The sequence below is a fragment of the Pseudomonas sp. CC120222-01a genome (genome assembly GCF_003097235.1).
Lineage (GTDB): Bacteria > Pseudomonadota > Gammaproteobacteria > Pseudomonadales > Pseudomonadaceae > Aquipseudomonas.
Window position 1 is genome coordinate 171,375 of record NZ_QEQQ01000005.1, and the last position, 113,595, is coordinate 284,969.

Below are 113,595 nucleotides of genomic sequence, written 5' to 3' on the forward strand. Positions count from 1 at the left end.
CCGCCCTGGGCAAGGCCAGCGTCGTGGTTCGCGGCCTGTCGGCTTACGAGTACATCCTCTTCGACAGCAAGCCGGACATCGCCACGGCCGAGCAGAAAGCCCGCTACTGCCCGCTGCTGGTCGCCATCGCCGATCACCAGAAGGTCCTCGCCGAAGACATCCTCAAGACCTGGAACAGCACCGACGGCATGCTGTCGCAGATGACCAAGTTCCCCAACCAGCGCTACGCCGACTCCCACGAGGCGATCGCCGACCTGCTGCGCTCCCAGGTCACCGCCCTGGACACCCTGAAGAAGAAACTGGGTGCGCCGATGGGCCGCCAGAGCAAGGGCATCCCGCAGCCGCTGCAAGCCGAAGCCTGGCGCAGCCATTCCTCGCTGAAGAGCCTGGAAGCCACCCTCAAGGCCGCCCAGGCCGTGTGGGTCGGGGTCGACAACCAGGGCCTGCGCAACCTGCTGCCCGGCGATCAGAAAGCCCTGGCGCAGAAGATCGACGACGCCTACGCTACGGCGCTCAAACTGCTGGCCGACAACCAGAAGACCCTCGGCGAGCTGCTGGCCGACGACGCCGGTCAACAGACCCTCAACCAGATCTACGATGCCCTCAACGCCGTCCACCGCCTGCACGAAGGCGACCTGGCCAAGGCGCTGAACATCCAGCTGGGCTTCAATGCCAACGACGGTGACTGATCATGCTGCGACGCCAGGCCCTCAAACTCGGTAGCGTATTGCTCAGCGCCCTGACCCTGGGCGGTTGGAGCCTGTTCCGCAACAAAGGCAGCGAACCCTTGCTGCTGTCGGCGCGGGACGATGGCGACGGCAAGCACTATGCGGTCGGGTTCCGCCTGGACGGCACCCAGGTGTTCAGCACCCAGGTTGCCCAGCGTTGCCATGCCATCATCAACCACCCCGAGCTGCCGATCGCCCTGTTCGTCGCCCGTCGCCCCGGTACCGAAAGCTACCTGGTCGACCTGCGCGACGGGCGCCTGCTGCAGACCGTCACCTCGCAGCCGAACCGGCACTTCTATGGCCATGCGGTGATCCACAAGGGTGGCGAATGGCTGTATGCCACCGAGAACGACACCACCGACCCAGGCCGTGGCGTGCTCGGCGTGTACCGCTTCGAGGGTGAGCGCCTGGTGCACACCGGCGAGATCCCGACCCACGGCATCGGCCCCCATGAAGTGGCCTGGCTGCCGGACGGCGAAACCCTGATCGTGGCCAACGGCGGTATCCGCACCGAGGCCGAGAGCCGGATCGAGATGAACCTCAACGCCATGGAGCCGAGCCTGGTGCTGATGCAGCGCGACGGCACTCTGCTGAGCAAAGAGACCCTGGCCCAGCAGATGAACAGCGTGCGCCACCTGGCGGTGGGCGACGATGGCACCATCGCCGCCTGCCAGCAGTTCATGGGCGCTGCCGACGAGACCGCCGAGCTGCTGGCGATCAAGCGCCCGGGCGAGCCGTTCAAGGCCTTCCCGGTACCAGAGCGCCAGCTGCAATCGATGGCCCAGTACACCGCCAGCGTCGCCATCCACAGCGACCTGCGCCTGGTGGCCCTGACTGCGCCGCGGGCCAACCGCCTGTTTGTCTGGGACCTGGACAGCGGTGCGGTGAAGCTCGATGCACCGATGCCCGACTGCGCCGGCGTCGGCGCGGTCAAGGATGGGTTTGTCGTTACCTCAGGGCAGGGTCGCTGCCGTTTCTACAACTGCCGCAAGGCCGAACTGATCGGGCAACCGATGGACCTGCCTTCCGGGTTCTGGGATAACCACCTGCATCTCGTCTAAGCCCTGCAGTCTTTGTAGGAGCGGCCTTGTGTCGCGAAAGGGCTGCAAAGCAGCCCCAGCAACATGTGCATCACTGCTGAAACCCTGGGGCCGCCTTGCGGCCCTTTCGCGACACAAGGCCGCTCCTACAGCCGCGAAGAGGCCGGTACAGGCAATCCCCTCCCCCTTCTGCAATACTTCCCCCATCCGCACGTGGGCAGGATCGCCCGTTGTCGTGTCAAAACGAATAACAACCACGCATCCAAGGAACCGGACCTATGCTACGCCGCCGCATGCTCATCATGTTGGCCGTCGTGCTGCTGATCGTGCTGGCCCTGGGGGGCTACAAGGGCTTCTCGATCTACCAGCAGATCCAGATGTTCTCCGCACCCAGGCCGCCCATCACCGTTGCGGCCGCCCCGGCCGAACAGCGCCAGTGGCAGGAGCGCCTGCCTGCCGTAGGCAGCCTCAAGGCCCTGCAAGGTGTCGAGCTGAGCCTGGAAGTGGAAGGCATCGTCAAGGCCTTGTACTTCGACTCCGGGCAGAAGGTCAAAGCCGGTCAACCGCTGCTACAGCTCAACGACGACCAGGAAACCGCCCTGCTCGGCACCGCCCAGGCCGACCTGGGGCTGGCCAAGGTCGACTTCGGCCGCGGCAGCCAGCTGGTCGGCGATGCCGCCATCTCCCGCGGCGAGTTCGATCGCCTGTCCTCCCAGTACCGGCGCAACCAGGCGGTGGTCGAACAGCTCAAGGCGCAGAAGATCAAGAAGAGCATCAACGCGCCGTTCAATGGCACCATCGGCATCCGCCAGGTGGACATCGGCCAGTACCTGGCCGCCGGCACGGTGATCGCCACCCTGCAGGACCTGTCCAGCCTGTATGTCGACTTCAACGTCCCGGAACAGGCGTTGCCGCACCTGAGCCTGGGCCAGCAGGTGCTGGTGCAAGTGGCGGCCTACCCCGGCCAGACCTTCCCGGCCAGCCTCAGCGCGATCAACCCCAAGGTCGATGAGAACACCCGCAACCTGCTGGTGCGCGCGACCCTGGCCAACCCGGACGACAAGCTGCTGCCCGGCATGTTCGCCAACCTGCTGATCCTGCTGCCCGACCCGCAGCCCCAGGTGGTGGTGCCGGAAAGCGCCATCACCTACACCCTCTACGGCAACTCGGTGTACGTCGCCACGCCGAAGAAGGACAAGGACGGCAACCCGGAAAACGACGACAAGGGCCAGCCACAACTCAGTGCCGAACAGCGCACCGTGCAGACCGGCGAACGCCGCGATGGCGTGGTGGTGGTCAGCAAGGGCCTCAAGGCCGGCGAGCAGGTAGTCACCGCCGGGCAGCTCAAGCTGACCCCAGGCGCGACCATTCGCATTGGCCAGGACAGCGCGCTCAAGCCCGAACAGGGCGCCCCGCGCACCGACTGAGCAGGAGGCAGGCATGGCGTTCACCGACCCGTTCATCCGCCGCCCGGTGCTGGCCAGCGTGGTCAGCCTGCTGATCCTGTTGCTCGGCTTCCAGGCCTGGAACAAGCTGCAGATCCGCCAGTACCCGAAAATGGAAAACGCCCTGATCACGGTAACCACCGCCTACCCCGGGGCCAACGCCGAGACCATCCAGGGCTACATCACCCAACCGCTGCAACAGAGCCTGGCGAGCGCCGAAGGCATCGACTACATGACCTCGGTCAGCCGCCAAAACTTTTCGGTGATTTCCATCTACGCGCGCATCGGCGCAGACAGCGACCGCCTGTTCACCGAACTGCTGGCCAAGGCCAACGAGGTGCGCAACCAGCTGCCGCAGAACGCCGAAGACCCGGTCCTGAGCAAGGAAGCCGCCGACGCCTCGGCACTGATGTACATCAGCTTCTACAGCAAGGAAATGAGCAACCCGCAGATCACCGACTACCTGTCGCGGGTGATCCAGCCCAAGCTGGCTACCCTGCCAGGCATGGCCGAGGCGGAAATCCTCGGCAACCAGGTGTTCGCCATGCGCATCTGGATCGATCCGGTGAAGCTGGCCGGCTTCGGCCTTGCCGCCACCGACGTGACCAATGCCGTGCGCCGCTACAACTTCCTCTCCGCCGCCGGTGAGGTGAAAGGCGAATACGTGGTCACCAGCATCAACGCCAGCACCGAGCTGAAATCCGCCGAAGCTTTCGCCGCGCTGCCGCTCAAGGTGTCCGGGGACAGCCGGGTGTTGCTGGGTGACGTGGCACGGGTGGAGATGGGCGCGGAAAACTACGACACGGTCAGCTCGTTCGATGGCACGCCGTCGGTCTACATCGGCATCAAGGCCACCCCGGCGGCCAACCCGCTGGACGTGATCAAGGAAGTGCGGCGCATCATGCCCGAGCTGGAAAGCCAGCTGCCGTCGGCGCTGAAGGTATCGATCGCCTATGACGCCACGCTGTTCATCCAGGCCTCCATCGACGAAGTGATCAAGACCCTCGGCGAAGCGGTGCTGATCGTCATCGTGGTGGTGTTCCTGTTCCTCGGCGCCCTGCGTTCGGTGCTGATCCCGGTGGTGACCATTCCGCTGTCGATGATCGGCGTGCTGTTCTTCATGCAGATGATGGGCTACTCGCTGAACCTGCTGACGCTGCTGGCCATGGTGCTGGCCATCGGCCTGGTGGTGGACGATGCCATCGTGGTGGTGGAGAACATCCACCGGCACATGGAGGAAGGCAAGTCACCTTTCGATGCCGCCCTGGAAGGCGCACGGGAAATCGCCATGCCGGTGGTGTCGATGACCATCACCCTGGCGGCAGTGTACGCGCCCATCGGCTTCCTTACCGGGCTCACCGGTGCGCTGTTCAAGGAGTTCGCCCTGACCCTGGCTGGCGCGGTGGTGATCTCTGGCATCGTCGCCCTGACCCTGTCGCCGATGATGTGCGCCCTGCTGCTGCGCCAGGAGCAGAACCCCAGCGGCCTGGCCCATAGGCTCGACGTGCTGTTCGAAGGCCTCAAGGTGCGTTACCAGCGCCTGCTGCACGCCACCCTCGACAGCCGCCCGGTGGTGCTGGTGTTCGCCGTGATCATCCTGTGCCTGATCCCGGTGCTGCTCAAGTTCACCCAGAACGAGCTGGCGCCCAACGAGGACCAGGGCGTGATCTTCATGATGAGCAGCTCGCCACAGCCGGCCAACCTCGACTACCTGAACGCCTACACCGACCAGTTCACGCCCCTGTTCAAGAGTTTCCCCGAGTACTACTCGTCGTTCCAGATCAACGGCTTCAACGGCGTGCAGAGCGGCATCGGTGGCTTCCTGCTCAAGCCCTGGAATGAACGCCAGCGCACGCAGATGGAGCTGCTGCCGCTGGTGCAGGCCAAGCTGGAGCAGATCGGCGGGCTGCAGATCTTCGGTTTCAACCTGCCGTCGCTGCCGGGTACCGGCGAGGGTTTGCCGTTCCAGTTCGTGATCAACACCGCCGGTGACTACCCAGCCCTGCTGGAGGTCGCCCAGCGGGTCAAGCAACGGGCGCAGGAATCGGGCAAGTTCGCCTTCCTCGACATCGACCTGGCCTTCGACAAGCCTGAAGTGGTGGTCGACATCGACCGGGCCAAGGCGGCGCAAATGGGCGTGTCCATGGATACGCTGGGCAGCACCCTGGCTACCCTGTTGGGCGAGGCGGAAATCAACCGTTTCACCCTCGAAGGCCGCAGCTACAAGGTGATTGCCCAGGTCGAGCGGCCCTATCGGGACAACGCTGGCTGGCTGAACAACTACTACGTGAAGAACGAGCAAGGGCAGCTGCTGCCCTTGTCGACACTGATCACCCTCAGTGACCGCGCCCGCCCCCGCCAGCTCAACCAGTTCCAGCAGTTGAACTCGGCGATCATCCAGGGCGTGCCGATGGTCAGCATTGGCGAGGCGTTGCAGACGGTGCGTGACATCGCCCGGGAAGAGGCACCGGAGGGTTTTGCCTTCGACTATGCCGGGACGGCGCGGCAGTACGTGCAGGAAGGCAGCGCTCTGTGGGTGACCTTCGGCCTGGCGCTGGCGATCATCTTCCTGGTGCTGGCCGCGCAATTCGAGAGCTTCCGCGACCCGTTGGTGATCCTGGTGACCGTGCCGTTGTCGATCTGTGGCGCGCTGCTACCGCTGTTCCTGGGCATTTCCAGCATGAACATCTATACCCAGGTGGGGCTGGTGACGCTGATCGGGCTGATCAGCAAGCACGGCATCCTGATCGTCGAGTTCGCCAACCAGTTGCGTGAGGAAAAAGGTCTGAACGTTCGCCAGGCCATCGAGGAAGCGGCCGCCATTCGCCTGCGGCCGGTGCTGATGACCACGGCGGCGATGGTGTTCGGCATGGTGCCGCTGATCCTGGCCACCGGCGCCGGCGCGGTGAGCCGGTTCGATATCGGCACGGTGATTGCCACCGGGATGTCGATCGGGACCTTGTTTACCCTGTTCGTGCTGCCTTGTATCTACACCTTGCTGGCGCACAAGTCTGAATCCAAACAGCCGATACATGCATGACTGCGATCTTTGTGGGAGCGGCCTTGTGTCGCGAAAGGGCTGCAAAGCAGCCCCAGAAATGTCTGTGTCACGCATGAATCCGTGGGGCTGCTTTGCAGCCCTTTCGCGACACAAGGCCGCTCCCACAAGAGCCCGCGTTGCTTTGAGGATAAAAACAAAGGCCTCGCGATTGCGAGGCCTTCATCTTGCTCGAGCCATATCAGCCAAACGGCCTTAGCCCCTGGCGCATGCCGAAGAGGAACAACAGCAAATCCTGGTCCGGTTCAGCCTTGCTCTGCAGTGCCTTGACTTCATGCGGCACTGCACACTGGCCGGCCTTGCTGAATACCACAGGCCGCGGCTCTTCCCAGGCAGCGATCGCCGCCGTGGTCACCGCCAAGCCAGCCACCAGGAACAAAGCTCGAGCTATTTCTAGTTTCATGACTCTAACCCTTTGACAGCGCTGCCAAACGCCATCTGGTAAAAATAGAGCAGCGTTTGCCATTCCGTGTCATTTAGCGACGAGTGGCGGCGCAGCTGGCGCAGGTCGTTACCCGCAGCCCGCTGACAGCTGATGCGTCGTCGGCACTTTTCCAGGTCCAGGAGTGCAACTTCGACGCGGGCCTGCTCACCCTCGCCGATGACCTTGATGAAGACGTGCTTGCCGTACAGGCAACCATGCTGCCAGTGGCCCAGGTGCATGCGCGCCAGGTTGTCGGCCAGGTCCTTGAGCATGCGTTCATGCACAACTTGAGGATAGCGCTCGCGTGCGCCTTCGGCGTGCCAGGTGTCGAGTTCGACAAAACCATCCAGCGCCTCGCTGACCAGCAGCGCGCGCCATTGATGCTCGGGATCACGCTCGGCACCACAGAACACGATGCGTGGTACGCGCACGCCCAGTTGTTCGAAACTGTTGAGTGCATCGAGCTCGCGCAACACCGTCGGCCTGCCGAATGGGTGCAACAGGCTACGATAGATATGGCCGACCTGACGCTTGGCGTACAGCACCTTGCCGTTGCCATCGCTCAGCCGTTGTACGCCACTTTCACCACCGCGCCGCTGGTTGGGTTCCTCGACCCATTCGCCCTGCTGGCGCCAGTAATAATCGAACCGCGACTCCCCATTTTGGGCTACAGCCATCAAACACTACCCCTTACGCAATACATATACCCGCCACATGGCATAGAACGGCAGGAAGTCGAGGTGTTCCTGGATTCTGAAGCCGGCGGCCTTGAATTCTGCTTCGACCGTTTCTGCCGGTAACACGAAACGGTTCTGATAGCTGCCCTGCTCGGCCTTGGCGCTACGCGCTTGCTCGAGCTTCTGACGGCGCCAGGCCTTGAAGTTACCGTCCACCCACAATGACAGGATTACGCTGTCACGGCTAACCCTTTGAAACTCGTCAAGAATGGTCTTGCGGTGCGCCGCTTCGCCAATGTGGTGGAACAACCGCATGCAGAAAATGCTGTCGACCGAATTATCTGGCAAATCGATCGCGAATGCCGAAGTCTGCAAAGGCCGTACCCGCGCCACCACTTCTGGCGGTTGTGCGGCACAGGCGGTCTGGATCATCGCCTCGGAGTTATCGGCACCGATGATCACCCGGTTCGGTTTTTCTGCCAGCAGCGGCCAGAAACGGCCCGCGCCACAGGGCAAGTCGAGCACCAGGCCCGGCTCTCCTGCCAGCGTCAGCGCTCGACGGGCCAGCTGCTCGTCACGCTTGTGGGACAAGCGTCGAGCCAGTCCATCCTGGTGCTTGAGGAAGTACTCCTTGGCATGTTGCTGGTCGTACTTCTCGGAAAATTCGAGTTTGATCGGGCTGCGCATCGAGTGGCTCCTGTCTCCAATGCGCATACCTTAGGTATCAAGTCGTGGGAAACAGGTCATGCCAATGTGAAAATAGTGTCATCAAACGGCAGGAATGTTTCATCTTATTACTGAGTGGGATCGGTCGTTTCCGCGCTCTGGCTCAGGTCCACCTGGAAGCGGCATCCATGTGGCGCCGTCGAGGTCAACGTCACCCGCCAGCCCTGGTCATCGCAGATCCGCTGCACCAGCGACAGCCCAAGCCCGAGGCCTTCGCCACGCCGCTCCTCGCCGCGCACGAAAGGCTGGAACATGGCCTCGCGCTTCTCTTCCGGAATACCCACGCCACTGTCCTCGACACTGAAGCCGTTGAGCTCCAGGCTCAGGCGGATGTAACCACTGTCGGTGTAATGCGCGGCGTTGCGCAGCAGGTTGCCCATCACTGAATGCAGGAAGGTAGCGTTGTACAGCAATGGGCCTGCACTGACCTGGCCATCGAAATAGAGCGCCAGGCCCTTCTGCTCGATGGTATCGCGCCACACCCCGACCAGGTCGTCGGCGACTTCGCGCAAGGTGGCCTGGGACGCCACGGCCCCCTGGTCACGCTGGGCACGCGCCAGCATCAGGAAGGTCTTGACCAGCTCGCGCATCTCTTCCGTGGCACGGGCGACGCGCTCTACCTGACTGCGCGAGCGGGTATCCAGATTGGGGTTTTCCATCAGCAGTTCGCACGAAGTGGCCAGCACCATCAGCGGCGTGCGCAGCTCATGGCTGACATCGCTGGTGAACAAGCGCTCGCGGGTCAGTGCGTCGCGCAGCCGGCCCAGGGTATCGTCGAACGCCACCGCCAACTGGCCGACTTCGTCGGCTGCGTAATCCGGTGCCAATGGCGGCGCCAGGCCAAGCAACTGGTCACGATGGCGAACCTGTCGCGCCAGGCGGATGACCGGTGCCATCACCCTGCGCGCCAGCAGCCAGCCAAGCACCACTGCCAGCACCAGGCTGAGCACGAAGCCCACCACCACGACAGCGAACAGCACGCGCTCGCGCTCTTCGAAATCGCTCTGGTCCTGCAGCAGCACATAGCGGCGACCATCGACGATTTCGACCATCGCGTGGTAGGACAACTGGTCGCGAAATACCTCATGGAAGCCCACATCGAGGTGGCGCAAGTCCTTGGGCAGCTCGAAATCATCGCGCCCGCCACTGAAGTAGAACAGCTGATCAGGCCGTGGCCGGTGGCTCCAGTCACTGACGCTGTCCATGCGCAGCAGGCGCTGCAGGTCGCCGCCGAGCACCGATGAGATCAGGCGCTCCTCGACCAGGTGCACGGTGGCGACGATACCGAAGGCGAAGGCGCCGGCCACCAGCGCGCTCATCAACGCAAAGGCGATGATGATGCGCTGGGCAAGGCTTTGCTTAAACTCCATCGCGGCCCTCGGCGAGGCGATAGCCGACGCCATGGACGGTATGCAGCAGCGGTTTTTCAAACGGTTTGTCGATCACCTGGCGCAGCTGGTGCACATGGCTGCGCAGGCTGTCGCTATCCGGGCAGTCATCGCCCCACAGGGCTTCTTCCAGCACTTCGCGGCGCAGCACGTGCGGGCTCTTCTGCATCAGTACCGCGAGCAGTTTGAGGCCGACCGGGTTGAGCTTGAGCAGGCGGCCCTGACGGGTCACTTCAAGGGTATCGAGGTCGTAGCTCAAGTCTGCGACCTGCAGGGTACGACGCCCGCCGCCCTGGGCACGGCGCAGCACGGCTTCGATGCGCGCGGCCAGCTCGGACAGGGCAAAGGGTTTGAGCAGGTAATCATCGGCACCGGAGCGGAAGCCCTGCAGGCGATCGTCCAGCTGGTCGCGGGCCGTGAGCATGATCACCGGGGTATCACGGCGGGCATCCTCGCGCAGGCGCTTGCACAGGGTATAGCCATCGATACCGGGCAGCATGATGTCGAGCACGATCAGGTCGTAGTGCTCGGTGGCGGCCAAGTGCAGGCCTGAGAGGCCGTCCTGGGCACAGTCGACGGTGTAGCCTTTCATGCCCAGGTAATCGGCAAGGTTGGCAAGGATATCGCGGTTGTCTTCAACCAAAAGAATACGCATCGGGTTCTCCTGTGCGGCGCTTCGCTAGGGTGCGCGGCAGGCGCAGCTTAAGGCCATCGCCGGTACTGTGCCAGCCCCAGGGCAAATTCAGCGAACTTGACAGTTTTTTCACTGATCCTTCACGGACAGAGAATAGCGGGCGCATGACAATGCCCGGTCTTTTTACCCCCTGGAGTCGTCATGCAACACCGCACTCGTCCGCGTCCGATCAATCTCTGGCTGTACCTGGGCATACCTCTGGCTGTCGCCGCGGCCTTGCTCCTGCTGGAACTGACCTCGCTCGACATGGACGTCGCCAACCTGTTCTTCGACCCTGCCGCCGGGCAGTTCATCGGCCGTCACAGTTACCTGCTGGAAACCGTCATGCATGACCGGGTCAAGCAAGGCGTGATCCTGCTCGGCCTGATCTCGCTGGGCGCGTTCGCTTCGAGCTTCTTCTGGAAGCGCCTGTTCAGCTGGCGCCGCGAGCTGGGTTGCCTGGTGTTGGCGCTGGGGCTGTCGACGGCCTTCGTCACGCCGCTGAAGAAGGTGACCCAGGTGCAATGCCCATGGAGCCTGACCCAGTTCGGCGGCAAGGAAACCTACAGCAAGCTGCTGGAACACCGGCCGGCGACCGACAAGCCAGGCCTGTGCTGGCCGGGTGGGCATGCAGCCACCGGTTTCTGCCTGTTCGGCCTGTTCTTCATGCTGCGTGACCGCAAGCCGAAGCTGGCGCGGGTGGCGTTTGCGGTGGCTCTGGTCGCTGGCTCGGCGCTGGGGTTGGGGCGGATGCTGCAGGGCGCGCACTTCCTGTCGCATAACGTGTGGACTGCGGTGTTCTGCTGGTTGATCGGATTGGGCTCGTATTACCTGGTGCTGTATCGCAAGGGCATGGCCGAGGCGCCAGCCATGGAGCATCGCGTCGCTTGATAGAGGGCCGCACTGCGGCCCATCGCCGGCACAGGAAAACGAAAAAGCCCCGCACTAGGCGGGGCTTTTTCTTGGCGCAGGGGGTAAGGCTGGCTTACATCATGCCGCCCATGCCACCCATGCCGCCCATGTCAGGCATGCCAGCAGCTGGCTTGTCTTCCGGCAGGTCGGCAACCATGGCTTCGGTGGTGATCATCAGACCGCCAATCGAAGCTGCGGCTTGCAGAGCCGAACGGGTGACCTTGGCTGGGTCGAGGATACCCATCTCGATCATGTCGCCGTATTCGCCGGTAGCAGCGTTGTAGCCGTAGTTGCCCGAACCTTGCTTGACCTTGTCAGCAACAACGCTTGGCTCGTCGCCGGCGTTGGCAGTGATCTGGCGCAGCGGAGCTTCTACAGCGCGACGCAGCAGGGCGATACCGACGTTCTGGTCTTCGTTGTCGCCTTTGAGGTCCTTGATGGCAGCCAGGGCACGAACCAGGGCAACACCACCGCCAGGCACCACGCCTTCTTCGACGGCAGCACGGGTAGCGTGCAGGGCGTCTTCAACGCGGGCTTTCTTCTCTTTCATTTCAACTTCGGTGCCAGCACCGACCTTGATCACGGCAACACCGCCAGCCAGCTTGGCCAGACGCTCTTGCAGCTTCTCGCGGTCGTAGTCCGAAGAGGTTTCTTCGATCTGGGCACGGATCTGCTTGACGCGTGCTTCGATGTCGGCGTCAACGCCAGCACCGTCGATGATGGTGGTGTTTTCCTTGGACAGGATGACGCGCTTGGCGTTACCCAGGTGCTCCAGGGTGGTGGTTTCCAGGGTCAGGCCGATTTCTTCGGAGATGACCTGGCCGCCGGTCAGGACAGCGATGTCCTGCAGCATGGCTTTGCGGCGGTCGCCGAAGCCTGGTGCCTTGACTGCAGCAACCTTGACGATGCCGCGCATGTTGTTGACCACCAGGGTAGCCAGGGCTTCGCCTTCGACGTCTTCGGCAACGATCAGCAGTGGACGGCCGGCCTTGGCAACGGCTTCCAGAACTGGCAGCAGCTCACGGATGTTGGAGATCTTTTTGTCGACCAGCAGCAGCAGCGGGCCTTCCAGCTCGGCAACCATGGTGTCCGGCTTGTTGACGAAGTACGGCGACAGGTAGCCGCGGTCGAACTGCATGCCTTCTACGACGGACAGTTCGTTTTCCAGGCCCGAGCCTTCTTCAACGGTGATCACGCCTTCTTTACCGACTTTTTCCATGGCTTCGGCGATGATTTCACCGATGGAGTTGTCGGAGTTGGCGGAGATGGTGCCTACCTGGGCGATGGCCTTGGAGTCGGCGCATGGCTTGGACAGGTTCTTCAGCTCGGCGACAACGGCGGCGGTGGCCTTGTCGATACCGCGCTTCAGGTCCATCGGGTTCATGCCGGCAGCGACGGCTTTCAGGCCTTCGTTGACGATGGCCTGAGCCAGAACGGTAGCGGTGGTGGTGCCGTCACCGGCAGCGTCGTTGGCCTTGGAAGCGACTTCCTTGACCAGCTGGGCGCCCATGTTCTCGAAGGCGTCTTTCAGCTCGATTTCTTTGGCGACGGAAACGCCGTCCTTGGTGATGGTCGGAGCGCCGAAGCTCTTGGCCAGCACTACGTTACGGCCTTTCGGGCCGAGGGTCGCTTTTACCGCGTCAGCCAGAACGTTGACACCAACCAGCATTTTCTTACGAGCGGAATCGCCGAATTTTACGTCTTTAGCAGCCATGATCGTTTAATCCTTGGAAATCTTTGGAGTAACGGGAAGTCGGGGTGAAATCAGCCTTCGATAACGGCGAGGATTTCGTTCTCGGCCATGACCAGCAGGTCTTCGCCATCGACTTTCACGGTGTTGCTGCCCGAGTAAGGGCCGAAAACCACTTTGTCACCGACTTTGACAGCCAGCGCACGTACTTCGCCGTTTTCCAGGACGCGACCGGTGCCAACAGCAACGACTTCGCCGCGGTTTGGTTTTTCAGCGGCCGAACCCGGCAGGACGATACCGCCAGCGGTTTTCGATTCTTCTTCGCTGCGACGGATGACTACGCGGTCATGCAGAGGACGAAGCTTCATTGTCGATCTCTCCCAAATTGTGGTTTTCATCGGCCGGTATCGACACCGGCGGGGTTGATGCAGTCCGGCGTTGCCGGGGGTGGCCCGCAAAGGGCGAACCACCTGTGTCATGACTGGTGTTGCCACCAGAAACCTTGCGGTGACCACATACATGAGGCCGCCATATTCAATTACAAGGCTTGATATGCAAAATTTTTCAGCCGGCTGAAAAAGACCGGGGCCGCTTGTGCGGCCCCGGGGTGACAGGTCTGGTTACTTGTCGCGGCGCTCGTACTCGCCTTCGATCACGTTCGGGCGATGGCCGCCATCACGCGGCTGCGGCTGGAACGGGTCGTCCTGGAACGCGCGCTGGCGCATGGCCTGGGCCTCGGCGCGCTCGCGCATCTTGCGGGCCGCCAGGTGGCGGGTGAACGGCAACAGGCACAGCAGGCCCAGCACGTCGCTGATGAAGCCCGGCAGCAGCAGCAAACCACCACCCACGGCCAGCATCAGGCCCTGGAACATGTCCTCGGCGGGCAATTCACCACGCTGCAGGCTTTCACGGGCACGCAGGGCGGTGGCGAGGCCCGCCACACGCACTACCAGCACACCCAGGGCGGAACCGGCGATGATCAGCAGCAGCGCCGGGAAGAAACCGATGGCGCCAGCGACCTTGACGAAGACGAACAGCTCCAGCACCGGGAACAGTAGAAACAGCAATAGAAAAGCACGCATCAAAGCATTCCTCGTCGGAAGAGACCCTTCCTGTAAGACCTACAGATGGATGCGTGCACTCCGGATTTCAAGCCTCGACTTCAGTCGCAGCCGGCCATTGGTCGGCGCGCGCCAGCAACACCAAGGCTTCGCGGACTTGTGTCGGCGTGTTGCAAGGCGCGGGGAAGGCTAACCAGTAGATGCCCTGGCCGATGCGCAGGTGCATGCCCTCGCTGTCGATGCCGACCATCTGCGCCGGCACGCTGCGCGGCAGGTCGCTGAGCTCGACGTAATGGGCGATGGCATTGGCATGGTCGCTGTTCATGTGCTCGATCATGCTCGCCTCGGCCTTGCCCGCGAACGGATTGGCCAGGGTCACCTGGTCGAGCCAGTGGATCGCGCCGAAACCGCCGATGTAGCGATGGCGCACCGGCTGCAGGACCCAGAAGTCGAAATCATGGGCCTTGTGGTAGTTGGCGGCGTCGGGGAAGTAGCGGTAGTAGCGCTCGGCTGCCGCCTCGATGGCGGTCTCGTCGACCAGCTTGTGCGCCTCGGCCATCACCGTCAGGCGGCCGACGGCCTGCACGTCCTCGGCCTCGCGCTCACCTACCAGCAGCGAGCACTTGGGGTCCTTCTGCAGGTTGTGGGTGTGCTGGGCGATACGGCTGATCAGGATCAGCGGATTGCCCTCGGCATCCAGGCAGTAAGGCACCACCGAACCGAACGGGAAGCCGGGCATCGACTTGGAGTGGGTCGAGAGCACGCCGCGGTATTCCTTGAGCAGCAGTTCCCGGGCGGGGCGGATGGCGTTGGTACTCACTGAAGGCGGCTCCTGGATGCGGACTGGATGAGTGACAAGATAAGCATTATCACATCCAGTGCCAATGGGGCTGCTGCGCAGCCCATCGCAGGCTTCGAGGCCTGTGCAGTACCTGTGGGAGCTGGCTTGCCTGCGAAAGGGGCGCAAAGCGCCCCCAAGGATCTACCAGGTCACACCAAAGCCAGCGGTATAGCGGGTCTTGTCCAGGTCGCTTTCCCGCGTCCCGGTGATGATGTCCTTCTCTGCCTTGAGGTTGAGCGAGGCCCATTCGGTGACCTTGTAGCGCAGCCCCACCTCGGCATCCAGCGCGTAGTCGGCCACGCCACCCAGCGGTTTGGCGAACTCGCCATTGGTGAACAGCTGGACGTTCTTGCCAATCAGGTAGCGGGTGTAATCCCACTTCACCGCCGCCGAGTAGAAGTTGTCCTTGGCACCGTCCTGATACTCGAAGTCGGTACGGTTGATCAGCGAGCCCAGCGAGAACGCGCCCAGCTCGTCGTCCCAGAACTGGTAGCCAGGGCCGGTACCAACCGTACGCTGGCGGGAGAGGTCTTCAATGTGGTCGCGCTTGTACTCCATGCGGCCCTGCCAGAACCACTTCTCGGTGATGAAGCGGTCGAGCGCGTATTCGGCGCTCCAGTTGTCAGTGGTGGTGACGTCGTCCTTGGATTCGCGGTTGTATTCGCCTTCGGCGTTGTGCCGCCAGCGGCCATGGCGGGCGGTGGTCTTGAAGTCGACATCGTAGTCGTTGCTGTCGGTCTCGGCGCGCTTGTAGTCCAAGGCCACGTCGACGTTACCCTTCCAGATGAAGTCCTCGACCAGCGGCTTGGGCTTCATGATCTGCTGGACACTGGCCAGGTCGACGGTCTTTGGCGCTTCGCCATTGGCCAGCGTCACCTTGCCCGGCTCGGCGGCCTTCAGCGACTTGGCCTTCTCGCCTGTATAGGCGTCCTGCTTGACCAGCAGCTCCTGGTCGCTTTCCAGGGTCTTGACCTGTTTCCAGTCCAGCGAGATCGAGCCGCCATACGGGGTTTCCAGCAGCAGCTTGCCACCGTCGAATACACGGATCTTGCCGCTGAGCCGGTCCCCGTTCTTCATCCACACGGTGTCGGCGAACGCCGGGGCGGTACACAGGGAGGCAATCAACAGGCAAAACAGGGATCTAGAATACATAAGCGCGCTACAGGTTCGATTTGACGAAAAAAGCCGGGCATTATCCGGATGCCGACGACCAGAGCAAGGACTGACCCAGGAGCATGCCGTTGAGTTCAACTCTCATTTGCCGCGACCATTCGTCCGGTTTCATCCCAGGCCAGGGCTGCCCTGATGTCTGAGGGATATGCGCACACCCAGGATTCGCCAGAAGCCCGACGAACGGCCCTGTATTCGGTGCTAGGCCAGGTACCCGAGGGCAAGGTGGTCAGCTATGGCGAGCTCGCCGAGCTGGCGGGCCTTGGTCGGGCGGCACGTTGGGTCGGTCGCACCCTTGGGCAGTTGCCAGCCGATACCCGCCTGCCGTGGCACCGGGTACTCGGCGCAGGCGGGCGGCTGAGCTTGGCGCTGGGCACGCCTTCGGGCGATGAACAGCGGGCCAGACTGCGCGCAGAAGGTGTGAATGTGACCAATAATCGTGTGGATATGACGCGCCATGGCTGGCGCCCGATGGAGCACAGCGGTTAGAGTGCGCGCTTTGTTTTCGCAAATTTGAGGCAGATGTTGGCCCATGCCCCGTAAAACCTGGCGCGCTGCGCTTGCTGCCTATGCCAGCCCGTCAACCTTGGTACTTTTGCTGCTGGGCTTCGCCGCCGGCCTGCCCTACATGCTGGTGTTCTCGACCCTGTCGGTATGGCTGCGCGAGGCTGGCGTGGCCCGTGAAACCATTGGCTACGCCAGCCTGATCGGCCTGGCCTATGCCTTCAAATGGGTCTGGTCACCCCTGCTCGACCAGTGGCGCCTGCCGCTGCTTGGCGGCCTGGGGCGACGCCGTTCGTGGCTGTTGCTGTCGCAAGCGCTGGTGGTGATCGGCCTGGTCGGCATGAGCCTGTGCGACCCGCAGCAACACCTTTCCTGGCTGATCGCCCTGGCGGTGCTGGTGGCCTTCGCCTCGGCTACTCAGGACATCGCCGTCGATGCCTATCGCCTCGAGATTGCCGACGACCAGCGCCAGGCAGCCCTCGCCGCCAGCTACATGGCCGGTTACCGGGTCGCCGCCCTGCTCGCCACCGCTGGCGCACTGTTCTTCGCCGAATGGTTCGGTTCCACCGGCTTCAGCTACCTGCACAAGGCCTGGGCCGGCACCTACGTGCTGTTCGGCGTGATGATGCTGCCGGCGCTGTTCACCACCCTGGTGATGCGTGAGCCACCGGTACCCCTGCGCACTCAGCTGTCGGCCGCGCGCTATGGCCTTATGCATCAGATGGCCTCGGTGTTCGTGCTGATCATCCTGCTGGTGTCAGTACCGGCCAGCTTCACCCAGATGTTCAACACCGGCTGGTCGAGCGTCATTTCCGGCGATGCGACGCCACTCGACCTGCTGCTCGAAGACCGTGCCTTCCTGCGCCTGATCCTCTACGTGCTGCTGACCTGGGCCTGCCTTTCCGGCATGGGCCGCCGTGGCCTGGCCCCGGTGCTGACACCGGTACACGACTTCATCGCCCGCTATCGTTGGCAGGCGCTGTTGCTGCTCGGGCTGATCGCCACCTATCGCATGTCGGACACGGTCATGGGTGTGATGGCCAACGTGTTCTACATCGACATGGGCTTCACCAAGGACCAGATCGCCAGCGTCAGCAAGGTCTTCGGCCTGATCATGACCCTGGTCGGTGCTGGCGTCGGCGGCCTGCTGATCGTGCGCTTCGGCATCCTGCCGATCCTGTTCATCGGCGGCGCGGCCTCGGCGGCCACCAACCTGCTGTTCCTGATGCTGTCGGACATGGGGCCGAATCTGGAAATGCTGGTGGTGACCATTTCGCTGGACAACTTCAGCTCGGGCCTGGCCACCTCGGCGTTCGTCGCCTACCTGTCGAGCCTGACCAACCTGAAGTTCTCGGCCACGCAATACGCCCTGCTCAGCTCGATCATGCTGCTGCTGCCGCGCCTGATCGGTGGCTATTCAGGGGTGATGGTGGAGAAGTACGGGTACCACGACTTCTTCCTGATCACTGCGCTGCTGGGCGTGCCCACGCTGATTCTGATCGCGCTGCACTGGCGCCAGGAAGTGAGCCGGGGAAAGCAGGTACCGGTGGATAACCCCGCGGCCGAGCAGCCCTAATAGGGCTCTACTGTACTGGCCTTTTCGCGGGTTAGCCCGCGAAGAGGCCGGTAAATCCAATAGCCGTTATTGAGCGACAGCCCCTTCCCCAGGCCGCCCACCTACCACGAACCAGAGCGGCCACAGCGCCAAGGCACCCGCCATACCGGCAGCCAAGGCAAAGTGCAGCAAGCTCTCCCCTGCCCCGATCATCGCCAGTACCGCACCACCCAGCCCCAACAAGGCAATGGTGATCATCCCCAACATCGCCGACACTAGCCCCTTGCTCTGCTCGCTGGCAAACAGCGTCATGCGGTACAGCACCGCGTTGGCCACGCCCAGCCCCAATGCATACAGCGACATACCGGCGACCACGCTGGTCACGGTCGGCCACACCCAGGTCGCCAACACCATCAGGCACAACCCGGCCAGGTAAGGCCCCAGCGCGCCACGCACCAGGGCCGGCAGCGGATAACGGTCGGCGATGCGATTGATGATCAGGTTGCCGAGGATCAACCCACCGAACACCGGCAACTGCCACAACGCATATTCCATCGTGCTCAGTCCCTCGTCGTGGATCAGCAGCACCGGCGAAAGACCGATCCAGCCAATCAGCGGCAGGCCCACCAGGCCCAACGCGGCACTGCCAGCGACGAACTTGCGGTTGGCCAGCAGCTGGCCGTAACCGGCGAGCAGCGGCAGCAGATGGATCGGGGTGAACGGCAGGCGTGAGCCATCACGACGCTCGACACCGAGGGTTTCCGGCATCAGGCGATGCAACAGCAGCCAACACAGCACGGCACCGATGGCGAAGGCCACGAACAGCCAGCGCCAGTCCAGCCACTGCAGCATGAGGGTACCGACCAGCGGGCCGAGCAGCGGCGACAGCAAGGCGATGTTGGCGAGCAATGCCATCATGCGCACCGCGTCCGCTTCGCTGAACGATTCGTTGAGTGCCGGGTAGCTGACCGTCACCACGAAGCCCAGGCCAATACCCTGCAGCAGGCGCAGCAGGTTGAAAAGGCCAATGTCTTGCACCCAGTAAGTGGCCAGGCAGGCGACGCCGAAGAAGGCACAGCCGGCCAAGAGCAGCGGACGGCGCCCATAGCGGTCGGCCAGCGGGCCGATCAGCCATTGCAGCACCACCCCACCGAGCAGGTACAGGTTGAGCGCATGGGGGATGTATTCAGGGCTGGCGTTCAGGTGCTCGACCACCACTGGCATGGCCGGCATCACCGCGTCGCTGGCCAGGTAGGTGAGCAGCTCGAACAGGGCCAGGGTCAGGCCGAACAAGAGGGCCCGAAGAGGCGTGATGTAGAGCAGTGGTTTCATGATGGCGTATCGGGTGCAGGCAGGGGGACAGGCTATATGCCAGAAATGCCGGGGAATTGCTGTGAACAAGTGTAAGGGTACAGAAATAGCCGGGGCCGCTTCGCGCCCCTTCGCGGGCACGCCCGCGAAGGGGCGCGAAGCGGCCCCGGTTGCAGCACGATTACTGCGCTGCAGCCTCCTGCACCACGCGGATCACCCGCTGCGGAAACGGAATGTCGATCCCTTCGGCCTTCAACCGGTCACGGGCGTGCTCGTTGAGCATGAACATCACGTCCCAGTAGTCGGAGGTCTTGGTCCACAGGCGCAGCGACACGGTGATCGAGCTGTCGCCCAAGGTCGAGACTACCGCCTGCGGAGCAGGGTCCGGCAGCACGCGCGGGTCCTGCGCGAGCTCCAGCAGCACCTGGCGAGCCTTCTGCAAGTCAGCCTCGTAGTCCACCCCAACATCGAACACCACCTTGCGCGTCGGCTGGCGGTTGGTGTTGGTGATGATGCCGTTGGACAGAGTGCCGTTAGGCATGATCACCGTCTTGTTGTCACCGGTGCGCAGCACGGTATGGAAGATCTGGATGCTGTCGACGGTACCGGCCACACCCTGCGCTTCGATCCAGTCGCCGATGCGGAACGGGCGGAACATCAGGATCAGCACCCCGCCGGCGAAGTTCGCCAGGCTGCCCTGCAAGGCCAGGCCGACAGCCAGCACAGCGCCGCCCATGGCGGCCACGAACGAAGTGGTCTCGATGCCAATCATCGACGCCACGCTGATCGCCAGCATCACCTTCATGACGATGTTGGCCAACGTGCGAATGAAACCCTGCAACGCCGGATCCGCGACCCGCAGGCCGACAAGCTTGGCCAGCCGGTCACTGACCTTGTTGGTGATCCACCAACCGATGGCCAAGGTCACCAGCGCAAGCAACAGGCGGCTGCCATACGCCATGATCATGGGGATCCAGGTCTGCGACTGGCGGACCAGCTGATCAACTTCAGCGTTCAAATCCATGTATTCATCTCCTGATGCCGAGCGGCACGTACACAGTAAAGCTGGCCGCTGGTTTTACAGCGGCCATGGACCCGATGGACATCATTACGCCATCGAGGTTCCGGGCAACCCGGCAATCAGTCGCGGAAGTTGTTGAACTGGATCGGCATGTCGAACTCTTTGGTGCGCAGCAGGGCAATGGCTTCCTGCAGGTCGTCGCGCTTCTTGCCGGTGACACGCACCTGCTCGCCCTGGATGGCGGCCTGGACCTTGAGCTTGCCGTCCTTGATGGTGGCGACGATCTTCTTGGCCAGGTCCTTGTCGATGCCTTCGCGGAACTTGGCCTCCTGTTTCTTTTCCTTGCCCGAGGCGTACGGGTCCTTGGTTTCCAGGCACTTGACGTCGATCTTGCGCTTGACCAGCGCCAGGCGCAGGATTTCCAGCATGGCTTCGAGCTGGAACTCTTCCTCGGCGGTCATCATCACGGTCTGCTCCTTGTCCTTGAACTCGAAGCTGCCCTTGCCCTTGAGGTCATAGCGGCGCTCGAGGTCCTTGATGGCGTTGTCGACCGCGTTCTGCACTTCGTGCTTGTCCAGTTCCGATACCACGTCGAACGAAGGCATGGGTAATCTCCATAAAATAATCGCGCGCTCAGTCTGAACATGGAGCGCGTCGGTGTTAGCGGGTTAAAATGCGGGCTCATTATAACGGGTTGCGAAACGCAGATGAGCAGCACCTGGCATATTCTCGGCGCCGGTAGCCTCGGCAGCCTCTGGGCCTGCCGCCTGGCACGCGCCAGCAAGGCAGTACGCCTGATCCTGCGTGATGCGCAGCGCCTGCAGGCTTACCAGCAGGCTGGCGGCCTGACCCTGGTCGAGCAGGAGCATACCCGCCTCTACGCCATCCCGGCCGAAACGGCCGAGTCCGGCGGGCCCATCCATCGCCTGCTGGTGGCCTGCAAGGCCTACGATGCCGCCCCCGCCATCGCCCGCCTGGCACCACGCCTGGCTGAAGGCGCAGATATCGTCCTGTTGCAGAACGGCCTGGGCAGCCAGGACGAAGTCGCCGACCAGGTGCCCCACGCCCGCTGCATCTTCGCCTCCAGCACCGAAGGCGCGTTCCGCGAGGGCGACTGGCGTGTGCACTTCGCCGGGCATGGCTTCAACTGGCTGGGGGACCCGGCCAACCCCACCACTCCAGAATGGTTCGATGACCTGCATGACGCCGGTATCCCTGGCGAATGGACGGTCGACATCCTGACCCGCCTGTGGCGCAAGCTGGCGCTCAACTGCGCCATCAATCCGCTGACCGTGCTGCACGATTGCCAGAACGGCGGTTTGCTCGGGCACCTCGGCGAGGTCGAGGCACTGTGCACGGAACTGGCCGAGCTGCTGCGCCGTTGCGGCCAGCCCGAAGCGGCGGCCGATCTGGACGAAGAAGTGCAACGGGTGATCCTGGCCACCGCAGCCAACTACTCTTCCATGTACCAGGACGTACGCGCAGGCCGGCGTACCGAGGTGCACTACCTGCTGGGCCATGCCTGCCGGGCGGCCGAGCGCCACGGCTTGGCGCTGCCGCGGCTGGAACACCTGCACCAGCGCCTGGTCGATAACCTGCAAGCGCGTGGTTTGCCCAGCGCCTGACGTCAACCCAATACGGACATTGCCTTGCCCATGAGCCTGCGCCAACGCCTGGAAAACCTCCCGGTCGGGCAGAAACTGCTGGCAGCCCTGCTGGTACTGCTGGTGACCATCCTGCTGGTCGCCAATCTGACCTTCATCAGTGCCGCCTACTGGATCACCCAGGAGAGCATGGCACCGCAGGCATTGCAGACCATCGGCAAGCTGGTGGCCAACCCGCAACTGTCAGCCCGTGCCGGCGACTCGACCGAGACTGCCACTGCCCTGCTCAAGGAGCTGGACAGCTACACCCCGCTGCGCGCCGCCGCCATCTACGGCGGCGACGGCAACATGCTGGCCCAATTGCAGCACGGCGAGTCTCTGGCCCTGCCCAAGCGCTACCGCAACATCGACGGCTGGCGCCTGATGGAGTTTCGCAGCACCCAGCTGATCCGCATCCCGCGTGATGCCAGCCCACCGGCGCACCTGCTGCTGGTGGCCAGCAGTGAACTGCCCACGGCGTTCTACACCGGCACGCTCAGCGCCAGCCTGGCGATCCTGGTGTTCAGCATCCTGCTGTGGATGATCATCGCCCGGCAGATCAAGCGCCTGATCACCCAGCCGATCAATCAGCTCGAAGAACTCAGCCGCCAGGTCACCCGTGAAGAAAGCTATGCCTTGCGCGCCACCCGCGGCAACGACGACGAGATTGGTAGCCTGGCCGAAGCCTTCAACACCATGCTCTCGCGCATCGAGGCCCGCGAGCAGCAGCTCAAGCGCGCCCGCGACGAGTTCCAGATGGCCTACGACCAGGCCCAGGGCCTGGCCGAGGAAACCCGCCACACCAACCGCAAGCTGGAGCTCGAAGTCCAGGTGCGCAGCAAGATCGAGAAGAAGCTCACGGGCTTTCAGAACTACCTCAACAGCATCATCGACTCCATGCCCTCGGCGCTGATCGCCCTCGATGAGCAGCTCTACGTCACCCAATGGAACCACGAGGCCACAGTGCTCTCCGGCACGCCACTGGACGAAGCGCTGAACCAGCCGATCTTCATCGCCTTCGAGCCGCTCAAGCCGTTCCTGCCGCAACTCAAGGAGAGCGTCGAAAAGCACCGGGTGGCGAAGATCGAGCGGGTCACATGGCCCAAGGGCGACGACCTGCGCCATTACGCCCTGACTTTCTACCCGCTGATGGGCGGCGGTGGCCGCGGCGTGGTGATCCGTATCGACGACATCACCCAGCGCCTGTCGCTGGAGGAGATGATGGTGCAGTCGGAGAAGATGCTTTCGGTCGGTGGCCTCGCCGCCGGCATGGCCCACGAAATCAACAACCCACTGGGCGCAATCCTGCACAACGTGCAGAACATTCGCCGGCGCCTGTCGGCAGAGCTGCCACGTAACCAGGAGCAGGCGAGCGAGCTGGGCATCGACCTGGCCAACGTCAACCGCTACCTGGAAAGCCGCGAAGTGCCGCAGCTGCTCGACGGCATTCAGCAGGCCGGCGCCCGCGCCGCCAAGATCGTCACCCACATGCTCAGTTTCAGCCGCCGCAGCAACCGCCAGCTGGCGCCTTGCGAGCTGCCGGCGCTGATCGACCAGGCCGTGGAAATCGCCAGCAACGACTTCGACCTGACCATCGGCTTCGATTTCAAGGGCCAGGCCATCGTCCGCCAGTTCGACCCCAACCTGGGCCCGGTACCCTGCACCGCCAACGAACTGGAGCAGGTGCTGCTGAACCTGCTGAAGAACGCCGCCCAGGCCATCCACCAGCGGCCGCAGCCCAGCGAGCCAGGGCGCATCACGCTGCGCACGAAGCTCAATCCGCCCTGGGCCGAGATCCAGGTCGAGGACAACGGCGTGGGCATGCCTGAAACCGTGCGCAAACGCACCTTCGAGCCGTTCTTCACCACCAAGGAAATCGGCCAGGGTACCGGGCTCGGCCTGTCGGTTTCGTACTTCATCATCACCAACAACCACAAGGGGCAGATGGAAGTGCAGTCCACGCCCGGCCAGGGCACCTGCTTCACCCTGCGCCTGCCCCTCGGCCAGCCGCCAGCGGCTGCGCCGACCCACACGGAGGCATGACATGGGCTATCGCCTGTCGAAGATCTACACCCGCACTGGCGACAAGGGCGAAACCGGCCTGGGGGACGGGCGTCGGGTACCCAAGGACCACCCGCGGGTCGAGGCGATCGGTGAGGTGGACAGCCTCAACAGCCAGCTCGGGCTGCTGCTGGCCGGCCTGGCCGAACACGGGTTGGACGAGGTGAGCAACGTTCTGGCGCCCTGCCAGCATCGTTTGTTCGACCTTGGCGGCGAGTTGGCGATGCCCAGCTACCAAGCCTTGAACCAGGCTGAAGTGGAGCGGCTGGAGGCAGCAATCGATGTGTGGAACGAAGAGCTGGGGCCGCTGAAGAATTTCATTCTGCCCAGTGGTTCGGCGCTGGTGGCGCAGGCCCATGTGTGCCGTAGCCTGGCGCGCAGTGCGGAGCGGCGGTGTCAGCAGTTGAATGCACTGGAGCCGTTGGAGGGGGTTGGGTTGGCTTACATCAACCGGCTTTCGGATCTGCTGTTTGTGGCGGCGCGGATGATCGGGCGGCGGCAAGGGGTAGCTGAAGTATTGTGGCAGCCTGCGGTAAAACCTGAAGGCTGAGATCACTGGGGCTGCTTTGCAGCCCCAATTACTCAGGCCTCGGGCCAGAATGCGCGGATCCCGGCAACACCTTGGGCACCGGCCTCCCAGGCCTTCTCCCGCTCACCCGGCCCAACCCCACCCAGCAGGTAAACCGGCTGGTTGAACCCGGCAATCAGCCGCTGCGCCTCATCCCAACCCAACGGCACCGCCTCGGGGTGGGTCTGGGTCGCCTGCACCGGCGACAGGGTGACGAAATCCACGCCCATCTGCTCGGCCAGCGCCAGCTCTTCGGCACTGTGGCATGACGCTGCCAGCCAGCGCTCCTTGGGGAACGGGCGGCCTTTGGCGGCATACTTGCGCAGCTGCGCGGCGGTCAGGTGCCAGCCGGCGGACGGGAAGTCGCCCAGCCACTCCAGCGGCCCCTTGAGCATCAGCTGCGCCTTGCCCGCGCACAGCCCGACCGCATCCACCGCCACATCGCGGTACTTGGGGTCGTACATGTCCGGCGCACGCAGCTGGATCAGGCGAATACCGTTGGCCACGGCCTTCTGGATACCCTTGAGCATCTGCGGCACTTCCAGGCCATCCGGGGTGATCAGGTACTGGTCCGGCAAGCGCGCAGCAGCGACGATCGGCTTGTTGGCCTCAGGGAACTCGTACTGCCCCAGGTCCCGTGGCGCGACCCAGGCCAGTGGCTGGCCTTCGGCGCCGTGGGGCTCACCGGTGAAGGCATCAACCTCACGCACATCCAGCAGCACCTGCTTGTCCGGGTAGTCGTGGCTGACCTTGATCAGCGCCCGCGAACGGGTCACTTCGATGCCCAGCTCTTCGCGCAACTCACGGGCCAGGGCCGCTTCGACGCCTTCGCCCTCTTCCACCTTGCCGCCCGGGAATTCCCACAGGCCGCCTTGATGCTGAGTATCGGCGCGGCGGGCAATCAGAATGCGCCCGTCACTACCGCGGATCACCGCGGCTACAACATGAATCCGTTTCAACCTTCACGCTCCGCCAGGCCAGCTTGCTGCCAGGCCTGGAAGGCCGGCCACTGGTAAATGGTCTCGATATAGGTGGCTGCCTCGGCGGGCACTTCCACGCGGTAGGTACGCAGGCGCACCGCCACCGGGGCGAAGAAGGCATCGGCCAGGGTCGGCTTGCCGAACAGGAAGGGGCCACTGTCCTTGGCCACCAGGCGGCACTCGGACCACAGCGCGACGATGCGGTCGATGTCGACTTGCACGTCCAGCGGCATGTCATCCAGCCCCTGGTCACGGGACAGGTCGAACGGCATGGCTCCGCGCAGGGCGAAGAAGCCGCTGTGCATCTGCGCACAGGCCGAACGGGCCTGGGCACGGGCGGCCACATCAGCTGGCCACAGCTGGGCCTCGGGGTGGCGCTCGTTAAGGTACTCGGCAATGGCCAGGGAATCGGCGATCACGCCGTGCTCGGTCTTGAGCAGCGGCACCTTGCCGGTGGAAGAGAATTCGAGGATGCGCTTGCGGGTGTCGGGCTGGTTCAGGCTGATCAGCGTTTCTTCGTATGGCACGCCGGCCAGCTCTAGGGCCAGGGCACCACGCAGCGACCAGGAGGAATACAGCTTGTCGCCGATGATCAGGTGATAGCTCATGGTTCGGCTCCATGTATTGGGAGTTTTGGGGCTGCTTTGCAGCCCTTTCGCGACACAAGGCCGCTCCTACAAGGGAACGCGATCTCCTGTAGGAGCGGCCTTGTGTCGCGAAAGGGCCGCACAGCGGCCCCAGCATTACTTCAGGTGCGGTATTCGGCGTTGATCTTCACGTATTCGTGGGACAGGTCGGTGGTCCAGATGGTTTCGCTGCACTGGCCACGACCCAGCTCGATACGGATGGTGATCTCTTCCTGGGCCATCACGGCCGAACCCTGCGCTTCGGTGTAGCTCGGGCTGCGGCCGCCTTGGCTGGCGATGCACACGCTGTCCAGGTACACGTCGATCAGGCTGACATCCAGCTCCGGCACGCCGGCACGGCCCACGGCAGCCAGGATACGGCCCCAGTTCGGGTCGGAGGCGAACAGCGCGGTCTTGATCAGCGGCGAGTGGGCCACGGCGTAACCGACATCCAGGCATTCCTGGTGGTTGCCACCACCGTTGACCTGCACGGTAACGAACTTGGTGGCGCCTTCGCCGTCACGGACGATGGCCTGGGCCACTTCCATGCACACTTCGAACACGGCCTTCTTCAATGCTTCGAACAGCGCGCCGCTGGCTTCGGTGACTTCCGGCAGGTTGGCCTTGCCGGTGGCGATCAGCATGCAGCAGTCGTTGGTCGAGGTGTCGCCGTCGATGGTGATGCGGTTGAACGACTTGTTGGCACCGTCGAGCATCAGGTCCTTGAGCACCGCCGGGGCCACCTTGGCGTCGGTAGCGATGTAGCCGAGCATGGTGGCCATGTTCGGGCGAATCATGCCGGCGCCTTTGCTGATACCGGTCACGGTGACGGTCACGCCATCATGCTGGAACTGGCGGCTGGCACCCTTTGGCAGGGTGTCGGTGGTCATGATGCCGGTGGCGGCTTCAGCCCAGTGGTTTTCCGACAGGTTGTCCAGGGCGGCCTGCAGCGCGCCTTCGATCTTCTCGACCGGCAGTGGCTCACCGATCACACCGGTGGAGAACGGCAGCACCGACTCGGCCGGCACGCCGGTCAGTTCGGCCAGCTTGGCGCAGGTGCGTTCGGCTGCGGCCAGGCCTGGTGCGCCGGTACCGGCGTTGGCATTGCCGGTGTTGGTCAGCAGGTAGCGCACGGTGCCCTGCACGCGCTGCTTGGACAGGATCACCGGAGCTGCACAGAAGGCGTTGAGGGTGAACACGCCAGCCACGCTGGAGCCTTCGGCGCAGCGCATGACCACCACATCCTTGCGCCCAGGACGCTTGATGCCGGCAGAAGCAATACCGAGTTCAAAACCCGGAACCGGGTGCAGGGTGGGCAAAGGACCAAGACCAACAGCCATTAGAGCGCTCCTAGAAATACGGTGAATATGGAAAAAGGGGGCCGCAATGCGGCCCCCAGGGATGTCACGATACAACAATCAGCTCAGGTCACTCGATCTGACCATGGCAATGCTTGAATTTTTTGCCAGAACCACACCAGCACGGCTCGTTGCGGCCCAGCTTGAGGTCGTTGCGCACCGGGGCAGCGGCCACGGCCACTTCGGCGCCCTCCTCGCTAAGCTGCTCGCTTTCAAGGCCCGGCGCGGCGGCATGCTGGAACTGCATGCGGCTGGCCAGCTCTTCGGCTTCGCGGCGCAGACGGGCTTCTTCTTCGGCCGGGTCTTCGCGGCGCACCTGAACGTGCGACAGCACGCGAATGGTGTCGCGCTTGATCGACTCGAGCAGTTCCTGGAACAGCGAGAACGACTCGCGCTTGTACTCCTGCTTCGGGTTCTTCTGCGCGTAACCACGCAGGTGGATACCGTGACGCAGGTGATCCATGGTCGACAGGTGGTCTTTCCACAGGTCGTCCAGCACGCGCAGCAAGATCTGCTTCTCGAAGGTACGCAGGGCCTCGATACCGGCCTGGTCTTCCTTCTCGGTGTAGGCGGTGGTGATTTCGTTCAGCAGCTTCTCGCGCAGGGTCTCCTCGTAAAGCTGAGCATCCTCGTCCAGCCACTGCTGGATCGGCAGCTTCATGGCGAAGTCGCTGGCCAGCGCCGCTTCCAGGCCGGCCACGTCCCACTGCTCCGGCAGCGACTGCGGCGGGATGTGCTGGCTGATGGTGGCATCCAGCACTTCCTGGCGGAACTCGGCGATGGTGTCGCCAATGTTATCGGCCGCCAGCAGGCTGTTGCGCATGTGGTAGATCACCTTGCGCTGTTCGTTGGCCACGTCATCGTATTCAAGCAGCTGCTTGCGGATGTCGAAGTTGCGGCCTTCGACCTTGCGCTGGGCTTTTTCGATGGCGTTGGTGACCATGCGGTGCTCGATGGCCTCGCCAGACTGCATGCCCAGTGCCTTCATGAAGTTCTTCACCCGGTCAGAGGCGAAGATACGCATCAGGCTGTCTTCCAGCGACAGGTAGAAGCGGCTCGAACCCGGGTCGCCCTGACGGCCGGAACGGCCACGCAGCTGGTTGTCGATACGGCGCGATTCGTGGCGCTCGGAGGCGATCACGTGCAGGCCACCGGCTTGAATCACCTGCTGGTGACGCTTCTGCCAGTCGGCCTTGATCTGGGCGATCTGCTCAGGAGTCGGGTTTTCCAGGGCAGCCACTTCGGCTTCCCAGTTACCGCCCAGCAGAATGTCGGTACCACGGCCAGCCATGTTGGTGGCGATGGTCAGCGCACCCGGGGCACCGGCTTGCGCGATGATCTCGGCTTCCTTCTCGTGGTACTTGGCGTTCAGTACCTTGTGGTCGATACCTTCCTTCTTCAGCAGGTTCGACATGTGCTCCGAAGTTTCGATGGTGGCGGTACCCACCAGGATCGGGCGGCCCTGGGTCATGCTCTCTTTGATGTCGGCGATGATCGCGGCGTATTTCTCGTCGGCGGTCAGGTACACCAGGTCGTTGAAGTCTTTACGCGCGAGCGGTTTGTTCGGCGGGATGACCATCACGTTGAGGGCGTAGATCGACTGGAACTCGAACGCTTCGGTGTCGGCGGTACCGGTCATGCCGGACAGCTTGGTGTAGAGACGGAAGTAGTTCTGGAAGGTGGTCGACGCCAGGGTCTGGCTTTCGGCCTGAATGTTCAGGTTTTCTTTTGCCTCGATGGCCTGGTGCAGGCCTTCGGACAGGCGACGGCCAGGCATGGTACGGCCGGTGTGCTCGTCGATCAGCAGGACCTGGCCGTCCTGGACGATGTACTCGATGTTGCGGTGGAACAGCTTGTGCGCACGCAGGCCGGCGTAGACGTGGGTCAGCAGGCCCAGGTTGTGCGCCGAGTACAGGCTCTCGCCTTCGGCCAGCAGGCCAGCCTGGGTCAGCATCTCTTCGATGAACTGGTGACCGGCTTCGTTGAGCTCTACCTGGCGGCTCTTCTCGTCGATGGTGTAGTGGCCTTCCTGGGTGACCTGGCCTTCGACTTCTTCGATGTGCTGGGTCAGGCGCGGGATCAGGCGGTTGATCTCGATATACAGCTTGGAGCTGTCTTCGGCCTGACCGGAGATGATCAGCGGGGTACGCGCTTCGTCGATGAGGATCGAGTCGACTTCGTCGATCACGGCGAAGTTCAGTTCACGCTGGAACTTCTCTTCCTGGCTGAACGCCATGTTGTCGCGCAGGTAGTCGAAACCGAATTCGTTGTTGGTGCCGTAGGTGATGTCGGCAGCGTAGGCGGCGCGCTTTTCTTCAGGCGGCTGGAAGGCCGAGACGATGCCTACGGACAGGCCGAGGAATTCGTACAGCGGGCGCATCCAGTTGGCGTCGCGGCGGGCCAGGTAGTCGTTCACCGTGACCACATGCACACCCTTGCCGGACAGGGCGTTGAGGTAAACGGCCAGGGTACCGACCAAGGTCTTGCCTTCACCGGTACGCATTTCTGCGATCATGCCCTCGTGCAGGGTCATGCCGCCGATCAGCTGCACGTCGAAGTGGCGCATGCCCATCACGCGCTTGCCGGCCTCACGGGCCACGGCGAAGGCTTCGGGCAACAGTTGGTCCAACGTCTCGCCTTTGGCCAGGCGCTCCTTGAACTCTGCGGTCTTGCCCCGCAGTTGCTCATCGGAGAGGGCCACCATCTTCTCTTCGAAGGCATTGACGATAGCTACCGTCTTGAGCATGCGTTTGACTTCACGCTCGTTCTTGCTTCCAAAAAGTTTTTTTAACAAAGGCGCAAACATATCGGCAGGATCTTCCACACGTAGGGATGGAGGGCGGCCCCATGAGTCGCCCGTGCAGCCCTGAGGCCGCATGCGAACGAGCATTCTACCCGGAAACGATGGTGAGGAAAGTGGTCGATTGCCACGATGCTGGCACAGCGCTTAGGCGGGGGCTTTTCTAAGATAGGGGCATTTTCCCCGAGTTCAACCCGCGGGTTGATGAAACAATAGCGAGAATGACTCCTATCCCGTGAGAGGCCAGCTCAGGCAACGAGGATGTTAGACTGGCCTCCTTGTCACTGCATGCACACCACCATGGCCTTCAAACCCTCCCCCGCCCAGCCGCCCGCCACCCTGCTGCGCCAGAACCGCCCGCTGCGCCTGCTGCTGAACCAGGCCGAGCGCCTGGAACACCTGCAGCGCCTGCTGGAAAGCCAGCTGCAACCGGCAGCCCGCGAGCATTGCCATGTGGCCTCGTGGCGGGACGGTACGTTGCTGCTGGTGGTCACCGACGGCCATTGGGCCACGCGCCTGCGCTACCAGCAGAAACGCCTGCAGCGCCAGCTACAGGCGCTGGAAGCATTCGGCAACCTGCAGCGCATCCACTACAAGGTGCAACCGCCCCTGGTGCCGGCCAGGCGCGGCGGCAACACCACCGAACTGTCGAACACTGCCGCCGAGAGCATCCGCGACTCCGCCGAAGGGATCGCCGACCCCAAGCTGCGTGCCGCCCTGGAGCGACTGGCCAGCCACGCGAACAAAGAAAAGCGCTGAAATAAAAAAGGCCACCCGAAGGTGGCCTTAATCACACTAGAGAGAGTGTTCGAACTTACACGGCCGCAACAGGACGCATGTACGAGATCGGTGCCGTACTGGCATCTTCGAAAGTGACCACTTCCCAGGCATCGGTTTCAGTGATGAGTTTGCGCAGCAGCTGGTTGTTCAGCGCGTGGCCGGACTTGTAGCCCTTGAACTCGCCGATCAGGCTGTTGCCCAGCAGGTAAAGGTCGCCAATGGCGTCGAGGATCTTGTGCTTGACGAATTCGTCATCGGAACGAAGGCCGTCTTCGTTGAGCACACCAGTCTCGTCGACCACGATGGCGTTCTCGACACTGCCACCCAACGCAAGGTTGTGCTTGCGCAGGTACTCGATGTCACGCATGAAGCCGAAGGTACGGGCGCGGCTGACTTCCTTCACGAACGAGGTGCTGGAGAAGTCGACGACCGCACTCTGGGTCTGGCCCTTGAGGACCGGGTGATCGAAGTCGATCTCGAAGCTCACCTTGAACCCGTCGAATGGCAGGAAGGTGGCGCTCTTGTCGCCCTCCGTCACTGTCACTTCGCGCAGGATGCGGATGAACTTCTTGGCTGCGTCCTGCTCTTCCAGGCCGGCAGACTGAATCAGGAATACGAAGGGACCGGCGCTGCCATCCATGATCGGCACTTCCGAGGCGGAGAGCTCGACGTAGGCGTTATCGATGCCCAGGCCCGCCATGGCGGAGAGCAGGTGCTCGACCGTATCGACCTTGACGTCACCGTTGACCAGCGTGGTGGACATGGTGGTCTCACCGACGTTGGCCGCACGCGCCGGGATTTCGACCACAGGGTCAAGGTCGGCGCGACGGAAGACGATGCCGGTGTCGACAGGCGCAGGCTTGAGGGTCAGGTAGACCTTCTCCCCGGAGTGCAGGCCGACGCCCGTGGCACGGATGGTATTCTTCAGGGTGCGTTGTCTAATCATGGCATTGGCCGCTTCAGCGCAAATAATGCGAACAGGTATCAACAAAGGCTGGGGATGATAACAGACCCGGCCTTTGCTGAACACCAATCACCCTTATACCCCTGATAAATTCCATCAATCGGCCTGACGACGCAGGAAGGCTGGGATATCGAGGTAGTCCAGGTCATCCTGAGGGTTGAGTTTAGCTGCCGCAGCGGCACCTGCGTGGGCCTGGTTGCGCATTACGGTCGGGCGCTCCAGGTCACGGTAGTTGACGGCTGGCTGCTCCTGGCGAACCGGCGCCGGATTGGAAGCCTCGTACGCCTGCTGGGCGGTCTGCAGGGTGTTGTCGACCACCTTGACCGGTTTTTCGATGCGCGCGCCCAGACCGGTGGCAACCACGGTCACGTGCAGCTCGTCACGCATGTCAGGGTCGATCACGGTGCCGACCTTGACCATGGCGTGATCGGAGGCGAAGGCTTCGATGATGCTACCCACGTCGGAGTATTCACCCAGCGACAGGTCAGGACCTGCGGTGATGTTCACCAGGATGCCGCGGGCGCCCTGCAGGTTGACGTCTTCGAGCAGCGGGTTGCGGATCGCCGCTTCGGTGGCTTCGCGAGCACGGTTCGGGCCGCTGGCGCAGCCGGTACCCATCATCGCCATGCCCATTTCACCCATGACGGTGCGCACGTCGGCGAAGTCGACGTTGATCATGCCCGGGCGCTTGATGATGTCGGAGATACCGCGAACGGCACCGGCCAGTACATCGTCGGCCTTGGCAAAGGCGGACAGCAGGCTGGCATCCTTGCCCAGGATGGTCAGCAGCTTCTCGTTGGGGATGGTGATGAGCGAGTCGACGCTCTCAGCCAGCATGCGGATGCCTTCATCGGCGATCTGCATGCGCTTGCGGCCTTCGAACGGGAACGGACGGGTCACCACTGCAACGGTGAGAATGCCCATTTCCTTGGCCACTTCGGCGATGATCGGCGCCGCGCCGGTACCGGTACCGCCGCCCATGCCGGTGGTGATGAACACCATGTTGGTGCCCTGCAGCACCTCGGCGATGCGCTCACGGTCTTCCAGCGCGGCCTGACGGCCGACTTCCGGATTGGCACCGGCACCCAGACCCTTGGTCACGCCGGTACCCAGTTGCAGGATGGTGCGTGCGCCGATGTTTTTCAGCGCCTGGGCATCGGTGTTGGCGCAGATGAACTCGACGCCTTCGATGCTGCTCTTCACCATGTGGTTGACGGCGTTGCCGCCGCCACCGCCAACACCGATCACTTTGATGACCGGACTTTGCGGGACGTTGTCTACGAGCTCGAACATTTTCCCTCTCCTTACAGTTCTCTAGTTGTTGCGCCTACCACTACTGCTTTGAAACTTAGAAGTTGCCCTGGACCCACTTCTTGAAGCGCTCAAGCACTGGGGCCTTCGGTTCATCGCCATAGCTGTTGTTGCTGCTGTTGGTGTTACCGGTCAGGACCAGGTCCTCGGACTGCTTGAGCAGGCCATAGGTAAGCAAGCCCACACCGGTGGAATAGATCGGGTTGCGCACCACGTCGCTCAGCCCCCGAACGCTGTGCGGCACGCCCAGGCGTACCGGCATGTGGAAGATTTCCTCGGCCAGTTCCACGGCACCTTCCATCTTCGCAGTGCCGCCGGTGAGGACGATGCCGGCTGGCACCAGGTCCTCGTAGCCGCTGCGGCGCAGCTCGGCCTGGATCAGGGTGAAGAGCTCGTCGTAACGTGGCTCCACCACCTCGGCCAGGGCCTGGCGCGACAGCTCGCGCGGTGGGCGGTCGCCCACGCTAGGCACCTTGATGGTCTCGCCCGCGCCGGCCAGCTTGGCCAGGGCGCAGGCGTAGCGGATCTTGATTTCTTCGGCGTACTGGGTCGGCGTACGCAGGGCCATGGCGATGTCGTTGGTCACCTGGTCGCCAGCAATCGGGATGACCGCGGTGTGACGGATCGCGCCCTCGGTGAAGATGGCGATGTCGGTGGTGCCACCACCGATGTCCACCAGGCACACGCCCAGCTCTTTCTCGTCATCGGTCAGCACCGAGTAGGCCGAGGCCAGCTGCTCGAGGATGATGTCGTCGATTTCCAGGCCGCAGCGGCGCACGCACTTCTCGATGTTCTGCGCCGCGTTGACCGCGCAGGTGACCACGTGAACCTTGGCCTCCAGACGCACGCCGGACATGCCCAGCGGCTCGCGCACGCCCTCCTGGTTATCGATCACATAGTCCTGCGGCAGGGTGTGCAGCACGCGCTGGTCAGCCGGGATGGCCACGGCCTGGGCGGCGTCGAGCACACGCTCGAGGTCGGCAACGCTGACCTCGCGGTCGCGGATGGCGACGATGCCGTGGGAGTTCAGGCTGCGGATGTGGTTGCCTGCTACACCGACGAACGCCGAGTGGATACGGCAGCCGGCCATCAGCTGGGCTTCTTCCACTGCGCGCTGGATCGACTGCACGGTCGATTCGATGTTCACCACCACGCCCTTCTTCAGGCCGCGGGATGGGTGGGTGCCGATGCCCACGATCTCGAGGGTGCCGTCTTCGCCCACTTCACCCACCAGCGCCACCACCTTGGAGGTGCCGATGTCCAGCCCGACGATCATTTTGCCGCTATGCGCGTTTGCCATGGTCCTGCCTCTCTCTAATTCTTCGCAACGGCGGGTTGGGCCGTCGTCGGTGCGTTCGGTTCCCGCCAACCAACGGCAAGTCCGTTGGCGTAACGCAGATCAATGCGGGCGATATTGGTGATCTGCTCTTTGAGTGTCTTGTCGTAAATGGCAATGAAACGGCGCATCTTCTCCACCAGGTGGTCGCGCCCCAACAGCAGCTCGATGCCCGGCCCGGCGCTGCTCGCACCGGTGGTCAGGAACCAGCTGCCCCGCTCGCGCAGCTCCAGGCGAGCGATGGAAAAGCCCAGGGGGCGCAGCATCTGGCTCAATACCTGATATTGCTGCATGACTTGTTGCTGAGCGCGCTGCGGCCCGGCCAGCTGCGGCAGGTGCTCATAGTTGGCCAGCTCGCGCGGGGTGAAGGCCTGGCCCTGGTTGTTGAGCAGGGCCTCGTCACCCCAGCGCGCCACCGGCAGCTGTTCTTCCAGGCGGATCACCACTTCATCCGGCCACACCCGTCGCACTTCGGCATGGGCGATCCACGGCATCTGCTCAAGCTCGGCGCGCATCGCGGTGAGGTCGACGCTGAAGAAGCTCGCCGCCACGTATGGCGCAATGCGCTGCTGCACCGACTGCTGGCTGATGTAGCTAAGGTCGCCCTGCACGTCGATCTTGGTGATTGGCCGGTCGGCATAAGGCATCAGGCGGATGGCGCCCTCATAGGCGCCGAAGCCTGCAGCCACCAGCACGATCGGCCACAGCAGGCGCTTGAGGCCGCCCAGGCTGGGCCGCGGCAGGCGCGCCGATACGGGCTCGTCGGCCACCAGTCGGCTGGCACCACGTGGCACCGGCTTGCTGCGGCCGGTAACGGGTTGCTGCTGACGTATCATTGCGCCTTGCATGATGGTTAACCTCGCGTCGCCACGCTTTCAGCCAGGATCGCCAGCACCAGTTGCTGGAAGTCCAGGCCGGCCGCGCGGGCCGCCATGGGCACCAGGCTATGGTCGGTCATGCCGGGTGCGGTGTTGACTTCGAGCAGCCAGAACCGGCCCTGCTCGTCCTGCATCACGTCCAGCCGGCCCCAGCCTTCGATGCCGATGGCATCGCAGGCGCGCGCGGTCAGGTCGATCAGTTCCTGCTCCTTGGCACTGTCCAGGCCGCACGGGATGCGGTACTGGGTGTCATTGGCGATGTACTTGGCGTCGTAGTCGTAGAACACGTGCGGAGTACCCAAGGCGATCGGCGGCAGCACCTGGCCACGCAGAACGGCGATGGTGAACTCCGGGCCGTGAATCCATTGCTCGACCAGGACTTGCGAATCGTAGTGGGCGGCGTCTTGCCAGGCAGCGATCAGTTCCTGCTCGCTATTCACCTTGGCCATGCCGATGCTAGAGCCTTCATGGGCAGGTTTGACGATAAGCGGGAAGCCCAGTTCCGTACTGGCTGCAACACAATCCTCGGCACTGGCCAGCACCGCGTGGCGCGGGGTCGGAATACCCAGGCTCTGCCACACTTGCTTGGTGCGCAGCTTGTCCATGGCCAGTGCGGAAGCGAGGATGCCGCTGCCGGTGTAGGGGATGCCCAGGCACTCGAGCAGGCCCTGCATGCTGCCGTCTTCACCGCCACGGCCGTGGAGGATGATGAAGGCGCGGTCGATCTTCTCGTGCTGCAGACGCGCCAGCAGGTCGTCACCGACGTCGATGGCGACCACGTCGACACCGGCAGTGGTCAGTGCGTCGATCACCGCGGCGCCAGACTTCAGCGACACTTCACGCTCGGCGCTCTTGCCACCGTACAGCACGGCAACACGGCCGAACGCTTTCACGTCCAGGGTCGAGTGCAGTTGTTCGTAAGCGCTGGTCATTTCGACTTCTCCTGCTTGGCGCCTGCGAACAGCGGGCTTTTCATCAGTTGCGGGGCCAGGCCACCGACGTCACCGGCACCCTGGCAGATCAGGATGTCGCCGGCGCGCAGCAGCGGCTTGACCAGCGGCGCCAGCTCGGCGCCACGTTCGATGTAGATCGGGTCCAGCTTGCCGCGCTGGCGGATGCTGTGGCACAGCTGGCGGCTGTCGGCACCGGGGATCGGCTCTTCGCCGGCCGGGTAGACTTCCATCAACAGCAGTACGTTGGCATCGCCCAGCACCTGGACGAAATCGTCGTACAGGTCGCGGGTACGGCTGTAACGGTGCGGCTGGTAGACGATCACCAGGCGGCGGCTTGGCCAGCCACCGCGCACGGCCTTGATCACAGCAGCCACTTCGGTCGGGTGGTGACCATAGTCGTCGACCAGCATCACGCTGCCGCCATCGACCGGCAGTTCGCCGTAGACCTGGAAGCGGCGGCCGACGCCCTGGAAGCCGGACAGGCCCTGGACGATGGCTTCATCGCTGATGCCTTCGTCAGTGGCGATGGCGATGGTGGCCAAGGCGTTGAGCACGTTGTGGTTGCCGGGCATGTTCACCGACACCTCGAGCGGCTCGCAGTCGCGGCGCAGTACGGTGAAGTGGGTCTGCATGCCCTGCTGGCGCACGTTGATGGCGCGGATGTCGGCCTCTTCGCTGAAGCCGTAAGTAACGGTCGGGCGCTTGACCTGCGGCAGGATCTCGCGCACGACAGGGTCGTCCAGGCACATCACGGCCAGGCCGTAGAACGGCAGGTTGTGCAGGAACTCGACGAAGGTCTTCTTCAGCTTGTTGAAGTCGCCTTCGTAGGTTGCCATGTGGTCGGCGTCGATGTTGGTGACCACGGCAACCATCGGCTGCAGGTGCAGGAAGCTGGCATCGCTTTCGTCGGCTTCGGCAATCAGGTAGCGGCTGGTGCCCAGCTGCGCGTTGGTGCCGGCAGCGGTCAGGCGACCACCGATGACGAAGGTCGGGTCCAGACCGCCGGCGGCGAATACCGAAGCCAGCAGGCTGGTGGTGGTGGTCTTGCCGTGGGTACCGGCAACCGCCACGCCATGGCGATAGCGCATCAGCTCGGCGAGCATCTCGGCACGCGGCACCACCGGAATACGACGTTCCAGGGCGGTGGCGACTTCCGGGTTGGCCGGGTTGATGGCGCTGGACACCACCAGCACATCGGCATTGGCGGCGTTCTCGGCGCGGTGGCCGACGAAGATCTCGGCGCCGAACGACTCCAGGCGCTCGGTAACCGGCGACGCCTTGAGGTCGGAACCGGACACCTGGTAGCCCAGGTTCAGCAGCACTTCAGCGATACCGCACATGCCCACGCCGCCGATACCGACGAAGTGGATGCGGTTGATGCGGCCCATCTTCGGCTGGGGCATGGCTTTCTGGCTTTCAACCATGGGCCACCTCCAGGCAGATATCGACCACGGTGCTGGTTGCAGCAGGTTTGGCCAGGCGCCGTGCGGTGCCAGCCATGGTGTTGAGTTTCTCGGGTTGCATCAGCACCTCGTTCAGGCGTTCAGCGAGTTGCGCTGCGCCAGTTGTCGCTTGTGGCATGAGGAAGGCAGCGCCTTCCTGGGCCAGATATTGGGCGTTGTAGGTCTGGTGGTCGTCGATCGCGTGGGGCAAGGGCACCAGCATCGAAGGCAGGCCCGCCGCCGCGAGTTCGCTGACGGTCAGGGCACCGGCCCGGCAGACCACGATATCGGCCCAGCCATAGGCATGGGCCATGTCCTTGATGAACGGCTCGACCTGGGCCTCGACACCTGCCTCGCGGTAACGCTCGGCAGTGGCTGGCGCATGGTGCTTGCCGGCCTGGTGGAACACCTCTGGGCGCAGGTTCGCCGGTACTTCGGACAGGGCCTTAGGCAACAATTTGTTCAATGGTTCCGCACCCAGGCTGCCACCCATCACCAGCAGGCGCGCGCGGCGCTCGGCCAAGGGCGCGCGCTGGGCATCCATGAACAGCTCCGGGCGCACCGGGTTGCCGGTGGTCCGCAGCTTGTCGCTGGCGTCGAAGGTCGCCGGGAAGGCTTCGCAGACACGCGCAGCCAGCGGCAGCAGCAGGCGGTTGGTGGTGCCGGCGCGGGCGTTCTGCTCGTGGATCACCAGCGGTACACCGCACAGCTTTGCGGCAACGCCGCCCGGGCCGGTCACATAGCCGCCGAAGCCAACTACGCACACAGGCTCGAGCTCGCGCACGATACGGCGCGCCTGGAGCACCGCCTTGACCAGGGTGAACGGTGCCTTGAGCAGCGAAAGCTTGCTCTTGCCACGCAGGCCGCTGACCTGGATCAGGTGCAGTGGCAGGCCGGCTTGCGGCACCAGTTCGTTCTCGATGCCCCGCGGGGTGCCCAGCCAGTGCACGGTGTAACCACGCGACTGGAATTCACGGGCGCAGGCCAGGGCCGGGAACACGTGCCCCCCGGTACCACCGGCCATGATCAGTACGTTCTTGCCGTCAGCGGCCATGACTGGTCTCCTCGGCAAAGTCACTTTCTTTGAATTCGTGCTCCTCGCTGCCCAAGTGCGTGCGACTTTCCCATTCGATGCGCAACAGCAAACCCACGCAGGCACAACAGATCACCAGCGATGAACCGCCGTAACTCAGGAACGGCAGGGTCAGGCCCTTGGTCGGCAGCAGGCCGACGTTCACCCCGATGTTGATCAGGAACTGGCCGATCCACAGGAACGCCAGGCCGAACGCCATGTAGGCGGCGAAGAACTGCTTGGCCTTCTCTGCCCACAGGCCGATATACAGCGCGCGGATGGTGACGAAGACGAACAGCGCGATGGTCACCAGCGAGCCGACCACGCCCAGCTCTTCGGCCAGCACCGAGAACACGAAGTCGGTGTGTGCTTCAGGCAGGTAGAACTGCTTCTGCACGCTGTTGCCCAGGCCCACGCCCAGCCACTCGCCGCGGCCAAAGGCGATCAGCGCCTGGGTCAGCTGGTAGCCGGAGCCGAACTGGTCGGACCAGGGGTCGGTGAAGGTGATCAGACGCGCCATCCGGTACGGCTGCGCCTGCACCAGGATGAACACCGCAGCCACCGCCAGCACCACCATCAGGCTGAAGCGGAACAACCCCACCCCGCCGAGGAACAGCATCGCGGCGGCGGCCCCCATCATCACCACGGTGGCGCCGAAGTCCGGCTCCATCAGCAGCAGAGCCGCCATTGGCAGCAGCACGATGAACGGTTTGAAGAAGCCCATCCAGGTCTCGCGCACCTCGGTCTGCCGGCGCACAAGGTAGCCGGCCAGGTAAATGACCACGAAGACCTTGGCAATCTCAGAGGGCTGCACGTTGAAGAAGCTGAAGCCGATCCAGCGCATCGAACCGTTCACTTCACGGCCGATCCCCGGCACCAGCACCAGCACCAGCAGGCCGAAGGCACCGATGAGCATCATGAAGCCCATGCGCTGCCAGGTGGCGATCGGCACCATCATGGTCGCGCCACAGGCGACCAGGCCGAGGAACACGTACACCAAGTGGCGGTACATGTGATACAGCGGGTTGCCGGACTGCACCGCAGCCACTTCCGACGATGCCGAGGTGATCATCACCAGGCCCAGGCCCAGCAGCGCCAGGCAACCGGCCAGCATGGCGAAGTCGAGGTCGACGCCACGGCCGCTGATCAGCGGCGACGGGTACGGCTTGAGGATGCCGAAGATCATGCCAGCCCTCCCGCCGCCTGGGCGAACAGGCGCCCGCGTTCTTCGAAGTTCTTGAACATGTCGAGGCTGGCGCAGGCCGGCGACAGCAGCACCGCGTCGCCCGGCTGGGCCAGCTCGGCACACTGCTGCACAGCCTCGTCCAGGGTCTGGACCCGCACCAGCGGCGCGCCATCACCCAGGGCATCGGCCAGGCGCTCGGCATCACGGCCAAGCAGTACCACGGCGCGGCAGAAGCGTTTGACCGGCTCGCGCAGGGCGGCGAAATCGGCACCCTTGCCGTCGCCACCGGCGATCAACACCAGTTTGCCGTCGATGTCCGCACCCAGGCCTTCGATCGCGGCCAGGGCAGCGCCGACGTTGGTGGCCTTGGAGTCGTCGTACCAGTTGACGGCGTTGCGCTCACGGATCCACTGGCAACGGTGAGCCAGGCCCTTGAACTCGCGCAGTGCTTCGAGCATTGGCGCGAACGGCAAACCGGCAGCGTGACCGAGGGCCAGGGCCGCCAGGGCGTTGCTCTGGTTGTGGGCGCCACGAATCTTCAGCTCACGCACCGGCATCAGCGTCTGGAATTCGTACGCCAGGTATTTCTCGCCATCGACTTCACGCAGGCCGAAGGCCTTGAAGTCCGGCTGGTTGAGGCCGAAGGTGAAGCATGGGCGGCCTTCCACCGGCAGCGGTCGGCTCAGGGCATCCTGGCGGTTGACCACGACCTGACGGGCACCGCGGAAGATCCGGTGCTTGGCCAGGTGGTAGGCCGGCAGGCCGCTGTAGCGGTCCATGTGGTCTTCGCTGATGTTCAGCACAGTGGCCACTTCGGCGTTGAGCTGGTCGGTGGTTTCCAGCTGGAAGCTCGACAGCTCCAGCACATACAGCTCGACGTCGTCGCTCAGCAGGTCCAGCGCCGGGGTGCCCAGGTTGCCACCCACGGCCACGCGCTTGCCGGCCTTGGCGGCCATCTCGCCGACCAGGGTGGTCACGGTGCTTTTCGCGTTGGAGCCGCTGATCGCCACGATCGGCGCCTTGGCATGGCGGGCGAACAGTTCGATGTCACCGGACAGCAGCACGCCACGCGCCGCTGCCTGCTGCAGGGCCGGGGTGGCCAGGGCCAGGCCCGGGCTCACGTACAGCTCGTTGGCGCGGCACAGGAAGTCCACGTCCAGTTCACCACAGCGCACTTCCACCTGCGGGTAATCACGGCGCAGGGTTTCCAGTTCCGGCGGTTGCTCGCGGGTGTCGGCGACCGCAAAGGCAATGCCCCGGTTCGCCAGGAAGCGAACCAGGGACATGCCGCTCTTGCCGAGGCCGACAACGATGCGGAATTGGTCGGAAGCGATCAATGACACGCTTTTCTACCTCAGTTTCAGGGTTGCCAGGCCGATCAGTACCAGAATCACGGTGATGATCCAGAATCGGACGATCACGCGTGGCTCAGGCCAGCCCTTGAGTTCAAAGTGGTGGTGAATCGGCGCCATGCGGAACACGCGCTTGCCGGTGAGCTTGAACGAGGCGACCTGGATCACCACCGACAGGGTTTCCATCACGAAGATGCCGCCCATGATGAACAGTACGATTTCCTGGCGCACGATCACGGCGATGGTGCCCAATGCGGCGCCCAGCGCCAGTGCGCCGACGTCGCCCATGAACACCTGGGCCGGATAGGTGTTGAACCACAGGAAGCCCAGGCCGGCACCGATCAGCGCGCCGCAGAACACGATCAGCTCGCCCGAGCCCGGTACGTAAGGAATCAGCAGGTATTCGGCAAACTTCACGTTACCCGACAGGTAGCAGAAGATACCCAGGGCGCCGCCGACCATCACGGTTGGCATGATCGCCAGGCCATCGAGGCCGTCGGTCAGGTTGACTGCGTTGCTCGAGCCGACGATGACGAAATAGGTCAGTACGACGAAGCCGATACCCAGCGGGATGGTGAAGTCCTTGAGGAACGGCACGATCAGCGTGGTCTCGACAGTGGTCGGTGCGGTCATGTACAGGAACACCGCCGCGCCCAGGCCGAACACCGATTGCCAGAAGTACTTCCAGCGGCTCGGCAGGCCACGCGAGTTCTTTTCGATCACCTTGCGGTAGTCGTCGACCCAGCCGATGGCACCGAACAGCAGGGTGACGATCAGCACGGTCCAGACATAGCGGTTGGACAGGTCGGCCCACAGCAGGGTGCTGACGCCGATGGCAGACAGGATCAGTGCGCCACCCATGGTCGGGGTGCCGGACTTGGACAGGTGCGATTGCGGGCCGTCATTACGAACGGCCTGACCGATCTGGCGAATCTGCAGGGTACGGATCATCCACGGCCCCAGCCACAGCGCCAGTGACAACGCGGTCAGTACACCAAGAATCCCGCGCAGGGACAGGTACTGGAAGACCGCGAAGCCCTTGTGGAACTGTTGCAGATACTCGGCCAACAGCAGCAGCATTAATGTTTCTCCCCGCTGGCACCGCACAATGCCGCCACGACGTTTTCCATCGCAGCGCTGCGCGAGCCCTTGATCAAGATAGTGGTTTCGCTGGCAGTCTCGGCTCGAACAGCGTCGATCAGCTCAGCTTGCGTTGCGAAATGACGGCCATCGGCGCCGAACGCCTTGACCGCATGAATCATGTTGGAACCCACTGCATACAGGGCATCGACCTTGCCATGCGCGTACTCGCCCACCTGACGGTGACCTTCTTCCGCCCACTGGCCCAGCTCGCCGATATCTCCCAGCACCAGAACGGTGCGCCCGGAAAAGGCGCGGAGTATATCAATGGCCGCGCACATCGAGGTGGGATTTGCGTTGTAGGTATCATCAATTACCCGCACGCCATTCGGGGCAACTTGCGCCACGGTGCGGCCCTTGACCGGTTGCACGGCGTTGAGGCCGGCGGCGATGCCATTCAGGCTCAGACCAACGGCATGGGCAGCGGCGGCTGCGGCCAGGGCATTGCTGACGTTGTGGGTGCCGAGCAGGTTCAGCTGCACCGGCACACTGCCATCAGGACCGTGCAGGGTGAAGGACGGGCAGCCACGGGCATCACGGCCAATGTCGCTGGCATGGAAGTCGGCCTGCGGGTTGTCCAGGGCGAAGCTGAAGATGCGATGGTTGCCAGCGCGCTTGCGCCAGATCTCGAACGCCTTGTCGGCCAGGTTGAGGATGGCGGTGCCGCCCTCGCCCAGGCCTTCGAGGATTTCGCCCTTGGCTTCGACGATCTTCTCGGGGCCACCGAACTCGCCAACGTGGGCGGTGCCGGCGTTGTTGATGATCACCACCTGCGGCTGGGTCAGGCCCACGGTGTAACGGATCTCGCCGATGCGCGAAGCGCCCAGCTCGATCACCGCAGCGCTATGCTCCGGAGCGATTTCCAGCAAGGTCAGCGGTGCACCGAGGTCGTTGTTAAGGTTGCCGCGGGTGGCATGCACCAGGCCACGGGTGCGCAAGATGCTGGCAAGCATCTCCTTGACCGTGGTCTTGCCGCTGGAACCGGTGATGGCGACAACTGGTTTGTCAAAGGCAGCGCGATTCAGCGCACCGAGCTGGCCGAGCGCTACGCGGCAGTCGGCGACCAGCAGCTGCGGCAGATCGACATCGGCGATTTCGCGCTCGACCAGTGCAGCGACGGCACCTTTTGCCTTCACGTCGGCGAGGTAGTCATGGCCATCGAAGCGCGGCCCGGTCAGTGCGACGAACAATTGACCTTCACCGACGCTGCGGCTGTCGATGCTGACACCGGTGAAGCTGGCGTCGGCGTTGACCAGACGCGCATTCAAGGTGCCGGTCAGCTGGCTGAGGGTCATGGGCTTAAGCATGTGGAGCCTCCCAGGCTGCTAGTGCCTTGTCGGCTTCGATCAGGTCGGAGAAGGCATGGCGCTCGCCATGGATCTCCTGGTAATCCTCGTGCCCTTTGCCAGCGAGGACGATCACGTCATCGGCGGCAGCGGTGGCGATCAGGTGAGCGATGGCCTCGCCACGCCCAGCGACGAACTCGACGCCGGCAGGCTTGGCGAAACCAGGGCGAATATCGTCGAAGATGCGCAGCGGGTCTTCGGTCCTCGGGTTGTCGTCGGTGACCAGCACGCGGTCGGCCAGGCGCTCGGCCACTTCAGCCATCAGCGGGCGCTTGCCGCGATCACGGTCGCCACCGCAGCCGAACAGGCACAGCAACTTGCCGTGAGCATGCGGACGCAGGGCTTCGAGGACTTTTTCCAGGGCGTCGGGGGTGTGGGCGTAATCGACCACCACCAGCGGCTTGTCACCGCCACCCAAGCGCTGCATACGGCCGACAGGACCCTGCAGCTGCGGGGTGACCTTGAGGATTTCGTCCAGCGAGTAGTCCAGCGCCAGCAGCGTCGCCACGGCAGCGAGCATGTTGCTCAGGTTGAAGCGACCCAGCAGCTGGCTGCGCAGGGTGCGTTCGCCCTGAGCGGTGACCAGAATGGCGCGCACGCCATCATCATCGAAATGCGCTTCGCGGCAGAACAGTGAAGCGTCGGGGTTTTCCAGGCTATAGCTGAGCAGCCGGGTCTCGATATGATCGACACTCGGGCGACGGGCGAAGTCTTCGGCCAGACGACGACCGAAGTCATCATCCAGGTTGACCACCTGGCAACGCAGGCTCGGCCAGGCGAACAGCTTGGCCTTGGCGGCCTCGTAGGCCTCCATGCTGCCGTGGTAGTCCAGATGGTCGCGGGACAGATTGGTCATGACCGCGATATCGAATTCCAGCGCAGCGACACGGCCCTGCTCCAGGGCGTGGGACGAAACCTCCATGGCCACAGCCTTGGCGCCGCCCTTCTTGAGGTCGTTCAAGGTCGACTGCACGGCGATCGGATCGGGCGTGGTCAGGCGGCCGCTCTGCAGCTCGCCATAGAAGCCGGTGCCCAGCGTGCCGATCAGGCCGCAGCGTTGGCCCAGCGCATCGAGCGCCTGAGCCACCAGTTGCGTGACGCTGGTCTTGCCATTGGTGCCGGTGACGCCCACCAGGTTCAGCTGACGGCTCGGTTCGCCGTAGAAGCGCCCGGCGATCTGCGACAGCTGGCCGATCAGACCCTTCACTGGAATCAGCGGCACATCGGTGAGCGGCAGCACGTTGACGCCCTGCTCTTCATAAGCCACAGCTGCAGCGCCACGCGACAGGGCATCGGCAATGTGCTCGCGACCGTCAACCTTGGCACCTGGCACGGCCAGGAACAGGTCGCCCTGACGCACCTGACGGCTATCCAGGGTCAGTTCACGGATCAGCGGATCACGGCTGGCGTGGGCGAAAAGTTTGCTCAATGGCATCGTCATCATCCACGCCCTCCCTTGGCGGGTACTGCACTGGCCTGCTGCGGATCACTCGGCGGCGGCAGGTTGTCTGGCGGTACGTTCATCAGGCGCAGGGTGCCCGACATGACCTTGCTGAATACGGGGGCCGATACCAAGCCGCCGAAGTAACCACCCTTGCCCGGTTCGTCGATGACCACGACGATGGCGTAGCGCGGGTCGCTCATCGGGCCGAAGCCGGCGAACAGCGAGCGGTAGGCGTTTTCGGTGTAACCCTTGGAGCCGACAGTGGCCTTACGTGCGGTACCGGACTTGCCGGCCACGTGGTAGAACGGCACCTGGGCACGGAACACACCGCGTGGCGCTTCGATCACCTGCTGCAGCATGCCCTGAACGGTTTCGGCGGTTTCCTTCGGGATGGCCTGCACCGCTTCCGGCGCCTTGTCGACCTTGAGGATCGACAGCGGCACCATCTTGCCGTCGTTGGCCAGCGCCGCGTAGGCGTGCACCAGCTGCAGGGCGGTCACCGACACACCGTAGCCGTAGGACAGGGTCGCGGTTTCAGCCTTGCGCCACTCGCGGTGGTTGGGCAGGTTGCCGACGCGCTCGCCTGGGAAGCCGAGACCGGTGTACTGGCCCAGGCCGACCTGGGACATGACCCGGTAGATGGCCTCGCCACCGATATCGAAGGCGATCTTGCTCATGCCGACGTTGGAAGAGTTGATCAGGATGCCGGTCAGGTCGAGGATCGGGCCCTCGCTCTTGGACACGTCCTTGATGGTGTAGCGGCCAATCTGCAGGCTGCCCGGATACACCTCGACCTTGTCGCTCGGCTTCCAGCGGCCACTCTGCAGCGCCGCACTCATCGAGATCGGTTTGACCGTCGAGCCCGGCTCGAACACGTCGATGATCGCCCGGTTACGCATGGCGGCCGGGAACATGCTGCGGCGGTTGTTCGGGTTGTAGGTCGGCTGGTTGACCATCGCCAGGACCTCACCGGTCTTGACGTCCATGATCACCAGGCTGCCGGCCTTGGCGTCCTGTTCGGCGATAGCGTTGCGCAGTTCGCGGGTGGCCAGGTATTGCAGGCGCAGGTCGATCGACAACGCCAAGGTCTTGCCGGCCTTGGCGTTCTTGGTGACCTGGATGTCCTTGATCAGCCGGCCGCGCCGGTCCTTGATCACTTGCCGCTTGCCGGGCACGCCGGCCAGCCATTCATCGTAGGCCAGCTCCACGCCTTCGCGGCCATGGTCGTCGAGGTCGGTGAAGCCGACCATGTGCGCGGTCACGTCGCCAGCCGGATAGAAGCGGCGGAATTCTTCCAGGCCATACACGCCCGGCACTTTCAGGTCGAGCACGTGCTGGCCCTGCTCCGGGGTCAGGCCGCGGACCAGGTAGATGAACTCTTTGTTGGCCTGCTGGGTCAGGCGCTCGGTCAGTTGCTGTGCGTTCTGCCCAAGGGCAGCGGCCAGCTGCGGCCAGCGATCCTTGGCAGCCTGCATTTCCTTGGGGTTGGCCCACAAGGTGGTGACCGGGGTACTGACCGCCAGCGGCTCGCCGTTGCGGTCGGTGATCAGGCCACGGTGTGCAGGAATGGGAATGTGACGCAGGCTGCGGGCATCGCCCTGGCCCTTGAGGAAGTCACGGTCGACCACCTGCAGGTCGATGATGCGCCAGCAGATGGCACCGACCATCAGGGCCAGCAAACCGATCACTACCCGGAAGCGCCAGGGGTAGAGTGCGCCTTCGAGCTTCATCATGGCGCCACCATCCGTACTTCGTCAGCTGCAGGCACGCGCATCTTCAGCTGCTCGGAGGCCAGGCTCTCGATACGGCTGGAGGCGGTCCAGGTGCTTTGCTCGAGAATCAGCCGACCCCACTCGGCCTGGGCCTTGTCACGCTCGTTCAGCTCGCCGTACAGGGTGTTGAGCAACTGGCGATTCCAGTGGGCGCTGTAAGACACGGCAATGGCCGAAATGAGCACACCGACAAACAGCAGAAGCATCAGGAAGCTTCCGCCTGGCAGAGGTTTGGCGAATAGCCGGCTCACCGAAGCTTCTCCGCCACCCGCATCACGGCGCTGCGCGACCGCGGGTTGGCCTTGAGTTCGGCATCGGAGGCAAACTGGGCCTTGCCGATCAGCTTGATCTTCGGCTCGAAGACCTTGTGCTGTACCGGCAGGTTGCGTGGCAGGTTGTCGGCCTCGCCCTTGACCAGCTTGCGCATGAACAGCTTGACGATACGGTCTTCCAGCGAGTGGAAGCTGATGACCGCCAGACGGCCGCCTACTTCCAGGGCGTCGAGCGCAGCTTCAAGACCCGCTTCGAGGTCACCCAGCTCGTTGTTGACGTGGATACGCAGGCCCTGGAAGGCCCGGGTCGCCGGGTTCTTGCCCTTTTCCCAGGCCGGGTTGGCGACCTTGAGCACTTCAGCCAGGTCGGCGGTGCGGGTGAACGGCTGCTTCTCGCGGCGCTCGACCACGGCACGGGCCATGCGCCCGGCAAAGCGCTCTTCGCCGTACTCCTTGAAGACACGGGCAATTTCTTCGACGGGGGCGGTGGCGATGAACTCGGCAGCGCTGATGCCCTGATCCGGGTTCATGCGCATGTCCAGCGGGCCATCGTTGAGGAAGCTGAAGCCGCGCTCAGGGTCATCCAGCTGCGGCGAGGACACGCCCAGATCAAGCAGGATACCGCTGACCTTGCCGGCCAGACCGCGCTCGGCGACTTCCGCGCCGAGCTCGGCAAAGCTGCGCTGCACAATGACAAAGCGGCCGTCTTCGGCCGCCAGCGCTTGCCCGGTGGCAATCGCTTGAGGATCTTTGTCGAAGCCCAGCAGCCGCCCTTGCGGCCCGAGCTTGCTGAGGATCAGGCGGCTATGCCCGCCACGCCCGAAGGTGCCGTCCAGATAGCAACCGTCGGCGCGCAGGGCCAATGCCTCGACTGCTTCGTCGAGGAGGACGGTGATGTGGTTGAAGCCGCTATCTATGGTCACAGGATCAGGTCACGCAAATCGTCGGGCATGGCGCCCGGTTGTTGGATAGCTGCAAGGTCGGCTGCCGAAACCGCGTTCCAGGCATCCTCATCCCACAGCTGGAATTTGTTCAACTGCCCCACCAGCATCGCCTTCTTGTCCAGCTTGGCGTACTCACGCAGGCGGGGCGGTACCAGGAAACGCCCACTGCCATCGAGCTCCAGGTCAACCGCATTACCGATCAGCAAGCGCTGCAGGCGGCGGTTTTCCTCACGCAACGACGGCAAGGCACGCAACTTGGCTTCAATCTGTTCCCACTCATCGAGGGGATAAACACACAAGCAGGGGTCAACGGCGTCGATGGTCACGATCAGCTGACCATTGCAACGCGAATCGAGCTCGTCACGGTACCGGCTCGGCATGGCGAGACGGCCCTTGGCATCGAGGCTGACGGCGTTGGCTCCGCGGAACACGGCTGCGATTCCCCACAATGTTAGCTTTTTTGTGCCAGAAAACCCACTTCATCCCACTTTCTGCCACTTGCGCACACTATAGGAATCCGCCCGCTGCACCGTCAAGGCACGTTCATAAGGAAAACCCTTACAGGACCGAGATTTAGCGCAACAAAGGAATGCGGAAGGACTGCCAGGCGGGGAAAAACACGAGAAAAATCAAACCGACTCAAACGTATGCCGTTCGAAGTTAAAGTGAATTATTAAGAGTAAGATCTTTTTGGTATTACCAAGAGGGATCTGCTATCGAATCAAGCAGGAAGGGGGAAGGTGGAGAGTCGATCTGTAAGCCGGGTTTTGTCGAGGACAGTCATTCCTCTACGACGGCCATCACTGGACGCCTCTAGCAACCTACCCGGTTCCGACGCGGGCCACGCCTGATGGAACCCTATTTGGTCTTGCTCCGAGTGGGGTTTACCTAGCCACGAACTGTTGCCAGCCGTGCGGTGCGCTCTTACCGCACCTTTTCACCCTTACCGGCACCGAAGTGCTTAGGCGGTTATTTTCTGTGGCACTTTCCGTAGGCTCGCGCCTCCCAGGCGTTACCTGGCACTCTGCCCTATGGAGCCCGGACTTTCCTCCCCCATCTTTTGCGGAACAAAAGACGGCAGCGACTGTCCGATCGACTCTCCGCCGACAAGGTTAACGGCACGCGCGCGCAAGAACAAGCAATACCGTCAGCTATGTCTAATTGCCACTACTGCGTTTTCTGTTTTTCCAGGGCCACTTGATACAACAGATTCTTGCGCACGCCGGTGATTTCCGCCGCCAATGCCGCCGCCCTTTTCAGTGGCAACTCGGCCAGCAACAGGTCCAGCACACGCTGCGCCTCGGCGCTGATCGCATCTTCGCCTTCAGGCGCACTCCAGCCACCGACCAGCACCACGCACTCGCCGCGCTGCTGGTTGCTGTCGCCAGCGACGAACGCGCGCAGTTCAGCCAATGGCAGGCCTTTGAGGGTCTCGAAGGTCTTGGTCAGCTCGCGCGCCAGCAGCGCCGGGCGCTCGCCGCCGAACACCAGCTCCATGTCTTCGAGGCACTCCAGGATGCGGTGAGGCGCCTCATAGAAGATCAACGTGCGAGGCTCTTCCTTGACCTGCTCCAGACGCGCCCGACGCCCGGCGGCCTTGGCCGGCAGGAAGCCTTCGAAAATGAAGCGGTCGGAAGGCAGGCCGGCCGCCGAAAGCGCGGCAATCAAGGCGCAGGCGCCTGGCACTGGCACCACGCTGACCCCAGCGGCCCGCGCCTGGCGAACCAGGTGGTAGCCCGGATCGGAAATCAGCGGCGTACCGGCATCGGAAACCAGCGCCACATCTTCGCCGGCCAGCAACTTGGTGATGAAGCGGCCGCCCTCGTCACGTTCGTTGTGCTCATGACAGGCCGCCAGCGGCGTATCGATGCCGAAATGCTGCAGCAGGCGGATCGAATGCCGGGTGTCCTCGGCGGCGATCAGGGCGACATCGGCCAGCACCTTGAGCGCCCTGGCGCTCATGTCATCAAGGTTGCCGATGGGGGTCGCGACCACATAAAGCGTCCCCACGTTGGATTTCGAAGCCCCGGCCACATCAGTCACTGCACACATCCTGCCTTTCGGATCAAAGGCGCTATTGTAGCCCGAGCGCCGGTAACAGGGCGCAAAGAACTTCATCGGCGGCCCCGCGCAAGCCACCTATAGTGAAGGTTCTGCTAACGGCAGATCGCGCCCCGGCCGCCGCTTGGGTACAATTGCCGGCCAACTTGATCGAGTAACAGGACCTTTACATGATCGCTTGCCTGCGGCTGCTCACAGCCCTCTGCCTCGCTGCCCTGCTGGCAGCCTGCGCCAGCTCGCCCTCATCCAGCCTGGGCGAACTGCCACGCACCCCGGATGCCACCATCGAGCAACTGCTCGAGAAGGCCGCCACCAGCAAGTCCGCCGAAGACGCCGCCCTGCTGCGCCTGAGCGCAGCCGACCTGGCTTACAAGCAGAAGGACTTCCCACGCGCCGCACGCATCCTCGAGCAGGTGCCGATGGACACGCTCAAGCCGGCCCAGCAGATCTTCGCCGCCACCCTCGGCGCCGAACTGGCCATGAGCCGCAACCAGCCCAAGGCCGCGCTGACCGCGCTGTCCCACCCAAGCCTGCAACACATCGCGGAGCTGCCCGAGCAACAGCAGGTGCGCACCTACAGCGTCCACGCCGCCGCCCTCGAGGCCGACGGCCAGGCCATGGCCGCCGCCCAGCAACGCGTACTGCTGAGCCCGCTGCTCAGCGGTCAGGCTGCCAGCGCCAACAACGACGCGATCTGGGCCCTGGTCGCTTCGCTGCCAGCCGAGCAGTTGCAACAGCCTGCCAACAACGAAATCCTCGCCGGCTGGACCAGCCTGGCGCTGGCAGTGAAAAGCGCCGGCACCCTGGAGCAGCAGCAGGCTGCCATCGAAGCCTGGCGCAAACAGCACCCAGATCACCCAGCCGCCAAGCAGCTGCCAACGGCCCTGACCAAGCTCAAGGAACTGGCCAGCCAGCCGCTGACCAAGATCGCCCTTCTGCTGCCTCAGGAAGGCCCGCTGGCCGGCGTTGCCCGTGCCCTGCGTGACGGCTTCATGGCTGCCCACTTCCAGGCCCAGCAGGCAGGCGGGCAAGCGCCTGCCGTGCAGGTCTACGACAGTTCGCGCATAGGCTCGCTCGACGCCTTCTATCGCCAGGCCCAGGCCGATGGCGTGCAACTGGTGGTCGGCCCGCTTGAAAAGCCGCTGGTCAAGCAGCTTGCTGGCAACACCCAGCTGCCCATCACCACCCTCGCCCTGAACTACGCCGACGCCGGCCAGAAAGCACCACCTCAGCTGTTCCAGTTCGGCCTCGCTGCCGAGGACGAAGCCCGCGAAGTGGCACGTCGCGCCCGCGCTGACGGCATGGTCCGCGCCGTGGCCCTGGTACCGAGCGGTGAGTGGGGCGACCGCGTACTGGCCGCCTTCCGTCAGGACTGGGAAGGCAATGGCGGCACCATCATCGCCGCCGAGCGCATCGCCCAGCCGGTTGCACTGGCCCAGCAGATCGCCAGCCTGTTCCAGCTGCGCCAGAGCGAAGGTCGCGCCCAGAGCCTGCAGAGCACCGTAGGTGGCAACATCGCGGCCCAACCGTCGCGCCGCCAGGACATCGATTTCATCTTCCTCGCCTCGACCCCACAACAGGCGCAGCAGATCAAGCCGACCCTGAACTTCCAGTACGCCGGTGACGTACCGGTCTACGCCACCTCGAACCTGTACAGCGCCAGCGGTGACGTCAACCAGTACAACGACATGAACGGCATTCGCTTCTGCGAAACCCCGTGGCTGCTCGACACCAGCAACAGCCTGCGCCAGCAGGTGGTGCAGCAGTGGCCGCAGGCCGCAGGCAGCATCGGCCGCCTGTACGCCATGGGCGTCGACGCCTACAGCCTGGCGCCACGCCTGGGCCAGCTGAAGGCCCTGCCAGATAACCGCGTGCAAGGCCTGTCCGGCAGCCTGAGCATCAACGCCAGCCAGCGTGTCGAACGCCAGCTGCCATGGGCCGAGTTCTCCGGTGGCCAGGTCAAGCGCCTGCCAGACACCTCGCACTGATGCCCGAAGCATCGCCGAGCAGCGCCGGCCAGGCGGCAGAAACCCAAGCCCTTGAGTACCTTCAAGGGCAAGGCCTGCAACTGCTGACACGCAATTGGCGATGCAAAGGCGGCGAGCTTGATCTGGTCATGCTCGACGCCGATACAGTAGTATTCGTCGAAGTCCGCTACCGGTTGCACGCGGACTTCGGCGGCGCCCTCGGCAGCATTGACGGGCGCAAGCAGAAACGGCTGGTGCTTGCCGCCACCCTGTTCCTGCAGAAGGAGTCCCGCTGGGCCAATTACCCCTGCCGCTTCGACGTTGTCGCATTGCAGGGCAGCCACCATGCAGGCCGGCCACTTCAATGGCTGAAAAACGCCTTCGAATGCTGAACCCACTCCGATTTTTTTGCTCTATGTTTCGCGGGCTGGTCCTTGTTGCGCGTAGCAAAGGCCACCGCCCCACTTAAGGTCACCAGATGGACATGCAATCCCGAATTCGCCGGCTGTTCCAGGCCAGCATCGACACCAAGCAACAGGCAATGGACATCCTGGCACCGCACATCGAGCAGGCTAGCCTGGTCATGGTCAATGCGCTGCTCAACGAGGGCAAGATGCTCGCCTGCGGCAATGGCGGCTCGGCCGGCGATGCCCAGCACTTCTCTTCGGAGTTGCTCAACCGCTTCGAGCGTGAGCGCCCGAGCCTGCCGGCCATCGCCCTGACCACCGACAGCTCGACGCTGACCTCGATCGCCAACGACTACAGCTACAACGAAATCTTCTCCAAGCAGATCCGCGCCCTGGGCCAGCCCGGCGACGTGCTGCTGGCGATTTCGACCAGCGGCAACTCTGCCAACGTGATTCAAGCGATCCAGGCCGCACATGATCGCGAAATGATTGTCGTAGCATTGACCGGACGTGACGGCGGCGGCATGGCCTCTCTGCTGCTGCCCGAAGACGTGGAAATCCGCGTACCGTCGACGGTCACCGCACGTATCCAGGAAGTCCACCTGCTGGCGATCCACTGCTTGTGCGATCTGATCGACAGCCAACTGTTCGGGAGTGAAGAATGACCCCCATACGCCTCGGCCTGATGGCCCTGACCCTGTGCCTGAGCGTTACCGGCTGCAGCTCGGTACTGACCTCGACCCGCAACTCGCCGATCGAGGATGATCGTGGCACCCGCACCATCGGCAGCAAGATCGACGACTCACTGATCGAAACCAAGGCTTCGGTCAACATCGCCAAGGCCAGCCCTGACCTGGACAAGAGCTCGCACATCGTCGTCAGCAGCTACAACGGCATCGTCCTGCTCGCCGGGCAAACCCCGCGCGCCGACCTCAAGAGCCTGGCCGAACAGACTGCCAGCCAGGTCCAGCGGGTGAAGAAAGTGCACAACGAGCTGCAGGTGATGCAGCCCTCCTCCATCCTGGCGCGCAACAACGATGCCTGGCTGACCACCAAGATCAAGACCCAGATGCTCACTGACAATGCCGTGCCCAGCTCGCGCATCAAGGTGATCACCGAGAACGGCATCGTCTATCTGCTGGGCCTGGTGACTCAGCAAGAGGCCAACTCTGCCACCGCCGTGGTTCAGGGGGTGTCTGGCGTGCAGAAGATCGTCAAGCTGTTCGAGTACATCGACTGATTCAGTTGCCGCCGTTACCGGCCACTGTCCGGCATCGGCGGCAGCTTGCCCCACCTGTTCAATTTCCAGGAAATACCGCATGAAAAAGCTTCTGCTGCCCGCCCTGCTATTTGGCACCTTCGCCACCCTGGCCGGCTGCTCCACCCCAAGCCTGATCACCCTCAACGACGGCCGCGAAATCCAGGCCGTCGACGCTCCGCACTTCGACAAGGACTCGGGCTTCTACGAGTTCCAGCAGCTCGACGGCAAGCGCACCCGCATCAACCGGGACCAGGTCCGTACCATCAGCGACCTGTAAGCACCGGACAGCGGCAAAGAAAAAGGCGATCCACAAGGATCGCCTTTTTTTGTTACTTGACCACCTTCAGGCTGGGACGCCCGCTTGGGCGTGGCGGCTGGCCACCCCCTTCCGGCGGGCCATCGTCATCCGGCTCGACACATTCGTCCTCCAACTCATCATCCTCCATCAACGGAGGCTCGAGCTCAAAGACCATGCCCTGGCCGTTCTCCCGGGCATAGATACCCAGGATGGCACCCGCTGGCACGAACAACGAATGGGCAACGCCACTGAAGCGCCCCTCGAAACTGACTGCGTCGTTGTCCATGTGCAGGTTGCGCACGGCACTCGGCGAAATGTTCAGGACGATCTGGCCATCACTGGCAAAACCTTGTGGCACCTGGACCGCCGGGAATTCGGCATTGACCAGCATATGGGGGGTGCAATCGTTGTCGACGATCCACTCGTACAGTGCTCGAACCAGGTAGGGGCGACTGGAGTTCATCAACGGCTCCTTAAAGCTTGCGCATTTCACGTTCAACAGAGGACAGGCTCACCTGGAAGGGCTCGCGGGCGAACTGTCGCTCCATGTATTCCAGCAGCGGCTTGGCCTGCCGCGGCAATTCGATACCCATTACCGGCAAACGCCATAGTATGGGCAATAGACAACAGTCGACCAGACTTTGCTCCTCACTCATGAAGCAAGCAAACTCGCCGAACAGCGGCGAAACACCGGTCAGGCTTTCGCGCAGCGCCTTGCGCGCCTCGGTACGGGCGGCCTCAGCGCTGCGCGGGTCGAGAATGGTATCCGCCAGGGCGCACCAGTCACGCTGAATGCGGTGCATCAGCAAACGACTGTTGCCTCGCGCCACCGGGTACACCGGCATCAGCGGCGGATGCGGATAACGCTCCTCGAGGTATTCCATCACCACGGTCGACTCATACAACGCCAGGTCACGATCGACCAGGGTCGGCACGCTGCCGTAAGGGTTCACCTCGGCCAGCCTGGCTGGCAGCCGCGCAGGGTCGACGTCGATGACCTGCACGCTGACGCCCTTCTCGGCGAGCACGAGGCGTACCCGATGAGAATAATGGTCAGCAGGGTCGGAATAACAGGCTAACCGGTTGGTTGCGCCCATGTAGCGCCTCCTCGCAGGGGATGCTTGTAAAACTCTAAATGAAAACGCGCCCGCGGGCCCCTGGCATATTTGCCAAGGGCCCGCGGGCGCGTTCAACTACCAGAAATTACTGCGTGATCAGTGCACGTCCTTCCAGTATTCGCGCTTGAGCAAGTAGGCAAATACGAAGAAGAAAGCCAGGTACAGCAACACGTAGGTACCGATGCGCTGGCTTTCCAGTTTGACCGGGTTGGCCGAATAGGCCAGGAAGGTCACCAGGTTCTTGACCTTCTCGTCGAACTGCTCGGTGTTCAGGGTACCGGAATTCGGCGTAATGGTCAGCTGGTCGCAGGCTTCATGGGTCAGCGGGCTACCCGTCAATGGGTCGAATTGCTTCTTGCCATCCACCACCATCTGCACCTGCTTGCAGCCAACTACCTGGTTACCCTGCAGACCGACCAGCACGTTAGGCATGCCGACATTCGGGAACACCTTGTTGTTGACCCCGTACGGGCGCGACTTGTCTTCATAGAAGCTGCGCAGGTAGGTATACAGCCAGTCGGTGCCCCGCACCCGGGCGACCAGGGTCAGGTCGGGTGGCGCGGCGCCGAACCAGGTCTTGGCGTCGCTGGGCTGCATGCCGATCTGCATGTGGTCGCCGATCTTGGCACCGGTGAACACCAGCTTCTCGAGCATCAACTCGTGGGGGATGCCAAGGTCATCGGCAACCCGCTCGTAACGCTGGAACTTGGCACTGTGGCAACCCATGCAATAGTTGGCGAAGGTGCGCGCACCGTCCTGCATGGCCGCTTTGTCGGTCAGGTCGATGTCGACCTTGTCCAGCTCCAGGCCGTGTTCGGCAGCGAAGGAAAAGGCAGGCATCACTGCCAGCAAAAATACTGCAATCAACTTTTTCATCAGCCAGTCACCCTTTCCGGAACCGGTTTGGTCTTCTCGAGCCTTGTGTAGAACGGCATCAGCAGGAAGTAGGCGAAGTACAGCACCGTGCACACCTGCGACAGCAAGGTACGCCCAGGCGTAGGCGCCAGTACGCCGAGGATGCCGAGGATGACGAAGGCAATGCAGAACACCAGCAGGAAGACCTTGCTGATCCAGCCCTTGTAGCGCATGGAACGCACCGGGCTGCGGTCGAGCCACGGCAGCACGAACAGCACGGCGATCGCGGCACCCATGGCGATTACGCCCATGAGCTTGTCAGGCACCGCTCGCAGGATCGCGTAGAACGGCGTGAAGTACCATACAGGGGCGATATGCTCGGGCGTCTTGAACGCGTTCGCCTGCTCGAAGTTGGGTTTTTCCAGGAAGTAACCGCCCATTTCCGGGAAGAAGAACACCACTGCGCAGAACACGAAGAGGAACACCACCACGCCGACGATGTCCTTGACGGTGTAGTACGGGTGGAACGGAATGCCGTCCAGCGGAATGCCGTTTTCGTCCTTTTTCTTCTTGATGTCCACACCATCGGGGTTGTTCGAGCCCACTTCGTGCAGGGCCAGGATGTGCAGCACGACCAGGCCAAGAATCACGATCGGCAGTGCCACTACGTGCAAGGCGAAGAAGCGGTTGAGGGTGATGCCCGAGATCAGGTAGTCACCACGAATCCACTGGGTCAGGTCGCCACCGATCACCGGAATGGCGCCGAACAGCGAGATGATCACCTGGGCACCCCAGTACGACATCTGCCCCCACGGCAGCAGATAGCCCATGAAGGCTTCAGCCATCAGCGCCAGGTAGATCAGCATGCCGAACAGCCACACCAGCTCACGGGGCTTCTGGTAGGAGCCGTAGAGCAGGCCGCGGAACATGTGCAGGTAGACCACGATGAAGAACGCCGAAGCGCCGGTGGAGTGCAGGTAACGCAGGATCCAGCCGTACTCGACGTCACGCATGATGTACTCGACCGAGGCGAAGGCCTCTTCCGCCGAGGGCGTGAAACTCATGGTCAACCACACGCCAGTGACGATCTGGTTGACCAGCACCAGCAGCGCCAGCGAGCCGAAGAAATACAGGAAGTTGAAGTTCTTGGGCGCGTAATACTTGCTCAGGTGGTCTTCCCACATCTTGGTGGCGGGGAAGCGAGCGTCAATCCAGTCCATGAACTTGCTCATCATGCTTTCTCCTGGTCGACGCCGATGACGACGATGTCGTCCGACTCATAAGAATGCGGCGGCACTGGCAGGTTGAGAGGCGCCGGCTGCGACTTGTAGACACGACCGGCCAGGTCGTAGTGGGAGCCGTGGCAAGGGCAGAAATAACCACCGACCCACTTCGGCCCGAGGTCTGCGGGCGCGACTTCCGGGCGGAAGGTCGGCGAGCAGCCCAGGTGCGTGCAGAGGCCGACGAGAATGAGGATTTCCGGCTTGATCGAACGAACCTCGGGGTCGACATAGGTCGGCTGCACCGAGCTCTTCGATTGAGGGTCGGAGAGGTCACCCTCGATCTTCTTCAGGTTGCCCAGGATCTCCTGCGTTCGCCGGACGATGAACACCGGCTGGCCACGCCACTCGGCAACCATCTGCTGCCCTGGCTCCACCTTGGCAATATTGACCTTCACCGGTGCGCCGGCCGCCTTCGCCTTGGCACTGGGAAACCATGACCCCACGAACGGTACCGCAGCCCCCACTGCCCCCGCTGCCCCGACCACGGATGTCGCGGCTACGAGGAAGCGGCGCCGGCCTGCGTTGACGCCGTCATTGCTCATTCAGTCCTCTCCCATCAGCTTTGCTTGGCCAGTTGGACCTGGCCTGTACTTAGGTTGTGTCTGTGGCACTAAAATTTGGCCGCCATGGTAAGAAACAAATCCACACAGTGACAAGGTGATTACCCCCACAAGGAGCTATAACCCGCGCTTTGCTTGATCTGCGTCTATGCGACAAGTGGTCACCGACATGCTGACAGGTTAGTTCAAGCACAAAAAAAAGCCCGGTTCCAAGGAACCGGGCTTTTTTCGACTGCCGAAGCGGTATTAACGCTTGGAGTACTGAGGACGCTTACGCGCTTTACGCAGACCCACTTTCTTACGCTCGACTTCACGAGCGTCGCGGGTGACGTAGCCAGCACGACGCAGAGCGCCACGCAGGGTTTCGTCGTATTCCATCAGAGCGCGGGTGATACCGTGACGGATCGCACCGGCCTGACCGCTGACACCACCACCGGAAACGGTGACGTAGATGTCGAACTTCTCAACGGTTTCGGTCAGCTCGAGCGGCTGGCGAACAACCATGCGAGCGGTTTCGCGACCGAAGAACACGTCCAGAGAACGGTTGTTGATGGAAATGTTACCAGTACCCGGACGCAGGAAAACGCGAGCGGTTGCGGTCTTGCGACGGCCAGTGCCGTAATTTTGAGTCGCCGACATAATGAACTTTCCCGTTAGATCTTCAGTTCTTGAGGCTGCTGAGCAGTGTGTGGGTGAGCAGCACCCGCGTACACTTTCAGCTTACGGTACATGTCGCGACCCAGCGGGTTCTTAGGCAGCATGCCCTTGACCGCGGTTTCGATAACACGCTCAGGGGCCTTGGCGATCAACTTCTCGAAGTTGATTTCCTTGATGCCGCCTGGGAAACCGGAGTGGGAGTAGTACATTTTGTCGGAAGACTTGGCACCAGTCACACGAACCTGTTCAGCGTTGATGACGACGATGTAGTCGCCGGTGTCAACGTGAGGGGTGTATTCTGGTTTGTGTTTGCCACGCAGACGGCTAGCGATTTCGGTAGCCAGACGACCCAGGGTCTGGCCAGCGGCGTCGACTACGAACCACTCGCGCTTTACTGTTTCCGGTTTAGCAGTAAAAGTTTTCATTCTCTAAAGCCTCAGAGGCCGCCCAGCGAAAAATAGACGGCGAATCTTACTGGATAGTGCACAACTTGCCAAGGGCAAGCGCGCAGCCGAACGCTGACGCTTTTGGGGGCTCGGGTCGGGCACGCCAATGTTCGACGGGGTTCTTCCTGCGTGGTGGTGCATCACTTCCGCCACACGGAGAGGGGCAGAATTATCCAGATTGCGCGAAAAATTTCAACCTGCTTTGATGGGCTTCTTTTGCCAAGGAGTGTTTTCCCGATGGAATACCGCAAGCTCGGCCGTACCGACCTCGACGTCAGCGCCCTGTGCCTCGGCACCATGACCTGGGGCGAGCAGAACACCCAGGACGAGGCCTTCGAGCAGATCAAGCTGGCCAAGGCCAGCGGCATCAACTTCATCGACACCGCCGAGATGTACCCGGTGCCGCCACGCCCGGAAACCTATGCCGCCACCGAGCGCATCATCGGTAACTGGTTCCGCGCCAACGGCGACCGCGACGACTGGGTCCTGGCCAGCAAGGTCGCCGGCCCCGGCAATGGCATCAGCCACATCCGCGACGGCCAGCTCAAGCACAACCGCCAGCACATCGTCGCCGCGCTGGACGAGAGCCTCAAGCGCCTGCAGACCGACCGCATCGACCTCTACCAGCTGCACTGGCCGGAACGCAGCACCAACTTCTTCGGCAAGCTCGGTTACCAGCACCTGGCCAACGACCTGTTCACCCCACTGGAAGAAACCCTCGAAGTGCTCGACGAGCAGGTGCGTGCCGGCAAGATCCGCCACATCGGCCTGTCGAACGAAACCCCATGGGGCACCATGAAGTTCCTGCAACTGGCCGACAGCCGTGGCTGGCCGCGGGCGGTGTCGATCCAGAACCCCTACAACCTGCTCAATCGCAGCTTCGAAGTGGGCCTGGCGGAAGTGGCGATCCGTGAGCAATGCGGCCTGCTGGCCTATTCGCCCCTGGCGTTCGGCATGCTCTCGGGCAAGTACGAGAATGGTGCCAGACCAGAAAAAGGCCGCCTGACCCTGTTCAGCCGCTTCGCCCGCTACTCCAACTCGCAGACCGTGGCGGCCTGCAGCCGTTATGTGCAACTGGCCAAGGCCCATGGCCTGGCCCCGTCCCAGATGGCCCTGGCGTTCGTGACTCGGCAGCCGTTCGTGACCAGCAACATCATCGGCGCGACCGACCTGGTACAGCTGCAGAGCAACCTCGACAGCCTGCAGCTGGAGCTCAGTGACGAACTGCTCGCGGCAATCGAGGCAATCCATCAGGAGCAGCCGAACCCGGCGCCTTGAACAGCATGGGCCGCTTTGCGGCCCCTCTGCGACACGGGGTAGACACAATCGCCAAAAAATAAGACGATCCAGCCGGTGATTGACCACTCTACCCTATAAGAACAATGACAATGATGTTTACCCAACCCTCCGCGTCGTTGCGGCGCGTCAGCATCCTGGCCATTGACAAGGTGTTCGCTTCGACCCTGATGCAGGCCAAGGATTTCTTCCACCTCGCCAGCTTGCGCTACAGCAAGCAGCTGGGCCTCGGCTTGCAGCCCATGTTCGAGATTCGCCTGGTGAGCCCCGACGGCCAGCCGGTGGACAGCTTCAGCAATGTGCAGTTGCCGGTCGATGGCGGCCTTGACGATGCCGACGTGATCATCCTCCCGGCCTTCTGGGAAGATTTCGACAACCTCCAGCAACGTTATCCACAGGTGCTGCCATGGCTGCGCGAACAGCACGCCCGTGGCGCCGTGTTGTGTGCCGAAGCCAGCGGGGTGTTCTGGCTGGCCGAGTCCGGCCTGCTCGACGGCAAGGAGGCGACCACCTACTGGCGCTTCTTCAACAGCTTTGCCGAGCGCTACCCGAAGATCCGCCTGAATCAGGACAAGCACCTGACCGACGCCGACAACCTGTACTGCGCCGGTGGCACCACTTCAGCCTGTGACCTGTACATCTACCTGATCGAGCGCTTCTGTGGCGCCAATGTTGCGCGTGCCGTGGCCCGCGACATCCTCTACGAGGTGCAGCGCAACTACACCCCAGGGCGCATGGGCTTTGGCGGGCAGAAGCTGCACCAGGACCTGATCATCCTGCAAATCCAGCACTGGCTGGAGGAACACTTCGCCGACAAGTTCCGCTTCGAGGACGTGGCCCGCAACCATGGCATGAGCATTCGCAACTTCATGCGCCGTTTCCAGGGGGCGACAGGGGATAAGCCGCTGCACTACCTGCAACGGCTGCGCATCGAGACGGCCAAGGGGCTGCTGTCGAGCACACGCAAGAGCATCAAGACCATCAGTTATGAAGTCGGGTATGACGATGCGAGCTTCTTTGCGAGGTTGTTCCGCCAGCACACGGAGTTGTCGCCGAATCAGTATCGGCAGCAGTTCATGCAGGAAGCCTGAGGAATTTTGGGGCCGCTGCGCGGCCCTTTCGCGACACAAGGCCGCTCCCACATTGAGCCGCGTATGCAGGACCTTTGTGGGAGCGGCCTTGTGTCGCGAAAGGGCTGCGCAGCAGCCCCAACTGCCTTAAGGCTTGTGCGCCCGCGACAGGAATTCGTGCGACTGCATTTCCAGCAACCGACTCAGGGTCCGCTGGAATTCGAAGCTCAGGCGCCCGCCGGTGTACAGGTCCTTCAGCTCCACCTCGGCCGAGATGATCAGCTTGACGTTGCGGTCGTAGAACTCGTCCACCATGTTGATGAAGCGGCGGGCGATGTCGTCGGTGGTGACACCCATCTGCTCGACGTTGCTCAGCAACACGGCGTGGAAGATCTTGCCCAGCTCGATGTAGTCGTTCTGGCTGCGCGGCCCGTCGCACAGGGCGCGGAAGTCGAACCAGGCGACGTCGTCGCAGGTGCGCAGGGCATTGATCGGGCGGTTTTCGATCATCAGCACGTCGTTCTCGACGGCCTGGGTGCACTCGGGCGTCAGCGCCTTGAAGCTGGCGCGCATGCTCTGGTGCGCCGCATCATTGAGCGGGAAGTGGAACAGTTCGGCCTGTTCCAGGTGGCGCAGACGGTAGTCGACGCCACTGTCGACGTTCACCACGTCGGTGTACTGCTTGATCATGGCGATGGCCGGCAGGAAGCGCGCACGCTGCAGACCGTCCTTGTACAGGCCGTCAGGGACGATGTTGGAGGTCGCCACCAGCGAGACACCGTTCTTGAACAGCTCTTCCATCAAGGTACCGAGGATCATGGCATCGGTAATGTCGGAAACGAAGAATTCGTCGAAGCAGATTACCTTGGCTTCTTCGCTGAAGCGCTTGGCGATGAGGGTCAGCGGGTTCTTCTCGCCCTTGAGGGTTTTCATTTCCTCGTGGACGCGCTTCATGAAGCGGTGGAAGTGCGTGCGCATCTTCTGCTTGAACGGCAGCGCTTCGTAGAAGGTGTCGACCAGGTAGGTCTTGCCACGCCCTACCCCACCCCAGAAGTACAGGCCTTTGACTGGCGTCTGCTCCTTCTTGCCGAACAGCTTGCCGAACATGCCCGGCTTGTTGTTCTGCGCGTGCACCAGGTCGTCGTACAGACGCTGCAGGTGACGTACCGCAGTTTCCTGCGCCGCATCATGGAAGAAGTCGGGACGTTTCAGATCTGCTTGATATCGTTCTAGGGGCGTCATGATTTCGTTAGCGAGGCAACAAAAAACGGGCCGTCACTGTAGCGACAGGCCCGCTTAATGGCAATCAGACTTGCGGCGAAATGCCTCAGGCGGTATGCATTCCCTGTGGGAGCGGGCATGCCCGCGAACACCGGCAAAGCCGGTGCCAAGCACCGCAGCGCCTGCTTCGCGGGCTTGCCCGCTCCCACAGTTCAACACCCTCAGTCCTGCTGTGGTGCCAGGGCCTCATGCAGACTTTGAATGGCTGCATCACGGGCTTCGGCGCTGTCGAACTGCGGCCCGTCGGCAACCTGTTCGTCGTTCAGCCACAGGCTGAAGCCCAGGCCGTCAACGCGCACATCGGCCTCGCCACCCTGTTGCAGCTGCTTGCTCACGGCACCGGCGCTCTTGCCGTCGGCGAAGCTGCGCGACAGCAGCAGTTGCTCGCCATCGGCGGCCAGCAGGCGGAAGCGGAAGCTGCCGTCTTCGTCACGGAAGCTGACGAAACGCGCGCTCTTGGCGGCTTTCTTCTTCACTTCGGTGCTGGCCTGCACGCTGCTGCGGAACGAGCGCAGGCCAACGGCCTCACGCAGCTGCTCGAGGAACGGCGTGGCGATCTTGCGGGCCTTGGCGGCGCCGGCGAGGAGGATGTCCTCCAGGTCTGCCGGGCGCGAGATCAGCTGGTGGTAGTGCTCGCGCTTCTCGGCCAGCTGGCCGTCGAGCAGCTGGAACAGGCGTTGCTTCGCTTCGCCCCAGCCCAGGCCCTGCAGCAGTTCTTCGCGGAACTCGGCGCACTGCGATGGCGTCGAGAAGGCCTGGAACAGGGTGAACAGGTGCGAATTGTCCGGATCCTTGGCTTCGCCAGGCGCACGCGAGTCGGTGACGATGCGCGAGATGGCGTCTTTCATGTCCTTGGCGCTGGTGAACAGCGGGATGGTGTTGTCGTAGCTCTTGGACATCTTGCGACCGTCCAGGCCCGGCAGGGTCGCCACGCTCTCTTCGATCACCGCTTCCGGCAGGGCGAAGAAGTCATTGCCCTGGCCGAACAGGTGGTTGAAACGCTGACCGATGTCGCGGGCCATTTCCACGTGCTGGATCTGGTCACGGCCGACCGGCACCTTGTTGGCGTTGAACATCAGGATGTCCGCGGCCATCAGTACCGGGTAGCTGTACAGGCCCATGGTCACGCCGGCATCCGGGTCTTCGCCGGTTTCCAGGTTCTTGTCCACCGAGGCCTTGTAGGCGTGGGCGCGGTTGAGCAGGCCCTTGGCGGCGACGCAGGTCAGCAGCCAGGTCAGTTCGGGGATCTCAGGGATGTCGGACTGACGGTAGAAGGTCACCTTCGCCGGGTCCAGGCCACCGGCCAGCCAGGTGGCGGCGATTTCCAGGCGCGAGCGCTGGATGCGCAGCGGGTCGTCGCACTTGATCAGGGCGTGGTAGTCGGCCAGGAAGTAGAACGAGTCGACACCCGGCTGCTGGCTGGCGACGATCGCCGGGCGAATGGCGCCGGCGTAGTTGCCCAGGTGCGGGGTGCCGGTGGTGGTGATACCGGTGAGGATGCGCGTGGTCATGGGTGTTCGCTTATTCAGGCTTGGCTCAGTTCGAAAGGCGCGGCAGCAGCAGATCCTTCAGATCGGTCAGCTTGCCATGGAAGAAGTGTCCGCATTCTGCCACTTTCAGCAGCTCATGGGGGCGCCCCAGTGCGTCGGACCATTCGTAAACCAGTTGCGGATCGACGACTTCGTCGGCGTCAGGCTGCACCACGGCGATCGGGCAGCGTTGCGGCAGCGGGAAGTCGGCGGTCAGGCGCATCACCGCCGGGGCGATCATGAACAGCTGTTGTAACTCCACACCGTGCGCTTCCAGGCGCCCGGCCAGGCTGGTGGCGACGAAGCCGCCGAACGAGAAGCCCATCAGCACCAGCGGCAGTTCAGGGTGCTTCGCACGCAGCCACGCGGCGGCGGCCTCGGCATCGGCCACTTCGCCAGCGCCCATGTCATGGCTGCCGGCGCTCTGGCCAACACCGCGGTAGTTGAAGCGCAAGGTCACGTAGCCGGCGTCGCGGGCGGTGCGCTGCAGGGTAGAGACCACCTTGTTGAGCATGGTGCCGCCCTGGACCGGGTTGGGGTGGCAGATCAGCACCGCACCGCGGGCATCGGCCACATCCAGGTACAAGGCTTCCAGCTGGCCGATCGGGCCGTCGATGAACAAGGGGGTTTCGCGGACAAGCAAGGCACTACTCCGTGACCTCGAAGGGGGTCGTTTCGTCTAGGTGAGGAATTCTGTTCTGATTTGCGATCGCTCGCGGTATACAGCGCAGGTCTGAGCCGTTAACGTAAAGCAAAGCCGTTTATAGAGGAAGGACTCGTGGAACTCTCGCTCCTTGTTTGGTTGTTGCCAACCCTGGCCCTGGTCATCGGTGTGGCGGTCGGTTTCATCGTGGCCCGCCTGCTGCCCAACGCGGCGCCCAGCAATACCCAGCGCCAACTGGATGACATCCAGAAGCGTTTCGACAGCTATCAGAACGAAGTGGTCACCCACTTCAACAGCACCGCCATGCTGGTCAAGAAACTGACCCAGAGCTACCAGGACGTGCAAGATCATCTGGCCGAAGGCGCCAACAGCCTGGCGCTTGACGATGTCACCCGCCAGCGTCTGCTTGCCGCACTGCACTCCGAGAGCACCCAGGGTCCGCGTGACCGCCTGACCCCGCCGAAAGACACCGCTGAAGTGCCACGTGACTATGCACCGAAGTCGCCGAACTCGCCGGGCATGCTCGACGAGAGCTACGGGCTCAAGCGCTGAAATGAACAAGGCCTCGCAAGAGGCCTTTTTCTTGGGTTGGACTCACTGGCCTCTTCGCGGGCACGCCCGCTCCCACAGGGACGGCGCAGGTTTGAGGCTGCGCGATCTCTGTGGGAGCGGGCGTGCCCGCGAAGAGGCCTGAGAGGCAACCTAGCTGCAAGCCATCAATGCCTGCCCCACATCCGCCAGCAGATCCTCCACATCCTCCAGCCCCACCGACAACCGCACCAGGCCCTCCGAAATACCATGATGCGCCCGCTCGTCGGGGGTATAGCTGGAATGGGTCATGCTCGCCGGATGCTGCGCCAGCGATTCGGCATCACCCAGGCTCACCGCCCGGACAAACAGTTGCAGCGCATTCATGAAGCGCCGACCGGCCTCGATCCCGCCCTTGAGCTCGAAAGCAATCATCCCACCCGGCAAGCGCATCTGCCGCTGCGCCAGTTCGTATTGGCCAAACGATGGCAGCCCAGGATATTGAATCAGCTCCACCTGCGGCTGACGCGCGAGGAACTCGGCGACCCGCTGGGCATTCGCACAGTGACGGTCCATGCGCAACGCGAGCGTCTTGATGCCACGCATCAACAGCGAGGCATCGTGCGGCGACAGCACCGCGCCAGTCATGTCCTTGAGGCCTTCCAGACGAATCCGGTCCACCAGCGCCTTGCGCCCGATCACCAACCCTGCCGTGATATCGCCGTGGCCACTGAGGTACTTGGTCGCCGAATGCACGACCAGGTCAGCCCCCAGCTCCAATGGCCGTTGCAGGTAAGGCGTGCAATAGGTGTTGTCGACCACGATATGCAGGTCATGCCCCCGCGCCGCTTCGGCCACTGCCGCGATATCGACCAGTTGCATGTTCGGGTTGGCCGGGGTTTCGAAGTAGATCATCCGGGTCTTGTGGGTGATCGCCGCCTTCAGCGCCTTGGTGTCATTGAGGTCGACATGGCGCACCTTCACCCCGAACTCACCGATGCCATGGTGCATGTAGGCGAAGGTGCAGCCATACACCGTGCGCCCGACAATCAGCTCGTCGCCGGAGCGCAGCAGGGTCCATAGCGTCGAGGTGATGGCCCCCATGCCCGACGCCAGCGCCAGGCCTGCCTCGCCCCCTTCCAGTGACGCCATGCGCTGCTCCAGCAACGCCAAAGTCGGGTTTGAAATACGGCTGTAGAAGTGCCCGCCCTCCTCCCCGGCAAAGCACGCGGCGCCGTATTCAACGCTGGGGAAGGCATAGGTTGCGGTCTGGTAAACCGGTGGCACCAGGGCGCCGCCGTGGGAAAGCGGGTCGTAGCCATGATGGATGGCGCGGGTGGAAAAACCGGTGTTGTTATGGGAGTCGCGCATGGCAACAGCCTCTGGTGGTTTGTTATAAGCTTATGCCACCGAGCTGCCTGAATTTTTCCAAAATTGCCCACGCATTCGCGCCTGTTTTGGAATGAAAACAACAAATACAACACCAGGAGGGCAAATCATGCCTTCAAGCCTCGACCGTACCGACCGCGCCCTGCTCGCGGCCCTGCAGGACAATGCCCGCCTGACCATCTCCGAACTCGCCGACCAGGTTGCGCTGACTACCTCGCCTTGCTGGCGACGGGTCAAACTGCTGGAGGACAACGGCTACATCACCGGTTACCAGGCCATCTTGTCGCCCAAGTCGCTGGGGTTTGGGGTGACGGCGTTTGTCAGCATCATGATGGACTCGCATACCAAGGACATGGCTTTGGCGTTCGAGCAAAGGCTGATGGAGATTCCCGAGATCGTGTCTTGCCACAACATATCCGGACGGTATGACTTTCTGTTGGAAATCCTGGCGAGGGATCTGGAGTCGTTTGGGGAATTTACCCGGGAAGTGCTGCAGCGATTGCCGGGGGTGAAGGAGATTTATTCGAGTTTTTCCTATAAGGCGGTCAAGGAAAAACGAGTGATTCCGGTATCAGAAACCCATATTTGAGCATGCGATTACGCCGCTGGGGACTGGTCCTACAAACAAATAAAAAAAGCCTTACGCCGTACATAGCACCCTGAATATTTCCCTACTGGACAACCGAGGCGATGATCTCAGCATCCATCAAGAGAGATGCGCTGACATGGCACTTCAGCTACCCAGTCACATCGCAGAAAAACTGGCAAAACATACCTTCCACAGCTTCGACGATTTCTCCCAAGCCTTCTGGCTGGCAATCGCCGAAGACCCCGTCTTTTCCCAACAATTCATTCCCTCGCAACTGAACCGTATCAAGCAAGGCTGGCCGCCCCGCGCGCCCTTTGGCGAAACCGTAAACGGCCTCCGTTCTTACCAACTCTGCCACCTCAACCCACCCGAGTTCGGCGGTGGGATCTATGATGCAGAAAACCTGCGGATCATGAGCGCCCTGCAGTACGCGCTGTCTTCGGAGGTGGAGTGGTGATCAGTCGAAAACACTCCCTTGCCGACTACACCTGTGCCGAATTCAGGGCAGTAGTTGACGAACTGCTACAGGCCTCTGGCACCTCTTCCTGGCAAGATCGATTACTCGAACACTTTATCGAGATGGCCGAACACCCGGATGGTTCCGACCTCCTCTACTACCCGGCAAACGAACTGGAGGGCTGCGCCGTGGGCGTGATCGCACGCATCATCGCCTGGCGAAAATCTAAGGGACTTCCCCTGTTCAAGGACGTGCAATGAACAAGTCTGTATGGATATTGATGCTGCTTCTATCCGGTTGTGCCGACGGCAGGATCCTCATTCTGCCTAATCTGCAGGAGCAGAAGTTCGCCTGCGACATGGATCCTTACAAGCAAGGTTGCGAACGCCATAGTGACTATGACCGGCACTACAAGTCGCTCGAGGGCAAAAAGGGCTAGTTAACATATGCCATTCATTCAGCGCTACCAGCGCATACCACCGCGATTGCTCGGAGGAAACCTTGTCTTGTTCGAAGGCCGTGAGTGCCAAGTCGATGCGGTAAGCCACCAGCTTGTAATGGAAGCCCTGCTATCGAATGGCGAGACAGCAGTAGAGTTCCTGGAGAGCTTGGGTGTAGTCCTGGAGTAAGGAACAATGCGGGCCTCTCATGAGGCCCGTTCTCACTGCCCTGTCATCAGCGCATTCCGGTAATCACGCTTGATGATGTCCAGAGCTGCAGGATCATCCAGCACTTCGAATCGGGGCAACACGTTGCCAGGTTCGCCTGGGTCGGAATAATCCATTCTGCCGACCAGATGCTGAACAAGCGTGTTCATGGCTTCGGTATCGGCGGGGTCGACATCAAGCGACCTGATCAATGCTTCAATAATCAACCTTGGCTTGTTTTCGACAAACTGAAACGCAGGGTAGAACTTTCTGCGGTTGCCCGTGTTGGTATACGCCAAGAGTTTACCCGCCTTGGTCTTCTGACTCAGCGCTTGCTTGGTAATGCCCAGGATTTCGCAGGCTGCTTTGGCATCGAGCAGTTCACAGCGGCTGTCTACCCGTTCAAAGGCACGTGCCTTCATCCTGGCCACAGCTTCCTGATTGCGCGTTGCAATACTGCGCTTGGCTTCAACTTCGACCTTGGCGAGCGCAGCAAAAGCCTTCTCGTCCGCAAGCGCCACGGCTTTTAGCACTACCGCCGCCGACGCTCGCGCAAGATGCTCCTCGAAGCGCTCCCGCAATGCCGCCTTGGCGGCCTCGATATGAGCGAGCGCAGGATGAATGGCATCGTGGGTGACCACACTCATGGTTCCTCCTCAGGGCCTGAATAGCCCCTGTGCCCATAGGCTAAAGGCGCCGCACCACTCATGTCAACTTGTCAATTAGTCCATATGTAAAGCTTGTGCTGACTTCACAGATACAAAAAACCCCGCCGAAGCGGGGTTTTTCACAAGCAGCAATACTTAGATCGCGCCACGCTGACGCAGCACATCCAGCACCTGCTTCACGCCTTCTTCAACACTGGTGTTCTGGGTATCGATCACCAGGTCAGCATCCAGCGGCACATCGAACGGGAAGCTTTCGCCCGGGATGTTGTCGCCACCGGCCGCATACAGGCCCTGTGGGTCACGCTCGCGGCACGCCAGCGGCGAGGCCTGAACGTAAACGGTCACCAGGCGCTCCTTGCCGATCAGCGCCTTGGCCTGCTCGCGGCCTTCGGCATCTGGGGCGACGAACGCAGCCAGGGTCAGCAGGCCGGCTTCGTTGAACTGGCGCGCCACATGGGCGGCACGGCGCCAGTTCTCGGTGCGGCCGGCGCGGTCCTGTGGCAGGCCCTTGTTAAGGTCGTGGCGCAGGTTCTGGCCATCGAGCACGTACACTGCACGGCCCATGTCGAACAGCTTGCGCTCGACGGCGTAGGCCAGGGTGCTCTTGCCAGCGCCGGACAGGCCGCTGAACAGCACGGTGGCCGGTTGCTGGCCGAAGCGCAGGGCGCGCTCTTCGGTGGCCACGTGTGCGAGCTTGCCATGCTGGCCAGTGCCGCCGTGCGGCAGGACTGGCGGCGCGATGATCATGCCGGCGCCGACGGTGCCGTTGGTCAGGCGGTCGATGACGATGAACGCACCGGTGGTGCGGTTGCTGTCGTAACCGTCCAGGGCGATCGAGGTGTCCAGAGCCACCTTGACGCGGCCGATCTCGTTCAGTTGCAGCGCGCTGGCAGCGCCCTGCTCCAGGGTGTTCACATCGACCTTGTGGGTGATGCTGGCAATCGAGCCCGGCACATAGCTGGTGGCCCGCTTGATGTCGTACTTCTTGCCTGGGAGCATCGGCTCCTCGGCCATCCACACCAGCATGGCGTCGAACTGGTCGGTGACTGGCGGCACGTTATCGGCGTGCACCAGCAGGTCGCCGCGGGAGATGTCGATCTCGTCTTCCATGGTCAGGGTCACGGCCTGGCCTGGGCCGGCGTTTTCCAGTTCACCTTCGTAGGTGACGATGGACTTGACCCGGCTGCTCTTGCCCGACGGCAGCACCACCACTTCGTCACCCTTGTGCACCACGCCGCTGGCGATAGTGCCGGCGAAGCCGCGGAAGTTCAGGTTCGGGCGGTTGACGTACTGCACCGGGAAGCGCAGATCGGTGAAGTTGCGGTCGGCCGAAACTTCGACGGTTTCAAGGATTTCCATCAGCGTCGGGCCGGCGTACCACGGCGACTGCTCGCTGTGGTTGACCACGTTGTCACCCTTGAGCGCCGACATCGGTACGAAGTGCAGGCTGCTCGGCTTCAGGTTGATGGCGTCGGCAAACTTCAGGTAGTCGGCCTTGATCGACTCGAACACGCCTTCATCGAAGCCTTTGAGGTCCATCTTGTTGACCGCGACCACGATGTGCTTGATGCCCAGCAAGGATGCGATGTAGCTGTGGCGACGGGTCTGGGTCTGCACACCGTAGCGGGCATCGACCAGGATGATCGCCAGGTCGCAGGTGGACGCGCCAGTGGCCATGTTGCGGGTGTACTGCTCGTGGCCCGGGGTGTCGGCGATGATGAACTTGCGCTTGGCGGTGGAGAAGTAGCGGTAGGCGACATCGATGGTGATGCCCTGCTCGCGCTCGGCCTGCAGGCCATCGACCAGCAGCGCCAGGTCGACTTCTTCGCCGGTGGTGCCGACTTTCTTCGAATCACGGGTGATGGCCTCGAGGTGGTCCTCGTAGATCATCTTCGAGTCGTGCAGCAGGCGCCCGATCAGGGTGCTCTTGCCATCGTCGACGTTGCCGCAGGTCAGGAAGCGCAGCAGTTCCTTGCGCTCGTGCTGGGCCAGGTAGGCGAGGATGTCCTCGCTGATCAGATCAGATTGGTGCGACATGGAGTAACCCTGAAATTAGAAGTAGCCTTGGCGTTTCTTGTCTTCCATGGAACCGGCGCCATCGTGGTCGATGACGCGGCCCTGGCGTTCGGACGTACGGGTCAGGAGCATTTCCTGAATGATGTCCGTCAGGGTCTCGGCTTCCGACTCGACAGCGCCCGTCAGCGGGTAGCAGCCGAGGGTACGGAAACGCACCTTCTTCTTGACGATGCGCGCCTTCTCTTCCTCGGACAGGTGCTCGAGGATGCGCTCGTCGTCGATCATGATCAGGGTGCCGTTCTTCTCGATGACTTCACGCTCGGCGGCGAAGTACAGCGGCACGATCGGGATGCCTTCGAGGTAGATGTACTGCCAGATGTCCAGTTCGGTCCAGTTCGACAGCGGGAAGACGCGGATCGACTCGCCCTTGTTGACCTTGCCGTTGTAGACGTTCCACAGCTCCGGGCGCTGGTTTTTCGGGTCCCAGCGGTGCTTGCTGTCACGGAACGAGTACACACGCTCCTTGGCCCGCGACTTCTCTTCGTCGCGGCGCGCGCCACCGAAGGCGGCGTCGAAACCATGCTTGTCCAGCGCCTGCTTGAGGCCCTGGGTCTTCATGATGTCGGTGTGCTTGGAGCTGCCATGGGTGAACGGGTTGATGCCCTGCGCCACACCCTCAGGGTTGACGTGGGTGATCAGCTCCAGGCCCATTTCCTCGACCATCTTGTCGCGGAAGCTGTACATCTCCTGGAATTTCCACTGGGTGTCGACGTGCATCACCGGGAACGGCAGCTTGCCCGGGAAGAAGGCCTTGCGCGCCAGGTGCAGCATCACGGCGGAATCCTTGCCGATCGAGTACAGCATCACCGGGTTATCGAACTCGGCGGCCACCTCGCGGATGATGTGGATGCTCTCCGCCTCCAGCTGTTTCAAGTGCGTCAGTTTGTCGACCATGGCTACTCACGAAAAAACACGAAAAACGATCTTATGGACGGCCTGCGGGCCGTGTTCGAGCGAGCCACTTTATCACAGCGGCTGCTTCTATTTAGGAGGCGGGCTAGATCGAAAAAGTCTAACGATATGACTGGGGGTTTGGCTCGGCAGGACAGGCCTCTTCGCGGGTAGACCCGCTCCCACAGGTGTGTGCGATCCCTGTGGGAGCGGGTTTACCCGCGAAGCAGGCGACGCCAATCTCAGATGGGATTAGGGCAATCGATGAACAGGTGCTCCAGGGCGAAGCGCCGCGCCAGGTAATCACCCAGGGCCTGCACGCCATACCGCTCAGTGGCATGGTGCCCCGCGGCAACGAAGCTGACACCGTTCTCCCGGGCGCTGTGATAGGTCTGTTCGGACGCCTCGCCAGTGAGGTACAGGTCCACCCCCGCCGCAATCGCCGTATCGATGTAGCCCTGCCCGCCGCCGGTGCACCAGCCGACCCGGCGAATCATCTCGTCGCCTTCCACCAGCAACGGCTCACGCCCGAGCACTGCCTGCACCCGATGGGCGAAGTCACGGGCAGTCACAGGCTCGGCCAGCGAACCGACCAGCCCGACCACCTTGGGGTTTTCCGGGTCCAGCGGCCCTTCTACAGTGATGTCCAACTGTCGCGCCAGTTGCACGTTGTTGCCAACCTCAGGGTGCACATCCAGCGGCAGGTGAAACGCCAGCAGGCTGATGTCGTGCTTGAGCAAGGTCTTCAAGCGGCGCTGACGGATCCCGGTAACACACGGGTTCTCGCCCTTCCAGAAGTAACCATGGTGCACCAGGATCAGGTCGGCCCCGGCCTCGACCGCGGCATCCAGCAAGGCCTGGCTGGCGGTGACGCCGCTGACGATGCGGCTGACCTGCGGACGGCCCTCGACCTGCAGGCCATTGGGGCAGTAATCCTGGATCTTCGCGCTGCCCAGGTAGCGTTCGGCTTCCTCGACCAGGGTGTTGAGTGCGACGGCCATGAAAATCTCCTCGAAATCTGCGCTTTTCTCGGGCGCAACGCCTGCAGAACGCCCGTATAATGCCGGCCATTATGGGCCGTCGCCGGCATCGGGGGAACCGGTGTATGATCGCGCGCGCTCATGCCCCACTGCGCGGCCACCGGCCCCCGCTCTTTCCAGGACTCGTTCATGTTCAAGGCTTTGCGTTACTTTGGCTGGCCCCTGTTCACCGGTATTCTGATCGCCGTACTGATCATCCAGCGCTACCCGGAGTGGGTCGGCCTGCCCAGCCAGGACGTCAACCTGCAACAAGCCCCGCAAACCTCGCGGATCATGCAGGGCCCGGTGTCCTACGCCGACGCCGTGACCCTCGCCGCCCCGGCCGTGGTCAACCTGTACACCACCAAGGTGGTGAACAAGACCGCCCACCCGCTGTTCGAAGACCCGCAGTTCCGCCGCTTCTTCGGTGACAACCTGCCCAAGCAGCGCCGTTGGGAGTCGAGCCTGGGTTCGGCGGTGATCATGAGCCCCGAGGGCTACCTGCTGACCAACAACCACGTTACCAGCGGAGCCGACCAGATCGTCGTGGCCCTGAAGGACGGCCGGGAAACCCTGGCGCGGGTCATCGGCAGCGACCCGGAAACCGACCTGGCGGTGTTGAAGATCGACCTGAAGAACCTGCCAGCCATCACCATCGGCCGCTCCGACAACATCCACATCGGTGATGTGGTGCTGGCCATCGGTAACCCGTTCGGCGTTGGCCAGACCGTGACCATGGGCATCATCAGTGCCACCGGCCGCAACCAGCTGGGCCTGAACAACTACGAAGACTTCATCCAGACCGACGCGGCGATCAACCCGGGCAACTCCGGGGGTGCGCTGGTCGACGCCAATGGCAACCTGGTCGGCATCAACACCGCGATCTTCTCCAAGTCCGGCGGCTCCCAGGGCATCGGCTTCGCCATCCCGATCAAGCTGGCGCTGGAAGTGATGAAGTCGATCGTCGAACACGGCCAGGTGATTCGCGGCTGGCTAGGCATCGAGGTACAACCGTTGAGCCAGGAACTGGCCGAATCGTTTGGCATGCAGGGCCGCCCAGGCATCGTGGTGGCCGGTATCTTCCGCGACGGCCCGGCGCAAAAAGCAGGGTTGCAGCTGGGTGACGTGATCCTGAGCATCAACGGCGAACCGGCCGGTGACGGGCGCAAGTCGATGAACCAGGTGGCGCGTATCAAGCCAACCGACAAGATCACCATCGAGGTGATGCGCAATGGTCAGCAGCTGAAGCTGATTGCCGAGGTGGGGCTGCGCCCGCCACCGGCACCGGCTGCCAACCCGGAAGATAACTAAGGCTTTGAATTGGGGCTGCTTTGCAGCCCTTCGCGGGCAAGCCCGCGAAGGGCCGCAGAGCGGCCCCAACAGCATCAGTGCAGGATCTGGCTGAGGAACAGCTTGGTCCGGTCACTGCGCGGGCGGTCGAAGAAGTCATCCGGCGCGGCCTGCTCGACGATCTCCCCCTTGTCCATGAAGATCACCCGGTTCGCCACGGTGCGGGCAAAGCCCATTTCGTGGGTCACGCAGAGCATGGTCATGCCGTCCTCGGCCAAACCGACCATGGTGTCGAGCACTTCCTTGACCATTTCCGGGTCCAGCGCCGAGGTCGGCTCATCGAAGAGCATGATCTTCGGCTTCATGCACAGCGCCCGGGCAATCGCCACGCGCTGCTGCTGGCCACCCGACAGCTGCCCCGGGAACTTGTGGGCCTGCTCCGGAATACGCACCCGCTCCAGGTAGTGCATGGCGATTTCCTCGGCCTTGCGCCGCGGCATCTTGCGCACCCACATCGGCGCCAGGGTGCAGTTTTCCAGAATGCTCAGGTGCGGGAACAGGTTGAAGTGCTGGAACACCATGCCCACCTCGCGGCGGATCGCCTCGATCTGCTTGAGGTCGTTGGTCAGCTCCACGCCATCGACCACGATGCGGCCCTGCTGGTGCTCTTCCAGGCGGTTGAGGCAGCGGATGGTGGTCGACTTGCCCGAGCCGGACGGGCCACACAGGACGATGCGCTCGCCCTGGCGCACGTTCAGGTTGATGTCCTTGAGCACATGGAACTGGCCGTACCACTTGTTCACGCCCTGCATCTGGATGATGCCTTCGGGGCCGGCAGGCTGCTTGATCGCTTCACTCATTTCGAAACTCCTAACGCTTGTGGCCAGTGTCCAGCTTGCGCTCCAGGTGCATGGAGTAGCGGGACATACCGAAACAGAAAATCCAGAACACCAGGGCGGCGAACACATAGCCCTCGGTGGCCATGCCCAGCCAGGCCGGGTCAGCGGCGGCTTGCTTGACGCTGTTGAGCAGGTCGAACAGGCCGATGATGATCACCAGGCTGGTGTCCTTGAACAGGGCGATGAAGGTGTTGACGATGCCGGGGATCACCAGCTTGAGCGCCTGCGGCAGAATCACCAGGCCCATCGAGCGCCAGTAGCCCAGGCCCATGGCCGCGGCGGCTTCGTACTGGCCCTTGGGAATGGCCTGCAGACCACCGCGCACCACCTCGGCGACATACGCCGACTGGAACAGGATCACCCCGATCATCGCCCGCAGCAGTTTGTCGAAGCTCATGCCTTCCGGCAGGAACAGCGGCAGCATCACCGATGACATGAACAGCACGGTGATCAGCGGCACACCGCGCCAGAACTCGATGAAAGTCACGCAGACCACCTTCACCGCCGGCATCCGCGAACGCCGTCCCAGGGCCAGCAGAATACCCAGCGGCAAGGCGCCGACGATGCCCACGGTGGCGATCACCAGGGTCAGCATCAGCCCGCCCCACTGGCTGGTGGCGACGTTGCTCAAGCCCAGTAAGCCGCCGTGCAGCAAGGTGTAGGCGAGGACCGGGTACAGCACCAGGAAGCCCAGGCCGTAGAAGGCCTTGCGCGGGAAGCGCTTGATGAACAGCGGCGCCGCGCCGAGCACGGCCAGCCACACGGTGAGGTCTACGCGCCAGCGCAGCTCGACCGGGTAGTAGCCGTACATGAATTGGCCGAAGCGCTGCTGCACGAACACCCAGCAGGCGCCCGACTGGGTGCAGTCGGCGCGGGTGGTGCCGACCCAGTTAGCGTCGATCAACGCCCACTGCACCAGCGGCGGTACGATCAGCCACACCAGGTACACGGCGAACAGGGTCAGCAGGGTGTTGAGCCAGCTGGAGAACAGGTTTGCACGCATCCATGCGAGCACGCCGACGGTTTTCACCGGTGGCGGCATGTCGGGTTTGAAAACATGGGCATTCACGGGCGTATCCTCACCGCTCGATCAGCGCGATGCGCTTGTTGTACCAGTTCATCAGCAGCGAAATGCTGATGCTGATGGCGAGATAGACACTCATGGTGATGGCGATCACCTCGATGGCCTGGCCGGTCTGGTTGAGCACGGTACCGGCGAACAGCGAGACCATCTCCGGGTAGCCGATACCGGCCGCCAGCGACGAGTTCTTCGCCAGGTTCAGGTACTGGCTGGTCAGCGGCGGAATGATCACCCGCAGTGCCTGGGGGATGATCACCTTGCGCAGGGTCGGGCCATCGCGCAGGCCGAGCGAGTGGGCCGCTTCGGTCTGGCCATGGCTCACTGAGCGAATGCCCGAACGCACGATCTCGGCAATGAACGCCGCCGTATAGATGGTCAACGCCAGGGTCAGCGCCAGCAGCTCGGGGATCAGCACCCAGCCGCCAACGAAGTTGAAGCCCTTGAGCTGCGGTACTTCCCAGTGCACCGGGCTGCCGAACAGCAGCGCGCAGGCGCCTGGAATGACGATCAGCAGCGCCAGCCCCACCCAGAACTTGTGGAACGGCTCGCCGGTTTCGTCGAAACGCTTGTTGGCGTAACGCACCATCGCCACGATCGCCACCAACGCCAGCACCAGGGCAACAACGAACGGCCAGAAGCCCTCCGCCATCGACGCACCGGGCATGTTCAGGCCGCGGTTGCTGATGAAGAAGGTGTCGTCGATGTTGATGCTGCCCTTGGGCCCCGGCAGGGTCAGAAACACCGCGAAGTACCAGAACAGGATCTGCAGCAGTGGCGGGATGTTGCGGAAGGTTTCCACATACACGGTCGCCAGCTTGCTGATCATCCAGTTCGGCGACAGCCGCGCCACACCGATGATGAAACCCAGAACGGTCGCCAGGATCACGCCAATGAACGTCACCAGCAGGGTATTGAGCAGGCCGATGACGAACACCCGCGCGTAGCTGTCGGACTCCACGTAGGGAATCAGGTGCTGGGCGATGCCGAAGCCGGCGCTACGCTCGAGAAAGTCGAAACCCGAGGTGATGCCCCGGTGCTGCAGGTTGGTCTGGGTGTTGTGGAACAGGTACCAGCCCAGGCCCACCACGAAGACTATCGTGAGAATCTGGAACAGCCAGGCGCGCACACGCGGGTCGTTCAGGGACAGCCCCTTGGGTGCGCCAATTTGATTTTGCATGAAGTGCCCCGAAAAATAGGGATTCGAACAACCTGCGGCGGCGGGATGCCGCCGCAGGGTGCAGCCATCAGCGCACAGGTGGCGCGTACTGGATGCCGCCGTTGTTCCACAGGGCGTTCATGCCACGGTCGATCTTCAGGTCGGTGCTCTGGCCCAGGTTCTTCTCGAACACTTCGCCATAGTTGCCGACTTGCTTGACGATCTGCACTACCCAGTCTTTGGGCAGCTTGAGGTCCTTGCCATATTCACCGTCCGCGCCCAGCAGGCGGGCGACGTCCGGGTTCTTGGTGGACTTGGCCTCGGCCTCGACGTTCTTCGAGGTGATGCCGGCCTCTTCAGCGTTGAGCATGGCGAACAGGGTCCACTTGACGATACTGAACCAGTCTTCGTCGCCTTTACGCACCACCGGGCCGAGTGGCTCCTTGGAGATGGTTTCCGGCAGCACCACGTAGTCGGTCGGTGCGGCCAGCTTGGAGCGCTGGGCGAACAGCTGCGACTTGTCCGAGGTCAGCACGTCGCAACGGCCAGACTCCAGCGACTTGGCGCTTTCGTCGGAGGTGTCGAAGGTGATCGGGGTGTACTTCAGGCCATTGGCACGGAAGAAGTCCGACACGTTCAGCTCGGTGGTGGTACCGGCCTGGATGCAGATGGTCGCGCCGTCGAGTTCCTTGGCGCTGGAAACGCCGAGCTTCTTGTTGACCAGGAAACCGACGCCGTCATAGTAGGTGACGCCGGCAAACACCAGGCCCATGCCGGCATCACGCGAGCTGGTCCAGGTGGTGTTGCGCGACAGCACGTCGACTTCGCCCGACTGCAGCGCTGTGAAGCGCTCCTTGGCGTTGAGCTGGCTGAACTTGACCTTGGTCGCGTCGCCGAATACGGCGGCGGCCACGGCGCGGCAGACATCGGCGTCGATACCGACGATCTTGCCTTCCTTGTCAGGTACCGAGAAGCCAGGAAGACCGTCGCTCACGCCACACTGGACGAAGCCCTTCTTCTTTACCGCATCGAGGGTGGCGCCGGCCTGGGCGGTGCTCACGGCGCCCAGTGCAGCGGCAGCGGTCAGGACTGCCAGGGTGGTTTTCAACATCTTCATTCACAACCTCCAAATTGCTCTTGTTGTATGAGCCGGAATTGCACCGCACCCTTTTGAGGCGCATCCGACCCGTGTTGGCTTGTTCTTGGGTCAATTGGCGCAATGGGCTGTTCTGTGACAGCCTTCGCGTGCAAAGGGTGTTACCGTCACGGCCTGCCCTTTGCATCGAATGAAGAATTGCAAAGCGCGTACCAGATTTGTTGGCTGTAGCGTTTAAGCGCTCGTCAAGTAGGGAAAGTTGTATCGTTGCGACATTCTCTTTCTGTCAGATAATTCCTACGCCTTCTTTTCACGCACCTTTTTAAATGGCGCGCACACTTTCGGAGCAGTCATGACCAACCCACTGATTCTCGAACCTCAGAAAACCGCTGACGCCTGTGTGATCTGGTTGCACGGTCTGGGTGCCGACCGTTACGACTTCCTACCTGTGGCCGAATTCATGCAGGAGCGGTTGACCAGCACCCGCTTCGTCATGCCCCAGGCGCCGACCCGCCCGGTGACCATCAACGGCGGCTACGCCATGCCCAGCTGGTACGACATCAAGGCCATGACCCCGGCCCGCGCCATCGACGAAGCGCAGCTGGAAGAATCCGCCAAGCAGATCATCGGCCTGATCAAGGCTGAGCAGGCCAAGGGCATCAACCTGTCGCGGATCTTCCTCGCCGGTTTCTCCCAGGGCGGTGCGGTGGTGCTGCACACTGCCTATATAAAGTGGCAGGAAGCGCTGGGCGGCGTGATCGCCCTGTCCACCTACGCCCCGACCTTCACCGACAGCCATCAGCTGAGCGCCTGCCAGCAACGCACCCCGGCCCTGTGCCTGCACGGCGTGCACGACCCGGTGGTGATTCCGTCCATGGGCCGTACCGCGTTCGAATACCTCAATACCTGGGGTGTCGCCGCACGCTGGCACGAATACCCGATGGAGCACGAGGTGGTGGTCGAGGAACTGAGCGATATCCACGACTGGCTGAGCAAGCAATTGCAATAAGCCAACCCCACCTGTAGTTGTGGGAGTTTTCCGCTACGCCGCGCCCAAATCTTGCATTACACTGCCCGGCGTACATTCCTTAACCAGTTGATGAGACGATCGTGCTCAAGGCACTCAAGAAAATATTCGGCAAAGGAGACGCCGCGCCACAGGCCGTCGCTCCTGCTGCCAGTGTGACGCCAACGGCGCCCGCCCCCACCGCAGAGGCCCGGCCCGAACCGAAACCGGCCGCGCCCCGCGCCAAGCACACCACCAAGCCGGCCGCCAAGGCAGAAGCCCCCGCCGATGCCCCTGCACCCGCCGACAAGCCGGCCAAGGACAAACCCCGCCGCGAACGCAAGCCCAAGCCCCAGGCGAGCCTGTGGAAGCCGGAAGACTTCGTGGTCGAGCCACAGGAAGGCAAGACCCGTTTCCACGACTTCAAGCTCTCCAACGAGCTGATGCACGCCATCCACGACCTCGGCTTCCCTTACTGCACGCCGATCCAGGCGCAGGTGCTGGGTTACACCCTGGCGGGCCAGGACGCCATCGGTCGTGCCCAGACCGGTACTGGCAAGACGGCGGCATTCCTGATTTCGATCATTTCCCAGCTGCAGCAGACGCCGCCGCCGAAAGAGCGCTACATGGGCGAGCCGCGCGCGCTGATCATCGCGCCAACCCGCGAGCTGGTGGTACAGATCGCCAAGGACGCCGTGGCCCTGACCAAATACACCGGCCTGAACGTGATGAGCTTCGTCGGTGGCATGGACTTCGACAAGCAGCTCAAGGCTCTGGAAGCCCGCCATTGCGACATCCTGGTAGCCACCCCGGGCCGTCTGCTGGACTTCAACCAGCGCGGCGAAGTGCACCTGGACATGGTCGAGGTGATGGTGCTGGATGAAGCTGACCGCATGCTCGACATGGGCTTCATACCCCAGGTACGGCAGATCATCCGCCAGACTCCGCCGAAGAGCGAACGCCAGACCCTGCTGTTCTCCGCCACCTTCACCGACGACGTGATGAACCTGGCCAAGCAGTGGACCACCAATCCGGCAATCGTCGAGATCGAACCGGAGAACGTCGCCAGCGAAACGGTCGAGCAACACGTGTATGCGGTGGCCGGCAGCGACAAGTACAAGTTGCTGTACAACCTGGTGACCCAGAACAAGTGGGAACGGGTGATGGTGTTCGCCAATCGCAAGGACGAAGTACGGCGCATCGAGGAGAAACTCGTGCGCGACGGTATCAATGCCGCTCAGTTGTCCGGCGACGTACCGCAACACAAGCGTATTCGTACCCTGGAGAACTTCCGCGAAGGGCGCATCACTGTGCTGGTGGCGACCGATGTGGCCGGGCGTGGGATTCACATCGACGGCATCAGCCATGTGATCAACTTCACCCTGCCTGAAGACCCGGACGATTACGTGCACCGCATCGGCCGTACTGGCCGTGCCGGTACCAGCGGTGTGTCGATCAGCTTTGCCGGTGAGGATGACTCCTACCAGCTGCCGGCGATCGAAGAGCTGCTGGGGCGCAAGATCAAGTGCGAGATGCCGCCGGATGAGCTGCTGAAACCGGTGCCGCGCAAACACCACTGACCCTCAGCGGGCTACATATCCCTGTGGGAGCGGCCTTGTGTCGCGAAAGGGCCGCGCAGCGGCCCCAGCAATCTTTGCATTAAAGCTGAAATCCTGGGGCCGCTGTGCGGCCCTTTCGCGACACAAGGCCGCTCCCACAAAGGGTCGCCGCAGACTGGACTACCAGCGCTCGGCCGCATCCTGGTCACTCTGCTTCCCTTCTACCCACCTTGGCCCCTCCTGGGTATTTTCCTTCTTCCAGAACGGCGCCCGGGTCTTCAGGTAGTCCATGATGAAGTTGCAGGCATCGAACGCCGCCTGCCGATGGGCACTGGCCACGCCGACAAACACGATCGGCTCACCCGGCTCCAGCGCACCGATGCGGTGCAGCACCTCGACCTTGAGCAACGGCCAACGCTGCTCGGCCTCGACCACGATCCTGGTCAGCGCCTTCTCGGTCATGCCCGGGTAATGCTCGAGGAACATCCCCGCCACGTCACGGCCATCGTTGAAATCGCGCACATAGCCGACAAAACCGACCACGGCGCCGACGCCGACATTGGCCGCATGCATGGCATTGACCTCGGCCCCCGGGTCGAACGCCCCGTGTTGCACTCGCACTGCCATGTTCAGCCTCCGGTCACCGGCGGGAAGAACGCCACTTCATCGCCCTCTTCCAGCGGCTCGTCGAGCTTGCACAGCTCTTCATTGCGCGCACTCATCAGGTTCTGTTCGGCCAGCACTGCGTACTGCCCACCCTTGGCCACCAGTGCCTGGCGCACATCGTCGACCACCCTGAACTCGCCTTCCAGGCGCTCGGCATCGACGCCCAGCAGCTCGCGGTAACGGGCGAAGTACATCACCTTGACCTTCATCACGCTTCCACCTTGTAGTGCCCGCTCTTGCCACCGACCTTTTCCAGCAGGCGTACCTGCTCGATGACCATGCCCTTGTCCACCGCCTTGCACATGTCGTAGATCGTCAGCGCGGCAACACTGGCGGCGGTCAGCGCTTCCATCTCGACGCCGGTCTGCCCGGCCAGCTTGCAGCGGGCAACAATATGCACCGCATCCGCGCCGTCGGCACTCAGTTCGACTTTGACGCTGGTCAGCATCAGCGGGTGGCACAGCGGGATCAAATCACTGGTCTTCTTCGCCGCCTGGATACCGGCAATGCGCGCCACGGCGAACACATCGCCCTTGGGATGCTCGCCGTCGACGATCATCTGCAAAGTCTGCGGCAACATGCGCACCCGCGCCTCGGCCACGGCCTCGCGCTCGGTCACGGCCTTTTCAGTGACGTCGACCATGTTGGCGCGCCCCTGGGAATCAAGATGAGTCAGCACTGCTCTGCTCCTGTGAAGGGAACAGAGAGTGTAAACCCGTGGGTCAAGATTGCGCAGCGGAAAAAAGCCGGGCGGCGAGCCACCCGGCTGTGAGGGTTACAGGTGAGACTCGGCGTACTCGGCCAGCACCGAACGTGGCACACCCTGCAGAGTGATGTGCACGCCATGGGGGAAGTCCTTGAAGCGCTCGGTCAGGTAGGTCAGGCCCGAGCTGGTCGCGGACAGGTAAGGGGTGTCGATCTGCGCCAGGTTGCCCAGGCACACCACCTTGGAGCCGGAGCCGGCCCGGGTGATGATGGTCTTCATCTGGTGCGGCGTGAGGTTCTGGCACTCGTCGATCAGGATCAGGCTCTGCTGGAAGCTGCGCCCGCGGATGTAGTTCAGCGACTTGAACTGCAGCGGCACGCGTTCGAGGATGTACTCGACGCTGCCATGGGTGCTTTCATCATCCATGTGCAAGGCTTCGAGGTTGTCGGTGATGGCGCCCAGCCAAGGCTCCATCTTCTCCGCCTCGGTGCCCGGCAGGAAACCGATCTCCTGGTCCAGCCCCTGCACGCTGCGGGTGGCGATGATGCGCCGGTAGCGCTTGCTGACCATGGTCTGTTCGATGGCTGCGGCCAGGGCCAGGATGGTCTTGCCGGAGCCGGCAGCGCCGGTCAGGTTGACCAGGTGGATATCCGGGTCGAGCAAGGCGAACAGCGCCAGGCTCTGATGAATGTCCCGTGGCTTCAGGCCCCAGGCTTCCTGGTGCAGCAAGGGTTCCTGATGCAGGTCGAGCAACAGCAGCTCATCGTTGCGGATGCCTTTTACCCAGCCGACGAACCCTTGCTCATCAATGATGAACTCGTTGATGTGCACGGCCGGCAAGTTGTCGATCATCTGCACCCGATGCCAGGTACGGCCACGCTCCTGGCGGGTATCGACCTTGCTGACCCGGTCCCAGAACGACCCGGTGACCGAGTGATAGCCCTTGGAGAGCAAGGAGACGTCGTCAACCAGTTGGTCGGTGCTGTAGTCCTCTGCCGCGATCCCGCAGGCGCGCGCCTTCAGGCGCATGTTGATGTCTTTGGTGACCAGCACCACGTCCAGGTCGGTGCGCCGGCTACGGACTTCGAACAGGGTATTGATGATGATGTTGTCGTTGAGGTTTTCCGGCAGCAGCTTGCTGGGCTCGTTGCGCGGGCTCATCAGGATCGACAGGAACCCCTTGGGCCCGCTCTTGCCACGCTGGATCGGCACGCCCTGCTCGACATCGCTGGGCGAAGCGTCTCCGAGAAGCTGGTCGATCAGGCGGATGGCCTGGCGACATTCGGCGGCGATGGTCTGTTTACCGGTCTTGAGCTTGTCGAGTTCCTCCAGCACCGTCATCGGAATGGCGACGTGATGCTCCTCGAAGTTGAGTAATGCGTTGGGGTCGTGAATCAGGACGTTGGTATCGAGCACATAGAGGATTGGCTTGCTGGAGGAAGGGTTGCGTCCTTGGTCATCCATACTCGGTCACCTTATGTCGAAGCCACACGGCACGCTCTGTAGTGCGCCGCAGAGTGACCGCCGTTCTTCCCGTATCCGCGTTGCTACGGGCGGGAAGCGTACCTGGCAAGGTGGGGTGGATGACGCCACCTGTGCTGCAGGAATCGGCTGTCTGGTTTCTTCATACCGCAAAAACCATGACCGAAAAAAGCATTTTTACGAGATTTTGAAGTTTATTTTTCCGATTGACGAAGAGCGCTTGGCGGCAACGCCGCAGGGGACTACAGTCAGAAGTCATACCCTCTATTCGCGATAAGCGTAATCGCGGCAGTTCTCCCAGCCGATCCCGCTTTGCACTGTATTGTGCAGCAACCACTCGACCGCCGGCTGCGCCTTGGGCAGGCTGTCATGGAACTGGATCACCCCCTTGCGCCAGAGCAGCATCAAGGTCACCACCCGCTGGGCCGAAGCGTCGGCAGTGAGCGGGCCATCATCCTGAGCGTCGATATCCCATAGCGAAACCCGCAGCTGCTGGCTGGCCATGAACGCTTCGCCGTCAGCCCGGCGCTGGCCATAGGGCGGGCGGAACAGCGGCACGTATTGCTCCGGCAGGTCGGCCTGGACCCGCGCCTGGGCGCGCTTGATCGAATCTTGCCAGCCTTGCCACTGGGCGTGGGAGCGATATTCCCAACCCTGGATGCCCACGCATTGGCCGGCATAGAGCTGGGCCAACGCATTGGCCGCACCATTGTCTCGCCGCTGCTGCAGGCGATTGCCCAAGACAAAGAAGGTGCCCTGCAGCTTCTGCTTGCGCAGGTATTCGGTGAGCGCATCAGTGCTACCGCCATCGGGCCCCGGGCCACCGACGAAGGTCAACAGGAACATGCGGTCGTTCAGTTCGTCGCCATTGCGCTCGCGGCTGGACAGGCGCTCGACCTCGCTGCTGGTCTGCGGCAGCAACGCGGCCTTGCGCAGTTGCTCATCCAGATAACGCACATGGAACTGATGGCTGGGTTCGATCCAACCGGTGTAGAACGTGCCGACATCGGTAGCGAATGTCGCCGCTTTGGTGCGCAAATCGGCCATGGATTCGAGCAGATAGCAGAACGAGGCATCCTGCTCGCAACTGCGCTGGGCCTGCTGGTAGCCCTGCCACAAACGCTGCCACATCTGCGCGCGCACAGCACGAATCTTCTGCAGGTTGATCTGCCGCAGCCCCAAGCGCGCAGCCAATGCTCCATCGTCGAGTAGCTCGCTTTCATGCAGCACCTGAGCAAATGACAGGATCTCCGCCCGCGAGGCGACGTCGAACAGCACCGGGCTGTCCAGCTGCTCGGGCCACTGGCTGCGGTCCAGGCTGGCCGGGGGCATGGGGGCGGCCTGGGCGGCCAGGCTCAACAAGGTGGCCAGCAAGGCCCCGGCAATGCGCACGATCGGTCTCTCCGTGACAGCCAAAACGCGCACTATAGCGCCTGCTTCAGCGATGGTCTGTGACTATTGTCGCCATAGTTTGGCGTTAGCGGCCGCGAACCGTAGAATTCACCGCACGATTCCAGGAGCCGACCCGATGCTGACGGTGATTTCCCCCGCCAAGACCCTCGACTACGACACCGCGCCGGTGACCGAGCGCTTCACCCTGCCGCAATACCTGGACGATTCCCAGGAGCTGATCCTGCAGCTGCGCGACCTGTCGCCGGCGCAGATCAGCGAGCTGATGCACCTGTCCGACAAGCTCGCCGGCCTCAATGCCGCGCGCTTCGGCAGCTGGACTCCGGACTTCACCCCGGCCAACGCCAAGCAGGCGCTGCTGGCGTTCAAAGGTGACGTGTATACCGGCCTGGATGCCGAAACCCTCGGCGAGGACGATTTCAGCTATGCCCAGGATCACCTGCGCATGCTCTCCGGCCTTTACGGCCTGCTGCGCCCGCTCGACCTGATGCAGCCCTACCGCCTGGAAATGGGCACCAAACTGGCCAACGCCCGCGGCAAGGACCTGTATGCCTTCTGGGGCACGCGCATCAGCGAATGGCTGAACCAGGCACTGGCCGACCAGGGCGACGACCTGTTGCTGAACCTGGCCAGCAACGAGTACTTCAGCGCGGTGAAGCGCAGCGCGCTCAAGGGCCGGGTGATCAACGTCGATTTCAAGGACCTGAAGAACGGCCAGTACAAGATCATCAGCTTCTACGCCAAGAAGGCCCGCGGCATGATGAGCCGCTTCGTGATCCAGGAACGGGTCAATGATCCGGAGCAGCTCAAGCAGTTCGATGTGCAGGGTTACTACTACAGTGCCGAGCAATCGAAGCCGGATCACCTCGTTTTCCTGCGCGATCACCCCTTGTAGGAGCGGCCTTGTGTCGCGAAAGGGCCGCGAAGCGGCCCCAGCAATTTCTGCATGAACGTCAAAATCCTGGGGCCGCTTTGCGGCCCTTTCGCGACACAAGGCCGCTCCTACAAAAAACACCCCCCTCAGCCCTGCAATGGGGCAAGATTCAAATTGCCATCCAGTCATTATTCCGACGCCAAAAATCCAACACCCATCCCTTTATCGCCAAACGCCATAAGACCGTTCGTACTTTTTTGACGAATTTTGAAAAATATTTTTTCATGGTGGCATAACAACACCGCGCTTCAGTCTCGTCCTTTATAACTGGGGGTGAAACTGTGGCGTGCTATCAATTTGAAAGTATTTGCCACTGAAAAATTATTTAGAAATCTTTCATCGAAGCAGAACCCCCTCAGGAACTTCTCCTGCGACCTATCGCTCATAGTGCCGTAACGAATTTCCTGCCCATTGGGTGTGAGAGATGACTTACAGATGACAACCGGCAGGTGACTAGCACCCGCCCCCTTAAGTTAGACCGGTGCAACGGGTTCTCCCGAAGGCCCCGTCCATGGAGGACAGACGCGCCCTTTACAATTCGTCCTAGTGGTTGATTTCAAAGGATTTTTCCACTTGAAAGAACAAGCACAGCAAAGCGCCAAGTAGCGCCTTGCAATAAAGACGGCTGCATCACAGGGCACGCCTTTTAAATACTGGCTTATTACTGCCAACTTTTAGTGCACAACTTTGTGCGCGACGGATTTATTCATGCCTGCGCTCGGCGAAGTGAGCTTTCGCCCATGGATCCGTGCGCCCGAAAACTGTTGTTAATCAACCCAGTCCGGCTCTTCCCGGAAGAGCTGGCGTGATAAACACATGAGGTGATAGCGATGCGTATCAGCATCTTTGGTTTGGGTTATGTGGGTGCGGTCTGTGCAGGCTGCCTGACGGCGCGAGGCCATGACGTGATTGGTGTGGACGTGTCCAAGACCAAGATCGACCTGATCAATCAGGGCAAGTCGCCCATCGTCGAACCTGGCCTGGAAGCACTGCTGCAGCAAGGCATCGCCAATGGCCGCCTGCGTGGCACCACCGACTTCGCCGAGGCCATCCGCGCCAGCGACGTGTCGATGATCTGCGTCGGCACCCCGAGCAAGAAGAACGGCGACCTGGGCCTGGAATACATCGAGTCGGTGTGCCGCGAAATCGGCTACGTGCTGCGCGACAGCGAGCGCCGCCACACCATCGTGGTCCGCAGCACCGTGCTGCCGGGCACCGTGAAGAACGTGGTCATCCCGATTCTCGAAGACTGCTCGGGCAAAAAGGCCGGCGTCGACTTCGGCGTTGCCGTGAACCCGGAATTCCTGCGCGAAAGCACCGCGATCAAGGACTACGACCAGCCACCGATGACCGTCATCGGTGAACTGGACAAGGCCAGCGGCGACGTGCTGCAGGCCCTGTACGAAGAGCTCGACGCGCCGGTCATCCGCAAGCCGATCGAAGTGGCCGAGATGATCAAGTACACCTGCAACGTGTGGCACGCCACCAAAGTCACCTTCGCCAACGAGATCGGCAACATCGCCAAGGCCGTCGGCGTCGATGGCCGTGACGTGATGGACGTGGTCTGCCAGGACAAGGTGCTGAATCTGTCGCAGTACTACATGCGCCCTGGCTTCGCCTTCGGTGGTTCGTGCCTGCCGAAAGACGTGCGCGCCCTCACCTACCGCGCAGCTTCCCTCGACGTACGCGCACCGCTGCTCGACTCGCTGATGCGCAGTAACGAATCGCAGGTGCAGAACGCCTTCGAGCTGATCGAAGCCCACGACAAGCGCAAGGTCGCCCTGCTCGGCCTGAGCTTCAAGGCCGGCACCGACGACCTGCGCGAGAGCCCACTGGTAGAGCTGGCCGAGCGCCTGATCGGCAAGGGCTATCAGCTGGACATCTACGACGAGAACGTCGAGTACGCCCGCGTCCACGGGGCGAACAAGGAGTACATCGAGTCGAAGATCCCGCACGTCTCGTCGTTGCTCAATGCCGACTTCCAGAAGGTCATCGCCAACGCCGACATCATCGTCCTGGGCAACCGTGACGAGCAGTTCCGCGCCCTTGCCGAGCAAGCGCCGGCCGGCAAGCAAGTGATCGACCTGGTCGGCTTCATGAGCAAGCCGACCTGCACCACCAGCCGTACCGAAGGCATTTGCTGGTAATGCCCGACCGGGCAGCGGTGGCCTCCCCACCATCGCTGCCCACCCTTTCCCGAATTCTCGACGGATGCTGAACATGCAAAGGCTCCAGACAGTGCTGTTGCAGTGCGCCGGGTGGCTGCTCTACATGAGCCTGCTCATGCTGATCGCCCTGGCCCTGCCAGCCGATATCTTCGACTCGCAGTCGAAGCACTTCATCTTCCTGGTCGGCGCAGTCGGCATCTGGCGCTATTCCATGGGCGCCACCCATTTCATCCGCGGCATGATCTTCCTCTACGGCGTCTACCCGTACCTGCGCCGCAAGGTGCAGAAGATGGGCGATGCCGCTGCACCGTCGCATGTGTACCTGATGGTCACCAGCTTCCGTATCGAAGCGCTGACCACTGCCCAGGTGTACAGCTCGGTAATCCGCGAGGCGATCGAATGCGGCTACCCCACCACCGTGGTCTGCTCGCTGGTGGAGATGTCCGATGAACTGCTGGTGAAGAGCCTGTGGGCCCGCTACAACCCGCCCGCCCACGTCAAACTGGACATCGTGCGCATCGCCGGTACCGGCAAGCGCGACGGCCTGGCCTATGGCTTCCGCGCCATCTCTCGGATGCTGCCGGACGAAAACGCCGTGGTCGCGGTGATCGACGGCGACACCGTGCTCGGCGAAGGCGTGGTGCGCAAGACCGTGCCGTGGTTCAAGCTGTTCCCCAACGTCGGCGGCCTAACCACCAACGAGTTCTGCGAAGTGCGCGGCGGCTACATCATGAGCGAGTGGCACAAGCTGCGCTTCGCCCAGCGCCACATCAACATGTGCTCGATGGCCCTGTCCAAGCGCGTGCTGACCATGACCGGGCGCATGTCGATGTTCCGCGCAAGCGTCGTGACCAACCCCGAGTTCATCGCCGACGTCGAAAGCGACTCGCTGATGCACTGGCGCCTGGGCCGCTTCAAGTTCCTCACCGGTGACGACAAGTCCAGCTGGTTCAGCCTGATGCGCCTGGGCTACGACACCTTCTACGTGCCGGACGCCGCGATCAACACGGTCGAACACCCGCCGGAAAAGAGCTTCCTCAAGGCCAGCCGCAAGCTGATGTACCGCTGGTACGGCAACAACCTGCGGCAGAACTCCCGTGCGCTGGGCCTTGGCCTGCGCCGCCTGGGCCTGTTCACCAGCATTGTGCTGTTCGACCAGCGCGTGTCGATGTGGACCAGCCTGCTCGGCCTGACCGTGGCGGTGATCGCCAGCCTCAAGTTCGGCATGGCGTTCCTGCTGGTGTACCTGCTGTGGATCGGCATCACCCGCCTGATCCTCACCGTCATGCTGCTGTGCTCCGGCCACAACGTCGGCCCGGCCTACCCGCTGATTCTCTATTACAACCAGATCGTCGGCGCGCTGATGAAGATCTACGTGTTCTTCCGCCTCGACAAGCAGTCCTGGACCCGCCAACCGACTGCCCTCAAGCGTGACCTCGCCAGTTTTCAACAATGGTTCAACACCTGGTCCTCGCGGACCATGACCTTCTCGGCTGCCAGCATCTTCGTCGCTGTGCTGTTCATGGTCGTGTGAGCCCAACCCGGATCGGAACTAACAGGAACAAACCCAGATGAATACCGCCGTGAACGTCAACGTCGTGCATGAGTCCGAAGCCCAGCGCCAACACGCCCGGGTGCGCATCCCTGCCAAGCTGCGCTTCCTCGACAAAGAGCGCCAGGCCCACGATGTGAAGGTCGACGACCTCTCCGCCGGTGGCCTGAGCTTCCACACCAAACAGCCACTGTCGGTCGGTGAAGTGCTGCGCGGTCGCCTGCAGTTCACGGTCGACAACCTCGGCCTGTCGATGGACATCGAGTTCCAGGTGCGCGGTTACAACAGCGGCAGCGGCCGTACCGGCGCGCAGTTCCAGAACCTCGAGCCCCGCGACATCGCCACCCTGCGCCACATCATCACCACCCACCTGTCGGGTGAGCTGATCACCGTCGGCGACGTGCTCAGCACCCTGCAGCGCGACAACTTCACCAAGGCCCGCAAGCAAAAGGACGGCGGCTCCGGCCTGTCCGCCTTCGGCCGCCTGAAGGCGGTGACCGTCACCCTCGGCGTGTTCGTGGTCGGCGTGGCCGCGTTCGGCTTCGTCGCCAAGTCGCTGTACGGCATGTACTTCGTCAGCCATGCCGAAGCCGGCGTGGTCGCCGTGCCGACCACCACCGTCACCATGCCGCGCGACGGTACCGTCAACAGCCTGGCCGAAACCGGTGGGCAGATCGTCAAGGGCGCGCCGCTGGCCAGCTTCACCACCAGCATGCTGGACATGCTCAAGGGCAACCTGGACGACTCGCAGCTGGAGCCGGCGAAGATCGAGGAACTGTTCGGCAAGCAGCTCTCTGGCACCCTCACCAGCCCTTGCGATTGCGTGGTCGCCCGCCAGCTGGTGGACGACGGCCAGTACGCCGCCAAAGGCCAGCCGATCTTCCAGCTGGTACCGCGCACCACCACCCCGATGGTCGAGGCACGCTTCAGCTACCGCCAGTTCGACGAGGTCAAGCCAGGTACCCGGGTCAACTTCCAGGTGGCTGGCGAAGACGACGTGCGCACCGGCCAGATCGTCAGCAGCGCCAGCCTCAACAGCGATGACCTGGCCTCCGACATCCGCGTGCAGATCAAGCCCGACAGCGCCATGCCGGCCGAACTCGCCGGCCGCCCGGCCGCGGTCAACAGCGACCGTGGCCCTTCGCTGAACTGGCTGATCGACAAAGCCGTGGCCCGCGGTCTGTAAGAGGATCCCGTGATGATTCCCCATAAGAAAAGCGCAAGCCTGGGCCTCTGTGCCCTGGCTGCGGCGGTCGCCCTGGCCGGCTGTGCGGGCTTGCCCGACCAGCGCCTGGCCAACGAAGCCCTCAAGCGCGGCGACACCGCGCTGGCCGAGCGCAACTACAAGGCCCTGGCCGACCTGGGCTACAGCGACGCGCAAGTGGGCCTGGCCGACATCAAGGTCTCTACCCGTGACCCGGCGAAAATCAAGGAAGCCGAGGCCACCTACCGCGCTGCGGCCGCCACATCGCCGCGTGCCCAGGCCCGCCTCGGCCGCTTGCTGGTAGCCAAGCCCGACAGCACCCAGGCCGAGCGCGAGGAAGCCGAAACCCTGCTCAAGCTCGCCGCCAAGCAAGGTGAAGGCAATACCCTGATCCCGCTGGCGATGCTCTACCTGACCTACCCGCAGAGCTTCCCCAAGGTCAACGCACAGCAGCAGATCGACCAGTGGCGCGCCGCCGGCAACACGGAAGCGGGCCTCGCCCAGGTGCTGCTGTACCGCACCCAGGGCACCTACGACCAGCACCTGGGCGACGTCGAAAAAATCTGCAAGGCCGCGCTGAACACCACCGACATCTGCTACGTCGAGCTGGCCACCGTGTACCAGAAGCGCGGCCAGGCCGATCAACAGGCCGCCCTGCTCGGCCAGCTGAAATCCGCCTATGCCCGTGGCGCAGTGCCGGCCACCCGGGTCGACAGTGTCGCCCGCGTGCTGGCTGACCGCAGCCTCGGCCAGACCGATGAGAAAACCGCCAAGGAGCTGCTCGAACAGGTCGCCCCGGCCAACCCGGCATCCTGGGTCAGCCTTGCGCAGCTGCTGTACGACTTCCCCGAGCTGGGCGACACCGACCAGCTGATGGCCTACATCGACAAGGGCCGCGAGGCTGAACAGCCACGCGCCGAACTGCTGCTGGGCCGCCTGTACTACGAGGGCAAGACCTTGCCCGCCGATGCGGTCAAGGCCGAGCAGCACCTGCAGGCCGCCGCGGATGCCGGCGAAGTCAGCGCCCATTACTACCTCGGCCAGCTGTACCGCCGCGGCTACCTGGGCAAGGTCGAGCCGCAGAAGGCTGTGGACAACCTGCTGACCGCCGCCCGTGGCGGCCAGAACAGCGCCGACTACGCCCTCGCCCAGCTATTCAGCGAAGGCCATGGCATCCGCCCGCAACCGGGCAACGCCTGGGTATTCGCCCAGCTGGCCCAGGTCAACCCGACGCCACAGTCCAGCGAACTGCTGCAGCAGCTCGACCAGCAACTCACGCCTGACCAGCGCAGCCAGGCGCAGAGCCTGCTGGCGCAGGAGAAACAGGCCCGCGGCAGCATGGTTCAGGGCGCCAACAGCACCCTGGCCCTCGAAGCCCTGCAAGACGACGAAAAAGAAGTAGACGGTGAGGACTCGCTATGACGCTCAATCCCTTCGTGAAAGCCGGCATCGGCCTGAGCTTCGCCCTGCTGTGGTCCTGCCCGACCCTGGCGGACATGACCGCCCAGAAGAACTTCGGCCTGGATGTGAAAATCACCGGCCAGTCGGAAGACGACCGTGACCTCGGCACTCGCTCCGGCGGCGACGTCAACGGCCTTGGCCTCGACCTGCGCCCGTGGGTCTACGGCGAGCGCGGCAACTGGAGCGCCTACGCCATGGGCCAGGCGGTTGCGGCCACCGACACCATCGAAACCGATACCCTGCGCCAGAACGACGACGGCACCACCACCGACACTGGCGACGACAGCCGCAAGCCCGACAAGAGCTACCTGGCCATGCGCGAGTTCTGGGTCGGCTACAGCGGCCTCACCGCCTACCCGGGCGAGCAACTGCGCCTCGGCCGCCAGCGCCTGCGCAGCGACGACGGCATGTGGCGCGACACCAACATCGAAGCGCTGAACTGGACCTTCGACACCACCTTGCTCAAGGCCGACCTGGGCGTGGCCCAGCGCTTCAGCGAATACCGCACCGACCTTACCGAGCTGGCCCCGGAAGACAAGGACCGCACGCACATCTACGGCAACGTCGCCACGCAGTGGACCCCTGGCCACTGGGTCGGTGTACGCGCCCATCACACCCATGACAGCGGCAGCCTGAAGAACCCCGGCGAGACCGTCGACGCGCTGGACAAGACCCGCACCGGCGACCTCACCTGGCTGGGCCTGGAAGCCAACAGCGACGCCTACAACTGGCGCAACGACCACACCGTCAACTACTGGGGCAGTGTCACCTGGCTGACCGGCGACCGCGACACCCTCAGCAGCCAGACCGTCGGCGACCAGACCGTGGCCACCGGCAAGCAGAGCGGCAACGTCAATGCCTGGGCCACCGACCTCGGCATCCGCCTGCGCCTGGACCCGCAATGGCAAGTCGGTGCGGCCTACGCCCGCGGCAGCGGCGGCGGTGGCGACGACGGTTCGAACAACTTCGAGCAGACCGGCCTTGAGAGCAACCGCTCCAACTTCACCGGCACCCGCTCGCGCGTACACCGCTTCGGCGAAGCCTTCCGCGGCGAGCTGGGCAACCTGCAGGCGGCCACCCTGTTCGCCTCCTGGCAGCTGCGCGACGACTACGACGCCAGCCTCATCTACCACAAGTTCTGGCGTGTCGACGGCAACCAGAACATCGGTTCCAGCGGCATCAACGCGGTGGTCGACGACAACGGCGTGAACCGCCAGCTGGTCGACGGCGAGAAAGACCTCGGCCAGGAAATGGACGTGGTCGTCACCAAGTACTTCAAGCAAGGCCTGCTGCCGGCTTCGATGAGCCAGGCGATCGACGAGCCTTCCGCTCTGGTGCGCCTGCGTGCCGGTGTGTTCAAGCCGGGCGATGCCTACGGCAAGGAAGCGGACTCGTACATGCACCGCGCCTTCGTCGACGTGATCTGGCGCTTCTGAGGCCGGGAGACCCCTGATGAACCTTCACCCGCACATCCGTCACAGCCTCCTGGCCAGCGCTTTGCTGCTGGCCAGCGGCCTGGCTGTCGCCGCAGAGCCCCAGGTGATCGCCAAGGAGCTGCAGCAGGCCAAGACCTACACCGTGGCCAGCGCTCCGATCGAGCCGCTGCAGATGGACCCGCCGAAACTGCCCGACCTGTCCGGCTACACCGCCGCAGCGGTGCAGAAGAAGATCGACCGCCGTCACAAGGGCAAGGTCAGCATCCGCCGCATGTTCCAGGAGGACACCCTCAAGGAATTCGTCGGCGGCGACAACAAGGCCGCCGAGTGGGTGCAGCGCCAGCACGGCATTCCCCAGGCGATCTTCATCGATGACGGCCATGTCGACCTGGTCGAGCTGAGCAAGAAGGTGCCCAAGCAGTACCTCAGCGAAGTCGAACCAGGCGTGTACCTGGCGCGCCTGCCGATCGTGGTCGGGCAGAAGGGCATTCTCGAGATCGACGGCAAGGTCAAGCAACTGCGCCTGTCCCAGGAAGGCGGCTCGTTCCTGGTCAACGACGGCAAGCTGTTCGTCACCGACACCCAGGTGACTGGCTGGCGCGAGAAGGACAACGGCCCGGCGACCTTCCGCTCGCCCAAGGAATTCCGCCCGTTCCTGCTGTCGTGGGGCGGTACCGAGACCTATATCGTCAACACCAAGATGGCCAGCTTCGGCTATGCCAAGTCCAAGTCGTACGGCGTGAGCATTTCGCAGTACACACCAAACATGTCCCAGCGCATGGGCCGCCCGGAGCCGACCGGCTGGATCATCGGCTCGACCTTCAGCGACATGTGGTACGGCTTCTACTGCTACGAGACCTCCGACTTCGTGGTCAAGGACAACACCTACCACGACAACATCGTCTACGGCATCGACCCGCACGACCGTTCGCACCGCCTGATCATCGCCGGCAACACCGTGTACGGCACCAAGAAGAAGCACGGCATCATCGTCTCGCGTGAGGTCAACGACAGCTGGATCATCAACAACAAGAGCTACGACAACAAGCTCTCGGGCGTGGTGATCGACCGTAACAGCGTCAACAACCTGGTGGCCTACAACGAGATCTACCGCAACCACACCGACGGCATCACCTTGTACGAGAGCGGTGACAACCTGATCTGGGGCAACAAGCTGATCAACAACCGTCGCCACGGCATCCGCGTGCGCAACAGCGTGAACATCCGCCTGTACGAAAACATCGCCATGGCCAACGGCCTGGTTGGCGTGTACGGGCACATCAAGGACCTGTCCGACACCGACCGCGACATCGCCCTCGACCCGTTCGACACCAAAGTGTCGCTGATCGTGGTCGGCGGCGAACTGTCGGCCAACGGCTCCGGCCCGCTGTCGATCGACTCGCCGCTGTCGGTCGAGCTGTACAAGGTGTCCATGCTCGCCCCGCGCAAGGCCAATGGCATCAGCCTGAATGGCGTGCTCGGCGAGCGCCAGGACGAAATCCTCGACCTGCTGGTGCGCCAGCAGAAGGCCGTGCTGATCGACCCGGTCGAACGCCAGACCGAAATGATCGATTAAGGAAGCCCAGACCATGACTCCACACCTGATGAAACTGCTGGGCCTGTCCGCCGCCCTCCTGGCCATCAGCCAGGGCGTGCGCGCCGACGAAGTGAAGGCCCCGACCTTCACCGCCGAGCCTTGCTGCCAGCTGTGCCCCGAGGCGCATGACGCCAGCCGCTACACCACCCGCTACCAGCAGAACTTCACCACGCTGGTGCAGGCCCAGGGCGACTGGCTGTTCCGGACCCGCGAAGACCTGCGCACCGAGTTCAATACCACACCGGCCGGCTACAAGCGCCTGCAGCAGGTGCACGATGCGTTCAAGAAGCGCGGTGTGGAACTGGTCGTGGTCTACCAGCCGACCCGTGGCCTGGTGAACCGCAACATGCTCAAGCCCGAAGAGAAAGCCGCCTTCGACTACCAGAAGGCGCTGGGCAACTACCAGGCCATGCTCAAGCGCTTCGCCAGCATGGGCTACAACGTGCCCGACCTGTCTCCGCTGACCAACGAGCAGCTGGCCGCTGCCGACCAGGGCAAGGATTTCTACTTCCGCGGTGACCAGCACTGGACGCCCTACGGCGCCGAGCGCGCGGCGAAAATCGTGGCCGACACCGTGCACAAGATGCCGGCCTTCGAAGGCATCCCGCGCAAGGAATTCGAAACCCACAAGTCCGGGCGCATGGGCAAGACCGGCACCCTGCACAACGTCGCCGGCCAGCTCTGCGGCACCAGCTACGCGGTGCAGTACATGGACCAGTTCGCCACCGAGCCGAAAGGCTCGACCGGTGGCGGCGACGACCTGTTCGGTGACAGCGGCAACGCCCAGATCACCCTGGTCGGTACCAGTCACAGTGGCAAGAACTACAACTTCAGCGGCTTCCTCGAACAGTACATCGGCGCCGACGTGCTCAACGTCGCCTTCCCCGGTGGCGGCCTCGAAGGCTCGATGATCCAGTACCTGGGCAGCGAAGAATTCCAGAAGAACCCGCCGAAGATCCTCATCTGGGAATTCTCGCCGCTGTACCGCCTGGACCAGGAAACCATCTGGCGGCAGATCCTCGGCCTGCTCGACGACGGCTGCGATGCGCGCCCGGCGCTGATGAGCGCCAGCACCACGCTCAAGCCTGGCAAGAACGAGCTGATGGTCAACGGCAAGGGCGGCGTGATCAAGGACCTGGTCAACCGCAACCTGCAGATGGACATCAAGTTCGAAGACCCTTCGGTGAAGGTGCTGCAGGCCACCCTGTGGTACCTGAATGGTCGCCACGAGGACATCAAGCTGGAAAAACCGGAAACCTCCGACACCGACGGCCGCTTCGTCTTCCAGATGCGCGAAGACGAGGACTGGGCCAGCCAGAACCTGTTGGCCTTCGAGGTCCAGGGGCCGGAAAGCGGTACCCAGAAAGTCGAGGCCAAGCTCTGCAAACGCAACAACTTCGCCGTGCCCGCGCAGACTGCGCAGGCCGGACAGTGAGGCGATCATGACCATGCTCAAGCGAATCTTCAGCCCCGCCCTGCTCACCCTCGCCCTGTTCGGCGGTGCCGCCCATGCCGCACTGGTGCCCCCGCAGGGTTACTACGAGGGCATCGAGAAGCTGAAGACCGGTGACGGCAACTTCCGCTGCGAGCCGGCTCCCAAGCCGTACACCGGGGCGTTGCAGTTCCGCAGCAAGTACGAAGGCTCGGACAAGGCCCGGGCGACGCTCAACGTCGCCTCGGAAAAAGCCTTCCGCAAGTCCACCGAAGACATCACCACGCTCGAGAAGGGCGTGAGCAAGATGGTCGGCCAGTACATGCGTGACGGCCGCCCGGCACAGCTCGACTGCACCCTGGCTTGGCTCGGTAGCTGGGCACGTGCGGGGGCGCTGCTGTCCACCGACTACAACCACACCGGCAAGTCCATGCGCAAATGGGCGCTGGGCAGCATGAGTGGGTCGTGGCTGCGCCTGAAGTTCTCCAACTCGCAGCCGCTGGCCGCGCACCAGGCCGAGGCCGAGCTGATCGAGAAGTGGTTCGCCCGCCTCGCCGAGCAGACCGTGCGCGACTGGAGCGACCTGCCGCTGGAGAAGATCAACAACCACAGCTACTGGGCGGCCTGGTCGGTGATGGCCACCGCCGTGGCCACCGACCGCCGCGACCTGTTCGACTGGGCCGTGAAGGAATACAAGATCGGCGCCAACCAGGTAGACGATCAGGGCTTCCTGCCCAACGAAATCAAGCGCAAGCAGCGCGCCCTGGCCTATCACAACTATGCCTTGCCGCCGCTGGCGATGATCGCCAGCTTCGCCCAGGTCAACGGCGTCGACCTGCGCGCCGAGAACAACTTCGCCCTGCAACGTCTGGGCGAAGGCGTGTTGGCCGGTGCCCGCGACCCAAGCCACTTCAAGGAGCGCGCAGGTGAGAAGCAGGACCTGACCGATCTCAAGGTCGACAGCAAGTACTCCTGGCTCGAGCCCTGGTGTGCGCTCTATCACTGCGTTGGCGACACCCTGCAGCGCAAGCAGCACATGCAGCCGTTCAACAGCTTCAGGCTCGGCGGCGACATGACCCGGGTCTACGACCCGAGTGCAGAGAGCAAGAAATGAATTGAACCCCATGTGGGGTTGGAACCTGTGGGAGCGGGCATACCCGCTCCCACAGGGACCTAGGTGACCTTCCGGTTTTGCACTGGGGGGTTTGGGGGGCGCTTTGCCCTGGATGCTGTGAACAAAAAGGAGAACCGGGATGGTCTTCTCGTCCAACGTGTTCCTGTTCCTGTTCTTGCCGATATTCCTCGGCCTGTACTACTTGAGCGGGCAACGCTATCGCAACCTGCTGCTGCTGGTCGCCAGCTACATCTTCTATGCCTGGTGGCGGGTCGACTTCCTCGCACTGTTCGCCGGCGTGACCCTGTGGAACTACTGGATCGGCCTGAAAGTCGGCGCCGCTGGCGTGCGCACCAAGCCGGCCCAGCGTTGGCTGCTGCTGGGCGTCGGCGTGGACCTGACGATCCTCGGCTACTTCAAGTACGCCAACTTCGGCGTCGACAGCCTCAACGCGATCATCACCTCGTTCGGCCTGGAGCCGTTCATCCTTACCCACGTGCTGCTGCCGATCGGTATCTCGTTCTACATCTTCGAGTCGATCAGCTACATCATCGACGTGTACCGCGGCGACACCCCGGCCACCCGCAACCTGATCGACTTCGCAGCGTTCGTGGCGATCTTCCCGCACCTGATCGCCGGCCCGGTGCTGCGCTTCAAGGACCTGGTCGACCAGTTCAACAACCGCACCCATACCCTGGACAAGTTCTCCGAAGGCTGCACCCGCTTCATGCAGGGCTTCATCAAGAAGGTGTTCATCGCCGACACCCTGGCGGTGGTCGCCGACCATTGCTTCGCCCTGCAGAACCCGACTACCGGTGACGCCTGGCTGGGCGCCCTGGCCTACACCGCGCAGCTGTACTTCGACTTCAGCGGCTACAGCGACATGGCCATCGGCCTGGGCCTGATGATGGGCTTCCGCTTCATGGAGAACTTCAAGCAACCGTACATCAGCCAGTCGATCACCGAGTTCTGGCGGCGCTGGCACATCAGCCTGTCGACCTGGCTGCGCGACTACCTGTACATCACCCTGGGCGGTAACCGCAAAGGCACCTTCAACACCTACCGCAACCTGTTCCTGACCATGCTGCTGGGCGGCCTGTGGCACGGTGCCAACTTCACCTACATCATCTGGGGCGCCTGGCACGGCATGTGGCTGGCGATCGAGCGGGCGCTGGGCATCGACACCAACCCGCAGCGCTTCAACCCGGTCAAGTGGGCCTTCACCTTCCTGCTGGTGGTGGTCGGCTGGGTGATCTTCCGCGCCGAGAACCTGCATGTGGCCGCCCGCATGTATGGCGCCATGTTCAGCTTCGGCGAGTGGCAGCTGTCGGAACTCAACCGCGCCCAGCTCACCGGCCTGCAGGTAGCGACCCTGGTGATCGCCTACCTCACCCTGGCGTTCTTCGGCCTGCGCGACTTCTACCGCAACGCGAAACCGACGGCGAACGCCACCCCGGTGCAGGTCAACGCCGACGGCTCGATCGGCCTGGACTGGACCCGGGTGATGACCCGCGCCCTGATCCTGCTGCTGTTCGTGGCCTCGATCCTCAAGCTTTCGGCGCAGAGCTACTCGCCGTTCCTGTACTTCCAGTTCTGAGGTGGATGACATGACCCGGACATTACGCGTCACCTATTCCCTGTCGTTCCTCGGCCTGCTGGTGGGCATGGGCGCCTGGTCCACCGGCGGCTTCGAGAGCTTCCATCGCACCGAGCAGATGACCCTGCTCAACGGCAAGCTGGCCAAGGCCGCCGAAACCCACTACGACGACCAGTTCCCGATCAAGCGCCTGGGCACCAACCTCTGGGCCGCACTGGACTTCAAGCTGTTCAACGAAGGCCGCCCGGGCGTGGTGCTGGGCCGCGACCAATGGTTGTTCAGCGATGAAGAATTCAAGCCCACTGCCGGCGCCGAGCAGCTGATGCAGGACAACCTGGCACTGATCCGTGGCGTGCGCGACACCTTGCAGAAGCACGGCAGCCAGTTGGTGCTGGCGATCATCCCGGCCAAGGCGCGGGTATATTCCGAGTACATCGGCAAGGAGCAACCGGCCAGCCTGCATGACGACCTGTACAACCAGTTCCATGCCCAGGCGCGCCAGGCCAACGTGTTCGCCCCCGACCTGATGGCCGCGCTGGAACAGGCCAAGGCCCGCGGCCAGGTGTTCCTGCGCACCGACACCCACTGGACGCCGATGGGTGCCGAAGTGGCGGCGCAGGCACTGGCCGAAGCGGTCAGCCGCCAGAACCTGCTCAACGGCGACCCACAGACTTTCATCACCGAAGCCGGCAGCACCGCCCCGTACAAGGGCGACCTGACCAACTTCCTGCCGCTGGACCCGCTGTTCAGCAACCTGCTGCCGACCCCGGACAACCTGCAGCAACGCAGCACTCGTCCAGTCGCGCCCCAAGGAGATGGCGGCGACGCCCTGTTCGCCGACAGCCAGATCCCGGTCGCCCTGGTGGGCACCAGCTACAGCGCCAACCCGCACTGGAACTTCCTCGGTGCGTTGCAGCAAGCGCTGCACAGCGACGTCGCCAACTACGCCGAAGACGGTCACGGCCCGCTGCTGCCGATGCTCAAGTACCTGCAGAGCGATGCCTTCAAGAACGCCGCGCCACAAGTGGTGGTGTGGGAATTCCCCGAACGTTACCTGCCCATGACCAACGACCTCAGCAGCTTTGATCCGAAGTGGATCGCGCAGCTGAAGAACGCCCGTCAATCCGAAGAAAACCTGGCCTTGTCGTCCACCCGGACGAATCACTGATCGATAGAGAGGAAATGCACATGACTACCAAGACTTCCATTGCCAAAGCCCTCACCCTCGCGGCCGGCCTTTCCCTTGCTTCCATGCAGGCCTTCGCCGGTGCCGATGCCGCGCTGTACGGCCCGAGCGCACCGAAGGGCTCGACCTTCGTGCGCCTGTACAACGCCACCAGCGCCCCGGCTGCGGCCAGCGTCGGCAACACCCAGATCAAGCAGGTTGGCGCCCAGGCCAGCAGCGACTTCAGCTTCCTGCCAGGCGGTGACTACACCGCCCAGGTCGGCGGCAAGAGCGTGCCGGTGAAGCTGGCTGCGGACAAGTACTACACCCTGGTCAACAGCACCAGCGGCAGCCCGCAGCTGATCGAAGAACCCCCGTTCAAGAACAAGCAGAAAGCCCTGGTGCGCGTGCAGAACCTCAGCGACCAGGCGGTGACCCTGAAGACCGCCGACGGCAAGACCGAAGTGGTGCCGTCGGTGGCCACCAAGGGCCGTGGCGAGCGTGAGATCAATCCGGTCAAGGTCAACCTGGCCTTGTTCGAAGGCAACAAGAAAGTCAGCGACCTGAAACCGGTCGCCCTGGAGCGTGGCGAAGCGGCCGTGCTGTACGTAACGGGTTCCGGCAGCAACTTGTCGCCGGTGTGGGTAACTCGCCCCGTGGCTAGCAACTGATCCCCCTGCCTCATAACGACTATTGGAGAAACATGATGATCCCGGTAATTCTTTCTGGTGGTAGCGGTTCCCGTCTGTGGCCTCTGTCGCGCAAGCAGTTCCCCAAGCAGTTCCTGGCGCTGACCGGTGAACACACGCTGTTCCAGCAGACCCTCTCGCGCCTGCGCTTCGAGGGCATGGACACCCCGATCGTGGTCTGCAACAAGGACCACAAGTTCATCGTCCAGGAGCAGCTCGCTGCCCTGAAACTGGAAACCCAGGGCATCCTGATGGAGCCGTTCGGGCGCAACACCGCGCCAGCAGTGGCGATGACCGCCATGAAGCTGGTCAACGAAGGCCGTGACGACCTGATGCTGGTGCTGCCCGCCGACCACGTGATCGACGACCAGAAGGCCCTGCAACGTGCCCTGGCCCTGGCCACCGTGGCTGCCGAGCGCGGCGAGATGGTGCTGTTCGGCGTGCCGGCCACCAAGCCGGAAACCGGCTACGGCTACATCCGTTCCAGCCAGGACGCGCTGCTGCCCGAAGGCGTGGCCCGGGTCGCCCAGTTCGTCGAGAAGCCTGACGAGAAGCGCGCTGCCGAGTTCGTCGCCGCCGGTGGCTACTTCTGGAACAGCGGCATGTTCCTGTTCCGCGCCAGCCGCTTCCTCGAAGAACTGAAGAAGCACGATGCAGACATCTACGACACCTGCGTGCTGGCCCTGGAGCGCAGCGATGAGGACGGCGATGTGCTGAGCATCGACGAAGCCACCTTCGAATGCTGCCCGGACAACTCCATCGACTACGCGGTGATGGAAAAGACCCAGCGCGCCTGCGTGGTGCCGATGTCGGCCGGCTGGAGCGATGTCGGTTGCTGGTCGTCGCTGTGGGAAGTGCACGACAAGGACGCCGACGGCAACGTCACCAAGGGCGACGTGGTGGTGCAGGACAGCCGCAACTGCATGATCCACGGCAACGGCAAGCTGGTGTCGGTGATCGGCCTGGAGAACATCGTCGTGGTCGAGACCAAGGACGCGATGATGATTGCCCACAAGGACAAGGTCCAGGGCGTCAAGCAGATGGTCAAGACCCTCGACGAGCAGGGCCGCAGCGAAACCCAGAACCACCTGGAAGTGTATCGCCCGTGGGGCTCGTACGACTCGGTGGACATGGGCGGCCGCTTCCAGGTCAAGCACATCACCGTCAAGCCGGGCGCCAGCCTGTCGCTGCAGATGCACCACCACCGCGCCGAGCACTGGATCGTGGTGTCCGGCACCGCCGAGGTGACCTGTGACGAGAACGTGTTCCTGCTCACCGAGAACCAGTCGACCTACATCCCGATCGCCTCGATCCACCGCCTGCGCAACCCGGGCAAGATCCCGCTGGAGATCATCGAGGTGCAGTCCGGCAGCTACCTGGGCGAGGACGACATCGAACGCTTCGAGGATGTGTATGGGCGTACGTCCACGCCGGTCGAGCGTGGCGTGTCGGTGAAGACCATCGCGCAGTAAGCAATACCCAAGGGGCCGCCAATGCGGCCCCTTCCTTTTGAGGCCGGCCTGATTTGGCGCTACGATGGTCAGACCTGCGCAACCAAGGTCTGCCTGCCCCATGATCATCGGTGCCTTTCTTATCCTCACCTGGCTGGTGCTGCTGTTGCGCTACCCGGCCAAGGCCTTGCCGATCACCCTCGCCGCCATCTGTGGCCTCGGCCTCGTGGCAATGTTCGTCATCTGGCAGGACAGCCGCGAAGCCTCGCAACTGGCACGCCTGGAACTGCGCCTTACCTATGCTCCCGAACACTGCCCTGCCGACCGAGCGCTGCAAGTGCGCATGAAGAACGGCAACCAGGTGCCCCTGACCGAACTGCGCTGGCGTGTGGCGGCGTATGCACCGGGCGATACCGTGAACCTGGCGGAAAACACCTACAACGCACCGCGCTACCGTGGGCCGGGTGAATTGCAGCCGGGTGCCGAGTGGAAAGATTGCTTGCCTCTGCCACCACTACGCTCGGGGTACCGCCCACAGACATTGGAATTCCGTGCAGAGCATCTGCAAGGTACATTTGCCAACTAGTCCAGCGCCTGTTCCGGCCCTTTCGCGGGCAAGCCCGCTCCCACAGGGATAACGCTGTACCCGTGGGAGCGGGCTTGCCCGCGAAGAGGCCGGCACAGGTTAAACAAACCCCACCTGCCAACAGGCCCCCCAACCATGCCCACCGTCCTGATCACCGGTTGTTCCAGCGGCATCGGCCGCGCCCTGGCCGACGCCTTCCGCGATGCCGGCCACCACGTCTGGGCCACCGCCCGCAAAGCTGAGGATGTCGAGCGCCTGAACGCCGCCGGCTTCAGCGCCCGGCAACTGGATGTGAACGACAGCGAGGGCCTGGCCCGTCTGGCCGAGGAACTCGAAACCCTCGACATCCTGATCAACAACGCCGGCTACGGCGCGATGGGACCGCTGCTCGATGGCGGCGTCGATGCCCTGCGCCAGCAGTTCGAAACCAATGTCTTCGCCGTGGTCGGGGTCACCCGCGCCCTGTTCCCGCTGCTGCGTCGCGCACGCGGGTTGGTGGTGAATATCGGCAGTGTCTCGGGCGTCCTGGTCACGCCATTCGCCGGGGCCTACTGCGCATCCAAGGCTGCCGTACATGCCTTGAGCGATGCCCTGCGCCTGGAGCTGGCGCCGTTCGGGATCCAGGTGATGGAAGTGCAGCCGGGGGCGATTGCCTCGCAGTTCGCCAGCAATGCCCAGCGCCAGGCCGATCAGGTGTTGGCGGCGGACTCGGCGTGGTGGCCGCTGCGCGAGCATGTGCAGGCGCGGGCACGGGCGTCGCAGGACAAGCCGACGTCGGCGGCGGTATTTGCCCAAGGGGTGTTGGCGGCGGTAGGCAAGTCACCGGTGCCGGCGGTGGTGCGATTGGGCAATGGCAGCACGGCGTTGCCATTGATGGCCCGGTTGCTGCCTACGCGCTTGCTCGACTGGGCATTGCGCAAGCGCTTCGGGCTACTCCGCCCCCTTTGATATCGGTGTCGGCCTCTTCGCGGGCAAGCCCGCTCCCACATTGTCCGCGTTGTTGCTGATCCTTGTGGGAGCGGGCTTGCCCGCGAAGAGGCCGGCACAGGCAATAGAAAATCAGGCGATGGAGCGCAGCACTCCGCCATCCACCCGCAAGGCCGCCCCGGTCGTCGCACTGGCCTGCACCGAAGCCAGGTAGACCACCATGTTGGCCACCTCCTCCACAGTCGCCAGCCGCTTGATCAGCGAAGTCGGCCGGTGCTCGGCGAGGAAATTGGCCTCCAGCTCATCGCTGGAAACCCCCTGTTCCTGCGCCAGCTTGGCAAAGAAATCGCCCACGCCTTCCGAGCGGGTCGGCCCCGGCAGCACCGAGTTCACGGTCACCCCGGTGCCGGCCAGGGTCTCGGCCAGGCCACGGGACACCGCCAGCAGTGCTGTCTTGGTCATGCCGTAATGAATCATCTCGGTCGGGATCTGCAACGCCGATTCACTGGACAGGAAGATCACCCGCCCCCACTTGCGCTCGGCCATGCCCTGGGCGTAATGGCGCGACAGGCGCACGGCGCTGAGCACGTTGACGTCGAAGAAGCGCTGCCAGTCGGCATCGTCGATCTCAAAGAACGGCTTGGGCTCGAAGATACCGAGGTTGTTGACCAGGATATCGGTGTGCGGCACCTGATCGAACAGCTGCTGCGCGCCCTCTGTCGTGGCCAGATCGGCGGCGATGCCGATGATGCGCGCTTGCGGCAGACGCTCGCGCACGGCCTTGAGTGCTTCGTCGACACGGGCCTGGGTGCGGCCATTGAGTACCACTTCGGCGCCCGCCTCGGCCAGGCCGATGGCGATCGCCAGGCCGATGCCGGCGGTGGAGCCGCTGACAATGGCGCGCTTGCCGTTCAAGGAAATGTGCATCTGTGCTCCCTCTCTAACTGTGAGAATGCTGCGGCTGCTCATCGAATGCCTGCCAGCCACCGCCCAAGGCCTTGTACAGCCCCACCAGCGCCTGCGACACCGCGGCAGAACTGTCGATCCACTGCTCTTCGCTGGCCAGCAAGGCACCCTGCACGGTCAGCACGTTGAGAAAGTCCACCGCCCCTTCCACATACTGGCGCTGGGCGGTTTCCAGGGCGATGCGGTTCTGCCGCACCGCTTCGGCCAGGTGGTCGCGACGCAACTGGCTGGCGTTGTACAGGCGTAGCACATCGTCGATTTCGTGCCAGGCACCGAGCACCACCTTGCGGTAGTTGAGTGCCGCTTCTTGCTGCTGCGCCTCGCGCAGTTGCAGGGTGCCCTTGAGCCGGCCACCCTCGAAGATCGGCAACGACAACTGCGGGCCGAAGGCGAAGCGACGCGAATCCCAGCCGCCAAAATCCGCCAGCTGCATGGCCTGGAAACCAACACTGCCGGACAGGCGGATGCTGGGATAGAAGTCGGCCTTGGCGACCCCAATGCTCGCGGTCGCGGCATGCAGGCGCGCTTCGGCCTGGCGAATGTCCGGGCGGCGTTCGGCCAACTCGGACGGCAAGCCAATGGCAAACGTCTGCTGCGGAGCCGGCAGCTCACCGCCTGGCAGCAGCTCGGCCTGCAGGCTGCGCGGCGGTTCGGCGGCGAGCAGGCTGAGGGCGTTGATCAGGTCGTCGCGCCGGGCTTCGAGGCTAGGCAGTCGCGCCTCGATGGATGCCACCTGAGCGCTGGCCTGGGCCACGTCGAGCCGGGTGGCGACACCTTCGGCCTGGCGATCCTGGGACAGCTTCAGGCTGTGCTCGGCAACCTTGAGGTTGTCGCGGGTCACGTCCAGGGTGTGCTGCACGGCACGCAGCTGAATGTAGTTGCCGGCGGTTTCCGCGAGTAGCGCCAGCAGCACACCGCGGCGGTCGTTCTCGGCCACTTCCACGGTAGCATCCGCGGCCTCGACCTGGCGCCGCACGCGGCCCCAGAGGTCCAGCTCCCAACCGGCGACCAGGTCGCCTTGCCAAAGGTTGAAGGCTGACTTGCCGGCATTGCCAGACGGGTCGCTCAAGCCTTCGGCGCTGTTACGGGCACGGCTGTAACCGACGTTGGCATCGACCGATGGCGTTTCGTCAGCCGCCACTGTGGCGCGCAGGGATCGGCTTTGCAGCAGGCGGGCACTGGCCATCTGCAGGTCGAGGTTGTTGTCGGCAACCCGCTGGATCAGTGCGCTCAGGCGGGCATCATGGAAGGTTTCCCACCAGCGCAGCTCCAGTGGTTCGGCTTGTGGCTGGCTGGCAGCGGCTTGGCCTTGCAGCGCTGCCCATTGCTGTGGTGCCTGGCTGTCCGGGCGTTGAAAGTCCGGCCCGAGGGTGCAGCCGGCCATCAGCACGGCCAGCAGCAGCGGGCTCAAGCGTACGGCAGGTTTCATCGGGCGCTCACCTCTTTGCCGGCCAGCTTGTCGCCGTGGGTGTCGATGGTTGCCTCGACCGACATGCCCACGCGCAGGCGTTCGAGCAGCGGCTGGCCGTCATCGAAGACGATCTTCACCGGAATGCGTTGCACCACCTTGGTGAAGTTGCCAGTGGCGTTGTCCGGCTTCACCGCAGCGAAGGTCACGCCAGTGGCCGGGGCGATGCTCTCGACATGGCCTTTGAGGGTTTCACCGGAGAAGGTGTCGACGCTGATGCTGACCGGCTGGCCGGGCTGCACATGGGTCAGCTGGGTTTCCTGGAAGTTGCCGACCACGTAGGCATGCTGCAGCGGCACCACCGACAGCAGGCGCGCACCCGGGTTGACGAAGGCGCCGACGCGCAGCGCCCGCTCGCCGACCATGCCGTCGACCGGCGCGGTGATGCGGGTGTAGGACAGGTCCAGCTGGGCCTTCTCCAGGCCGGCTTCGGCCCGCTTCAACTGGCCGTCGGCACTGGCCACCTGGGCCGTGAGGATGTCCACCTGCTTGCGTGTCGCCACCAGCGCCGCCTGGGCGTTGGCTAGCCGGGCACGGGCCTGGTCGACCCGGCTGCGTGCCTGCTGGGCGTTCTGCACGGTGCCGGCGCCCTGCTCGGCCAGGCGGCTGTAGCGGTTGACCTCATGGTCGGCGAACGCCGCTTCAGCCTGGGCCGCCGTCACCGCCGCCTGGGCCTGGGCAATCAGTGCGGCCTGGCGCTCCAGGGTGGCGCGGGCATCGGCGCTTTGCGCCTTGGCTACCAACAACTGGGCCTGGGCAGCATCCAGCGCCGCCTGGTAATCACGGGCATCGATGGTCGCCAGCAACTGGCCGGCCTGCACCTGCTGGTTGTCTTCGACCAGTACTTCCTTGATGAAGCCGGCGACCTTGGGGGCGACCACGGTGTAATCGGCGATCACGTAAGCATCGTTGGTGCTCTGCCGGTGGTCGCTGCCGAACAGCCAGGGGCCGACGATGCCGGCCAGCACGGCCACGGCGAGCACCGAGCCGATCAAGAGGGTTTTACGGTTGTTGGTCATGTTCAGTGTCTCGAATTCATCCAGGGTTCAGGCCACCGCGCGCGGCGGATAGACCCGGGTAGGCACGAAAGGAATCAGGCAGATCAGCGCCACGGCGATGCAGGCCATGACCAGGTACAGGTCGGACGAAGTCAGCACCAGCGCCTGGTCATGGAGGCGCTTGGCAAGGCCCGCGGCGTTGTCGTCGATCAGCGGGGCATTGCCCAGGCTGTCCACCAGGTGGTTGGAATGAAAGTGCCGGCGCAGGGTGCCCAGGGCATCCAGCAGGCCACCGGCAATCACGGCGGCCAGGCCTTTGACGGTGTTGAACCAGCTGGAGGCGAACGGCCCTTCCTGCGGGCTCATGCCGTTGGTGGAGAGCATCAGCAGCGGCAGCACGGCCATTGGCTGGCCAAATACCTGCAGCAGGTAGAACGGGTAGAAATCGCCACGGATCCACTCGCTGGTCAGCAAGCTGCTACCCACGCACGACACCGCCAGCATGGCCAAGCCGATGGCCAGCACCCAGCGGCAGTCCACCGCACGGATGTTGCACAGCGCTGCAGTCAGTGGCAGCGCGATCAGCTGCGGCATGGCCACCAGCATCATCAGCGGACTGGTCTGCGCCGGGCGGTAGCCCTGGATCTGCGCCAGGTACGCCGATGGAATGCTGCCCACGCCAGACAGCACGATCAGCACGCCGGCCAGGGTCACCAGGGCGAAACTGAGGTTGCGCCGCTGCAGCATGCGCAGCTGGAAGAACGGCAGCGGCTCGGACCATTCGTTGTACATGAACAGCACCAGCAGCAGCACGCCACCGCCGAGCAACCAGCAGATCAGCGGCGAATCGAACCAGCCCCAGCGGTCACCCAGCGACAGGCCGAGGACGATGCAGCTGATGGCCGGCAGGCCGAGCAACACGCCGCGCCAGTCGAACTGCTTGAAGCGCTCCAGGCGCAATGGGTCCTGCGGCAGCCCCCAGCCGACGCAGAACATCGCCAGTGCCGAGGGCAGGATGATCTGCCAGAACGCCCACTGCCAACCGACGTACTCGGTCCACAGGCCCGCCAGCGGCGTACCAAGGTTGGGCCCGAAAGTGGCGGTCAGGGCGTAGCAGGCCAGGCCATAGACCTTGATGCCAGGTGGCAGGAAGCGCAGCGCCACGCTCATCAGCATCGGCGGCAGGGCACCCGAGGCGAAGCCTTGAAGTACGCGCAGCAGCATCAGGCTGTGCAGGTTGGGGGCGAACGGTTGCAGCAGCCCGAGCACGGCGAACAGGCCGACCGCACTCATGGTGAAGCGGCGCAGGGAAAAAGTGGTAGCCAGCCAAGGTGCGAAGGCCATCGCCGACACCGAGGCAGCACTGTAAACCGCCAGCAGCCAAGCCCCTTCGTCGGCGCCAATGCCCATGGCGCCGCGAATGTCAGCGAGGGAAATCTTGGTGACCGACTCGTTCAGGCCGGCACACAGTACGGCCAGCAACACACCGAACAGCCCGACCACCACCCGCAGGCCGAACGCCGTCTGCGCAGGTGCGGCCGGCGCGGGAGCGGCGGCAATCGCGGCAGAAGGGGCGGACAGGGAACTCATGGGCAGACATCTCCAGCAACAAATTTGCGACTGGAGCCAGTCTAAGAAGGTCGAATGCTGACGAAAACTGACTTCTCGGCAGGTTTAAGTTGCGCCAGGCGCAATCCGTTCCTGAACCGAGTCGCCTGCTTCGCGGGCGCGCCCGCTCCCACAGCGATATTCACAGTTATTGAGGGTTGCGGTGTACCTGTGGGAGCGGGCATGCCCGCGAAGAATCCAACCTGGTCTCAAGGGTCGACACTGCAACAGGCCTTCAAGGTCTGCCGCAGCCAGCGATGCGCCGGGTCGTTGTGAAAGCGCGGGTGCCACGCCTGCAGCACGGTCACCCGCTCCAGCGGCACCGGGATCTCGAACGAGCGCAACGGCAGCCCGAGCTTATGCACGCTGTTGAGGATATTGGCCGGCATCGGCAGGATCAGGTCGGAATCCGGTAGCGAAAACAATGCCGAATGGAAACTCGGGGTAATCAGCGCCACCCGCCGCTGGACCTTGAAGTTGGCCAGTTCGACATCGATCGGCCCGTTGGCCCGACCACGGCGAGACACGCTGATCTGTGGATAACTGGCGAAGCTGGTCGGCGTGATCGGTTGGTCGAAGATCGGATGGTCGCGTCGGGCCAGGCCGACATAGTAAGTCTGGAACAGGCTCTGCACCTTGATTTCCGGGCCCAGGTCGACGGTCGAGCTGATGATCAGGTCGGTGCGCCCATCGCGCAGCACGCTGTCGTCATCGCCACCAGGGCTTTCCGGCACGAAGCGCAGCACCGTGCGTGGCGCCTGTTCATGCATGCGCCGCAGCAGCTGGGCGCCATACAAGGCGATGAACAGGTCATTGGTGCGAATGTTGAAGGCGCGATCGAGCCGGGGCAGGTCGACCTCATCGGCGCTGCGGAACACCTCGCCAGCCTGCTCCACCAGCGCCGCCACCTGCTCGCGCAGGGCCAGCGCCCGCGGGGTCGGCACCAGGCCACGGCCGGCACGCACCAGGATCGGGTCGCCCAGGGCATCGCGGATACGCCCCAGCGTGCGGCTCATCGCCGCCGGGCTCAGGTTCATGCGCTGCGCGGCGCCGACCACGCTGCCTTCATCGAGCAGGGCATCGAGGGCGACGAGCAGGTTCATGTCCGGGAGTTGCATGGCCATTTTCCGTGACAGCTGTGGGGAAAGGCGATGGTAGCAGGTTGGTGGATTGCACCAGACGCAATGCGCTCGTGCGTGGTGGGGCATTTATTCACTGGCCGTGTTCGGCCATAAATGAACGATAGGCAGGCTTGGCCCTTTCGCGGGGCAAGCCCGCTCCTACAGGAATCCCACAATGCTCAAGTGGTGTGCAGTACCTGTGGGAGCGGGCTTGCCCGCGAAAGGGCCGGACCTGCTGAATCATCTGTCCGCTTCAAGAAGGATTCCACATGCCCAGCCCCGTCCTGATCGCCATCGATGCCTCACCCGCCTCCACCGCCCTGCTCACGCTCGCCCGCCGCTACTGCCGCCCCGGCGAGCACGAACTGCACGTGCTGCTGGCCATCGACTCAACCTTCGCCGTGCACGACAAACCCGCGCCCTACACCGCCGAGGAACTGGAGGAATACCCTGCCGCCTGCGAGGAGCAACGCCTGGGCGATCGCGCCGTGGGTGAAGCCGTTCAGTTACTGCAAGAGGCCGGCTTCAGCAGCCAGGGCTGCATGGTCGCCGGGCAGCCGGTCGAGGCGATTGTCACCAAGGCGCAGGCACTGAATTGCGAGCTGATCATCATGGGCCACCGCCACCTGTCGCGGTTGGGGCGGTTGCTGGACCCGTCGATCAGCGCGAAGGTGATTGACCGGGTTGAGGTGCCGGTGTTGGTGGGGGCCGCTTGAACCGCTGATCAGTCAGGTAATGCGATTGCATTGACCAGGCAATGCAATCGCATTACCTTGATAGGCATCGTTGTAACTCTATGGACAACCGCCCATGGCTACCACCTTCGAAGTCGAGTCCACGCTGACCGAACGTTACCAGACCACCGTTCCTGAAACAGTGCGCCGTGCTTTGGGCTTGAAAAAGCGTGACAAGATCCATTACTCGATTCGCCCTGACGGTGATGTGATACTCACCCGCGCAGAGGCAACCGAGGACGATCCCGTGCTAGGCCAGTTCCTGAAATTTCTGGCTCACGACATCGCCACCAATCCTCAACGGTTGCAGGTTGTCGATGCTGACCTCATCGCTCGCCTCGACAAGCTCGTGGGTGATGCAGAGGTCGACCTGGATCAACCTCTGTCGGCGGAAGATGAATGAATGATGCGCACAGGAAGCCGCTTGTAATTCATGGATGGACTGTCTTTGCCCACCCGCTGTTCCTGGCCAAACTGGAAGCGCTGAGCGCACAAGTTCAGGCTCAGATGCAGAAAGACCCGGCGGGTTACACGAAGAAGAATGCTTTCAAACGGCTGGCGGCCATCAGACGCTTGGCATTTGATGTGATCCCCCAGGACCCAACCAAGGCGGAGTACCGGCAGGGCGCAACGCTGGGTAGTGACCACAAGCACTGGTTCAGAGCGAAGTTCTTCCAGCAATACCGATTGTTCTTTCGCTACCACGCTGCCAGCCGGATCATCGTGCTGGCATGGGTCAATGACGAATCTTGTAAGCGGGCCTACGACAGCAGCGACGACGCTTACAAAATCTTTCAAAAGATGCTGCTAACCGGCCACCCTCCGGACGATTGGGATCAATTGCTGAAAGAGTGCGAGCCTGCACATGCCAGGCCCAGATAGCAGCACTCACTCTTGACGACTAGCCAGCTCGCGCTCGATCTGCTCGATACTGGGCAAGCTTGCCTGTAACTCTTCCGGCAACGCATCGGTCAACTGAAACTCAGCGACGCCAATCGGCTGGGCCTTGCCACGCAAGGCGTATTCAGCGACCACCTTGTTCTTGCCTTTGCAGAGCAACAAGCCAATCGTGGGATTGTCTTGCTCCAGCTTCATCTGCAGGTCAACTGCCGTGAGGTAGAAGCTCAGTTGCCCCAGATGTTCCGGCTTGAACTTTTCGGCCTTCAACTCTATGACCACATAGCAGCGCAGCTTCAGGTGATAAAACAGGAGGTCGATGTAAAAATCATCGCCTCCAACTTCCACAGGGACCTGGCGCCCAACGAAGGCAAAACCCGCTCCGAGGTCAAGCAGAAACTGAGTAATGTGTTCTACCAGTGCGGCTTCAATCTCTCGCTCACTGGCTTCCTGACCAACATCCAGAAAGTCGAACAGGTAAGGGTCCTTGAGAAGCTGACCCGCCAGGTCAGTGCCTGGGGACTTTAACCGCTCTGAAAAATTGGAAGTGACATTGCCTTCCCTCTCCAGCAATCTGGACTCGATGTGCATCTGCAAGGTGGATCGTGACCACCCGCACTCCGATGCTCGCGCCGCATACGCAAGCCTCTCGTCCGGTTTCTTAAGCTTC

General features: G+C 63.0%; 108 protein-coding genes and 1 other RNA gene (2 of these 109 running past the window's edge). 44 read left to right on the top strand and 65 right to left on the bottom strand.

Annotated features, from left to right (window positions below):
• From N430_RS09220 to N430_RS09240, 4 genes are all read left to right on the top strand, one after another.
• On the top strand, positions 1-689 hold the 3' portion of the coding sequence (locus N430_RS09220; protein WP_110635879.1) for an imelysin family protein. 376 nt of this gene lie to the left of the window's left edge; the window shows 689 of its 1,065 coding nt (coding positions 377-1,065); the start codon falls outside the window, past its left edge; the stop codon is at positions 687-689.
• A 2-nt stretch (positions 690-691) separates the two neighbouring features.
• A complete protein-coding gene (locus tag N430_RS09225) occupies positions 692-1,789 on the top strand; it encodes a DUF1513 domain-containing protein (protein WP_110635876.1) in 1,098 nt (365 codons plus the stop codon).
• Positions 1,790-2,046: 257 nt separating this feature from the next.
• Positions 2,047-3,195, top strand: coding sequence for an efflux RND transporter periplasmic adaptor subunit (locus N430_RS09235; RefSeq protein WP_110635870.1), 1,149 nt, complete (start codon positions 2,047-2,049; stop codon positions 3,193-3,195).
• Positions 3,196-3,208: 13 nt separating this feature from the next.
• A complete protein-coding gene (locus N430_RS09240) occupies positions 3,209-6,253 on the top strand; it encodes a multidrug efflux RND transporter permease subunit (protein WP_110635867.1) in 3,045 nt (1,014 codons plus the stop codon).
• A gap of 199 nt (positions 6,254-6,452) precedes the next feature.
• On the opposite strand, the gene N430_RS09250 is transcribed toward N430_RS09240, so the two are convergent.
• The 5 genes from N430_RS09250 to colR all read right to left on the bottom strand — a co-directional run bounded on the left by N430_RS09250 (position 6,453) and on the right by colR (position 10,141).
• A complete protein-coding gene (locus N430_RS09250; protein WP_110635862.1) occupies positions 6,453-6,674 on the bottom strand; it encodes a hypothetical protein in 222 nt (73 codons plus the stop codon).
• Positions 6,671-7,372, bottom strand: a complete 702-nt coding sequence (locus N430_RS09255; protein WP_110635859.1) for a lipopolysaccharide kinase InaA family protein — start codon at positions 7,370-7,372, stop codon at positions 6,671-6,673. The genes N430_RS09250 and N430_RS09255 overlap by 4 nt, the downstream gene beginning before the upstream one ends.
• A gap of 6 nt (positions 7,373-7,378) precedes the next feature.
• The gene (locus N430_RS09260; protein ID WP_110635856.1) at positions 7,379-8,059 is read right to left on the bottom strand and encodes a class I SAM-dependent methyltransferase; all 681 of its coding nucleotides are present in this window, start codon (positions 8,057-8,059) and stop codon (positions 7,379-7,381) included.
• A 107-nt stretch (positions 8,060-8,166) separates the two neighbouring features.
• Positions 8,167-9,468, bottom strand: coding sequence for a HAMP domain-containing sensor histidine kinase (locus N430_RS09265; RefSeq protein WP_110635853.1), 1,302 nt, complete (start codon positions 9,466-9,468; stop codon positions 8,167-8,169).
• Complete coding sequence (gene colR / locus N430_RS09270) at positions 9,458-10,141, bottom strand: two-component system response regulator ColR (RefSeq protein WP_003255215.1); 684 nt, start codon at positions 10,139-10,141, stop codon at positions 9,458-9,460. Before colR ends, N430_RS09265 begins: the two co-directional genes overlap by 11 nt.
• A gap of 180 nt (positions 10,142-10,321) precedes the next feature.
• Between colR and N430_RS09275 the strand changes: the two genes are divergently transcribed.
• The gene (locus N430_RS09275) at positions 10,322-11,050 is read left to right on the top strand and encodes a phosphatase PAP2 family protein (protein ID WP_110635850.1); all 729 of its coding nucleotides are present in this window, start codon (positions 10,322-10,324) and stop codon (positions 11,048-11,050) included.
• 94 nt (positions 11,051-11,144) lie between these two features.
• On the opposite strand, the gene groL is transcribed toward N430_RS09275, so the two are convergent.
• The 5 genes from groL to N430_RS09300 form a co-directional block, all read right to left on the bottom strand.
• Complete coding sequence (groL, locus tag N430_RS09280; protein ID WP_110635847.1) at positions 11,145-12,785, bottom strand: chaperonin GroEL; 1,641 nt, start codon at positions 12,783-12,785, stop codon at positions 11,145-11,147.
• A 50-nt stretch (positions 12,786-12,835) separates the two neighbouring features.
• Entirely contained in the window at positions 12,836-13,129 is a 294-nt protein-coding gene (locus N430_RS09285) for a co-chaperone GroES (RefSeq protein WP_009684394.1), read from the bottom strand.
• A gap of 252 nt (positions 13,130-13,381) precedes the next feature.
• Positions 13,382-13,843, bottom strand: coding sequence for an FxsA family protein (locus N430_RS09290; protein ID WP_103449258.1), 462 nt, complete (start codon positions 13,841-13,843; stop codon positions 13,382-13,384).
• Between the two features lie 67 nt (positions 13,844-13,910).
• A complete protein-coding gene (locus N430_RS09295) occupies positions 13,911-14,642 on the bottom strand; it encodes a HugZ family protein (RefSeq protein ID WP_110635844.1) in 732 nt (243 codons plus the stop codon).
• Positions 14,643-14,804: 162 nt separating this feature from the next.
• Positions 14,805-15,815, bottom strand: a complete 1,011-nt coding sequence (locus tag N430_RS09300; RefSeq protein WP_110635841.1) for a DUF481 domain-containing protein — start codon at positions 15,813-15,815, stop codon at positions 14,805-14,807.
• A gap of 153 nt (positions 15,816-15,968) precedes the next feature.
• On the opposite strand from N430_RS09300, the gene N430_RS09305 reads away from it, so the two are divergent.
• Positions 15,969-16,322, top strand: coding sequence for an MGMT family protein (locus N430_RS09305; protein ID WP_110635838.1), 354 nt, complete (start codon positions 15,969-15,971; stop codon positions 16,320-16,322).
• 43 nt (positions 16,323-16,365) lie between these two features.
• Positions 16,366-17,913 carry an AmpG family muropeptide MFS transporter gene (locus tag N430_RS09310; protein ID WP_110635835.1) on the top strand — a complete coding sequence of 516 codons (1,548 nt, stop codon included), beginning with the start codon at positions 16,366-16,368 and terminating at the stop codon, positions 17,911-17,913.
• A 66-nt stretch (positions 17,914-17,979) separates the two neighbouring features.
• Here the strand turns inward: N430_RS09310 and N430_RS09315 are convergent, their stop codons facing one another.
• From N430_RS09315 to N430_RS09325, 3 genes are all read right to left on the bottom strand, one after another.
• On the bottom strand, positions 17,980-19,224 hold the full coding sequence (locus N430_RS09315) for an MFS transporter (RefSeq protein ID WP_110635832.1): 1,245 nt from the start codon (positions 19,222-19,224) through the stop codon (positions 17,980-17,982).
• A 160-nt stretch (positions 19,225-19,384) separates the two neighbouring features.
• Positions 19,385-20,227 carry a mechanosensitive ion channel family protein gene (locus tag N430_RS09320; RefSeq protein WP_110635829.1) on the bottom strand — a complete coding sequence of 281 codons (843 nt, stop codon included), beginning with the start codon at positions 20,225-20,227 and terminating at the stop codon, positions 19,385-19,387.
• 116 nt (positions 20,228-20,343) lie between these two features.
• Complete coding sequence (locus tag N430_RS09325) at positions 20,344-20,829, bottom strand: YajQ family cyclic di-GMP-binding protein (RefSeq protein ID WP_110635826.1); 486 nt, start codon at positions 20,827-20,829, stop codon at positions 20,344-20,346.
• A gap of 102 nt (positions 20,830-20,931) precedes the next feature.
• Here N430_RS09325 and N430_RS09330 point away from each other — a divergent pair, with 102 nt between their 5' ends.
• From N430_RS09330 to N430_RS09340, 3 genes are read left to right on the top strand one after another with little or no spacing between them, the layout of a single operon-like run.
• A complete protein-coding gene (locus tag N430_RS09330; protein ID WP_110635823.1) occupies positions 20,932-21,849 on the top strand; it encodes a putative 2-dehydropantoate 2-reductase in 918 nt (305 codons plus the stop codon).
• A 30-nt stretch (positions 21,850-21,879) separates the two neighbouring features.
• On the top strand, positions 21,880-23,910 hold the full coding sequence (locus N430_RS09335; RefSeq protein ID WP_110635820.1) for an ATP-binding protein: 2,031 nt from the start codon (positions 21,880-21,882) through the stop codon (positions 23,908-23,910).
• Between the two features lies 1 nt (position 23,911).
• Positions 23,912-24,478: a cob(I)yrinic acid a,c-diamide adenosyltransferase gene (locus N430_RS09340; RefSeq protein WP_110635818.1), complete on the top strand. Its 567-nt coding sequence runs from the start codon at positions 23,912-23,914 to the stop codon at positions 24,476-24,478.
• Positions 24,479-24,510: 32 nt separating this feature from the next.
• Here the strand turns inward: N430_RS09340 and N430_RS09345 are convergent, their stop codons facing one another.
• The 4 genes from N430_RS09345 to secA form a co-directional block, all read right to left on the bottom strand.
• Positions 24,511-25,455 carry a Nudix family hydrolase gene (locus tag N430_RS09345; RefSeq protein ID WP_110635815.1) on the bottom strand — a complete coding sequence of 315 codons (945 nt, stop codon included), beginning with the start codon at positions 25,453-25,455 and terminating at the stop codon, positions 24,511-24,513.
• On the bottom strand, positions 25,452-26,084 hold the full coding sequence (locus N430_RS09350; RefSeq protein WP_110635812.1) for a glutathione S-transferase family protein: 633 nt from the start codon (positions 26,082-26,084) through the stop codon (positions 25,452-25,454). Before N430_RS09350 ends, N430_RS09345 begins: the two co-directional genes overlap by 4 nt.
• 140 nt (positions 26,085-26,224) lie before the next feature.
• A complete protein-coding gene (gene argJ, locus N430_RS09355; protein WP_027917987.1) occupies positions 26,225-27,442 on the bottom strand; it encodes a bifunctional glutamate N-acetyltransferase/amino-acid acetyltransferase ArgJ in 1,218 nt (405 codons plus the stop codon).
• Positions 27,443-27,530: 88 nt separating this feature from the next.
• Positions 27,531-30,266 (bottom strand): preprotein translocase subunit SecA, encoded by a 2,736-nt coding sequence (gene secA / locus N430_RS09360; RefSeq protein ID WP_110635809.1) that lies wholly within the window; start codon positions 30,264-30,266, stop codon positions 27,531-27,533.
• A gap of 294 nt (positions 30,267-30,560) precedes the next feature.
• On the opposite strand from secA, the gene N430_RS09365 reads away from it, so the two are divergent.
• Complete coding sequence (locus tag N430_RS09365) at positions 30,561-31,019, top strand: DUF721 domain-containing protein (RefSeq protein ID WP_110636264.1); 459 nt, start codon at positions 30,561-30,563, stop codon at positions 31,017-31,019.
• Between the two features lie 55 nt (positions 31,020-31,074).
• On the opposite strand, the gene lpxC is transcribed toward N430_RS09365, so the two are convergent.
• The 18 genes from lpxC to rsmI form a co-directional block, all read right to left on the bottom strand.
• Positions 31,075-31,986: a UDP-3-O-acyl-N-acetylglucosamine deacetylase gene (lpxC, locus tag N430_RS09370; protein WP_054884618.1), complete on the bottom strand. Its 912-nt coding sequence runs from the start codon at positions 31,984-31,986 to the stop codon at positions 31,075-31,077.
• Between the two features lie 114 nt (positions 31,987-32,100).
• On the bottom strand, positions 32,101-33,297 hold the full coding sequence (gene ftsZ / locus N430_RS09375) for a cell division protein FtsZ (RefSeq protein WP_003251871.1): 1,197 nt from the start codon (positions 33,295-33,297) through the stop codon (positions 32,101-32,103).
• Between the two features lie 55 nt (positions 33,298-33,352).
• The gene (ftsA, locus tag N430_RS09380) at positions 33,353-34,615 is read right to left on the bottom strand and encodes a cell division protein FtsA (protein ID WP_103449232.1); all 1,263 of its coding nucleotides are present in this window, start codon (positions 34,613-34,615) and stop codon (positions 33,353-33,355) included.
• 14 nt (positions 34,616-34,629) lie between these two features.
• Positions 34,630-35,499, bottom strand: a complete 870-nt coding sequence (locus N430_RS09385) for a cell division protein FtsQ/DivIB (protein ID WP_085675083.1) — start codon at positions 35,497-35,499, stop codon at positions 34,630-34,632.
• A gap of 5 nt (positions 35,500-35,504) precedes the next feature.
• Positions 35,505-36,461, bottom strand: a complete 957-nt coding sequence (locus tag N430_RS09390) for a D-alanine--D-alanine ligase (protein WP_110635806.1) — start codon at positions 36,459-36,461, stop codon at positions 35,505-35,507.
• Positions 36,458-37,906 carry a UDP-N-acetylmuramate--L-alanine ligase gene (gene murC / locus N430_RS09395; protein ID WP_110635803.1) on the bottom strand — a complete coding sequence of 483 codons (1,449 nt, stop codon included), beginning with the start codon at positions 37,904-37,906 and terminating at the stop codon, positions 36,458-36,460. The genes N430_RS09390 and murC overlap by 4 nt, the downstream gene beginning before the upstream one ends.
• Positions 37,899-38,978: an undecaprenyldiphospho-muramoylpentapeptide beta-N-acetylglucosaminyltransferase gene (gene murG / locus N430_RS09400; protein WP_110635801.1), complete on the bottom strand. Its 1,080-nt coding sequence runs from the start codon at positions 38,976-38,978 to the stop codon at positions 37,899-37,901. The genes murC and murG overlap by 8 nt, the downstream gene beginning before the upstream one ends.
• Positions 38,968-40,182, bottom strand: a complete 1,215-nt coding sequence (gene ftsW, locus N430_RS09405; RefSeq protein ID WP_103449223.1) for a putative lipid II flippase FtsW — start codon at positions 40,180-40,182, stop codon at positions 38,968-38,970. Before ftsW ends, murG begins: the two co-directional genes overlap by 11 nt.
• The gene (murD, locus tag N430_RS09410) at positions 40,179-41,525 is read right to left on the bottom strand and encodes a UDP-N-acetylmuramoyl-L-alanine--D-glutamate ligase (RefSeq protein WP_110635798.1); all 1,347 of its coding nucleotides are present in this window, start codon (positions 41,523-41,525) and stop codon (positions 40,179-40,181) included. The genes ftsW and murD overlap by 4 nt, the downstream gene beginning before the upstream one ends.
• 6 nt (positions 41,526-41,531) lie before the next feature.
• Positions 41,532-42,614: a phospho-N-acetylmuramoyl-pentapeptide-transferase gene (gene mraY / locus N430_RS09415; protein ID WP_110635795.1), complete on the bottom strand. Its 1,083-nt coding sequence runs from the start codon at positions 42,612-42,614 to the stop codon at positions 41,532-41,534.
• Positions 42,614-43,981: a UDP-N-acetylmuramoyl-tripeptide--D-alanyl-D-alanine ligase gene (murF, locus tag N430_RS09420; protein WP_110635792.1), complete on the bottom strand. Its 1,368-nt coding sequence runs from the start codon at positions 43,979-43,981 to the stop codon at positions 42,614-42,616. The genes mraY and murF overlap by 1 nt, the downstream gene beginning before the upstream one ends.
• A complete protein-coding gene (locus N430_RS09425; protein ID WP_371922768.1) occupies positions 43,974-45,464 on the bottom strand; it encodes a UDP-N-acetylmuramoyl-L-alanyl-D-glutamate--2,6-diaminopimelate ligase in 1,491 nt (496 codons plus the stop codon). The genes murF and N430_RS09425 overlap by 8 nt, the downstream gene beginning before the upstream one ends.
• The gene (locus N430_RS09430) at positions 45,461-47,194 is read right to left on the bottom strand and encodes a penicillin-binding protein 2 (protein ID WP_163986032.1); all 1,734 of its coding nucleotides are present in this window, start codon (positions 47,192-47,194) and stop codon (positions 45,461-45,463) included. The genes N430_RS09425 and N430_RS09430 overlap by 4 nt, the downstream gene beginning before the upstream one ends.
• Complete coding sequence (ftsL, locus tag N430_RS09435) at positions 47,194-47,487, bottom strand: cell division protein FtsL (protein ID WP_103449219.1); 294 nt, start codon at positions 47,485-47,487, stop codon at positions 47,194-47,196. Before ftsL ends, N430_RS09430 begins: the two co-directional genes overlap by 1 nt.
• A complete protein-coding gene (rsmH, locus tag N430_RS09440) occupies positions 47,484-48,431 on the bottom strand; it encodes a 16S rRNA (cytosine(1402)-N(4))-methyltransferase RsmH (RefSeq protein ID WP_110635785.1) in 948 nt (315 codons plus the stop codon). The genes ftsL and rsmH overlap by 4 nt, the downstream gene beginning before the upstream one ends.
• On the bottom strand, positions 48,428-48,883 hold the full coding sequence (gene mraZ, locus N430_RS09445; protein WP_011535546.1) for a division/cell wall cluster transcriptional repressor MraZ: 456 nt from the start codon (positions 48,881-48,883) through the stop codon (positions 48,428-48,430). The genes rsmH and mraZ overlap by 4 nt, the downstream gene beginning before the upstream one ends.
• Positions 48,884-49,192: 309 nt before the next feature.
• An RNA gene (gene rnpB / locus N430_RS09450) (RNase P RNA component class A) lies at positions 49,193-49,552 on the bottom strand.
• 67 nt (positions 49,553-49,619) lie between these two features.
• Positions 49,620-50,504 carry a 16S rRNA (cytidine(1402)-2'-O)-methyltransferase gene (gene rsmI / locus N430_RS09455; RefSeq protein WP_165837345.1) on the bottom strand — a complete coding sequence of 295 codons (885 nt, stop codon included), beginning with the start codon at positions 50,502-50,504 and terminating at the stop codon, positions 49,620-49,622.
• Positions 50,505-50,683: 179 nt separating this feature from the next.
• Here rsmI and N430_RS09460 point away from each other — a divergent pair, with 179 nt between their 5' ends.
• The 5 genes from N430_RS09460 to N430_RS09480 all read left to right on the top strand — a co-directional run bounded on the left by N430_RS09460 (position 50,684) and on the right by N430_RS09480 (position 54,425).
• Positions 50,684-52,501 carry a penicillin-binding protein activator gene (locus tag N430_RS09460; protein WP_110635779.1) on the top strand — a complete coding sequence of 606 codons (1,818 nt, stop codon included), beginning with the start codon at positions 50,684-50,686 and terminating at the stop codon, positions 52,499-52,501.
• Positions 52,501-52,872: a YraN family protein gene (locus tag N430_RS09465; RefSeq protein WP_110635776.1), complete on the top strand. Its 372-nt coding sequence runs from the start codon at positions 52,501-52,503 to the stop codon at positions 52,870-52,872. The genes N430_RS09460 and N430_RS09465 overlap by 1 nt, the downstream gene beginning before the upstream one ends.
• An 86-nt stretch (positions 52,873-52,958) precedes the next feature.
• Complete coding sequence (locus tag N430_RS09470; protein ID WP_008097558.1) at positions 52,959-53,552, top strand: phosphoheptose isomerase; 594 nt, start codon at positions 52,959-52,961, stop codon at positions 53,550-53,552.
• Positions 53,549-54,127 (top strand): BON domain-containing protein, encoded by a 579-nt coding sequence (locus N430_RS09475; RefSeq protein WP_085675072.1) that lies wholly within the window; start codon positions 53,549-53,551, stop codon positions 54,125-54,127. The genes N430_RS09470 and N430_RS09475 overlap by 4 nt, the downstream gene beginning before the upstream one ends.
• Positions 54,128-54,206: 79 nt before the next feature.
• On the top strand, positions 54,207-54,425 hold the full coding sequence (locus tag N430_RS09480; protein ID WP_103449214.1) for a YgdI/YgdR family lipoprotein: 219 nt from the start codon (positions 54,207-54,209) through the stop codon (positions 54,423-54,425).
• Positions 54,426-54,477: 52 nt separating this feature from the next.
• Here N430_RS09480 and N430_RS09485 read toward each other — a convergent pair whose 3' ends face one another.
• The 7 genes from N430_RS09485 to rplM all read right to left on the bottom strand — a co-directional run bounded on the left by N430_RS09485 (position 54,478) and on the right by rplM (position 59,344).
• A complete protein-coding gene (locus N430_RS09485; protein ID WP_110635774.1) occupies positions 54,478-54,909 on the bottom strand; it encodes a ClpXP protease specificity-enhancing factor in 432 nt (143 codons plus the stop codon).
• Positions 54,910-54,919: 10 nt separating this feature from the next.
• Positions 54,920-55,543, bottom strand: a complete 624-nt coding sequence (locus tag N430_RS09490; RefSeq protein WP_110635771.1) for a glutathione S-transferase N-terminal domain-containing protein — start codon at positions 55,541-55,543, stop codon at positions 54,920-54,922.
• A gap of 117 nt (positions 55,544-55,660) precedes the next feature.
• Entirely contained in the window at positions 55,661-56,440 is a 780-nt protein-coding gene (locus tag N430_RS09495) for a cytochrome c1 (RefSeq protein ID WP_027918011.1), read from the bottom strand.
• Entirely contained in the window at positions 56,440-57,651 is a 1,212-nt protein-coding gene (locus tag N430_RS09500; RefSeq protein WP_016395499.1) for a cytochrome bc complex cytochrome b subunit, read from the bottom strand. The genes N430_RS09495 and N430_RS09500 overlap by 1 nt, the downstream gene beginning before the upstream one ends.
• Positions 57,651-58,244, bottom strand: coding sequence for a ubiquinol-cytochrome c reductase iron-sulfur subunit (gene petA / locus N430_RS09505; protein WP_016395498.1), 594 nt, complete (start codon positions 58,242-58,244; stop codon positions 57,651-57,653). The genes N430_RS09500 and petA overlap by 1 nt, the downstream gene beginning before the upstream one ends.
• Before the next feature lie 264 nt (positions 58,245-58,508).
• Positions 58,509-58,901 (bottom strand): 30S ribosomal protein S9, encoded by a 393-nt coding sequence (gene rpsI, locus N430_RS09510; RefSeq protein WP_003260797.1) that lies wholly within the window; start codon positions 58,899-58,901, stop codon positions 58,509-58,511.
• A 14-nt stretch (positions 58,902-58,915) separates the two neighbouring features.
• Entirely contained in the window at positions 58,916-59,344 is a 429-nt protein-coding gene (rplM, locus tag N430_RS09515; protein WP_003260798.1) for a 50S ribosomal protein L13, read from the bottom strand.
• Between the two features lie 258 nt (positions 59,345-59,602).
• On the opposite strand from rplM, the gene N430_RS09520 reads away from it, so the two are divergent.
• Complete coding sequence (locus N430_RS09520; RefSeq protein ID WP_110635767.1) at positions 59,603-60,643, top strand: NADP(H)-dependent aldo-keto reductase; 1,041 nt, start codon at positions 59,603-59,605, stop codon at positions 60,641-60,643.
• A gap of 188 nt (positions 60,644-60,831) precedes the next feature.
• Positions 60,832-61,752, top strand: a complete 921-nt coding sequence (locus tag N430_RS09525; protein WP_178083381.1) for a GlxA family transcriptional regulator — start codon at positions 60,832-60,834, stop codon at positions 61,750-61,752.
• Between the two features lie 126 nt (positions 61,753-61,878).
• Here N430_RS09525 and zapE read toward each other — a convergent pair whose 3' ends face one another.
• From zapE to N430_RS09545, 3 genes are all read right to left on the bottom strand, one after another.
• Complete coding sequence (gene zapE / locus N430_RS09530; RefSeq protein WP_110635764.1) at positions 61,879-62,973, bottom strand: cell division protein ZapE; 1,095 nt, start codon at positions 62,971-62,973, stop codon at positions 61,879-61,881.
• Positions 62,974-63,173: 200 nt separating this feature from the next.
• Positions 63,174-64,523 (bottom strand): tryptophan--tRNA ligase, encoded by a 1,350-nt coding sequence (locus N430_RS09540; RefSeq protein ID WP_110635758.1) that lies wholly within the window; start codon positions 64,521-64,523, stop codon positions 63,174-63,176.
• 25 nt (positions 64,524-64,548) lie between these two features.
• The gene (locus tag N430_RS09545) at positions 64,549-65,184 is read right to left on the bottom strand and encodes an alpha/beta hydrolase (protein ID WP_110635755.1); all 636 of its coding nucleotides are present in this window, start codon (positions 65,182-65,184) and stop codon (positions 64,549-64,551) included.
• Between the two features lie 135 nt (positions 65,185-65,319).
• On the opposite strand from N430_RS09545, the gene N430_RS09550 reads away from it, so the two are divergent.
• The gene (locus N430_RS09550) at positions 65,320-65,757 is read left to right on the top strand and encodes a YhcB family protein (RefSeq protein WP_110635752.1); all 438 of its coding nucleotides are present in this window, start codon (positions 65,320-65,322) and stop codon (positions 65,755-65,757) included.
• Between the two features lie 150 nt (positions 65,758-65,907).
• Here N430_RS09550 and N430_RS09555 read toward each other — a convergent pair whose 3' ends face one another.
• Positions 65,908-67,104 (bottom strand): methionine gamma-lyase, encoded by a 1,197-nt coding sequence (locus tag N430_RS09555; protein ID WP_110635749.1) that lies wholly within the window; start codon positions 67,102-67,104, stop codon positions 65,908-65,910.
• A 127-nt stretch (positions 67,105-67,231) separates the two neighbouring features.
• On the opposite strand from N430_RS09555, the gene N430_RS09560 reads away from it, so the two are divergent.
• The 4 genes from N430_RS09560 (at position 67,232) to N430_RS09575 (ending at position 68,607) form a co-directional block, all read left to right on the top strand.
• A complete protein-coding gene (locus N430_RS09560; RefSeq protein ID WP_110635746.1) occupies positions 67,232-67,711 on the top strand; it encodes an Lrp/AsnC family transcriptional regulator in 480 nt (159 codons plus the stop codon).
• 136 nt (positions 67,712-67,847) lie between these two features.
• A complete protein-coding gene (locus N430_RS09565) occupies positions 67,848-68,168 on the top strand; it encodes an S-type pyocin (protein ID WP_110635741.1) in 321 nt (106 codons plus the stop codon).
• Positions 68,165-68,428 (top strand): bacteriocin immunity protein, encoded by a 264-nt coding sequence (locus tag N430_RS09570; protein ID WP_110636254.1) that lies wholly within the window; start codon positions 68,165-68,167, stop codon positions 68,426-68,428. The genes N430_RS09565 and N430_RS09570 overlap by 4 nt, the downstream gene beginning before the upstream one ends.
• Positions 68,425-68,607 carry a hypothetical protein gene (locus N430_RS09575; protein ID WP_110635739.1) on the top strand — a complete coding sequence of 61 codons (183 nt, stop codon included), beginning with the start codon at positions 68,425-68,427 and terminating at the stop codon, positions 68,605-68,607. Before N430_RS09570 ends, N430_RS09575 begins: the two co-directional genes overlap by 4 nt.
• 222 nt (positions 68,608-68,829) lie before the next feature.
• Here N430_RS09575 and N430_RS09580 read toward each other — a convergent pair whose 3' ends face one another.
• The 4 genes from N430_RS09580 to N430_RS09595 form a co-directional block, all read right to left on the bottom strand.
• Positions 68,830-69,462, bottom strand: a complete 633-nt coding sequence (locus N430_RS09580; RefSeq protein ID WP_178083376.1) for a hypothetical protein — start codon at positions 69,460-69,462, stop codon at positions 68,830-68,832.
• A 156-nt stretch (positions 69,463-69,618) separates the two neighbouring features.
• Positions 69,619-71,520 carry a sulfate adenylyltransferase subunit CysN gene (gene cysN / locus N430_RS09585; protein WP_110635736.1) on the bottom strand — a complete coding sequence of 634 codons (1,902 nt, stop codon included), beginning with the start codon at positions 71,518-71,520 and terminating at the stop codon, positions 69,619-69,621.
• A gap of 15 nt (positions 71,521-71,535) precedes the next feature.
• Positions 71,536-72,453, bottom strand: a complete 918-nt coding sequence (cysD, locus tag N430_RS09590; protein ID WP_003251799.1) for a sulfate adenylyltransferase subunit CysD — start codon at positions 72,451-72,453, stop codon at positions 71,536-71,538.
• Between the two features lie 239 nt (positions 72,454-72,692).
• Positions 72,693-73,451, bottom strand: a complete 759-nt coding sequence (locus tag N430_RS09595) for a Nif3-like dinuclear metal center hexameric protein (protein ID WP_110635733.1) — start codon at positions 73,449-73,451, stop codon at positions 72,693-72,695.
• Positions 73,452-73,619: 168 nt separating this feature from the next.
• On the opposite strand from N430_RS09595, the gene algW reads away from it, so the two are divergent.
• Positions 73,620-74,780, top strand: a complete 1,161-nt coding sequence (algW, locus tag N430_RS09600) for a Do family serine endopeptidase AlgW (RefSeq protein WP_110635730.1) — start codon at positions 73,620-73,622, stop codon at positions 74,778-74,780.
• A 74-nt stretch (positions 74,781-74,854) separates the two neighbouring features.
• Here the strand turns inward: algW and N430_RS09605 are convergent, their stop codons facing one another.
• The 4 genes from N430_RS09605 to N430_RS09620 all read right to left on the bottom strand — a co-directional run bounded on the left by N430_RS09605 (position 74,855) and on the right by N430_RS09620 (position 79,012).
• Positions 74,855-75,619, bottom strand: coding sequence for an amino acid ABC transporter ATP-binding protein (locus tag N430_RS09605; protein WP_027918029.1), 765 nt, complete (start codon positions 75,617-75,619; stop codon positions 74,855-74,857).
• A 10-nt stretch (positions 75,620-75,629) separates the two neighbouring features.
• Positions 75,630-76,727 (bottom strand): amino acid ABC transporter permease, encoded by a 1,098-nt coding sequence (locus tag N430_RS09610; RefSeq protein ID WP_110635728.1) that lies wholly within the window; start codon positions 76,725-76,727, stop codon positions 75,630-75,632.
• Positions 76,728-76,737: 10 nt separating this feature from the next.
• Positions 76,738-77,916: an amino acid ABC transporter permease gene (locus tag N430_RS09615; RefSeq protein WP_110635724.1), complete on the bottom strand. Its 1,179-nt coding sequence runs from the start codon at positions 77,914-77,916 to the stop codon at positions 76,738-76,740.
• A gap of 67 nt (positions 77,917-77,983) precedes the next feature.
• Positions 77,984-79,012, bottom strand: coding sequence for an amino acid ABC transporter substrate-binding protein (locus N430_RS09620; protein WP_110635721.1), 1,029 nt, complete (start codon positions 79,010-79,012; stop codon positions 77,984-77,986).
• Between the two features lie 331 nt (positions 79,013-79,343).
• Here N430_RS09620 and N430_RS09625 point away from each other — a divergent pair, with 331 nt between their 5' ends.
• Together N430_RS09625 and rhlB are read left to right on the top strand one after the other, a co-directional pair.
• A complete protein-coding gene (locus tag N430_RS09625; RefSeq protein ID WP_110635718.1) occupies positions 79,344-80,000 on the top strand; it encodes an alpha/beta hydrolase in 657 nt (218 codons plus the stop codon).
• A 101-nt stretch (positions 80,001-80,101) separates the two neighbouring features.
• Entirely contained in the window at positions 80,102-81,577 is a 1,476-nt protein-coding gene (rhlB, locus tag N430_RS09630; RefSeq protein WP_110635715.1) for an ATP-dependent RNA helicase RhlB, read from the top strand.
• 159 nt (positions 81,578-81,736) lie between these two features.
• Here rhlB and moaE read toward each other — a convergent pair whose 3' ends face one another.
• The 5 genes from moaE to N430_RS09660 form a co-directional block, all read right to left on the bottom strand.
• Entirely contained in the window at positions 81,737-82,183 is a 447-nt protein-coding gene (gene moaE, locus N430_RS09640; protein ID WP_110635710.1) for a molybdopterin synthase catalytic subunit MoaE, read from the bottom strand.
• Between the two features lie 2 nt (positions 82,184-82,185).
• The gene (gene moaD / locus N430_RS09645; RefSeq protein WP_110635707.1) at positions 82,186-82,431 is read right to left on the bottom strand and encodes a molybdopterin converting factor subunit 1; all 246 of its coding nucleotides are present in this window, start codon (positions 82,429-82,431) and stop codon (positions 82,186-82,188) included.
• Positions 82,431-82,901, bottom strand: a complete 471-nt coding sequence (moaC, locus tag N430_RS09650) for a cyclic pyranopterin monophosphate synthase MoaC (RefSeq protein ID WP_110635704.1) — start codon at positions 82,899-82,901, stop codon at positions 82,431-82,433. The genes moaD and moaC overlap by 1 nt, the downstream gene beginning before the upstream one ends.
• A gap of 96 nt (positions 82,902-82,997) precedes the next feature.
• Complete coding sequence (locus N430_RS09655) at positions 82,998-84,392, bottom strand: PhoH family protein (protein WP_110635702.1); 1,395 nt, start codon at positions 84,390-84,392, stop codon at positions 82,998-83,000.
• Between the two features lie 282 nt (positions 84,393-84,674).
• A complete protein-coding gene (locus N430_RS09660) occupies positions 84,675-85,802 on the bottom strand; it encodes a polysaccharide deacetylase family protein (RefSeq protein ID WP_110635699.1) in 1,128 nt (375 codons plus the stop codon).
• A 136-nt stretch (positions 85,803-85,938) separates the two neighbouring features.
• On the opposite strand from N430_RS09660, the gene yaaA reads away from it, so the two are divergent.
• From yaaA to N430_RS09735, 15 genes are all read left to right on the top strand, one after another.
• The gene (gene yaaA, locus N430_RS09665; RefSeq protein WP_110635696.1) at positions 85,939-86,715 is read left to right on the top strand and encodes a peroxide stress protein YaaA; all 777 of its coding nucleotides are present in this window, start codon (positions 85,939-85,941) and stop codon (positions 86,713-86,715) included.
• Positions 86,716-87,584: 869 nt separating this feature from the next.
• Positions 87,585-88,901 (top strand): nucleotide sugar dehydrogenase, encoded by a 1,317-nt coding sequence (locus N430_RS09670; protein ID WP_079226607.1) that lies wholly within the window; start codon positions 87,585-87,587, stop codon positions 88,899-88,901.
• Between the two features lie 73 nt (positions 88,902-88,974).
• On the top strand, positions 88,975-90,456 hold the full coding sequence (locus tag N430_RS09675; RefSeq protein ID WP_178083377.1) for a glycosyltransferase family 2 protein: 1,482 nt from the start codon (positions 88,975-88,977) through the stop codon (positions 90,454-90,456).
• Positions 90,457-90,493: 37 nt separating this feature from the next.
• Positions 90,494-91,660: an alginate biosynthesis protein Alg44 gene (locus N430_RS09680; protein WP_110635691.1), complete on the top strand. Its 1,167-nt coding sequence runs from the start codon at positions 90,494-90,496 to the stop codon at positions 91,658-91,660.
• Between the two features lie 12 nt (positions 91,661-91,672).
• Positions 91,673-93,100 carry an alginate biosynthesis TPR repeat lipoprotein AlgK gene (gene algK, locus N430_RS09685; RefSeq protein WP_110635688.1) on the top strand — a complete coding sequence of 476 codons (1,428 nt, stop codon included), beginning with the start codon at positions 91,673-91,675 and terminating at the stop codon, positions 93,098-93,100.
• Entirely contained in the window at positions 93,097-94,575 is a 1,479-nt protein-coding gene (locus tag N430_RS09690; protein ID WP_110635685.1) for an alginate export family protein, read from the top strand. Before algK ends, N430_RS09690 begins: the two co-directional genes overlap by 4 nt.
• 16 nt (positions 94,576-94,591) lie before the next feature.
• On the top strand, positions 94,592-96,151 hold the full coding sequence (gene algG, locus N430_RS09695; protein WP_110635682.1) for a mannuronan 5-epimerase AlgG: 1,560 nt from the start codon (positions 94,592-94,594) through the stop codon (positions 96,149-96,151).
• Between the two features lie 13 nt (positions 96,152-96,164).
• Entirely contained in the window at positions 96,165-97,607 is a 1,443-nt protein-coding gene (locus N430_RS09700; RefSeq protein WP_110635679.1) for an alginate O-acetyltransferase, read from the top strand.
• Between the two features lie 7 nt (positions 97,608-97,614).
• The gene (locus N430_RS09705) at positions 97,615-98,718 is read left to right on the top strand and encodes a mannuronate-specific alginate lyase (RefSeq protein ID WP_110635676.1); all 1,104 of its coding nucleotides are present in this window, start codon (positions 97,615-97,617) and stop codon (positions 98,716-98,718) included.
• Positions 98,719-98,857: 139 nt separating this feature from the next.
• Positions 98,858-100,315 (top strand): MBOAT family protein, encoded by a 1,458-nt coding sequence (locus N430_RS09710; RefSeq protein ID WP_110635673.1) that lies wholly within the window; start codon positions 98,858-98,860, stop codon positions 100,313-100,315.
• Positions 100,316-100,325: 10 nt separating this feature from the next.
• Positions 100,326-101,483, top strand: a complete 1,158-nt coding sequence (locus tag N430_RS09715; protein ID WP_110635670.1) for an alginate O-acetyltransferase — start codon at positions 100,326-100,328, stop codon at positions 101,481-101,483.
• A 20-nt stretch (positions 101,484-101,503) separates the two neighbouring features.
• Positions 101,504-102,151, top strand: a complete 648-nt coding sequence (locus N430_RS09720) for an alginate O-acetyltransferase AlgF (RefSeq protein WP_110635667.1) — start codon at positions 101,504-101,506, stop codon at positions 102,149-102,151.
• Positions 102,152-102,186: 35 nt separating this feature from the next.
• Complete coding sequence (locus N430_RS09725) at positions 102,187-103,641, top strand: mannose-1-phosphate guanylyltransferase/mannose-6-phosphate isomerase (protein WP_110635664.1); 1,455 nt, start codon at positions 102,187-102,189, stop codon at positions 103,639-103,641.
• A 100-nt stretch (positions 103,642-103,741) separates the two neighbouring features.
• Positions 103,742-104,206 carry a multidrug transporter gene (locus tag N430_RS09730; RefSeq protein ID WP_110635661.1) on the top strand — a complete coding sequence of 155 codons (465 nt, stop codon included), beginning with the start codon at positions 103,742-103,744 and terminating at the stop codon, positions 104,204-104,206.
• 135 nt (positions 104,207-104,341) lie between these two features.
• Positions 104,342-105,154 (top strand): SDR family oxidoreductase, encoded by an 813-nt coding sequence (locus N430_RS09735; RefSeq protein WP_110635658.1) that lies wholly within the window; start codon positions 104,342-104,344, stop codon positions 105,152-105,154.
• Positions 105,155-105,265: 111 nt separating this feature from the next.
• Here N430_RS09735 and N430_RS09740 read toward each other — a convergent pair whose 3' ends face one another.
• The 5 genes from N430_RS09740 to N430_RS09760 all read right to left on the bottom strand — a co-directional run bounded on the left by N430_RS09740 (position 105,266) and on the right by N430_RS09760 (position 111,291).
• On the bottom strand, positions 105,266-106,060 hold the full coding sequence (locus tag N430_RS09740) for an SDR family NAD(P)-dependent oxidoreductase (protein ID WP_110635655.1): 795 nt from the start codon (positions 106,058-106,060) through the stop codon (positions 105,266-105,268).
• Positions 106,061-106,073: 13 nt separating this feature from the next.
• Positions 106,074-107,528: an efflux transporter outer membrane subunit gene (locus N430_RS09745; RefSeq protein WP_110635651.1), complete on the bottom strand. Its 1,455-nt coding sequence runs from the start codon at positions 107,526-107,528 to the stop codon at positions 106,074-106,076.
• A complete protein-coding gene (locus tag N430_RS09750) occupies positions 107,525-108,586 on the bottom strand; it encodes an HlyD family secretion protein (RefSeq protein ID WP_110635647.1) in 1,062 nt (353 codons plus the stop codon). The genes N430_RS09745 and N430_RS09750 overlap by 4 nt, the downstream gene beginning before the upstream one ends.
• A gap of 27 nt (positions 108,587-108,613) precedes the next feature.
• Complete coding sequence (locus N430_RS09755; protein WP_110635644.1) at positions 108,614-110,155, bottom strand: MFS transporter; 1,542 nt, start codon at positions 110,153-110,155, stop codon at positions 108,614-108,616.
• Between the two features lie 227 nt (positions 110,156-110,382).
• On the bottom strand, positions 110,383-111,291 hold the full coding sequence (locus tag N430_RS09760; protein WP_110635641.1) for a LysR family transcriptional regulator: 909 nt from the start codon (positions 111,289-111,291) through the stop codon (positions 110,383-110,385).
• A gap of 272 nt (positions 111,292-111,563) precedes the next feature.
• Between N430_RS09760 and N430_RS09765 the strand changes: the two genes are divergently transcribed.
• The 3 genes from N430_RS09765 to N430_RS09775 all read left to right on the top strand — a co-directional run bounded on the left by N430_RS09765 (position 111,564) and on the right by N430_RS09775 (position 112,910).
• On the top strand, positions 111,564-112,010 hold the full coding sequence (locus N430_RS09765) for a universal stress protein (protein WP_110635638.1): 447 nt from the start codon (positions 111,564-111,566) through the stop codon (positions 112,008-112,010).
• Between the two features lie 94 nt (positions 112,011-112,104).
• Positions 112,105-112,431, top strand: coding sequence for a type II toxin-antitoxin system PrlF family antitoxin (locus N430_RS09770; protein WP_110635635.1), 327 nt, complete (start codon positions 112,105-112,107; stop codon positions 112,429-112,431).
• Positions 112,428-112,910 (top strand): type II toxin-antitoxin system YhaV family toxin, encoded by a 483-nt coding sequence (locus tag N430_RS09775; RefSeq protein WP_110635632.1) that lies wholly within the window; start codon positions 112,428-112,430, stop codon positions 112,908-112,910. Before N430_RS09770 ends, N430_RS09775 begins: the two co-directional genes overlap by 4 nt.
• 6 nt (positions 112,911-112,916) lie before the next feature.
• On the opposite strand, the gene N430_RS09780 is transcribed toward N430_RS09775, so the two are convergent.
• Positions 112,917-113,595 carry the 3' portion of a YhcG family protein gene (locus tag N430_RS09780; RefSeq protein WP_110635629.1) on the bottom strand. The gene runs 362 nt beyond the window's last position, so 679 of the gene's 1,041 nt are visible here — the last part of the coding sequence; its start codon lies beyond the right edge, outside the window; it ends in the stop codon at positions 112,917-112,919.

Excerpts from the sequence above, each read along its gene's own strand:
- N430_RS09470 (WP_008097558.1), top strand. The coding sequence starts at position 52,959 with ATGGACATGCAATCCCGAATTCGCCGGCTGTTCCAGGCCAGCATCGAC.
- N430_RS09390 (WP_110635806.1), bottom strand. The coding sequence starts at position 36,461 with ATGACCAGCGCTTACGAACAACTGCACTCGACCCTGGACGTGAAAGCG.
- N430_RS09675 (WP_178083377.1), top strand. The coding sequence starts at position 88,975 with ATGCAAAGGCTCCAGACAGTGCTGTTGCAGTGCGCCGGGTGGCTGCTC.
- N430_RS09710 (WP_110635673.1), top strand. The coding sequence starts at position 98,858 with ATGGTCTTCTCGTCCAACGTGTTCCTGTTCCTGTTCTTGCCGATATTC.
- N430_RS09265 (WP_110635853.1), bottom strand. The coding sequence starts at position 9,468 with ATGGAGTTTAAGCAAAGCCTTGCCCAGCGCATCATCATCGCCTTTGCG.
- N430_RS09555 (WP_110635749.1), bottom strand. The coding sequence starts at position 67,104 with ATGCGCGACTCCCATAACAACACCGGTTTTTCCACCCGCGCCATCCAT.
- ftsA (WP_103449232.1), bottom strand. The coding sequence starts at position 34,615 with ATGGCAAACGCGCATAGCGGCAAAATGATCGTCGGGCTGGACATCGGC.
- N430_RS09760 (WP_110635641.1), bottom strand. The coding sequence starts at position 111,291 with ATGCAACTCCCGGACATGAACCTGCTCGTCGCCCTCGATGCCCTGCTC.
- N430_RS09765 (WP_110635638.1), top strand. The coding sequence starts at position 111,564 with ATGCCCAGCCCCGTCCTGATCGCCATCGATGCCTCACCCGCCTCCACC.
- rsmI (WP_165837345.1), bottom strand. The coding sequence starts at position 50,504 with ATGTGTGCAGTGACTGATGTGGCCGGGGCTTCGAAATCCAACGTGGGG.
- N430_RS09735 (WP_110635658.1), top strand. The coding sequence starts at position 104,342 with ATGCCCACCGTCCTGATCACCGGTTGTTCCAGCGGCATCGGCCGCGCC.
- N430_RS09500 (WP_016395499.1), bottom strand. The coding sequence starts at position 57,651 with ATGAGCAAGTTCATGGACTGGATTGACGCTCGCTTCCCCGCCACCAAG.
- N430_RS09670 (WP_079226607.1), top strand. The coding sequence starts at position 87,585 with ATGCGTATCAGCATCTTTGGTTTGGGTTATGTGGGTGCGGTCTGTGCA.
- ftsW (WP_103449223.1), bottom strand. The coding sequence starts at position 40,182 with ATGATCTTCGGCATCCTCAAGCCGTACCCGTCGCCGCTGATCAGCGGC.
- N430_RS09430 (WP_163986032.1), bottom strand. The coding sequence starts at position 47,194 with ATGAAGCTCGAAGGCGCACTCTACCCCTGGCGCTTCCGGGTAGTGATC.
- N430_RS09770 (WP_110635635.1), top strand. The coding sequence starts at position 112,105 with ATGGCTACCACCTTCGAAGTCGAGTCCACGCTGACCGAACGTTACCAG.
- N430_RS09480 (WP_103449214.1), top strand. The coding sequence starts at position 54,207 with ATGAAAAAGCTTCTGCTGCCCGCCCTGCTATTTGGCACCTTCGCCACC.
- N430_RS09250 (WP_110635862.1), bottom strand. The coding sequence starts at position 6,674 with ATGAAACTAGAAATAGCTCGAGCTTTGTTCCTGGTGGCTGGCTTGGCG.
- N430_RS09575 (WP_110635739.1), top strand. The coding sequence starts at position 68,425 with ATGAACAAGTCTGTATGGATATTGATGCTGCTTCTATCCGGTTGTGCC.
- N430_RS09255 (WP_110635859.1), bottom strand. The coding sequence starts at position 7,372 with ATGGCTGTAGCCCAAAATGGGGAGTCGCGGTTCGATTATTACTGGCGC.
- murC (WP_110635803.1), bottom strand. The coding sequence starts at position 37,906 with ATGGTTGAAAGCCAGAAAGCCATGCCCCAGCCGAAGATGGGCCGCATC.
- N430_RS09490 (WP_110635771.1), bottom strand. The coding sequence starts at position 55,543 with ATGGGCGCAACCAACCGGTTAGCCTGTTATTCCGACCCTGCTGACCAT.
- N430_RS09520 (WP_110635767.1), top strand. The coding sequence starts at position 59,603 with ATGGAATACCGCAAGCTCGGCCGTACCGACCTCGACGTCAGCGCCCTG.
- N430_RS09315 (WP_110635832.1), bottom strand. The coding sequence starts at position 19,224 with ATGAAACCACTGCTCTACATCACGCCTCTTCGGGCCCTCTTGTTCGGC.
- N430_RS09625 (WP_110635718.1), top strand. The coding sequence starts at position 79,344 with ATGACCAACCCACTGATTCTCGAACCTCAGAAAACCGCTGACGCCTGT.
- lpxC (WP_054884618.1), bottom strand. The coding sequence starts at position 31,986 with ATGATTAGACAACGCACCCTGAAGAATACCATCCGTGCCACGGGCGTC.
- N430_RS09680 (WP_110635691.1), top strand. The coding sequence starts at position 90,494 with ATGAATACCGCCGTGAACGTCAACGTCGTGCATGAGTCCGAAGCCCAG.
- N430_RS09225 (WP_110635876.1), top strand. The coding sequence starts at position 692 with ATGCTGCGACGCCAGGCCCTCAAACTCGGTAGCGTATTGCTCAGCGCC.
- N430_RS09775 (WP_110635632.1), top strand. The coding sequence starts at position 112,428 with ATGAATGATGCGCACAGGAAGCCGCTTGTAATTCATGGATGGACTGTC.
- N430_RS09605 (WP_027918029.1), bottom strand. The coding sequence starts at position 75,619 with ATGAGTGAAGCGATCAAGCAGCCTGCCGGCCCCGAAGGCATCATCCAG.
- N430_RS09240 (WP_110635867.1), top strand. The coding sequence starts at position 3,209 with ATGGCGTTCACCGACCCGTTCATCCGCCGCCCGGTGCTGGCCAGCGTG.
- N430_RS09715 (WP_110635670.1), top strand. The coding sequence starts at position 100,326 with ATGACCCGGACATTACGCGTCACCTATTCCCTGTCGTTCCTCGGCCTG.
- N430_RS09305 (WP_110635838.1), top strand. The coding sequence starts at position 15,969 with ATGTCTGAGGGATATGCGCACACCCAGGATTCGCCAGAAGCCCGACGA.
- N430_RS09310 (WP_110635835.1), top strand. The coding sequence starts at position 16,366 with ATGCCCCGTAAAACCTGGCGCGCTGCGCTTGCTGCCTATGCCAGCCCG.
- N430_RS09300 (WP_110635841.1), bottom strand. The coding sequence starts at position 15,815 with ATGTATTCTAGATCCCTGTTTTGCCTGTTGATTGCCTCCCTGTGTACC.
- N430_RS09460 (WP_110635779.1), top strand. The coding sequence starts at position 50,684 with ATGATCGCTTGCCTGCGGCTGCTCACAGCCCTCTGCCTCGCTGCCCTG.
- N430_RS09540 (WP_110635758.1), bottom strand. The coding sequence starts at position 64,523 with ATGACCACGCGCATCCTCACCGGTATCACCACCACCGGCACCCCGCAC.
- rpsI (WP_003260797.1), bottom strand. The coding sequence starts at position 58,901 with ATGTCGGCGACTCAAAATTACGGCACTGGCCGTCGCAAGACCGCAACC.
- N430_RS09720 (WP_110635667.1), top strand. The coding sequence starts at position 101,504 with ATGACTACCAAGACTTCCATTGCCAAAGCCCTCACCCTCGCGGCCGGC.
- N430_RS09560 (WP_110635746.1), top strand. The coding sequence starts at position 67,232 with ATGCCTTCAAGCCTCGACCGTACCGACCGCGCCCTGCTCGCGGCCCTG.
- N430_RS09485 (WP_110635774.1), bottom strand. The coding sequence starts at position 54,909 with ATGAACTCCAGTCGCCCCTACCTGGTTCGAGCACTGTACGAGTGGATC.
- N430_RS09340 (WP_110635818.1), top strand. The coding sequence starts at position 23,912 with ATGGGCTATCGCCTGTCGAAGATCTACACCCGCACTGGCGACAAGGGC.
- cysN (WP_110635736.1), bottom strand. The coding sequence starts at position 71,520 with ATGTCGCACCAATCTGATCTGATCAGCGAGGACATCCTCGCCTACCTG.
- N430_RS09385 (WP_085675083.1), bottom strand. The coding sequence starts at position 35,499 with ATGCAAGGCGCAATGATACGTCAGCAGCAACCCGTTACCGGCCGCAGC.
- N430_RS09465 (WP_110635776.1), top strand. The coding sequence starts at position 52,501 with ATGCCCGAAGCATCGCCGAGCAGCGCCGGCCAGGCGGCAGAAACCCAA.
- petA (WP_016395498.1), bottom strand. The coding sequence starts at position 58,244 with ATGAGCAATGACGGCGTCAACGCAGGCCGGCGCCGCTTCCTCGTAGCC.
- colR (WP_003255215.1), bottom strand. The coding sequence starts at position 10,141 with ATGCGTATTCTTTTGGTTGAAGACAACCGCGATATCCTTGCCAACCTT.
- cysD (WP_003251799.1), bottom strand. The coding sequence starts at position 72,453 with ATGGTCGACAAACTGACGCACTTGAAACAGCTGGAGGCGGAGAGCATC.
- moaD (WP_110635707.1), bottom strand. The coding sequence starts at position 82,431 with ATGAAGGTCAAGGTGATGTACTTCGCCCGTTACCGCGAGCTGCTGGGC.
- secA (WP_110635809.1), bottom strand. The coding sequence starts at position 30,266 with ATGTTTGCGCCTTTGTTAAAAAAACTTTTTGGAAGCAAGAACGAGCGT.
- algW (WP_110635730.1), top strand. The coding sequence starts at position 73,620 with ATGTTCAAGGCTTTGCGTTACTTTGGCTGGCCCCTGTTCACCGGTATT.
- N430_RS09325 (WP_110635826.1), bottom strand. The coding sequence starts at position 20,829 with ATGCCTTCGTTCGACGTGGTATCGGAACTGGACAAGCACGAAGTGCAG.
- moaE (WP_110635710.1), bottom strand. The coding sequence starts at position 82,183 with ATGGCAGTGCGAGTGCAACACGGGGCGTTCGACCCGGGGGCCGAGGTC.
- N430_RS09615 (WP_110635724.1), bottom strand. The coding sequence starts at position 77,916 with ATGCAAAATCAAATTGGCGCACCCAAGGGGCTGTCCCTGAACGACCCG.
- N430_RS09565 (WP_110635741.1), top strand. The coding sequence starts at position 67,848 with ATGGCACTTCAGCTACCCAGTCACATCGCAGAAAAACTGGCAAAACAT.
- N430_RS09330 (WP_110635823.1), top strand. The coding sequence starts at position 20,932 with ATGAGCAGCACCTGGCATATTCTCGGCGCCGGTAGCCTCGGCAGCCTC.
- N430_RS09275 (WP_110635850.1), top strand. The coding sequence starts at position 10,322 with ATGCAACACCGCACTCGTCCGCGTCCGATCAATCTCTGGCTGTACCTG.
- N430_RS09730 (WP_110635661.1), top strand. The coding sequence starts at position 103,742 with ATGATCATCGGTGCCTTTCTTATCCTCACCTGGCTGGTGCTGCTGTTG.
- ftsZ (WP_003251871.1), bottom strand. The coding sequence starts at position 33,297 with ATGTTCGAGCTCGTAGACAACGTCCCGCAAAGTCCGGTCATCAAAGTG.
- N430_RS09620 (WP_110635721.1), bottom strand. The coding sequence starts at position 79,012 with ATGAAGATGTTGAAAACCACCCTGGCAGTCCTGACCGCTGCCGCTGCA.
- N430_RS09350 (WP_110635812.1), bottom strand. The coding sequence starts at position 26,084 with ATGAGCTATCACCTGATCATCGGCGACAAGCTGTATTCCTCCTGGTCG.
- N430_RS09475 (WP_085675072.1), top strand. The coding sequence starts at position 53,549 with ATGACCCCCATACGCCTCGGCCTGATGGCCCTGACCCTGTGCCTGAGC.
- mraY (WP_110635795.1), bottom strand. The coding sequence starts at position 42,614 with ATGCTGCTGCTGTTGGCCGAGTATCTGCAACAGTTCCACAAGGGCTTC.
- N430_RS09595 (WP_110635733.1), bottom strand. The coding sequence starts at position 73,451 with ATGGCCGTCGCACTCAACACCCTGGTCGAGGAAGCCGAACGCTACCTG.
- N430_RS09725 (WP_110635664.1), top strand. The coding sequence starts at position 102,187 with ATGATCCCGGTAATTCTTTCTGGTGGTAGCGGTTCCCGTCTGTGGCCT.
- N430_RS09425 (WP_371922768.1), bottom strand. The coding sequence starts at position 45,464 with ATGATGACGATGCCATTGAGCAAACTTTTCGCCCACGCCAGCCGTGAT.
- rplM (WP_003260798.1), bottom strand. The coding sequence starts at position 59,344 with ATGAAAACTTTTACTGCTAAACCGGAAACAGTAAAGCGCGAGTGGTTC.
- algG (WP_110635682.1), top strand. The coding sequence starts at position 94,592 with ATGAACCTTCACCCGCACATCCGTCACAGCCTCCTGGCCAGCGCTTTG.
- murF (WP_110635792.1), bottom strand. The coding sequence starts at position 43,981 with ATGCTTAAGCCCATGACCCTCAGCCAGCTGACCGGCACCTTGAATGCG.
- N430_RS09655 (WP_110635702.1), bottom strand. The coding sequence starts at position 84,392 with ATGGATGACCAAGGACGCAACCCTTCCTCCAGCAAGCCAATCCTCTAT.
- yaaA (WP_110635696.1), top strand. The coding sequence starts at position 85,939 with ATGCTGACGGTGATTTCCCCCGCCAAGACCCTCGACTACGACACCGCG.
- N430_RS09365 (WP_110636264.1), top strand. The coding sequence starts at position 30,561 with ATGGCCTTCAAACCCTCCCCCGCCCAGCCGCCCGCCACCCTGCTGCGC.
- N430_RS09335 (WP_110635820.1), top strand. The coding sequence starts at position 21,880 with ATGAGCCTGCGCCAACGCCTGGAAAACCTCCCGGTCGGGCAGAAACTG.
- murG (WP_110635801.1), bottom strand. The coding sequence starts at position 38,978 with ATGGCCGCTGACGGCAAGAACGTACTGATCATGGCCGGTGGTACCGGG.
- N430_RS09260 (WP_110635856.1), bottom strand. The coding sequence starts at position 8,059 with ATGCGCAGCCCGATCAAACTCGAATTTTCCGAGAAGTACGACCAGCAA.
- N430_RS09320 (WP_110635829.1), bottom strand. The coding sequence starts at position 20,227 with ATGGATTTGAACGCTGAAGTTGATCAGCTGGTCCGCCAGTCGCAGACC.
- N430_RS09285 (WP_009684394.1), bottom strand. The coding sequence starts at position 13,129 with ATGAAGCTTCGTCCTCTGCATGACCGCGTAGTCATCCGTCGCAGCGAA.
- N430_RS09750 (WP_110635647.1), bottom strand. The coding sequence starts at position 108,586 with ATGACCAACAACCGTAAAACCCTCTTGATCGGCTCGGTGCTCGCCGTG.
- N430_RS09705 (WP_110635676.1), top strand. The coding sequence starts at position 97,615 with ATGACCATGCTCAAGCGAATCTTCAGCCCCGCCCTGCTCACCCTCGCC.
- N430_RS09525 (WP_178083381.1), top strand. The coding sequence starts at position 60,832 with ATGCAGGCCAAGGATTTCTTCCACCTCGCCAGCTTGCGCTACAGCAAG.
- algK (WP_110635688.1), top strand. The coding sequence starts at position 91,673 with ATGATTCCCCATAAGAAAAGCGCAAGCCTGGGCCTCTGTGCCCTGGCT.
- N430_RS09235 (WP_110635870.1), top strand. The coding sequence starts at position 2,047 with ATGCTACGCCGCCGCATGCTCATCATGTTGGCCGTCGTGCTGCTGATC.
- N430_RS09700 (WP_110635679.1), top strand. The coding sequence starts at position 96,165 with ATGACTCCACACCTGATGAAACTGCTGGGCCTGTCCGCCGCCCTCCTG.
- N430_RS09495 (WP_027918011.1), bottom strand. The coding sequence starts at position 56,440 with ATGAAAAAGTTGATTGCAGTATTTTTGCTGGCAGTGATGCCTGCCTTT.
- N430_RS09580 (WP_178083376.1), bottom strand. The coding sequence starts at position 69,462 with ATGAGTGTGGTCACCCACGATGCCATTCATCCTGCGCTCGCTCATATC.
- N430_RS09290 (WP_103449258.1), bottom strand. The coding sequence starts at position 13,843 with ATGCGTGCTTTTCTATTGCTGTTTCTACTGTTCCCGGTGCTGGAGCTG.
- N430_RS09755 (WP_110635644.1), bottom strand. The coding sequence starts at position 110,155 with ATGAGTTCCCTGTCCGCCCCTTCTGCCGCGATTGCCGCCGCTCCCGCG.
- argJ (WP_027917987.1), bottom strand. The coding sequence starts at position 27,442 with ATGGCTGTTGGTCTTGGTCCTTTGCCCACCCTGCACCCGGTTCCGGGT.
- N430_RS09740 (WP_110635655.1), bottom strand. The coding sequence starts at position 106,060 with ATGCACATTTCCTTGAACGGCAAGCGCGCCATTGTCAGCGGCTCCACC.
- N430_RS09690 (WP_110635685.1), top strand. The coding sequence starts at position 93,097 with ATGACGCTCAATCCCTTCGTGAAAGCCGGCATCGGCCTGAGCTTCGCC.
- groL (WP_110635847.1), bottom strand. The coding sequence starts at position 12,785 with ATGGCTGCTAAAGACGTAAAATTCGGCGATTCCGCTCGTAAGAAAATG.
- N430_RS09745 (WP_110635651.1), bottom strand. The coding sequence starts at position 107,528 with ATGAAACCTGCCGTACGCTTGAGCCCGCTGCTGCTGGCCGTGCTGATG.
- zapE (WP_110635764.1), bottom strand. The coding sequence starts at position 62,973 with ATGACGCCCCTAGAACGATATCAAGCAGATCTGAAACGTCCCGACTTC.